The following is a 115,343-nucleotide window of genomic DNA, read 5'->3' on the forward strand; positions in this document are numbered from 1 at the left end:
ACGGGTTTATCTACGGGTTTGCTATGATTACCATGATTTTTCTGTATATACGACATTAAAGGAGCTGTAAGTTTTCCCCTGTATTTGATGAATGAGTCAACCAATTCTAAATAGAGTCCCTCTTCTTCGGGCGTGGAATTTATTGGAACTGTTATCTGGTTATCATCTTTTGAATCCTTGCTTTTTGATTCTTTAAACAATTGATAAGCCCGTTGTACATTCATAACTGCACTGTTGGCTATTTTATGTTCTCTTCTCTCGCATATTTCTGCCACAATTCTCTGGGCATCCCTCAACAGGTAAGATTCGAAGGAAAATGGATTATCATCTATCTTCCTCATGAGTCTATTGAGGTAATTGGAGACTTCCCCGTAGAAATTATCGCCTACACGAGATAGACCGCTAATACTACGCTCTTTCTTTTGTGTCTCCCTCAATTTTTGGAAAAATTCATCCAACCCTATTCCTCACTTTCTATCCTTGGAGCTAAAAGGAAACTTAGTTCACCCTCTTCTGAAACCATTTTCATGGACAAATTAAGAGGCATATCATTTCCAAGACTTAAAACTGCAGTATCAGAAAATTTATCGGCTTTTAACATCTCTTTTATTTTCTCAAGAGAGAAAACTGACTTTGCATTTTCAGATATTTTCTCACCGTGTAGATATTCTATTTTTGCATCCCCAAATTCTCCCTCAGCAGATGCAATAAACTTGTCCTCATCAACCATTAAAGCAATCTTATCAGAAACTATACCTATATCCTGAATCGAATTTTTAAGTAGGGAAAATGGAATTTCAAATATACTTGGATAATCTAGATCTGGAGGGCTTGGAGCCTCATATTCTATATCTATAAGTCTAATCTTGAAGGTACGTCTTGCTTCATCCTCAAATGTAAGAATCAAATTACCTTCATCAACTGTAAGTTCAACTACATCATCACTTTTTGCCCTCTTAAGAACTTTCATTAGTTCTTCAGTATCTACATTGATCTTCAATGGTTCGTCACAGGAATATATATCAAAAAGCGCTGCTTTGAGCTCTAAATGCACGAATGTGATGTGGGATCTGTCTAATGCATCAAGCCTTAATCCTTCGCTGTCTGCTTTCATTTGAACTTCATCCACAATTGAAGAAATAGCTTCGAAACTTGTTTTTAATACATTTGAATCACTTAAAACCGCTTTGAACATTTTCATCCTCCTTGATTACCTTTTATTTTCTTCAACTATATTATCCTTATTATCCTTATCTATCTTATTACCATTTTCATCTTTAACTTTCTTGGAACCATCATCTGATTCAGACCTTCCCTCTGCAACTTCAAGTTCTGTATGTATTTTGTTGAGGAAAGTTTTATTCAAAATACTCTGAGCAAATGCAGCCACAATTATCAAAATACCCACTAATATTAGAAATGCGGATAGAGTAGCTCCTTCTCCAAATATTACATTATCAGCAACCTTAGTAACTGATGTGGAAATAAGAACCAACCCATAAACAATTAAAAATCCACCAATTAATATTGCAGAGGCTTTAATTATTTTGTCCTTTTTATTTTTCAGTGAATCAATAGAATCGTGACCACTCAAAATATCTGTGATATTGAAATCATGATCTTCACTTTTAACGTTATTTTGAGAAGTTACATCCTTTTTATTAGAATTGTTTGAATACACTTTGAAGGAGTTTTTAGAATCTTTATCTTCTGTTTTTTTATTAGCTGTTATTTCAGGGTCTAGATCATCTGCAATAGTGAACTTCTTGATTTTAGAAATGATTCCCGAAATAGAAGAGCCTTTAGATTCAGGGGATTTGTCATTACCCTTCCCTTCGACATTATCTTTTGAATTTTCCAATTTTTTCTCAGTGTCCTTATCCAAATCCTCCACCAATTTACTATCCCCCTAGATTTATATTTTCATGAATGATTAGTCAATACCCCATATGGTTAGTCATACTCACGCCATGTGCAAGAACACTTGGTACATCTGAAAAACCTTGTTTCAGATTCATCTGCACCACGAGTTTGGATAAGCCACCAAGATGCTTCCTTATTATCACATTTAGGACATTTAACGGTGGTTGTGGGTAGTGTTTGGATATCATCACTTGTAACAATTATGCTATCATTTGTTGATACCTTTTCAGAAATTTCGTATTCCTTTACAGATTCCTTTGTTATCTTTGTTGTGTATTCACAGTTTTTACATTCGAAACAGTCACCTTTAGGAAACATGACTGTACCGCATTTAGGACAAAATTCCATTTATATCCTCCCTATAAAAATTTAATATTGAATTGTAGGATCGAATTATTAAATTAAGTTTTATATATTAGTTAATGCATTATTTGTATTGATCAATCTTGTAAAATATAAATTAATTTTTGTATTCTTTTAAGTTGTTATACTTCGTGATTTATGATATTTACTACTTAATATTCAGCAAGTCAAATGCATCTTCAAGAATTTTTCCATGATCAAATGCCAGATCTATGGTTGAAACTTCGTCTAAACAAAAATATTTAACTTCAGCAGCGTCTGTATCAGCCACAAGCTTTCCGCCGATTTTTTTACCCAAAAAACATATGGAAATAATATGCCCCCTAGGATCTCTTTCAGGATTCGAGTATACTCCTACTATATCTCCTAATGTTACATCAAGACCTGTTTCTTCTTTAGTCTCTCTTATGGCAGCTGACTCAACAGTTTCATCATATTCAACAAACCCACCAGGCAAAGCCCATGATCCCTTGTATGGCGGATTTTTACGCTTTATGAGTGTAACTGATTCTTTATGAATAATCACTGTATCTACAGTTAAAAGAGGATTTTTAATTGGAACACTTCCTTTTGACAGGAATTTCGGATCTTAGGCTCTTCCCTTTGATTCCCCGTTTATGATGCCTGCTGCTATAATGTGTGCAACTCTCAAAGGTTCGGGTATTGCACTTCTTGTGGTTGAAAGTTTAACTATATCTTCTGCATCTTCTCTCTCAATCCCATGTATCTGCATACATACTGATTCAGAATTGTTTACCTTGTAAACTTCTCCTGCTTCAAGAACATTACTCCACCTATCTTCAAAATCTTCAAATCTTTGTAGAGCTTTTTTTATTCGATCAAAATTTGGAGTTCTTCGCATTATCACAATAACAGGTACACCTGTTGATTCAAATATCTGACGGATATTAACTAAGTTGAAACCACCAAATGTGATGCCATCAAGCATGATCACTCCTAGCTGGCCAAGATTTCTTGAATTTTTAACCATCTCGGTTATCTTATTTGTTGCATCTGTGCCGTCACCATGGATATATGTGCTTAAAACACCATCTAACCAGCTACCTGCTCTGAAAACAGTGCCTACCAACAATACTTCATCTTTTGTATGGGAAGGAACTGGCGAATCATCAACGCCCAAAATTCTTATTTCCTTTTTTATTATCCGGAATTTCTTTTTTTCATTTCTTTTTTTCATCTTCAGAAGAGTCTATCAAATCTTTGAATTCATTACACCTTGATTTAACTGTTTCTGCAGCTTTTTTAAGGGATTTCTTCGGATTTTTAGCCTTAACATATAACTTTGGCTCTCCAATAATTGGATGTTCTATAACGTATGCTGCTGCTTCAACATCCTCATCCTCCATAAGTGTCTTTCTTAAAGTGTTGCATAATGAATGAGTTTCTCCAGTTATTTCTATCTCAAGTTCTTTCTTTGTATCCTTTAATACCTTCATTTTATCCCTCATATTTTGAAGAAAGATTTCTTCTTTCTTTATTACCGCAATTTGGACATTCAACTTCGTTTTTGCTTGTTTGCTTCATGTAATGCCTGCATTTTGTGCACATGGCCTTTAAAACACCAAGCTCATCCTCGGCTGTAGTAAGGTCCACATTGTCTATACCTATTATTTTGGTCACCTTTGCCTCAATAAGATCTCCTATCCTGAACTCATCGGTTAATTTGGCTACGTAACCTTTTTGGGCCTGTGATATATGTATTCCTCCTGAAAAGGATGTTACAAGACCTCTGCTATTATCCTTAATACTATCCAATTTAATGAGGGCTCTCTGACCCCTTACATCAGATACCTGCCCAACAACAACCACTCCATTTCTAAGCATAGATGGAGAACTTGTTTTTGGTATTATGGATATTTTCTTGTTTTTATTATCTACTGATACTGTTCCTGCCACAAGGGATCTTATCTTCCCCTCTTCTTCATAGGTCCATTCTGATGGAACAAACTCCTCAGTTACTCCTAAAGCATCCCCCGGCAAAACAAAATCTCCAGATTTGGTTTTCATATATTCACCTCAACTAAAATAAGTGCATAAATTATCCTTGAATTTTGAAATCTACATTTCCATGTGTATAAATGAAATTCATTTTAACTACGATTTGTTGTAGTGACTTACTATTTACCCTTCATATTTATATAACTATATAAGATTTGAATTTTTAAACTCCATTATATTTATGGTTTCTTATTTTATTTTATCTTGTATATTTAATTTCATCTATTTCATAATCTTCCCACTTTCTCCTTTTAAATAATATTTCAAGTTCCTGAGGAGTTAATAATGGTTTTTTATACATTTTTGAATCATCAATAGCAATTCTAGGACAAGCCGTCATTACAAATGCATCCAGTTCCGTGAATGGTAGGAGTAAATTGGGTGATACATCATCAAGGAACAATATGAATCCTTCTTTACCCTCTTCCTTTATCATATTCTTCAAATTCTTTGCAAGCTCCAATCTTGATTGACCTCTCTTTGATGAAACAATTATTCCAAATCTTTCTGCTTCCATTGCCTTTGCTATCCTCGCAGAACGTATCCTCAAGATTCTGTCTGCAAATTCATCTATTTCTCTTGCATCTCCAAGATATGGATCAGCAACAACCACTGGTTTGTGTGTAAAAAGTTTAATACCCAATGCATGGAAATTTCCACTTCCAACGTAAAGAAATGCATCGGCATCAATATCCTTTATGGCAGAAAAGTTGCAACCCAACACCTGCCCTTTAGTTGTGCCTGCACCTTCATTGATTAAAATCTTCTTTCCATTTTGTTCTAGAAAATCTGCAACTTCATCAAGCAGATGTAAATGTTGGGTTGTAGTGACAAGTCCTATTTTATTATAGCCCTCGAGAAAACCCATGGCACTTCCAATGCAACCAAGTAAATCTATATTTGAACGAGCATCAACAAAAATAACAGGTAAATCATAATCAATTGGAAGTGGTCTGTGTCCAAAATGGACAATTACATCAACTGAATCCCCCATATCCACGTCAGCTACATCACAAGCTCCATAACAGGGGTCTGCAGATATTATTACTGTTGCACCGGTTCCTAGTTCAATCTGCTTTGCTACTTTTATTGCATGAACTTTAAGGCCTTCTGGAAACTGTAAACCCACAATATCTGCCTTTAATTCATTTATTTTTTCTATAACATCACCTATATCAAGTTCGTGAATTGACATTTCTTTATCAGTCCTTTAAATGACATTTAATCTAAGAGTAGAATGAATGCTCACTGTGAATCATCCACACTTCCTTCTATTACAACCTTTCCTTCCACCACATTCACTTTTAAAAGGCTTTTAACATTGAATCCTGTTTCATTCTTGACAATATCGTTTCCATTGCCTTTTTCTATAACTGCTACAACATCCACAACCTTCACACCCATCCTTTCCAATGCTTTGAGAACTGCTATCATTGTTCCACCAGTACTCACAACATCATCCACAAGAATTATCCTGTCCCCTTTGTGCAAACCATTTATGTAAAGTTGCCCCTGACTGTAACCTGTAGTTTGATGAACCAGAACTTCCCCTTCCAATCCGTAAACACGTTTTCTTATAACAACAAATGGTATTCCTGTTTTTATTGACAGTGCAGTAGCTATATGTATTCCCATTGCTTCCACACAAACTATTTTATCCACATCCATATTTCCAAATTTTGAAATAGCCTCTGCAGTTTCTTCAAGGATTGAAGGTTCTACCACGGGGATACCATCAGTAATCGGATGAACAAAATAATTATATTCCTTTTTTTTAATTATAGGTGCTTTAATTAAGCTGTTTTTAAGTTTTTCAAGCATTTTATCACCGGATCAAATCTGTAATTTGAATTAAAATTCATTATCATTATAAAAATAATCCCACCATAAACCTTAATTAAAATTTTTTTGAGGTTTAGATCATCCCCCCGGGATTTTTGGAATATTATTATAGATAAATATTTACTACTACTCTTTTTATATCTAAATGAATTTATATTTAACAAGGGGAGTATATGTAAAATATCTATTTTTAGATTCTAAAATTTAAATCTTAAATAAAGATAAATTATCTTAAAAAATATTGAAGTAAATTCAAAAAAATATATTGATTATAATAAAGTACAATAACTTGTAATAATAATCTTTTAATTTAAACATTATAATTGTAAATTTATTAGATTATCATAAAAACTGGTGAGAATATGTTGGGCAATCTAGGAAAAAATCTGACCAAAACAATGAAAAAACTGGCAGGAATGGCCATAATCGATGAAGAAGTTGTGAAAGAGGTCATAAAAGACATTCAAAGGGCCCTTATCCAATCAGATGTCAACATCAAATTAGTTTTAAAACTTTCTAAGACCATTGAAGATCGTTCTTTAAATGAAGAACCTCCAAAGGGCGTTACCCCTAAGGAACACGTTATAAAGATAGTTTACGAGGAACTGGTTAATCTTCTTGGTGCTACAGCCCAGGAAATTGAGATCCATAAAAAACCCTATAAAATCCTTTTCATGGGTTTACAAGGAAGCGGTAAAACCACTACCATTGGTAAACTTACGCGTTACCTGCAGAAAAAAGGTTTTAATCCTGCAATTGTGAGTACCGATACTTGGAGACCTGCAGCGTACGAACAGCTACTACAGCTGACTGAAAGTATGAACGTGCCTGTTTATGGAGACCCCGAAAATACAGATGCATTAGACCTTGCAAAAAAAGGGTTAAAAGAAGCTAAAAAGAACGATGTCATAATAATTGATACTGCAGGACGTCACAAAGAAGAGAAAGATCTTTTAAATGAAATGGAAAGCATTTCTGAAGTAGTTAATCCAGATGAAGTTATAATGGTCATAGATGGGACCATAGGTCAGCAGGCGAGGGACCAGGCTCTGGCATTCAATAAAACAAGTAAAATTGGTTCAATAATTATAACCAAATTGGATGGTTCTGCTAAAGGTGGAGGAGCTCTTTCAGCTGTAGCTGAAATTGGAGCACCAATTAAGTTTATCGGAACGGGTGAACGCGTTGAAGACTTTGAAGCATTTGATCCCGATAGATTCATCTCAAGATTGCTTGGAATGGGAGACATAAGAACTCTACTTGAGCGTGCAGAAGAAATAGCTGAAACAGATGCTGACATGGGATCTGTAGATGCAATGCTCAGCGGTAAATTCACATTGAAAGACATGTACTCTCAATTCGAGATGATGAATAAAATGGGGCCAATGCAGCAAGTAATGAATATGATTCCTGGTGCTGGAGGTAAACTTCCTAAAAATGCTTCTCAGGTAACCGAGGAAAAACTTGCAAAATACAAGGTGTTAATGGATTCCATGACAGAACATGAACTTGAACACCCTGAGGTCATAAAACAATCAAGGGTAAAAAGAATAGCCAGAGGATCTGGTATGAGAAATGAAGATGTGAAAGAACTTCTAAAATATTATAACGTTACCAAAAAAGCAATGAAAGGATTTGGAAAAAGAAAAATGGGCGGTCCACTTGGGCAGATGATGAAACAGATGATGAGATGATAGTTACACAATCTTCCCCTTTAAAAATAAACGTTATTATGACTATATTAATTCTCATTTTATTTTATATTGAAGAATTATAACTAATATAATTCATGACCATTCAATAGTTTATATCAAATTTAAGGATTCAGTTTAGGAAATGGTAAAAATGGAACTTCAAATAGAAGACAAATTAGTTAAAGTTATTAAATTCACCGAAGGAAACATATGCGACAGATGTCTTGGTCGAAACTTCTCCAAAAGCGTTGCAGGTTCTGGAAATCTGGAACGTGGAGAATATCTAAGAAATAAACTGGAAGCCTCTAATCAAAATATCCCAAAGACAGGTTCATGTTACATTTGCAACGATCTTTTTGAAAGTTTGGATAAAATGACCAATAATGTAGTTGAAGTTCTTAAGGACAAACAAATTCATTTTTCCAATTTCTTGGTAGGTAGTCGGGTTGATTCTGAAATACTTAAGAGAGAAGAGCAGATACACAAAACATTTGATATTGATGTAGAGAATATAAAAAAAGAAATAAACAGGGAAATAGGTAAAGAACTTTCATTAAGGCTTTCCAAAGAGGTTGAATTTGACAATCCCAATGTGGTTTTGATGGTAGATTTCAAAACAGGCAAAGTAGATATCCAAATAAATCCAATTTTCATAGAAAGCCGTTACCGAAAGCTTATAAGAGGAATTCCCCAAACAAAATGGCCATGCAATAAATGTAAGGGGAAAGGTTGTGAAAAATGCAATTACACCGGTAAAATGTATGCTGAAACAGTTGAAGAACTGATTTCAGAAGATGCAATCAAAGCAGCAAAGGGAGCAAGCGCTAAATTTCATGGGGCCGGTCGTGAAGACATCGACGTTAAAATGTTAGGTAAGGGAAGGACTTTTGTCCTTGAAATCAAAGAACCCAAAATCCGTGATATAGATCTAAAAAAACTCGTGGAAACAGTTAATAAACATGCAATGGGCAAAGTAGAAATTTCAGAAATGAAGTTTGTTGCCAAAAACAGACGGGCAGTTATAAAAGAATCCTCAAGAGATACTTATAAAATCTACAAGGCAACAGTAGAACTTGAAAATGAAGTGGATAACTCGCTTTTAGATTCACTGAAATCCATGAAAATAATAAACCAACGTACACCCATAAGAGTATCACATAGACGTGCAGATAAAATAAGAACCCGTGAGATTAGGCAATTGGAATATACAAAGGTCGATTCAAAATTATTAGAGCTTGTAATAGAATGTGAAGGTGGCCTTTACATCAAAGAACTCATATCCAGTGATGAAAACAGGAGCCAACCCAGTGTAGCAGGAATGCTTAAAACAGGTGCAAGATGCGTGCAACTAGATGTCCTAGATGTGAACATTTAAAGTAGTGGAATGGATAATATTATATAGTTAAAAAAAATCAAAATATATATCTATATCCCATTGCAAATTAAACATTCAGCATACAAAATTTGAGTAACTAACTAATCTGTTTAATTTCAATTAGTCTTCAAACGAATTTTATCATCAAATAATAAAACAGTTTAACTTTTAGACTAGAATTGAGGATATTAAATTTATGATAGTGATAAAACCAATTATTGGTTTATATTATAAAGGTGATTAAATTCATCTTACAGCAGGCCCTTAAGGGTTTTGGAGGTTTTAAATATGGTAAAGAGATCAAAAGGTTCAAGAAGTAAAACACGTTACAAACTTAGAAAGACTATAAGAGCAGGTAGAACAAACCCTATAACCAAAAAAATACAAACCTTCGATGAAAGTGATTTAGTTCACATAATAATCGATCCAAGTATTCACAAAGGTCAACCACATCCACGTTTCCATGGGAAAACTGGTAAAGTTGAAGATAAAAGGGGAAAAGCTTACATAGTAGAAATAAATGATGGTAATAAAGCTAAAAAATTAATAATCAGACCAGAACATCTTAAAATGCAAGAGTGATTTTAATGATTGGAAAAAAAGTCATTGAAACAGACCCCATCACAATTGCAGACGCCAAAGAAATGCTTGAAGAAAGTTCTGAGTCCTATGAGCCAACTTATGAACAGAACCTTGCAATGGATCATGTTACTAAGTTTTCAAAACTAGATGTTGAATCTGCTCAAAAGCTCGTTAACGAGCTTAAAGAAATTATAAAAATAACACAGGCCATAAAAATTGCAGATGTCATGCCGGTGGATCTTGCAGATCTGAGACTGATGTTTGCAAAAGAAAGGGGTTCACACAAAAAAGAAGAATTAGAACAGATATTAGAGATAGTGAACAAGTACCGAAAATAATTAATTTCCCAATCTTGGAATTTTTTGAGTACTAGTAAATTGGGACCCACGGGTCTTGAGATATATAATACCATCCGGGTGGTTTTGATGGAAGATCATGCAATTATCCTTGATTATCTTCCTTTAGGTTATGTTAAGGAAGGTGCACCTTCATTTAAAAGAAAACCCATAGCGCAAGCTGTAGGAACAGAAGAATTTACTCTCCTAGAACTCATTCCAAAGGAGAGGGTTCAGCTAGACATACATGAAAGAGTTTATATTGGTCCAGGTAAGAGAGATGAGATAGCTCGTGTAAACAGTAGGTTAAAGTATGATAAACTTACAGCAACTGCTAAAATAGAACTTGATTATGTTATCGAGGAAATCATAAAAGAAAAAGAGGAAAAATTTGTTGAATTTTTCAATGATGCAGGCCCCATTTCAACTAGATTACACCAGCTAGAATTACTACCTGGAATCGGTAAAAAACATATGTGGGACATTATAAATGCCAGAAAACAAGCCAAATTCTCTAGCTTTGAGGATATAAAAAATCGTGTCACTATGCTTGCAGAACCTGTTAAACTCATTGCAAAACGTGTTCATCTAGAACTGGAAGCAGGAGAAGACAGAAAGGGTAAGATGAAGTATATTCTATTTACTAGACCCCCAAAACCAAAAAAACCAAAGTGAAATACCTTTTTTTTATTTCTCTAAACTATAGACTTTTTTATTTGTATTTCCAATATCACTCAGCTAAATATCATTGCTATATTCAATCTCTTTTTAGGAGTTAATTGTTCTCATGTTGTCCGAAACCCTCAAAATATTAAATAAAGAAGGTATAAAACTCGATAAAAGGAAGGGTCAGAACTATCTTATAGATAACAAGGTACTTTCACAAATTATCCAAAGTGCAGAACTCTCAATTAATGACACAGTACTTGAAATTGGTGCAGGAATAGGTACTTTAACTATTCCTCTTGCAAAAAATGCAGGAAAAGTTATTGCTATAGAACAAGACAAAAGAATAGCTGCAATTTTAATTAAAAGACTTGATAAACTTAACATTTCAAATGTTGATGTCATTGTGGGTGACGCAACTAAATTAGATTTTCCAAAGTTCAACAAAGTGGTATCAAACCTGCCATATAAAATCTCATCACCCATAACATTCAAGATCCTTGAAAAGAAATTTGATTCAGCAATTCTCATGTACCAACTAGAATTCGCTGAGCGTATGATAGCAAAGTCAGGTGATTCAAATTATTCTAGACTATCTGTTATGATGCACTTCTATGCAGAAGTTGAAATGCTTTTTAATGTTTCAAAAGATGTATTTTTCCCAAAACCCAAGATATCATCAGCAGTGATCAAATTAACACCTAAGAATAAAGTGGAATTTAATGAATTATTTTTAAAGGTAACAAGAGCATTGTTTCAACACAAACGAAAAAAAGTTAGAAATGCTCTTATGGACTCTTTCCATGAAATTAATGATCTGGATAAGAATGAACGAAAAATTATAATATCAAAATTAGATCAAAACATTATGGATAAAAGAGTAATTATGATAGAACCCGACAGCATTCTAAAATTATCAAAAGAGCTTGAAAAGTTATTAAAAGAATATTATAACTAAATTAACCCTGATTACATAATAAATTTCTATTAAATGATAAATTGATATGTTAGCTGAAATAATTCTTAATTGTTGATTAAATGAAAAAATCCCCATATGAAATTTTTCTAATGGAATGTCCAGAACTTGCAGCTAAATTCAATGAATTAGTACAGGTTCAACGTTCAATTAAAGGTCTTGATCAAAAAACAAAACAGTTGATAAACATAGCTATCCAAACAGCTAACAAAATCCCACAGGGGTTAAAATGCATGCAATGATGGCCAGAACAGAAGGTATAAAAAGAGAAGAAGTAATAAATGCTGTTACAATGAATCTTCATCTTTCTGGTCTTTCAAATGTCCTTGAATGTCTTCCATCAGCCATTGAAGGTTACGATGGCAAGTAGCCCCTGCTTTTTTAAAATAGTTTCTAAATTTTTAAAGTTGGATTTACTATGATTAAATATCAAGGAATGGAATTTCAAACCTGTAATAATGTTTATGAGCCTGCAGAAGATACATTTCTGCTTGGTGATAATCTTATGGTCCGAAAATCTGATAGTGTTCTTGAAATTGGTACTGGAACTGGAATCATTGCAATACTAGCTTCTAAAAAAGCTCAAAGTGTAACAGCTATCGATATCAATAAGTATGCAGTTGAATGTGCCAGTAGCAACGCTGAAAGCAATGCTGCTAATGTTGATATAAGATTAGGGGATCTTTTTGAACCAGTTATAGATGAGAAATTTGACCTGATATTATTCAATACACCTTACCTTCCAACAAGCGAAGAAGAATTTGTTGATGATGATCTTGAAGCTGCTTGGAATGGTGGGGAAGATGGTAGGTCCGTTATAAATCGTTTCATTAAAGATTTACCATTACATTTAAATCCATGTGGGCGTGTTCAGCTAGTGCAATCTTCATTGTCTGATGTGGAGGAAACTGTTGCAATGTTGATGGATCTTGGTTTTGAAGTATCCATATCTGCAAGGGAAAGATTCTTCTTTGAAGAAATAGTTGTTTTAACTGGACAGCTCATCTAAAATAACTCAAAAATCTTTATTATTTTACAAAAAAAGATCAAATAAATTAAAATTAATATTTTTTTAGATTTATTTTCACAGTAGCAAAGTAGCTATAAGACCAATACTCAGCACCATCACAATAACAACTGTTGCAATGGCGATGAAGTTGAATAGCTTTGAGTTTACATATTCTCCCATAACCCTCTTATCGTTGATAATAAGCAACATCAATATGAGTACAAATGGTAATAGCAAACCATTTGCAACTTGTGAGAGGAATAAGATTGTGAGAAGTGGTACACTAGGAATTAATATTATAATCACTGCAAGTATTATAAGTCCAAGATACAAACCATGAAAAACTGGAGCTTCTCTAAATCCCTTGGAAACTCCAGCTTCGAAGCCTAAACTTTCACATATATAATATGCTGTTGAGAGAGGTAGAATGCTTGCTGCAAAGAGTGAAGCGTTTAAAAACCCAAATGCAAATAATATACTGGCATATTGGCCAGCAAGGGGCACTAATGCATTTGAAACATCTGCTACATTATTGACTTGTATCCCATTTGTGTGGATTGTTGCTGCACATGCTAATACAATGAAAAATGCAACTATATTCACAACTATTGCACCAAAGATCGCGTCAACTTTCGAATACTTCAAATTTTTCAGACTGATTCCCTTTTCAACAACAGAAGATTGTATGTAAAACATCATCCATGGTGCTATTGTTGTTCCAACCATTCCGATTACCATAGTAATATAAGCTGTACTTAGGCTTATTTGAGGTACAATAACACTCTTTGCAGCAAGTCCCCAGTCAGGTTGTGCAAGAAATCCTGCAACAATATATGATAAGTAAAGAGAGGAAGCGAGTAAAAATACTTTTTCCACACTCTTGTAAGTTCCTTTAACTACCAACAACCAAACAAATAGTGCTGCAGCTGGTAAAGCAACGAGTCGTGGTACTCCAAATATTCCTGCACTAACTGCAATACCTGAGAACTCTGCTAGTACATTTCCAAAGTTGGCAAGTAAAAGTGCAATCATCATCAAAAAAGTAAATTTAATACCCACCTTCTCGCGTATAAGATCAGCAAGACCTTTTCCAGATACTATGCCCATTCTAACACCCATTTCCTGTATAACAGCCAGAGCTATTATCATTGGAATGAACGTCCACAGAAGATTGTATCCAAATTGAGCACCTGCTAGGGAGTATGTAGTTATTCCACCGGCGTCGTTGTCAACATTTGCTGTGATTATTCCTGGACCCATTACAGAGAGGAATATTATAAAACTTAAAAAAGCAGGGTTTTTAAAAACCCTACGGAAGATTGTAAAATCCATTAAAAAACCTCATCTTCCAAACATTCTTGGAACTCTTTTCTTCCACGCAGTAGGTAAAACAATATCAATGGCATCATCTACAGTGATAATACCCCTCAATTTAGTTTCCTCCTCGACAACGGGTAAAGCAATCAAATTATATTTGGCAATTTTCTGAGCAACCTCATGCTGATCTTCCATCACATCAGCTTTTATTATGTGGGTATGCATGATCTCTGAAACATTTCGATTAGATTCTGAAAGTAGAAGATCCCTAAGCGAGATTACACCCACAAGATCTCCTCTTTTCGATATAACATAAACATAGTATATAGTTTCAACATCTTCTGCCATATGCCTCAATGAATTTAAAACCGCCCTTACAGTTAAATCCTGATCAACATAGGCAAATTCTGTTGTCATGATTCCACCTGCTGTGTTCTCGGGATACTTTAACAACTTCCTAAGATCATCAGATTCTTCTGGCTCCATTAAATCTAAGAGTTCTTCAGCTTTTTCTTCAGGCAAATCAGCTAAAACATCTGCTGCATCATCTGGAGACATTTCATCTAGAATTTCAGCCGCTCGTTGGCTATCCATGCCCTCTAAAAGTGAAACTTGTCTTTCTGGAGAAACTTCCTCAAGAGTGTCTGCAGCAGATTCATCGTCTAAAGATGTTAAAATATTCAAAGATTCATTTAATCCCAATTGATCTACAATTTCCGCCATATCTGCAGGGTGGAGCTTTTTTATTTTCTGTTTAGGCACCTTCAATTTGACATTGGAATAATCACTTCCCAATGGATCAATATCCTTCCATGAGATGAGATCCTCATTTGAAGTTATTCCAAGTGGTTTTGCTATTCTATTAAGACTTAACCTTCTTAAAATACCATTAACACCAATATCAACACCAATAACATGAAAGTGACCATTAGTTGGAGATATTTTTATGTCGTTGACTCTTCTGATCTTTTTGCCTTCAATGTCAACCACTTGCCTGTCCATCACATCTTTTAAAAGGATAATATCATGTTTTTGAATTTTATAGGGCTTAATATCTTCTAATGAATATTTAAGTTTTATTTCTTTACCTAAACCTCCAATATATCTCCACGAAACATTTATTGTCTCTTTGCCTGTTATACTAATTTTTAAAGCTTTAATAATTGGATATGAATGGTCCGATGATACTATAACATCCTTTAATTTTCCTATTCTTTCTCCTGTTGGAGATATCACTGGTTTTTTGATGAAATCACTTAGATACAAGTTCTCACCTCCTTAAATTTTGTGGATCTTAATTTTGATTATATTGGTGGAATTACTCCCTCTTTAACACGCTCCATAACGATCATTTCAGTCAGATCTTCAACACCATCAACAGACCTGACTTTACTGTTCATAATTTCATTGAGCTCTTCTATACTATGCGCCCATACCTTGATGAGTATATCATATTCACCTGATACACTGTACACTTCAGATACTTCTTCAAGCTTTGAAAGCTCATTTTTAACATTTTCATGTTTTTCCGACTCAGTTTGTATGATAATAATTGCAGTTACCTTCAAACCCATTTCATCAGGGTCAACTAAGAGAGTATACTGTTTGATCACACTTTTCTCCAACTTTTTAAGTCGGTTGGATATGGTTGCGTCCGGAACATTTATCTCTTTAGACATTTGGGAGAGAGTTATTCTAGAATTCCTGACCAAGGAACGAATTATTTCAGAGTCTATATCGTCCATTTCAAATTCACCACAAATTTATTTATGAATTTAGTATATTACTACTACACATATAAACGTTAGGGAAGATTACCAAAAATCTTTCAATATACTGGAAAATTACCCATATTTTGCTATATAACTGAGAATATAAATTATAATCATTATGGAGTAAACAGTGTTAACACTCTCCACTTGTTAAATCCCCTGAAATTTGATTACTAACTCTTAAAAAAAATATTATTAAATTCAAATTTTTGTATCTTATGAATATCTACATCCATATCTTCAAAACAAAAAATGCGGGCTGAGGTTTAAGATGGTTAATCTTAACATCCTCAGGAGGAGTGCCCTTAGTTACACCAACAAGATAAGTATTAAAATATTTTTCCTTATCTCCACTTGTGAAAATATGCAGTACAAACGTTTCTTTACTTTTATTTTTTGAAAGATCTGAAATAATAGAATTTATATTTATAGGTTTTGAAGTAAATTTATGGGCGTTCAGAATCTTATTATCTGGAGTATCAATTATCCATGTAGAATAGTCGGTATAATTTTCATTCAAAATATTAGAATCTGTCAATAAATAAAAGTCTTTTGAATTAATATCTTCCATGTTAATGGTGAATGGTGCACATATCCATCCTGATTTGCTTTTATTGAAATCCGGCCTCTTATGATCGTGCTCCCCCATATTCATATGGGTACACTTATACCCTGATTCACTATTCTCATTGTAAATATCTGGTTTTATACTTAGATAAATATCCATAAGTTCGTAATCATATAGAATAGTTCTATTAACAACTGTTATGTCCCCAATATTGTTAGGGGGAGTTTGATTTTGTACTACAAAGATTGGAATTGATGGATCAGTTGGATAGATCATCAAATTATAACTAGTTGATTCCGGCAGCATTCTGGTTAGCATTTCTAGGTTCTTTTTTAAGACGGGATATTTTCCTCATACTTAAAGTATTTCTAACCACCCCTTTTCCAATTTCATATTTTGCTAATCCCGGAGTAATGCGTGTGCCGTATTTGATTTCCTCCCAGTTTTCAGGAGAACCTGGTGTATTTATCAAAATATCGGCTGCATCATTCGCAATTCTATCGAGAGAAGTTTCAGTAGAATAATCATATATTTTGTTTCCTGCAATGTCCATTGCATCAGCTGAGATTCCTATTATTACGGTTAGTAAGATCAATGCAAACATGGCATCTATTGTAAATGCTTGACCTCTTCGATCCATAAACATCCCCTTAATGTTGGTTGCTTAATTTTCTTTATTTGAAATTTGATTCTCTGAAAATGTCTCGATATTTGATATTCCATATTTAGTTCTGTGTCCATTATCCAGAAATATTCTAAAATAAAGATTAAATGTAGAATAATATTCCACTGCTTCTCCATTATAGATTCCATTCAGATCATCGTTAAATAATACATGATCTATAGAGCATGGAGCAGTTGAAACACTTTTGTTAGTTCCTGCAGGTACTATGAACGTTTCTAATCCATAGTGGCTACATATAGCCTTTCCTTCCAATCTACATAAAAAACATGCCCCATCATTGCTTTCATGATAATAACCATTTTCGATGCAATTTTTAAGAGTCTGTAATTTATTGGAATTTCCATGGGATATGTAAGGATCGAATGGACATTTCTTTATGTATAACCCAGAACTCGAGTTTTCATACATTGTATAATTTTTAACACCTTTTTTATTCAAATAATTAGATAGTGTTGATCCATAGGTTATCCTTCCCATATTAACTTTCAAACCACCATAATTTTTACATTTGATAAATGGTAAAGGGTCTGGTATTTCATTGTATTCATGAGTTTCTTCTGAAAAGATTTTAGTTGGTTTTAAACCTATTATAGGTACTTTTTGAATGATGTTTCGGTTATATGAAATATTATCCTTTTGGACCGAAATAGTTGAATTTATTTCTACTTCAAATGGATCAGAGGAAGAATCTACAGACAAAATGTTACATTGGATATTTATACCGGTATTGTTCTGATATTCACTAATTAAATCATTTATTTTGGTTTGTATACGATTTTTAATTACTCCCCTGCTATTTGAAACAGGATTACCGGTTTGAACAACATTTTCAGTAGTTTCTTTTATAGTTTGCCGGGTTAAAATTGGAATATTCCTTTCAACATCCCCAGAAATATGAAATGTAGTGTCTGTGGTCATCATTATATTTGAGGAATCATCTAAATTTATCATGTTTACTAACACAATTAAGAGAATTATCGAAGGTATTATTAGCAAAAATGCTAAACCACTCATTACAAAACCTTTATTATCCATCTCATCACATTCATAATACTAATTATGGTATTAATATTATCTAAGTTTTCTTAAATATAAAGTTCGCTATGAGGTTGTAAAATTATACTTCAACTCATTCTAATAATAAAGAAAAAAAATGTAATATAACATAACAGTTAATTAACATGTTGTACTAAGAAGATTTAAATTAGAATTCAAACAATGAAATCATGTTATATAAAAATATTTAACAATTTGAATAAATACGTTTTTTTAGCGAATTTAAATAAAAATAACATTAATATGATAAATTTACAATTGAAGTAATATTAAGGAGGTTTAATATGAAAGATATCGTAAGAGGTTGGCGTCATATTCAGCAGCGATACAATCTCATAGGATCAAAATGTTCACAATGTGGAAATGTTTTTTTCCCAAGTAGAGTATTATGCCCTGAATGTAGAAGAAAGGGTAAAATAGAAGATTTTAAGTTTTGTGGTGAGGGTAAGATCCATACATTCTCAGTTATACACACCCCCACAGATGAGTTTAAAACACTTGCACCCTACGTTGTTGCAATAATAGAATTGGATGAAGGCGCACATTTAACATCCCAAATAGTTGACTGTGATCCTAAAACTGTTGAAATAGGCGACGAAGTGGAAATGGTATTTAGAAAGATAAAAGCGGAAGGCGATGATGGAGTGATATCATATGGATACAAATTCAAGCTCAAAAACTAAAATCGGTGTACTGCTAGTTGGTCATGGTAGCAGATTACCCTATGGAAAAGATGTTGTAAGTCAAATTGCTGAGATGTATCGTGAAGACCAAGAATTTGTGGTGGAGGTTGGTTTTATGAACATGTCAAAACCTTCCATACCCGAAGCAATAACCATGTTAGCTGATAAAGGTGCAGAAAAAATTATTGTTACTCCTGTTTTCCTTGCTCATGGAGTGCATACCACAGAAGATATTCCCCGAATTCTGGGACTTAACAATGGACATGATGAAACAGGGAACAAAACTCATAGCCACTCCCATAGTCACAGCCACGACCATGAAGAAGTTAAAATTAATTTTAAAGGCGAAATAATCTATACAGAACCCCTGGGAGCTGATAAAAGAATCGCCGATATAGTGAAAGACAGGGTAAATGATGCCCTCTAAAATTTCTGATCTCGGGGAAAAACTTCTCATAAAAAGACTTTTGTCAAAGAGCAAGAATCCTCGATTAAATTCTCTTTTTTTAGATGAAAATTCAATTAAAAGCCTTTCTGACGATGCTGCACTCCTAAGTCTTGGAGAAAATTATTTGGTAGCATGTTCCGACATGTTAATACAATCTACACATTTCCCGAAGGAAATGAGCCCATATCAGATTGGTAAAAAAATAGTAACAGTTAATGTAAGTGACTTAGCAGCCATGGGTGCAGAAACAATTGGAATAATAGTTTCAATGGGACTTCCAAAAAACATGCCACTCACTGATTTTGATGATCTTGTTGATGGAGTTCTTGATAACTGTAATAAATATGGGATGGCCCTTATAGGTGGCGACACTAATGAATCATCTGAATTAACACTTTCCGGTACTTGTCTCGGAATTGTAGGAAAGAAAAACGTTATGATGAAAAATGGAGCACATCCGGGAGATATTGTTGCAGTCACAGGACCACTTGGCCTTGCAGCCGCAGGATTTAAAGTGCTTCTTAATCCATTCCATAAAATAAACCCTCTTGAAGAGGATACTAAAAATTTAGTAATAAAACATGCACTTGAACCTGAAGCAAAAATGAAAGAAGGAATTATTCTTGCAAAATCCAATTCAATAAGTTCTGCAACTGACATAACTGATGGCCTTCTTAGTGAATTGGGAGAATTAATCGATGCAAATGAGAATGAAATTGGATTTATAATTTCCATGAAAGATCTTCCCATACCAAAAGAAGTCTTTGATATTGCCAATATAACATGTAGTGACCCTTTGGATATGGCTACTGCATATGGTGAAGATTTCGAACTCCTACTAACAGTACCCCCAAATCTTTTTAATGATTTAAAAACCAAATTGTCTATTTATAAAATTGGATTAGTTGATTCTTCCGGCAAGATCAAAATGATAGATAAAGCAGGAAATACAAATATAATAACACCTAGGGGTTACGAACATCTGAAGTAATTCCAACTATTCAAGATGTAAATATGAAGTATTAAATTAAGATTCTTATATGAAATTTCTTCAATTCAATGGTGTTAAAATTGAAAAAAGAAGCTATTTTATACGACAAAATGGGTAAATCATTGAACTGTAAAGTTTGTGAAAGAAGATGTTTAATTTCCGACGGTAAACGTGGTTTCTGTGACATGCGTGAAAGTTTTGACGGAAAATTGTTTACCTTGAATTATGCAGCTGCTTCTTCGGTAGCAATTGACCCTATAGAAAAGAAACCTTTATTCCATTTTTATCCCGGTTCAACTGTGTTATCACTTGGATCTATAGGATGCAACTTCAGATGCAAACACTGCCAAAACTGGAACATTTCCCAAGCAGCACTTGAAGATATTTCACTTCGTGAAATACTGCCTGAAGATGCTGTGAAACTTGCAAAGGAATATAAATGTAAATCCATTGCTTGGACCTACAACGAACCAACAATGTGGTTAGAATATACAATTGACTCTGCTAAACTTGCAAAAAAAGAAGGATTAAAGACAGTTTATGTTACCAACGGATATATGACCAAAGAATCTCTTGGAATGATTGGCCCCCATCTTGATGCAGCAAATGTAGACTTGAAAGGAATGTCTGAGCAATTTTATAAGGAATTATGTGATGCAAAGATGCAACCCGTACTTGACAATATAAAAAGAATCTATGACAAAAAAATTCATTTAGAAATAACCAATCTGATGATACCCGGATATAATGACTCAGAAAAAAATATTAAAGCCCTTGTGAATTTTATGGTAGAAGAAATAGGTGTTGAAGTACCTTTACATTTTACAAGATTCTTTCCCTACTATAAACTAAAAAACATCCCTCCAACAGCAGTTGCAGACCTTGAAAAAGCCCATAAAATCGCTACAGATGCAGGTATGAAATATGTGTATATAGGTAATGTACCTTCTGGTACTGGGGAAAATACATACTGTTATAGCTGTGGAGAACTTCTTGTTGAGAGAAATGGTTATCAGATTATGGTAGATGATCTTAAAAAGGAAAAAAAATGCCCTTCATGCGGTACAGGCATTGATATTGTAACAGAATAGGTCCATCTAGATTTGAAATTAATTGTAATATTAATAAATTAAATTTTTTAATCCAACATCTTACTGACCCTTTCAAATTTCTCTTTTTTATCCAATAATTTAGTTGCGTCAACACCTACTTTTGTTGTAGTACCCTCCGGAGTTGCACGCGGATCAAGAGATGATCCTCTAGCACCAGGAATAATTAAGATATCTTCATCGCCTTTAACTCTTGTTGCAATTGCATATTCAATATCAGCACCATTGAAGATATCTATATCTTCATCAACTACTACACAATGTTTCAACGAAGGATGTGCCGCTAGAGCAGCCATTATAACATTTTTACCGTCGCCAGGCGTTTGTTTTTGAATAGATATTGCTGCATGTAACCAACAACAACCTCCCTCAGTCAAAACAACATTTCTAACTGTGGGGACAGTATTTTGAACCGCTTTATATATCCTGGGTTCCTGAGGTAATCCCTGAAGTAGTTTATGTTCATTTCCAGCAGGCATTATGGCATGATAGAGTGGATTATTTTTATAATGCATTTTTGAAAGTTTTATAATTGGTTCTTGTCTAATAACATCATAAGTATCTGTAAGATCAACAAAAGGCCCTTCTGGAGCACGTTCATGAGGTAGTATCTGGCCTTCAAGAAGTATCTCACAATCAGGGACCTCTAGATCAACAGTATCACATTTTATAAGTTTCAATTCACCATTATGAAACGTGTTTGCAACCTCTAATTCATCAGATGTAATTGGAATAGATGTACAAGATGCAAGTAGAGTTGCCGGATGCATTCCTATTGCAATTGCAATTTCTAGAGGTTTTTCGAATTCTTCTGCCTTTTTGTAATAGGTATAGAGGTTTCTTGGAACAATTCTAACTCCCAACATATCAGTACCATTCACTAGCATTCTATGAATTGATGCATTCCTAACTCCTGTTTCAGGATCTTTAGCTATTATAACACCTGCTGTTAAATATGCTCCACCATCCTTTCGATAGTAGGTTGGTACGGGTAATTTGGTGAGATCTGCATCCATAGATACCTGAAAATTTTTTGTTGTGGTCTCAATCTTCTCAATAGGAGTTGGATTTTCAGTTGCTTCAACTATCCTAGAAGTGATCTGAGGCACTGTTACCGATATGGAACGTGCAATTTTTTCTCTTGTGTTACAGATACCAGATATTATTCCCATTTCACTTTCTTTAATATTCTTGAAAATCACAACTTCTTTATCGTGTTGCTTTAAGAATTTAGAAACTTCATATTTAGTTGATATTTCATTTTCAACATTTATAACTTTAAAATCATTTTCAATGGCCTTTAAAAAATCTCTCATACAATTCTGGCTCCTTCATAATTTCTTAAATCAATGGAGAAAAATAATCATATAATTGGCTATTTTATGGTTGTGGCAATGAACATAACAATGAATATCACTGCTATGGCAACAAGCATGTAGTTAACGTTACACTGACACCCCTTTACATCACATTGATCTTCATTAATTTTTTTGTTTCTTTTCATTTTTACAATCTACCTTTGGATAATTTTAATAAACTATTATTGACAGTCCATATTCCCCTTAAATTGTAATAATTCTTGTTTTACACTTAAATCTCCTAAAGCAAGCATTTCTGCCGCAAGTAAAGCTGCATTACCGCCAGAATCAATTCCAAGAGTAGCAACAGGTACACCAGGAGGCATATTCACCATTGAAAGCAGTGCATCTATTCCATCAAGTCTTTTTGCACACGGAACTCCAATTACAGGTTTTTCAGTGAAGGCCACTACTGCCCCGGTCACATGTGCTGAAAGTCCTGAAATGGCAATGTATAATTTAACAGCCTTAGTTTCTTCCATGTAACTTTCAAATTTTTTAGGATGTCTTATTGGAGATATTACAGTTGAATCATAGATAATTCTCATTTTATCAAGAAACATAGTTGTTTTTTTTGCAACTTTTATATCTGAATAGCTTCCTGCTATAACAGCAACATCCGGATATTTTGGATCATCGTAATCCTCAAGATTGTATTCATTAGATCCTCCTAGTTCGTCAATTTCAAATGAATGTCTTGAATAATATTTCCCTGTTAATTTTTCAGCAAGCTTTTCTTCATCTTTCTTTATTTTGAAGAAAAATTCTCTTCTCATTTTTGAAAGTTTTGTTCTTACATGAACATCGTGTATACCAACCATCTGGGCAGCTAATATAGCCCCATTTTCGCCACGATCAATACCGACCGTTGCAACTGGCGCACCAACTGGCATTTGTACTGTAGCAAAAAGTGCATCAAGCCCTCCAAGTTTAACAGAAACAGGTACCCCTACTACTGGTTTGTGCGTGTTTGCAGCTATTATACCTGGCAAATGGGCTGAAAGCCCTGCTATTCCAATAAAAACTTCAACACCATTTGCAGTGGACTCTTCTACGATCTTTTTTACCTTCTCATGAGTTCTGTGTGCAGATGCAACCCTTACATCGTAGGAAATACCTAGGATTTCCAGTATATTAATTGACTTCTCTGCCACATTAAAATCTGATGCACTTCCCAATATTATCATGACTTTTGGTTCCATCAATCATACCCCAACGATTATTTTAACTTTGAATTTGAATAAATTAAAGAATAATTATTTACATTAAAAATATATGCTTGAAGAGTTAATAAAGTTTCTGAGAGTACATGAAAATGATTAAAGGGATGTTTAAATGGAAATTTTCATTATGTAATTTTCAATTATATTTTTAAGTCATGTCCACACTTATAGAATAAGAAGTAAACTTGAGGTGTACCTTGTGTATTGGATTATCATGATGTTTATTGTATTATTAGCCTCCATAAAAACAGCAGGCAATAATAAAAATCTGAGTGTATCGGTTATAATTCCTGCATACAACGAAGAAAAAACAGTGGGCCATGTTGTAAAGGTTGTTAAATCCCTAAATTATATAACAGAGGTTATTGTTGTTGATGATGGATCAACTGATCAAACAGCCATTATGGCCAGTGATGCAGGAGCAATAATAATAAACCATATTAAAAATAGGGGAAAAGGAGCAGCTATTAAAACTGGTTTTAAAAATTCCAAAGGGGACATAGTGGTATTTTTAGATGCAGATATTAAAAATCTAACCAAATCTCAAGTTGACAATATCATCAAACCCATAATGAATGGTGAAGCTGATATAACTAAGACCAAATTTAAGAGGGAAGCTGGGCGAGTTACTGAACTTACAGCTAAGCCATTATTAAATTTTTTCTTTCCAGAGATCAAATTTGATCAACCATTAAGCGGGCAATTTGCTGCGAAAAGATCTTTTTTAAACAAAATTAAACTAGAAGATGACTATGGTGTTGATGTGGGAATTGTTTTGGATGCCGATGTAATGGGTATGAGAGTTAAAGAAGTAGACATTGGTAAAGTAGATCATGTCCTCTCCACTCTAACCGAACTTAATATTGTTGCAACCGAAGTTGTGAGAACTATTGTTGATAGAGCAACAGCATATGGAAGGATCACCATGATCGACTCCCTTGGACAGTACATAAGAATGGAAATCCTAGGACTTTCACTAGCATCTCTTGGTATATTTGCTATTTTTTTCATACGTTTCGTGAGTTTAACAATTGGGTTGATAATTACAGGGGTAGGAGTGATAGTTGCCCTATACTATATTGTAAAGATACTTAAGATCTCGCTAAATGTGTTCTCAAGGTCCGATGGTAACATCAGAAATTTGAAAGTATTCCTTAAAATGCATTCTCCAATAATTGTATCAATACTGATACTTTTGGCAATGATGACAACTATTCTTGGTTCTGTTCACGTTGATAATGGCAAAATATCAATTGAACCCGCTTCAAGAAACCTTATAATATTTAACAATCCTGCCAGTAACCAAACCGTAGATGTAAGGGGGCCTTATACTGCTGATAGTGCACTTGAAAATGAATTTACAATTATAAGAATGCCTCAAGAGGCTCTTGCCACATTAGAGCTTAATTACGGTGATTCGATCTACATAAACAATCAGAAGTATATTCTCAACCAGACTAGACCCGGTGAAGATAACATCATGCGGATTCCAAATGCTGCAAGAAGTGTAATGGGACTTAACGTGGGGGACATCATTAGAGATGGCGATCTCAGGAACAGATTCAATAATTTCTACGCTGTAAAAGCCATTTCCACAGGGAATGATAGTAATTTAAACCTCACCGAAGGTGTTGTAATAACCAATAATCTTGATAACGGCAGAACTGTGGACATATTCATGAACAACCAACAGATTTCTCATACTTCAGGAGTATTTAAAAATGGAACTTACTCAATTTATGTTAATAGTGTGAAATATAAGACGTTCACATATAATGAAAATAACCCTACAAACACTTACTATGTCGAAATTGGAAGCAACCTCTTTAAAATAGTAATTGGAGGCCCTGAACTTACAGATATGGATTTTGCCCCTTCTTCAACAGGTAAGTTCCTTAACTTCCAATATTAATAATTAGAAAAAGTAAAAAAAATAAACAATTAATAATATACTTTCACAGCTTCTTTCAAGTCATTATAGAGTCCAAGTGCTGCTAAAGCCCCTATTTCCCCAGCGGCCCCTGTAACTTGAACTAACTGTACACCTACTTCTTTTGCTACTTTTTCTGCATCTTCCACATACATCATAGACTTTTTAGTGTCTTCAGCATATGTTCTAAGTTTAGCAGGCACTTTAAATCCATCAAGAACGGCTATTGCAGTCTTTTCTGAAAGTGTGTCTTTTTTAAGGAGTTGGCATGTTTTCTCTACCAATTCATCCCTTCTTCCCTGCTCTACTGCAAATACAAGTGCTATTGCAACGCAATTTTGGGTCTTATTTGGATTATGTGGGTAGAGTTGACATGTGACATGATCAATATATTCAAATCCCCTATTTGCAAGTTCCATTCCAACATTGTTGGCAAGTGTCCATGTAGCTCCTTCTTGTTTTGTGTCTGTATCATCAACTCCAATAACAACCTTCTGCATTTTTGGAGTTACAACAGCTGCTCTTCCTACCTTTGATCCTCCACCAATGTCGTAAAGTTCTACGCGTTTTACGCCTTGTGCCATACCTCGACACATAGCAGCGCCAACACCCGCTCCAGCAAGACCAGCATGTACAATCTTCACCTCATCCTCTTCAACAGATACTTCTTCTATTCCTGCAGCTGAAAAGCTCGGTTTAAGATTCATATTTGCTTTACCTATCTTAAGATGGTAAATGTGCCTGTCTCCATCTCTTTTTGAATCAATTACAAGATCGCTTGTTCTTTTATACTGGTAAACCATCCATTCAGAACCAGCCACACAGGGATGATATTCTACTAGTTCAACTTGGTCATCATCTACCATGGTAATGACTTTTTTGTAAGGTGCTATCCAGGGGTCTTTAAATTTAGTTTTTAAATCATCGGGGGTTAATATTTCCATGAAAACTCTCCAGGAATTATTCAAGTATTAATCAAACATTTTAGTTACATTAACCAAGTATGATAATGCTATGTCCAAATACTATTTTAGTATTTTATGATTACACTTAATGTTATAGTTATTAATCAATTATAAAATTCAATTTAAAAAAAATATGTGTAATTATTGTAACCTTTCAACCATTTTAACAGCTGCCTCTACAGCTCGTTTACCATAATCTATACGTTGATGAGCCTCAAGTCTTGTCATTTTTGGGCCTGTTATTCCTAGTGCAACAGGTTTATTGTAGTCCAGTGAAAGGTCTGTTATTTTACGAGATGCATGTTGTATAACAATTTCATCGTGGGATGTTGCACCTTCTATTACTGCTCCAATTGTAACTACAGCATCAATATCTTCTTGTTTAAGGAGTTTTTTAATTGCCAATGGCATGTCAAAAACACCCGGCACCGTTATTACTTCTGTTATTTCCGATTCTAGGAATTTTGCATGTTCTTTTGCTAGCTCTAACATCATGTGAGTTATATCATAGTTGAATTCTGAAACTACTGCTCCAATCCTGACTTTTACCATTTATACCACACTCCTTCTTTAGAATACTTATTCAATTGTTATTAGATCATGATTAAATATCCTGACCAATCTTATCCAGAATTTTGTTCAGTTTAAACAATTATTAATGATTTTTATAATTATATTAATAAAATTGATCCTGCAACTGCACTAAATACCATTATAAGAATTATAAATATTGCAATGTACTGTGCTCTATTCATTTTTTTCAATCTCCAAAAAACTTAGAAATTTCCCTTAAAGTTTCTCCAAATATTTGAATTTCTTCCACTGTATTGTAATAATGTACAGATGTCCTCACTGTCCCCCCAAGTTCATAAGACCCTATATGTCGTATTGCAGGGATTGCACAGTGGTAACCGCTTCTCACACAGATATTTTTGAGTTCGTCTAGTATCTTTGCAACATCATGTGCATTTACTCCATCTATATTGAAGGCTACTATCCCATAAATATTTTCGGGACTACCGTATATTATTGTATTATCTATGCTATTTATTTCTTGGAATAATTTTGAAGTTAGTTTTTTGCTGTGGTTTTCAATTTTATCCATACCTATATTTTTAAGATAATCTACAGCTGCTCCTAATCCAATAACTCCAGCAATATTCTGAGTTCCGCCTTCAAATCTTGCAGGAACATCTTCAAATTCAAATTTACCCTCTGTAACATCAACAACAGTTCCCCCACCTAAATTCGTGGGTTCCAGTTTCTCTACAGATTTCTCGCTGCAGTATAAAAATCCTGTTCCTACTGGGCCAAGAAATCCTTTATGTCCTGGAAATGATACAAAATCTGCTTTAATCTTTTTTACATCAAGTTTCATATGCCCGGCAGACTGTGCAGCATCTACATGATAAAGAATGTTATTTTCATCTGCAATTTTACCTAGTTCATTTATTGGTTGGACCGAACCTATTGCATTAGAAATATGGGTAGTTGTTATGAGTTTAGTATTATCATCAACAGCTGATTCAACATCATAAGGATCAATTATACCAAATTCATCAGCCTTTATGATTTTGAGATTCACACCGAACTTCTTTAAGTTTAACCAAGGGATAAAGTTAGAATGATGTTCTATATTGGGAACAATTATTGAGTCTCCCTTTTTAAAATTTAAACCATTTGCAACAAGATTTATTGCTTCAGTTGTGTTTTTTGTGAATATTACCTCTGAGGGTCCACAACCAACGAACTTTGAAATCCGAGACCTAGCTCCTTCAAATTCTTTGGTTGATTTAACCGCCATTCTATACGCACCTCTACCAGTGTTGGAATTATAGTTGTAGAAATAATCGCACATTGCATCAACAACTGGTTTTGGAGTTGGTGTAGTACTTGCTGCGTCTAAATAAATTACATCTTCAAGTAAGGGTATGTCCGCCCTGATGTCAATATTGGTACTATTTTCCATAGTTATGCTCCAAATTTTATTCAGAATTATTTGTTTATGTATATTCAATGTTATAATTAAATTATCATAAGTATCATGTAATTTTGATTAGATTAGTAAATATAGTAAAAAAAGTAGGAAATTTGAATAAAACCTATTCTCTCACGAACTTGGTCTTTACTTCTGCAGCCATTTCCATAGTAGTAGCATCACCACCAAGGTCGGCGGTAACAACTTTATTTTCTCTTAGAACAGTTATTAGTGCTTTTTCAAGTTTTCTTGCTTCTTCATTCTCATCAAGATAGTCCAGCATCATCACAGCCGATAATATCATAGCAGAAGGATTTGCAATACCTTTTCCTGCAAGTCTTGGAGCTGAACCATGAACCGGTTCAAATAATCCTTGATTTTCACCTATATTTGCTGATGGTATGAGTCCTAATCCACCAACAAGTCCAGCTCCCTCATCCGATAATATATCTCCAAATAGGTTGGTTGTAACTATAATATCAAACATATTAGGGTGGGTTATTAAAAACATTGCAGTTGCATCAACATATCTATCATCGGTTTCTATTTCTGTGAACTCTTCTGCAACTTTATAAAAGTTATTCTTAAAAATTCCATCGGTTTTTTTCAACACGTTTGCTTTATGAACAGCTGTTACCTTTTTCCTTCCAGTTTTTTCAGCATATTCAAATGCAAATCTACATATTCTCTCTGATGCTTTGTTGGTTATGACCCTAACTGCTGTTGCTCCATCCTCTGTGTACTCTTCAATTCCAGAGTATAGTCCTTCGGTGTTTTCTCTAACTATAACAAAGTCTACATCATCAAAAATACATTTAGTACCAGGATAGGCCTTAACTGGTCTGAGATTTACAAATAAGTCTAATTCCCGCCTGAGTTTAACTATTACATCAGCAGCAGATTCCCCCGCTGCACCAAATAAACATGCTTGTGATTGTTTGACAATATCTATTGTTTCTTGTGGTAGAGGTATTCCAGTTTTTTCTGCATATTCATCTCCTGCATCAGCAAACTTGAATTCAAATTCAATGTCAGAAGCATCTAATATATGAAGTGTTGCTTCCATAACCTCTTTTCCTATCCCATCTCCAGGTATAACCGCTATTTTGTACATTAAAACACCATTTTTAGCTTTGTTCCTTAAAAATTAATTATTGTATTTTTTATATAATCTTAATTTCTACAATTTAATCTTATTATTCTTCCTTTATCTCTGCAAGGTGATTTTTGAGGTAGTTTATTAACCCACCCTCTTTCATGATCCCTAGCATGAAATCAGGTAATGGTTTGATCTCAAACTCTTCAGAGGTATCTAAATCCTTTAAAATTCCTTTGTCTATATCAATTTCTATAGTATCTCCCTCTGATATTTGTCCTTCTATATCTTTGGCTTCTATTAGAGGAAGACCTATATTTATAGAGTTTCTGTAGAATATTCTTGCAAATGATTCTGCAACAACAGCAGATATTCCTGCCCCTTTAATTGCTATTGGTGCATGTTCCCTTGAGGATCCGCAGCCGAAATTTTTGCCTGCAACCATTATATCTCCTTTTTTAACTTTTTTTGAGAATTCGGGATCACATCCTTCCATAACACATGCTGCTAGTTCTTTTTCGTCTCTTAATACTAGATATCTTCCAGGTATTATAATATCAGTATCAACATCGTCTCCAAATTTCCAGACTTTTCCTTTCATTTCAAACACCTTCCATACATTTTATGGTCTTTTTCCATTTCTAAAGATTTTATTAGACTAATTTCATTAAATTACCCTCGGATCGGTAATTTTCCCTTTGATTGCCGAAGCTGCTGCCACTGCTGCAGAGCTAAGATATACTTCTGCGTCAGGACTTCCCTGTCTTCCCTTAAAGTTTCTATTTGAGGTTGAAAGGCTAACTTCACCTGGCCCCACAAGTCCGATGTGCCCACCTAAACAGGGGCCACAACAAGGATTGCATACCAATGCCCCAGAATCTACAAAAGTTCTTAAAAGACCTTCATCCATTGCTTTGGTATATACTTCTCTTGACGCAGGTATTACGAGCATTCTAATATTTTTTGATACTTCTTTTCCTTTTATTATCTTTGCAGCAGTTCTCAGATCGCTTAACCGCCCATTTGTGCAAGATCCTAGGAATACCTGATCTATAGGTGTACCTTCCACTTCAGAAACAGGTTTTACATTGTCCACATTATGCGGACATGCTATCTGTGGTTCAAGTTCATTGACATTGATATGTATGGTTTCAAGTGAAGGTGCATGATTATCTGTTTTTATGATTTCGTAGGATTTGGTTGATCTCCCCTTTAGGTAATTGATTGTCTTTTGATCGGGTTCAACAAGACCAGTTTTACCCCCCATTTCAATTGCCATATTGCAAAGAACCATTCTATCAGAAATACTCATATTTCGTGTTGTTTCCCCTCCGAATTCACATGCTTTATAAGTAGCACCATCTGCACCTATGTTACCTATTATATTGAGAACAACATCCTTTGCGAACACATTGTCCTGTAATTTTCCAGTAATATCAAATTTTATTGTTTCAGGTACTTTAAACCAAAGTTTTCCGGTTGCAAATACCATTGCCATATCTGTAGATCCTATTCCTGTAGCAAATGCACCTAATGCACCATGTGTACAAGTATGGGAATCTGTACCAACAACAACTTCACCAGGTACTACATGTCCCTTTTCAGGAAGAACTTGGTGACATACGCCTTCTCTTACATCGTAAAAATTCTTGATTCCTTGTTCTTCTACAAATTTCCTCATTATCATGTGATTATTTGCTGCGTCAATAGAATCAGCTGGAACTTGATGATCAAAGACAATCACTATTTTGTCAGGATCCCATACTTTATCTACCCCTATTTTCTCAAAAGATTCCACAGATAGTGGCCCTGTTAAATCGTGAGTCATAGCAACATCTATATTTGCCATTATTATTTCCCCTGCTTGTGATTCTTTATTTCCAGATGCTTTTGCTAGTATTTTTTCTGCCATGGTCATTGCCATTTAAATTCCTCCAATTTAGATTTCTATTCATTTTAAAATGTTCAAAATTCCACAGAGCTTACGATATCCGTTAAATGATAACTGTAATTTTATCCACTATTTTAATGAAGTTTTCAACTTCTTCCGGGTTTAAAATCTTTAACATCTTCTTGATTGTATTTTTATGAACCTGTTTATGCATTTTCATTATCTCTTTACCTTTAGAAGTGAGTTTTAAAAAATAAAAACGTTTATCAGTTGTAGATTGAATTTTATTTACTATATCAAGATCAATAAGCTGATTAATCGCGATTGAAACTGTTGATTTTTTAAGATCAAGAGTTTTTGAAATCTCTGAAACACTTATACCTTCTTTTTTATCGATCAATTCAATATAGTATAATTGTCTCAGAGTATATTCCTTCAAATCACCTGTCAGAAGCTCTGTTTGAAATTTTTGCATTAATTCGCTTAATTTATCCATTGATTCCACTAATTCGAGCTCTTGATTCACTTGTTTTCACCTCTTGGATATATAGTTTTATCAAACTAACTATTATAAAAGGTTTGTTATTTTTGTCAAAATCAAAAAATTTTCTGAATTAATATTGAGTTTATTAAACAATCTCGTTAAAGTAAAAACAATATAATTATAAAAATTAAATTTTTTTAGAAATTAAATAAGAGTAATGATGATACATTTTAATGGTTCTTAAAATATAATTGTAATAAAATATTGATATTAAATAATAAATTAATTTCAGCAATTCATCAAACTGATATAAATTAAATATACTATGGATGAGAAATATTGGAGTGAGGGAACCCAAATGAGCGGCGAGGAAATAAAGAGCGAATATGAAAAGATTAAGGATAAAATATCATACGATGACTTCTTAAAGAGAATGGAAGAACGGAAACATGATTACGAGGATGTTAGTTTCATGAGCGAGCTTGATATAGCCCGCACAATTGTTGGCGAATATATTAACGAAGCTAATAAACCTTTATCAGAGGCAAATGAAGCACATAAGATATCAGAACTCGAAACTGGTCGTGACAACATCAGTATAACAGGTAGAGTAATGCACATATCTCATGTGAAAAAATTTACCAGTAAAAAAGGAAGGGAAGGGAAACTTGCCAATATGATATTATCCGATGATACAGGCGAAATACGAGTAGTACTATGGACTGAAAATATTAAATTCCTTAAAAAAATATCAGAAGGAGACGTTATTAAAATCAACAATGCTGAAGTGAAGCAAGGATTCAGAGAAGATGAACTTCACATGAAGTTAGATTCAACCATACAGAAACTGGATGAAAAAGATTTTGAAACATTTCCTAAATACGATGATAAAATCACCAATATAGAAGATATAAAGGGAGATATGCAGGTTAATGTAGTGGCCAGAATTTTGCGTATTCCAAAGATAAGAACTTTCAATAAAAATGGGAAAGAAGGAAAAGTTTTATCACTCGAAATTCAGGATAAAACCGGTAAAATACAATTTACGCTTTGGAACAGAGACACCGATATTGTAGAAGATCTTGAACTAAAAGAAGGTGATTCAATAAAAATATTGGGCGCCCTTGGAAGAACACGTGACAATGAAGTATCTTTATCCAATTCATGGGTAGGTAGAATCTTGAAGGGCGAATTTGACCTTCCAGAATACACCGAAACAATACAAAAAATTGGTGATGCACATGAAATGCGTGATGTAACAGTTGTTGGTGTCATCTGCAAAATATATGATGCTATTACATTCATGAGAGACGATGGAAGTACAGGACAGGTAAGATCCCTCGAAATGGAAGATGATACTGGATCCATTAGGATAACCCTATGGAATGATGATGCAAATATGGACCTGAAAAAAGGGGACATTATTAAAATTATCGGAGGAAATATTGAATTCGACGAATATTCCGGGACAGACTATAGAATAAACACCAATTGGAATACTAAAATAATTATTAACCCTGAAATCGATGCTAAACTTAAGAAACAACTTCAAGAATGCGGCAAATATCTTAAACCATTAAAAATATCCCAAATACATGAAATGGATGAGGAAGGTGAAGAAATCGATGTTGTTGGGAGAATAGTAAATGTGTACGATCCATCCGAGTTTAATAGAGATGATGGAACAACCGGGAAAGTCAGAACTATTGAAATTGGAGACGGTACAGGACTAATAAGAGCTTCTTTTTGGGATGATAAAGCAGAACTGTCATTCGCAGAAGGGGATCCAATAAAAATAGAAAATGCCCGGACACGTTTAGGAAATTACAACATGGATCTGTCTATTGGCAGAACAGCTAGGATTGTTAAACCTAACCCAGAAGAAATAAACGATTTACCTGCCATAAACGAAATCGAAGATTCTATTTATTCCACCAAAACCATTAGCGAATTGAATGATGGTGACCGTAATGTAAGGCTAATTGGAAGAGTTATTAATATCTATGATCCAAACGAATTCCAGCGTGCCGATGGAAGCAAAGGAACTGTTAGAACAATAGAAATAGCCGATGGCACTGGAGTAATTAGGGCTTCATTCTGGGATGAAAAATCAGAAACTCCATTAAATGTCGGAGATACAATAAAAATAGAAAATCCTCGTGTAAACCTACGTGACGATAAAATAGAACTCAGTGTGGGCAGAAATACAAATGTGACAAAAGCAACAGATGAAGAAACTGAAAAACTCCCTTCTTTTGATGATATCAAAGAAATGATTTATAAAACCAAGAAGATCGATGATATTGGAGAGGAAGATCGTAATATAAAGGTAACAGGACAAATTGTAGAAGCCTATGGAAATAGAATACTCTATGAAATGTGTCCTAACTGTAATAAACGAGTGAGTTTGGTAGATAATATTTACATCTGCGATATATGCGGAGAAGAGATAGATGAACCCAATTATCTTATGATAATTCCATGCGTTATTGAAGATGATACAGGGACAATGCGTGTTACATTCTTCAGAACAGCTGCAGAAGAACTAATTGGTATGAAAATGCAAGAAATTATTGGGGTAATCCAAAAAACTGGAGATGAAGGATCACTCGAAGATAAAGTATCAGATCTTGTTGGTCATGAAATCACAATTATTGCTGATGCTAGCTTTGATGAATACAACGAAGAAATACGACTCAATGCTAAAAAACTTGTTGAAATGAAGTTGTAATAAACAATTAACTTAACCATATGGAAGTTAAGAATATTTGAATTTCCATATTTAATTGATCAATCTTTAAATAGTGCATCTGTAAATGTTGTATTGATCCTAGGAATAATTTGAATATTTAACAAAACTTTCAATTGTAGGTTTATGACTAGGAAATTTACTCATTAAATATTATAAAAAAAATCAAAATTATTTAACAAATAAATGGACTTGCTGAACTGAATTATTTAAACAATAAAGGGGATTAAAATGGTAGAACTCGAAGACTTGCCAAATGTGGGTGAAAAAACCGCCCAGAAATTGAGAGATGCTGGTTTCGCCGATATGATGAGATTGGCTACCGCAACTGCAAAGGAATTAAGTGTTAAAGCCGAAATAGGAGAAGGAGTTGCTGAAAAAGTTATAGAAGCCGCAAGAAAATCTGAACAAATTGATTTTGAAACGGCTATGGATGTAATGGAAAGACGAAAGGACGTTGGAAGGATAACAACTGGTAGTACTGGTCTTGATGAACTTATTGGCGGAGGAATTGAAACACAATCCATAACAGAAGTATTCGGTGAATTTGGATCGGGAAAAAGTCAGATATCCCACGAACTAGCCGTTACAGTACAATTACCTCCAGAAAGAGGAGGTTTATCAGGAGATTGTGTATTCATAGATACTGAAAACACATTTAGACCTGAAAGAATAAAACAGATAGCAGATGGCCTTGAACTTGATGTGGAAGAAGTTTTAACTAAAATACACATTGCAAGAGCATTCAATTCAAGTCATCAAATATTGATGGCTGACAAGGTCAACGAATTGATACAGAGCGGCTCAAATGTTAGACTTGTAATAGTGGACTCCTTAACTGCACATTTCCGTGCAGAATACATTGGAAGGGAATCCCTTGCAACCAGGCAACAGAAATTGAACCAACATTTGCATACTCTTCAAAACATTGCAAATACCTATAATGTAGGTGTTTTCGTTACAAACCAAGTTCAATCAAAACCAGACGCTTTCTTTGGAAGTCCAACCAAAGCAATAGGAGGCCATGTGCTTGGTCACGCAGCAACATATAGGATCTGGCTCAAAAAGGGACTTGCAGGTAAAAGAATCGCAAGATTAGTGGATAGTCCACATTTACCAGAAGGAGAGGCAGTTTTCAAAGTGATAACAGAGGGAATTTCAGACTGATTCCCCTAATATTTTTTTTAAATATTATTTTTTTTGATTTAACGACCTGTTAAAATATTTTTTACAAAAAATTATACGTTAGATAAAATGAGTTCAATTGAAACCATAATCGCCATAATTTTACTGATATTAGTGGGTTACATTTCCAAGAGAATAGGTCTTCTCAAATATGAAGATTCAATTACACTCAACAAAATAGTTGTAAACATTGCCATTCCTTCACTCATATTTCTGGCAATGTACACTGCAGATCTTTCCAATATAAAAGTTTTATTTCCAATTACTCTGATATGTATAGTAACAGGAAGTCTTTCTGGTTTACTGGTTTATTTATTCTCAGTTGCAAGAGGATACTCAAAAAAAACGAAATGGACATTGGTCGGCACTTCAACTCTTTTCAATTCAGGTTTTCTTGGATATCCTGTTGTTCTTGGGATTTTTGGTGCGAGCGGGTTGGTAAGAGCTGTTTTCTATGATATGGGTTCTACAATACTCTTTCTTTGTCTTGGAATTCTATTTATTATTATATTTGAAGGCAAATATACTTCAATCATTAGAAGAACATTCCTATTCCCTCCAATTTGGGGTATAATACTGGGAATACTTGCAAACTTTATGCATCTGAATATTGGAGTACTACCTCTAAATGTACTCCAATATCTCAGCGGAGCCGCAATTCCAATTATAATGATATCTCTTGGACTATCATTAGAAGTTGGGGGATTAAAAAATTATTTAGGTGCTGCTTCATTTGTTTCATTTATCAGATTGGCAGTATCTCCTGTAATTGCAATTTTAATAATTTATATTTTGGGGTTAACCGGTCTTGAAAGCACGGTAACAATAATTGAGGCAGGTATGCCTTCTGCAATGTTAAGTCTTGTGCTTGCAGCAAGTTATGATCTTGATATTAAAGCAGCAGCAGCTTGTATATTCCTAAGCACTGTTCTAAGTATGATTTCATTACCAATATTGATTTATTTATTGTAAATTACCAATATATCGCAGTAAAATTACAATAGTTATATAAGGGAATATTGTTTCTTAACTACAAAATTCTCAGAAACAAAATATCAAATATCTTTACAAACCTTTGGAATCGATTTAAACTTGCAAATTTTGATTATAAATTTTATTGAAGGGAAATTTAATATTTTAAAATGGATATACTTTACATATTATTAGTAAATATTTTTACTTTACATTTAACGAATTAAAAATATTAAAAATCTTTAATAAGTACTTAAAATAGTGAATAAAAGGTTTATTTTTAATTTTTTTGAAAATGGATAAAATCATTTTAATATGGATATATTTTAATAATTAGTGTTCTTAACAGCAATAAGTACAATTAGTTAGTTTATTAAAAAATTTGTAAAAGAAAATAATTATATTTATGATATACAGAAAGAATAATGACTTAAAAATATTCTATTATATATACTTTGTATAAAAAAATAAATAGAAAACTTTATTTATTAAGTTGATAGACCCTACACATTAAGGATAAGATAATCTATCATAGATTTATGGAATAGGTGATCTAATTGGCAGATGAAAAAAAGCAAGAAACAACCGAAGAACCAAAAGTCGGGGTATACACATGTCACTGTGGTATAAACATAGGTGGCGTAGTTGATATCGAGGCAGTAAAAGATTATGCAGCAACACTTCCAAACGTTGTTGTATCAGAAGAATACAAATACTTCTGTTCAGACCCAGGACAAGAAATGATCCAGAAGGACATCAAAGAAAAGGGTTTAAACAGAGTAGTTGTAGCAGCATGTTCACCAAGGCTCCACGAACCAACGTTCAGAAGAGCAGTTAAAGAAGCAGGATTAAACCCTTACCTCTTTGAATTTGCAAACATAAGGGAACATGATTCATGGGTTCACCAGAACGAACCTGAAGCAGCAACAGAAAAGGCAAAGGACCTTGTAAGAATGGCAGTAGCTAAAGCCAGATTACTAGAACCACTCATATCTGAAACAGTTTCAGTTACAGACAAAGCCCTTGTTATTGGTGGTGGAGTAGCAGGAATTCAAGCATCACTAGATCTGGCTGACATGGGATTCCAAACTTACCTGGTAGAAAAACAGCCTACAATAGGCGGAAGGATGTCACAACTTGACAAAACTTTCCCAACAATGGATTGTTCAATGTGTATTCTCGCACCTAAAATGGTGGACTGTGGAAAACACGAAAACATAGAACTTATTTCCTATGCAGAAGTTAAGAAAGTTGACGGTTACATAGGTAATTTTAAAGTTGAAGTTGAAAAGAAACCACGTTACATAGACGAATCTGTATGTACTGGTTGTGGAAGTTGTTCAGAGGTTTGTCCTATAGAAATACCTAACTACTTCGATGAAGGCGTAGGTATGGTTAAAGCTACATACATACCATTTCCACAAGCAGTTCCACTGTGCTCAACTATAGACAAGGATTACTGTATTGAATGTAAACTATGTGACCAAGTCTGTGGTAATATGGCAATAAAACACGACCAGGAACCAGAAACCATTGAACTCGAGGTTGGTACCATTATCGTTGCAACGGGTTACGATCCATACGACCCAACAGAGAAAAAAGAATGGGCATATGGAGCAGCTGAAAACGTTATCACAGGGCTTGAACTGGAAAGATACATAAACGCATCCGGACCAACCCAAGGACACGTTTTAACACCATCAAATGGTAAAGCACCGAAAAGTGTTGCATTCATCCAGTGTGTAGGCTCAAGGGACGAACAGATTGACAAACCATACTGTTCCAGGGTCTGCTGTATGTATGCAATGAAAAACGCTCAACTCATACTAGAACATGAACCAGACACCGATATCACCATTTATTACATGGATATTAGAGCATTCGGTAAAGGATTCGAAGAATTCTACAAACGTTCACAGGAGAAGTATGGTATCAAGTTCATCAGAGGTCGACCAGCATCAGTCTTGGAAAACCCTGATCAGACCCTAACCGTAAGGGCAGAAGATACCCTACTCGGAAAAGTAACAGAATATGACTATGATATGGTTGTATTATCTGTGGGTCTACAGCCACCTGAAGGTGCAGAAGAACTTAGACAGACTTTAGCTCTGTCAAAAAGTGCAGACGGTTTCTTAATGGAAGCTCACCCTAAACTCAGACCTGTTGACACATTAACAGAGGGTATTTTCCTTGCCGGTGTTGCACAGGGACCTAAAGATATTCCTGACGCAGTTGCACAGGCATCAGGTGCAGCAGCAAGAGCAGCAATACCAATGATAAAGGGTGAAGTGGAAATTGAACCTATCATTGCTAGTGTTGATGAAGATGTTTGTGGTGGATGTGAAGTTTGTATTGAACTTTGCCCATACGGTGCAATTGAAAGAATAGATGAACAGGCACATGTTAATATAGCACTCTGTAAAGGATGCGGAACTTGTGTTGCAGCATGTCCATCTGGAGCACTTGACCAAGCACACTTCAAAACCAGCCAGATATTTGCTCAGATTGAAGCAGCAATGAACGGCGGAAAATAAGGGTTAAACCCCTTTCCTTAATTTTTTTTTAATTTTAATTTGATTTAATTTACATTTTAATTTTACAGTGATCCTTTAATTTGAAAAAAAATTTTTAAAAAAATATTTTGTTAAATTTCAATTTTCAATACAAATTATCCAAAAAAATTATACACCAACCTCACCATTTAATAATAATAGGGGTGAAAATTTGTATCAAGAATTTGGAGAAAAACTTAAGGAAATATTAAAACTTGATCTGGACCCAGTTGCTATAAAGTGGTCCGTAAGAGCACCTAAAAATATCCCAAAGGAAGAAGGCAAATCAAGATTTTGTACCAAACTGGATAAAGCAGCAAAAGGGGAAATTTTTTATTCAACAGTTGAAGAAGAAGACTGTATGGGTGGTATGAGATATTCTGGCATGAAGGACCGGAATGAATTACCAACAAATATGCAGAGTGGAGCATTTTTAGTGCCTGCTGGGGTTTACAAAAGTATACCTGCTGTTCAACGCTCTTGGAAAAACAACATGGCAATTGAATCTGGAATATTTAGCGCAGTGATATTCTCACCCCTATCAAAAGCTGATTTTGAACCAGATATTATATTTTTGGTTTGTAACGCAGAACAGGCCATGATGATACTCCACGCAAACGCCTATGATTCAGGATCCCATGGTTTAGGTGCGGATTCAGGACCTATATGTAGCTCAATGGCTGCAGTGCCATATTTAACTGGAGAAGTAACGTATGGCTTTGGTGACATAGGATCCAGAAGAAATATGACTTTGAAACCCGAAGATGTAATGGTAACAATTCCTGCAGGAGATCTTGAAAGGATAATTTCTAATCTCATTGAAATGAAGAAAAAAACATTTTTCAGGGAGAGTTAATAATCTCCAAAATCCCAATATAAATACCAGAATAAGCAGGTTAATTTTTATAATTTTGTATAGCTATGCTGCTTTTTTTTGAAAGTATTTATAGTGATTCATTTTATACAATAGATCAATACACCCTAAAACTAATAAATGTTTATCTGGAGGATATTTAATGTTTAAAAACGAAGAATACGCTCTAAAAATTAAAGAAATTACAAAAGAGCACCATAATTGGATGGAAAATAGTATAAATCTTATTGCAAGTGAAAATATAACAAGCACCAGTGTCAGGGAGGCTTTAGCTTCAGATCTATCTCATAGATATGCAGAAGGTCTTTCTGGTTGTAGACTCTACGAAGGCTGCAAGTATGTTGACGAGATAGAAGATATAACTGTGAAACTTTCAAAAAAGATTTTTAAAGCAGAACATGCTAATGTTCAGCCAATATCAGGCGTTGTAGCTAATATGGCATCGTTCTTTGCTCTCGCAAAACACGGCGACTCTATGATGGCTCTTGAGGTTCCTGTGGGTGGACATATCAGCCATGCAAATGTCAGCGCTGCAGGAATACGAGGATTAAAAATAGCCCCCCATCCATTTGATGAAACAAAAATGAATATCGATGCGGATGCTATGAAAAAGGATATAATCGAGAAAAAGCCAAAAATAGTACTCTTAGGTGGCAGTTTATTTCTGTTCCCACATCCAGTAGAAGACGCTAGAGAAGCAGCAGATGAAGTGGGCGCAAAGGTAATGTACGATGGTGCACATGTTCTTGGTTTGATAGCAGGAGGATATTTCCAGGACCCTCTTAGGGAAGGTGCAGATCTTCTTGTAGGAAGTACACATAAAACTTTTCCAGGACCACAAGGAGGTATAATCCTCTGTAAGGAAGATATAGCGCACAAAATAGATGATGCAGTCTTCCCGGGAGTTGTAAGTAACCATCATCTCCATCATCTTGCAGCACTAGGAATAGCTACATCAGAAATGCTCGAATTTGGTAGTGCTTATGCCAAACAAATAATCAAAAATGCACAGGCACTTGCACAGGAACTATACTCTCTTGGATTTAATGTACTTTGTGAAGATCAAGGATTCACTGAGTCCCATCAGCTAGCAATGGATGTATCAAATGTTGGAAGAGCAGCTAAACTTGCAAAGGACCTTGAATCAAACAACATAATTCTCAACAAGAATCTATTCCCATGGGACGATGTAAACCGCTCAGATGATCCATCGGGTATCCGTATTGGAACACAAGAAATAACCAGACGTGGATTAAAAGAGAAAAATATGTCAGAAGTGGCAGAATTCATTAAAAGAGTTGCAATTGATGGAGAAAATGTTAAACAAGAAGTTACAGAATTTATAAAACAACATAATAAAGTGCATTATGCATTCAAAGAAGATGAAGCATACAATTATGTTGACTTCTAAGAATTTTAACATCCTTTTTTTTAGACCTATAGGAGAAGTAATATGAGAATTGCCTGGGGAATTACAGGAGCAGGACATCTACTAAAAGAAAGCGTAAACATATTGGTTGAACTTTCAAAGACACATGAAGTTACGATACTACTTTCAGGTGCTGGTGAAGAAGTTCTTAAAATGTATGGCCTTTTTGAAACAGTTAAAAAGTTAACTGGAGGTAAATATAGGGAACTTGTACTTGAAGCTGATCAACACGCTAGTTTCCCAATGACCGGGCGTTTTTCATTAGGGACATACGATATTCTCGTTGTTTCTCCTACAACTTCTAATACCATTGGGAAAATTGTTAATGGTATAGCAGATACCCTAATTACTAATGCAGTTGCGCAATCAGGTAAAGGAATGGTTAAAACCTACATTATCCCTGTTGATATGGAATCTGGTGACCTTCAAACCGTTTTACCATCAAAACTAGAACTTGACACATGCCAGGATTGTGAAATATGTGAAGCAGCTGCAGCCTGCCCAAGTAATGCAATTACTCCAGGTGTGGAAATAAACCTCTTGAAATGTGAGGGCTGCGGTGCTTGTCAAGTTGCCTGTTCATTTGGAGCTGTAACCGGAGGTAAACTCATCACCATACATATGAGGGATATTGATATCCAAAACACTGCAAAATTAAGTGAAATTGAAGGAATAAATGTATTGAATCACCCATCAGATTTGAACATCATTTAATTTTAAGCTTCTTTTTTTGAATACTACAATTTTGGCTATTATATCCGGTTTATTTCACTTTTAAATCCTAATCATGCTCTTATTGAAAATATAAAATTACTAATGGATCTTCAATACATAAAATAGATTGGAAATCCTAATATCAAATTTTTTAATACATTCAATAAAGGAGTGATTAAATGTCAAACGGTAAAAGAATAGATTTTCTTGTGGATGAACTCCAAAATGATGATTGGATTGTTCGAGAAGATGCTGCAGAACTTCTTGCAGAAATTGGAGATCCTGAAGCTGTTGAACCACTCATAAAATCATTGGATGATGACGATTGGCATGTTAAGGAAGCTGCTGCCCTTTCACTGGCAATTTTCGCAGATTCTCGGGCTGTTGACCCGTTAATTCATCTCATGAAAGATGAAAAGGCAAGTGTGCGTTATGCAGCAGCTTTAGGATTAGCATCCATAGCAGACGAAAGAGCATTAAAAGTTCTTAAAAAAGCTATTGAAGATGATAACCCCATAGTAAGAAAGGTGGCAAAGCTGGGAATTGACGCAATTGAAAAGAAAGAATAAATAAATTCTTTTTGTAATTAATTCAAATTATAAAAATCAATGTTAGTATTTAACACTATAACTAATGTACATAAATAAAATACCTAGAAGTGCCCATACAACGGAGTTCAAAGTTGATATGCCTAATTGTGAGAATTCAATTCCTACAATCCCTGCTATGAATAAAAATATTCCTGCAGCATAAAGCACAATCTTTCTAACCCTCGTGCCATAGCCAATTGCTAGAAACACTGCTCCAAGGACTGCCCATACTACTGATGTAAAGAGTGTAAAACCTAACTGAGGTAAAATAATTCCCAGAATCCCAGATATAAGTAGGAATAGGCCCGCAATGTAGAGTACTATCTTAGTTGTTTGTTTTTTCATAAAATTCCTCTTACTTTAATGTATTTATATTTTCTTGTTTAATAATTAAAAATAAATTATTTTGGTTTTGTTACATCCCAAAATACTCAATTTATATGATATATTAAGAACTTTGGAGCGTCATTATGGTAATTTCAGGTGGACAGTTTATTCGAATCCAAAAAACATTGGTTCCAAGACCTCTGTTAGTATACTGAATCATATCTCCAACTTTATATTCTCCCAACGGATATTTTTTGAATTGAGAACCTCTGAATGGTGTTCCTAATCCTGGAATAATCATTTGGCCGCCATGAGAATGTCCTGAAAGTTGTACACAAAATCTTCCTGTTGCTGAACTTTCATCAGCAAAATCTGGTTCGTGTGCTAGTAAAATTGCAGGTCCTGATTTTGGAAGTTTTTTTAACACTGCATTTAAATCATGCTTTTCCAAGGTGATACTGTCTACTCCAGCTATGTGAAGCATGGCATCTTCACGTTTTATGGTGTAAACATCGTTTTCAAGTTCTATGATCTTACTTTCATCCATTACCCTACGAATATCTTCGGCACCTATCCAATGGTCATGATTTCCAAGCACAGCCACAGTTGCATCTTTTGGATTAAGATTTTTGAGAAATCTTAACATGTCTAGAACCGCCTCATTCACCACATATGAAACAGAATCCCCCGTTATAGCAACAATATCAGGGTTCTGTTTATTTACAAGATTTACTACACCTTCAATACGTTTGGCAGATATCCACTGTCCCAAATGTATGTCACTAATATGTACTATTCGATAGCCATTAAAAATAGGGTCAAGATCGGGTATTGTTACATTTAAGGGTACAATTTCAAAGTCCCTTGCATCAAATTCATGTATTCCAAGTACATCCCTGAAACCAGACATAGCAATCTGCATTTTTTGACGTAACATCAGGGCCCTGAGGTTAGAATGAGTTTCTTTCATAGTTTTTTCATTTAAATATTGTAAAATGATTAAATTTCTATTGATTATGAATTTTAAATATAAATTAGAATTTTAATGTTTATTTAAATGATATCTAAGTCTTCATCCTCTAGAAGGCTAGTTAAATAAACTGTCATTTCTATCTCTTCACGTGCAATGAAATCTTCGATCCGTAATTGAGCATCAGCACTCCCCAATGGGAAATATTTCTCTTCGAAATGGGTTGTAATAAACATATCTCCATTTTTTAACTCTATATCCCCTTCAACATTACCTCGAAGCTTTTCCTGATCTTCTGGGTCTATTCCAGTAACCTTATAGATAATATAATAATCGTTAGAATCTGAACCATAATCAAATATTTCCACTTTCATAACTGGACCTCCAACATTTTGTATTAATATTTGTTGATGCGATCTCATGTATTTTTTTATATACAATCACTTGTGAAATCCAGTTCATCGCCAATATCAAGGTCAAATTTGTTAATTGTACCTTTTTCCATTTCAATAACGTATCTCGCAGGTACGATCGGCGTGTAAGTCTTCCAAGGTTCAATTGATATCATATCAACCACTTTTTTGTTAGAATCAGTAAATAATATATCAAGTGGGAATCTCATGAAAAACATATGAATGGCAGAACCCCACCTGCTCCTGGTGTTTGGTAGTTTAAGTATAAGACCCCTTTCAAGATCTCGCCTGAACATTAACCCCATGAACCTTGACATAAAGGTGTTAGCAATATCAAATTTGCCCAAATTAGTTCCCTTACTTTTATTTACTAAAACAACGTATTTCATAGCTTTACACCCATATTTTATCGTGTTTATATTATGGTTTAATAATAATGGAATATTAGTTTTGTCTAGTTTTATTTAGATTCCAATGAAATTTTTGGTTTTGAGAATATCATAAATATTAAAATTCTTGGATATTACAATATTTTCATCAAATTTATTCTATAATATAATGTAACGGATCATTGATAATTCATTAACTATATAGTTAATTTAATTTTTACATGATCCTTCCATATAAATTCATTATGGACCATTTCAATTACTCATTATATGAACATTATAATGTATATGTTTTAATCCCAATTGTTTTTTTTATCACAAAGCGTTTGGTATTCCCCCTATCAAATGAATGTTTACTTAGAGAAAACCTCCATTAAACAAACAACATACTTGAGGGTTATTATACAAATACACTTAATACATTTGTTGAAAAACATAATTTTAAAGTAAAAAAAATGAGTGTTGTACAGACTACATTATAGCAAAAAGATTTTAGTTCATCAGCATTATTTCAATCTAAGAACGAAACAATTAAATGGGAATCTATTTGGTCTTGAAAAGAGGTTAAACAAATTTGTTTTTTAAAAAAAACATGAATCTTTAAAACATTAACAAATAAAATATTAAGATGAGAATTTTATGGATACCTAACCGACCTCCTTATCCAATAACATATTAGTATAATAATTCAAAAAAAGGCCCATACAGAAGTTTTTTACAAAAATTATCAATTTTTACATTTCAACAACACATATAAACTAATTATAGTTCGAGATAAATATAAGGTCGTTATGATTATGAAAAATAATTTAATAGTTATTATGGTTTTTGTTTTGTGTTTAGGCGGTTTTATTGTTGGTATGACAATTAGTACAAATTTAAATAATAGCATGATATTAAATAGTAAAACAAATGATTTAGAGGCAAGTGATATCGGAATTACCACTTTAAATGGTTTTAAGGGAGTATCAAATAGTTTTGAAAATCAGGAAAATATAAAATATGATCTTAATGTAGACGGCACAGAAGCCGTAAAAGAAGTTAATAGAAAAAATAGTCATAATAACATTACTAATACTAACAATACCACTAAATTGCGCCCTGTATATATCACTTGTGATAATATATACAATAAAAAATCAGATACCGATAGAATACAACAACTAAGCCAAATATTGAAAAAGAAAGGTTTAAAAGTAGTGAATTATGGGTTAGGTCCGAATTTTCATTATACTGTCCTAAAAGATAGTAATGTACCCAAGAATGCCTTAATTGTTAATGTATATGGTGGAGTTTGTGCAGGCACAATATGGGAAATGAATACTAAATCTTATACAATATTACCGAAGCAATAGAAGCGTATTTTCAGTCTGGATAAAAATAAATATTGATAAGATTGAGTTTTTACGTAGGGCACCTGACGATAATTTTACACCATTATATAAAACGCCCGGAGGATTACCTGATGCATATGATGTTAATCAAAATGGGATAATTGAACCTGGTCAACCAAAAAGGGAAGACGGTTTAAAAAACCCTGCAAGATACTTAAAATCTTGGGGTTATCACTACATCTATATGCCGCAAATAGATTTAAACAAACTAGCAGAAAGAATATATCAAGAGGCCAAACTATAAAAAAATTGTGGATGTTTTAATTCTTCATCTTTTATTAAATTATAACCATCTCATTTTATTAATCAATCGGATTAACAGTAATTCATAGATTTTTATAAAATTTGCAAAATTTTGATATATATATACAAATTTGTTGGTTTGTTACTCTCACTAGTTAAAAAATAGTTAATCATGGATCATTTTTTATATCAGTTATTTCAAATGCCATACAGTAACACTATCTTAAAGTATATGTTAATTATTGTTGTTGTTACCCCAATAAAAAGTAAATATAATTATTTTATTAACATATCTCTAAGGAGATAGTTTTAACTCACTGATTAATATTAATATGGGAGGCCATTTATGAGGAACATCATTGTAAAAGAGCTTATTCAAAAACCTATTGAAGAGCAAGAAGTCGAGATAGTAGAAAGAAAGGGTATAGGTCACCCTGACAGTATAAGCGATGGGATAGCAGAATCAGTAAGTAGAGCATTATGCCATGCTTACCTGGAAAATTTTGGTGGAATTCTGCATCATAACACAGACGAAGTCCAGATAACTGCAGGAGAATCTGATCCACATTTCGGTGGTGGGGAGATTATCAAACCTATAGACATACTTCTAACAGGCCGTGGAGTCTCAGAATTTGAAGGTAAGAAAGTAGGTATAGACAGAATTGCAATAATGGCTGCTAAAGAATATTTAAAAGAAAATATTATTAACTTAGACGTTGAAAGTACAGCAGTCGTAGAATGTAAGATTGGTCATGGTTCAGGAGACCTTGTTGATGTTTTCAAAAGGGATGGAATGCCATCATCCAATGACACATCATTTGGTGTAGGATTCGCACCATTTTCAGAGACAGAAAAAATAGTTCTAGCAACAGAAGAACTGTTAAACTCTAGAAGCTTTAAAAAGAAATACCCTCAGGTTGGAGAGGATATAAAGGTTATGGGGCTCCGTGAAGATAATAAAATAGTTTTAACAACCGCAGTAGCAATGGTTTCAAAATATGTCGATGGAAGAGACACATACCTAAATGTTAAGGACGAACTAACAGATATAATAACAGATCTTGCTCTGAAACAAACAGACAGGGAAGTTGAGACCTTCATAAATACTGGTGACGATAATTCCTGCGAGTCAGAAAAGGGTTATTACTTAACTGTAACTGGTACCTCAGCAGAAATGGGTGATGATGGCTCTGTTGGAAGAGGTAACAGGGCAAATGGACTTATAACCCCTAACAGACCAATGTCTATGGAAGCAACATCAGGTAAAAATCCAATAAACCACGTCGGTAAAATTTACAATCTTTTATCAAATAAAATGGCAGAGGATATAACAAGAGAAATAGAAGGAATCCAACAGATCCATATTATGATCTTAAGTCAGATTGGAAAACCTATTGATCATCCTAAAGCTGCAAGCGCACAGATAATTGTTAACGACGGTTACAACATCGAATCTGTAAACAAGGATGTTGAAGGAATAATGGACAACTGGCTTGAAAACATTGGGAAAATCACGGAAATGATGGTTGAAGGTAAAATTAGAACATTCTAATTCTATCAAGTAAGGATCTCATTAAAATTTGAAATCTTCCCTATTTTTTATTCTTATGGGAGATATGTAGAGTTTTAACGATCCTTACCACGATTAACTTTATTATTTTCTTTTATTTCAATTTTGAATTATTTCATAATGAGTTTTCAAATTATTTTTATAGAAATTCCATTCTTAAATGTAATTAAACTATTTTATATACCTAAAACAAACTTTAGATCAATTCACCATAACTGAAAATCATAAAGGAGAGAATCATTATGCCGATAGAGGAGGCAAAACGCTCATACGAATCAAGAATCATTGAAGAGAAGGTGCAGAAGTTCTGGAATACTAGGGATATTTACGAAAGAACCAAAAAATTGAGGGAAAATAAGCCCAAATATTCATTCTTAGATGGACCTCCCTACTGCAGCGGTAGAATACATCTTGGAACAGCGTGGAATAAAATTATCAAAGATACTTATCTTCGTTATAAGAGCATGTCTGGTTTTAACATACGCAGACAGGCCGGATGGGACACACATGGACTTCCAATCGAACATAAAGTTGAAGGACTATTAGGTTTGAAGAGTAAGAAGGAAATTGAGGAAAAAATAGGTATCGAAAACTTTGTAAATAAGTGTAAGGATTTTGCAATAGAAAACAAAGGACTAATGACTGAACAATTCAAACTTCTGGGTATTTGGATGGATTGGGATAATCCTTACGTTACACTTGATACCAAATATATGGAATCATGCTGGTGGACTCTTAAAAGAGCCAATGAAAAAGATTTACTAATAAATGATAAAAGAGTCATCACATGGTGCCCTAGATGTGAAACAGCCCTTGCAATGGCAGAGATTGATTACGAAAATAAGGATGACCCATCTATTTATGTTAAATTCCCACTCAAGGATCAAGAAAGTAATGAATATACAAGTTACATTCTAGTGTGGACAACAACACCATGGACTCTTCCAGCAAACATGGCCGTATGTGTAAACCCTGATTTCGAATACGCTTATGTAAAAGTTGGAAATGATGTCTATATAATGGCAGAGGCATTGGTAGAATCAGTTTTAAATGAAAATACTGATGATCATGAAGAATGTACAGAAAGTCATAGCCAAGAAAAGAATAAAACTTATGAAATTTTAAAAATCGTTAAGGGATCAGATCTGGAGGGCCTAGAATATAAACATCCACTTTTAGATGAAATACCTGTTCAAAAAGAATTTAAACATATAATACTACCAGGAGAACATGTTACATTAACAGAAGGTACTGGATGTGTGCACACTGCCCCAGGACACGGACCAGATGATTTTGAAATTGGAAAAAAATATGGACTTAATATATTCTGCCCAGTGGATGAAGCAGGATTGTTTACAGAAGATGCAGGGAAATATTACGGTCAATTTGTTAAGGACGCTGATCTCAATATCATAGAAGATATTAAAACCCATCATCTCTTGTTTAGAGAAAGTATAATCAATCACAGGTACGGGTTCTGTTGGAGATGTAAAACACCAATTATCTATCTTGCAACAAAACAATGGTTTTTGAAGATTACAGAAGTGAAAGAACAAATGCTTTCAGAACTCGAAAAAGTGGAATGGGTTCCATCATGGGCCGGTGAAAACCGTTTCAAAAACTGGGTAGAAAATGCCCGAGACTGGACTATTTCAAGACAAAGATACTGGGGAATACCAATACCAATTTGGGAATGCGTTGAATGTAAAGAAATTACTGTTATAGGTTCAATAAAAGAGTTAAAAGAACTTTCTGCAGAAGGAGAACTCAAGGGAGACTTTATCCATAGGCCGCACGTTGACGAGATAATTATCCATTGTAAGTGCGGTGGAGAAATGAAAAGGATTCCTGATGTTTTGGATGTTTGGATAGATTCCGGGGTTGCAGGTTGGGCAGCTTTACACTATCCTGAAGAGAAAGATCTTTTTGAGGAATGGTATCCATACGACTTCATTACAGAAGGTCATGATCAAACAAGAGGATGGTTCTACTCTCAACTAGGCTGTGGAGTCATAGCAAACGACAGTACCCCTTACAAAAAGGTACTTATGCACGGATTCACCCTTGATGAAGAGGGGAAAAAGATGAGCAAATCCCTTGGAAACGTTGTTGAGCCAGAAGAAGTAGTAGAACTTTATGGTGCAGATGTTCTCAGATTTTATCTTTTATGGGGTAATAAACCATGGGAAGACCTTAAATTTAATTGGGATGAATTGAAAAATGTAAACAAAATGTTTAACATATTGTGGAATGTCTACGTCTTTTCAACCACATATATGTCAATAGACAATTTTGATCCCACAGAACACACCGAAGAAGATCTTAAACTACGCGTAGAGGATTTATGGATGACATCACGGGCAAATTCTCTTGCAATGGAAGTAACAGAATCTTTAGATTCACTTCATTTCCACAAGGCAACCCGCGCAATAAACAACTTTATACTCGAAGATCTTAGTCGCTGGTACATAAGACTCATAAGGGGACGTACATGGATAGAAAAAGACGATCCCGATAAGTTAGGTGCATATTATACATTATATAATGCCTTAAAAATCTTAATAAAAACCATGGCACCAATTGCACCACATATAACAGAGGATATGTATCAAAATTTGATAAGAAGTGTTGAAACAGATGCCCCAGAGAGCCTGCACATGCTTGATTGGAGTTTTGACAAAGAACTCATAGACAAAGAACTTGAATCTAATATGGAAATTTTACGAAAAATAATTGAAGCCTGTGCAAGAGCACGTGATGCTGCTCGCTACAAGCTTAGATGGCCTGTACGAGAAATTGTAATTGTATCTGAAGATAAAAATGTGTTGAATGCAGCTCAATCCCTCAAAAATGTTTTGATGGAACAGGCAAATACCAAAACTGTGGTTTCTTCTAATAAATTCGAAAATTTAACTGTAAAAGCATTACCAAACATGAAAACCCTAGGTCCTAAGCTTAGACAGGACGTACCAAAGGTTGCATCCAAATTAGCTGAAGCAAATGGTGATGTGATCATCAGAAAATTAGATTCTGAAGGATGTTTTATTGTAGAATTTGATGATAAAACAATTGAACTTGGTGTTGAAGATATTGTGTTTGAAACAGAATTACCTGAGAATATTGCAAGCTCTGACTTTGACGGAGGAAATGTTTTCATTGATATAGAATTAACTCCAGAAATACTTTCTGAAGCTATGTCACGTGAACTTATAAGAAGGATTCAAGATATGAGAAAAGATCTTGACCTTGATGTTGAAGCAAATGTAGAAGTGGTTTTAGAATGTAGCCAAGATTTTAAACATCTAATAGAAAACTTCACTGAATTTATATCGCATGAGGTAAGGGCCACAAACTTCTATTTTGGATCTAAAAAGGGAGATTATACTAAAGATTGGAAGATAGAAGACTACCAACTAAAAATTACCATCAATAAAACTATAAACACAGAATGAAATGGATATTGAATAAAATATTAATATCCTAGAATCTTTCATTACTATTCTAGGTTATGGAATACTATAACAAATAAGTGAAACATACTATATAAAAAAACTGCATTTCCAAATGTGATAATATGACTTTAACAGACGCAGAAATTGAATATATTAAGAATAAAATAGGAAGAGAACCTAATTCGCTCGAAAATGGAATGCTAGACATAATGTTCTCGGAACACTGCTCATATAAAAGTAGCAGACCTATACTGAGACTTTTCCCCACCGAGGGAGATAATGTCATAATGGGTCCTGGAGACGATGCAGGTATTGTTGGACTTACAGATGAGCTTGCTCTGGTTATAGGGATGGAAAGTCATAACCATCCATCTGCAATTGAACCATATGGAGGGGCAGGTACAGGCATAGGTGGAATAATAAGAGATATAATCTCAATGGGCGCCGTACCTGTTGCATTATTAGACTCTCTTCGTTTTGGTTATCTTGAAGACCAAAGATCTAGGTATCTATTTGAATATGTAGTTAAAGGAATATCCGACTATGGAAACCGAGTTGGCATACCAACTGTTGGTGGAGAAGTAGAATTTGACAACAATTTCCAGTACAATCCACTTGTAAACGTTGTATGTGCAGGAATAGTTCGAAGAGATTCGATAATGAAGGGAATCGCACCTAATGTAGGGGATGTTTTCGTTCTAATGGGTGGTAGAACCGGAAGAGATGGAATACATGGAGTCACATTTGCATCTGAAGAACTTACAACCACATCTGAATTGGAAAGCAGACCCGCAGTACAGATAGGAGATCCATTCACTAAAAAACAGGTAATGGAAGCAACATTTGAAGCTCTTGAAAGTGTTAAAATACAAGGTTTAAAGGATCTGGGTGGTGGAGGAATTACTTGTTGTATTTCAGAACTAGCAGCAAAATGTGGAAATGGTGCAAAAGTAGAAATAACAAAAATTCCACTACGTGAAAAAGGGATGACCCCTTATGAAATAATGTTATCAGAATCCCAGGAGAGGATGATTTTTGTTGTTCATCCTGAAGATGTTGATAAACTAATGGCAATTTTTAATAAATATGAACTCCCTGCAGCAGTTGTTGGTGAGGTGATTGAAAGTGATCAGTTCTTAACAACAATTGATGGGGATGTTATTGCAGATGTTCCTGCTGAACTACTTGCAGACCCTCCATTTATTAACAGGGAAATGAAAAAACCATTAGAAAATCAGGGATATATTAAAGTTGAAGACATTAATCCAAAGGAAGCGTTACTAAAATTGTTGTCTTCAGAGAATATTGCAAGTAAAGAATGGGTTTATCGACAGTACGATCATGAGGTCCAGATAGGAACAATTATAAAACCCGGAGATGATGCTGCGGTTATACGTGTAGATGAAAACACTGCATTTGCAATTACCTCCGATTGTAATAGTATACACACAAAACTCGATCCTTTCCATGGTGGAGCAGGTTCAGTTGCTGAAGCAATACGGAATGTTATATCCATGGGTGCAGATCCTATATGTATAGTTGATTGTCTGAACTTTGGGAACCCCGAGAAACCAGAGGTTTTATGGCAGTTTAATGAATGTGTTAAAGGAATGTCCGAAGTTGCCAAGCATTTTAATACTCCTGTGATCAGCGGTAATGTTAGCTTTTATAATGAAACAGAAGGGGTGACTGTTAACCCTTCACCTGTTATTGGTGTAGCAGGAAAAATGGATATAAAAGATATTAGAACTTCTGAATTTAAGAACGAAGGAGATATAATTATTATGATTGGTACTACCCGTCCGGAAGTTGATGGTTCAGAATATCACAGATCAATTTATGGTCTTGTTCAAGGAAAAGCACCAGAAGTTGTAATTGAAGAGGAATATTTAGCCGGAAGATCTATTCTTGAAATTATAAAAAACGATGCTGATAATAATATCACTGCTGTTCATGACTGTTCTTCTGGTGGTCTTGGAGTGGCTATCTCGGAAATGGCAATTTCAAGCGGATTAGGGGCAGTTATTGATTTATTAAAAGTGCCTGTTAAAGAAGATATCGATGTTTCAACCACTCTTTTCTCAGAATCCCATGGCAGATATTTGATAACTGTCAAGAAAAATGCAATTGAAGATGTTCTTTCCAAAATAAATGTTCCATCATCGATAATTGGAGAAGTCAGAGGAAATAATCTTACTGTAACTGATTCATTTAGTATACCTGTTGAAGAACTAAAAAAATCTTATAATGGAATTATAGAAAAATTCATGGCTTGATGTTATGGATAGGGAAGTATTGAGGCAGCTAATTCATGCATCAGGAATTTTCATACTAGTTTTAGGTTTATTTTTAAACCCTACAGTACTGATACTTCTGTGTATGATTCTAATTATCTGCGCTGAAATGATATTCATACTGGACAAATATCGCCATATTCCCTTTTTTTCAACAATATTGGGCAGATGTAAAAGAAGAGATGATGAAAGGGGTTTTTTATACTTCTTTATAGGTATCATACTTACCCTTTATTTCTTCGGTTTTAATATGGCAATTGCTAGTTCAGGGATATTAATGCTTTTAATTGGAGATTCTGCATCAACTCTTATTGGTAGGAAATATGGGAAGCATAAACTGCCTTTTAATAATTCAAAAACTGTCGAAGGAAGCCTTGCATTTTTTATTGTTGGATTATTAAGTGCATTAACTTTGCTTCCAATAGTTCCCTCAATGGTTGGAGCACTGGTTGGAACTTTAACAGAAGCTTACAGCCCAATTGATGATAATATTCCCATACCTATTATTTCAGCTTTAGCTATTACTGTGGTGATATATTGGATATGAAAATTAATTTGAACTATTTGAATGTAATTGGAATCATAATGATACTTTTCAGTATCCTCATTTTCACAACAAGATTTTTAGATCATTTTATATTAAATATTACATACCCATTCCTTGAAGGGTCATCAGACGGCAAATCTGTTCTTCTATTTGGTATTATGGGCAGTATTTTACTTTTATATCCGTTGTTCAATTTTAATGGAAGGATAATGCAGAAAATTTCCAGTTTACATCCTATTTTCAAGGGCGATGGAAACAAATATCTTAAATTAGTTATTGTTGTTGTTCTTTTAACCTATATACTTGGGATCATGATTGAAATAATCATCAGACTCAAACTTGGCATTTCCATCTTCACAACATTCGTTGCAATGGACCCCAGCCCTGCAAGCACCAGCATTACACACAGCCATGTATTTAAATCAGTTTTAGGAGATTTAATCAGTTTATTAGGAATACATGTGCCTGGCGATATACACACTGGAAGCTCATTAATACACTACACATCCCCCTTTTCATTCATTGTGTTGATAACTTTTCCACTAACCTACTTATTAGGTTTAATATCATTGAATCAAAGAAAAAATCGTTACAAAGTTATTCTTGCATTTGCAATTACCACAACACTCATTGGAATGCTTGATGGTGGGCTATTTTCAACACCTGCTCTAATTGGGCTTTCAGGTCTTTTTGGAGTTTTAGCCATTAAACAACCCTTTTCACTCAAGAATCTTGTTAAACCTAGTTTTTTAATAATACTTCTGATTATATTGAGGATATCAATAGGGATTATAGGAACTACTGTTGAATATCATGAAGTAACGTTTATTGATGAAAAAAGTCCAGTAGATCTAAATGGATATAATGTATTAAACATAAACTATGTAGGAAATGAAACCATTGTAAAGATATCCACAGATCGATCAGATAAAACAATTTTGGCAGACATGGTGAATAGATCTAAAGGAAATGTCTCAGGAATCACTCTATCATGGAATATATTCTCATGGGCAATTAAAAATTAATTAAAAAAAACTGAATATTTATTATAAATATTTTTTTGATTAAAGTCTAATTGCTCTTTCTCGCCTGAAATATCTCACAGTAACTGCAAATATCAAAAGCGATATTAACATGGTTGGCAGTGCTGATAGAATAATATTTGGATTTATATTGGGTGTGGATGCTAATTTCACCATTATAACTGTGGGTATGTAGTTTAAGATAGGTGCGAAGTAAGATGCCTTTATAAAAAGAGGCATAAATAATATGAATGTTGCAAACACCAATACTATGGTTATAGCAGAATTTGCTTCCTTTGTACTATCAACAAACATAGAAATTAGAATTCCAATACCAATGAACCCCAAACCAATGAAAAATAGCAATATAAACATTAAAATTGGATTATAAATTGGAACTTTGAGTAGATCAAGAAGAACAATCCAGAGAACACTTTGAATGAGAGAGAATAACAATATTGGCAATGTTTTTCCAAGCATTACAACTGAACTTGAAATGGGAGTCATAAGAAGAACTTCGAATGTTTTTCTTTCTCTTTCACCAACTATGCTATCTGTTACAATATTACTTGCTAGGAAAAATGGCAACAATAAAATAAACGGAATAATGAATCCATACATTATTTCTACGAAATAAGAACTGTTAAGAGCTAAACTTGCTTTATTATTCTCATTAATATTTACTATTTGAAGATTAACAGGGTTCAAAATTTGCTGTATCTGTGTGGTGTTCAAACCAGATGAAGAAAGTTTTTTCTGAAGCTGATACTCATTTACTGCAGTGTTTATTTTAGTTGAAACAATAGGATAGAACACATTCGAAGTATCTGCCTTTACTGTTACATTTTGTCCATTTGGATTCAGATCCACAATCGCCACAAGAGGATGCCCAAGGAAACTTTGGGCGTCGCTGATGTTGTTGTAATAAATGAGTTCAAGTTTTTGATTAACAAGATCTGTTTCGAGTACTGAACCCCTTATACTATCGGGAACTCCCACCTTAAGAACAGATGAAACACCATATTGATCAATTAGAGTAGGATCAGATGCAATAGAACTAGCAACAGCAAGACCGAATGCACCTAACAGTATAAATACCTGAACAAAAACCACCAACAGATATATTTTATTTTTCAATATATCATTACCTTCTTTGCTCGCTAGGGTAGTTAATTTCATTTATATTCGTCCTGAAATCTTGTGATCAAATTGGATCTTTAGAATTATTTGATTATACATCATTTCACAAAATATTTTATTTACTATACCTTTTTAAATGTGATTAAATCGAATAACAACCTTAAAATTCCTGGTCTTGGTCCAAATACAATGTCATCCCTCTCAAAAAGTTTAATTGCTATCCAGTAAGAAATTATACTCACAATTGCTATTGATATTAATGTCAAAGCATAATCTCCCAATGCTATAGATTCCCCTGAAAATATCCGCATAACTATGGTCATTGGTGAAATGTTTGATATATAAGAACTTCTTGTAATGTACAACAAAACAGGAACAATTAGGAATCCTACTATTCCTATATACACTATGCTTAAACCTATTCCTGCCTCCTTATAGTTCTTGGAATATGCAGCTACTGCAGAAGTAATCCCTATTATGGGTATTGAGCTTAAAAATATGAATATAAATACTAATAAAGGATTGCTTATATTAAATCCTGCTATAAGAAGAATTATCAACCACATTGCAATTTGTAATGATATTGTTAAAGCCACAGCTATACTTTTCCCAATTATTATATTTGCATGGGAAATAGGCATTGCAATGAGTATCTCTGCTGTTTTTCTTTCTTTTTCTCCAACAATACTATCTATAACCATATTTCCAAATAGAAGGAGAGGTAAAAAAAGTAAAATCACTAACATAACCTTTTTAATTATTTGAAGTGGTAATGACTCCCCTGTTGTCTGCTGGTTAATATTGGGTAATGTTGTATTCTGGGGTGCCGCAGAAGAGGTAAGTGAAGATGAATATGAATCAGCAATCAACTTCGCAGTTGAATTCACCTCATCCCTTACAACACTTTGTTTTGGATCACTAACATCCAAATATACTATCATATTAACTGCTTGTCCATTTTGAATATCTTGGGCTGCATTTCCCGGTACATATAGAAATCCTGTAGTTTTTCCAATTTCAACATTATTTAAAGAAGTATTATAATTTGAGGGGATAACGTTAATGATATCTGGGTTTAAATTCTTGGAAATTATACCACTTTGATCCTGGACATTCATAGAAGCGAATCCATTGAGAGAAGGAGTAATTGCTATCCCTTTTTCAGATTCAATGTTTGTAACAAATGAATTGAAAATAACTATCATTAAAAGTAGAACTGAAAGCTGTAAGAAAAAGATCATCATGAACTTCTTGCTTTTAAGGGTGCTCTTAAACTCCCATTTGGTTATGGTTGTAAACTTCATTATAACACTTGCATCTCTTACTCTAACCTTTTACAGCTTGAATAAACACATCTTCAAGAGTTGGCTCTTTAGTATTGATTGATAAAACTTCATTGCCAAAAACATCTACTATATCATGAATTTCATTCCTTTGTTTGAGTGATATTAAATATTCGCCCCCAACAAGATTAACAGCTCCTACAGAAGGGAATTGGATTAGTTTATTCTTGATCAAATTAATATCTCCCGTATTTTTAACCCTTATTTTGAGGATAACTTCGCCATGAACTTTGGATTTAAGATATTGCGGAGTTCCAACATCTCTAATCTTACCTTCATTTAATATTGCAACTCGATCACACAATAGATCGGCTTCCTCCATATAATGTGTGCAAAGTATCATGGTTTTTTGGCCTTTGAGATTTTTAATAAAGTTTCTAATGGAATTTGCTGTTTCAGGGTCCAAACCCATTGTTGGCTCATCAAAAATAATTATATCTGGATCATGAACAAGTGCCCTTGCAACACTAATTCTTTGTCTCAATCCCTTTGAAAATGTATTTATCCTATCTTCACTACGTTTTGTCATTCCAACAAGTTCCAGAAGCTCTTGTATCTTTCCATCAATATCATTCTTAGGCACCCCATAGAGTTCTGCAAAGTATTTCAGAAGATCTTTAGCTTTAAAACGCTCATAAAGATTTGGTTCCTCGGGGAGATAACCAATCATCGATTTTATCTTTATTGGATCATCATGTATACTGTAACCATCAATAATGATATCGCCAGAATCTGGTTTGAGAATGCAGCAAGCCATTCTAATGGCAGTAGTTTTCCCTGCCCCGTTTGGACCGATAATACCCAGAAGTTCTCCACGCTTTACATTAAGATTAAGATCGTTAAGCGCTTTTATCCTGCCAAATGACTTGTTCAGTGACTCTATTTTTATCATTTCATTTGAGTTCATATCGAACCCCACAATTTTTATTGACTTTATCTATTAATTTGAGCAAACTTATAATTTATTTATCAAGTTTATAAGTTGTTAATTTATTGATCGATGGTAAATTATATTCTATGATCTTATAACTCAAAGTTCATACTTTGAATGGAAAAATCGAACCCCAACTAGTAAGAACTCCTATACCAATTATAATAAGAACGAATGGTAGGATTATATGGCCATATTCCTGTAATTTATATCCTATAATTTTGTTTATAACCATGATATAACTTATAATACACCAAATTCCAACCATCACCAAAAATGTTGTTGAAGTGAGGAATATCTGTGAAATACTTAAACTCACAAAAAGAGGAGCATAAACCCCAATATTGTCCCCGCCATTAGAAAAGGTAACAGTTGCAACTTTAAGAATATTCATAATCGATAATGAAGAATTATCATGGACAATATCTTTTTTATTAGTATAATTTATTTTATTCGAAAGGTTATGAGAACTATTTTTTTTAAAGTTACAAAGATGATTCAATCCGATAACAATTGGAAAAATTCCTAATAGTGCAATGTAAGAAGGAGGTATAATAAATTTAAAAAAATAAGCCAACATACTGATTAAGATTAATACAGATATTCCAATATACTGACCCAATACAATCGAAACTTTATTAAATTCATTGCGTGTAAAGAAGTATATTAAAATAAACATATCATCCAAATTTGTTGCAATAAATGCTGTAACTGCCACTGCGCAGGTTAAAATAATTTCCATTGTATAACTACGACGCGTTGTAATGTTAGTTTCCTTAAATTTTTTTTATAAGTGATTTATACTCTTTACATATAGACAAACATATATTATATTTAAACCACAATGATATACTCCTTTCATATTCAAGTATGATATATTTATATTAATGTAAATTTGTGAAGGTAGATTAATATTAAAAGATTATTCATGTAAATTGATATGAATTTCAAGTGAGAATATGAAATTCGATAAAGTAATTTGAACAATCTATTAATACAATAAAAATAGAACCTAATAAAATTATGTCTAAGAAAAAAATGTTTCTATCCAATTTAATGCCTGTCAAAAAGGCCCAAGATATGATAAGTTCCTCGCTAAAAAATGTAGGAACAGAAGAAATATCCCTTGAAGATGCTCATAGAAGAGTTTTATCCGAAGAAATTGTATCATTATTGAACTCACCCCCATTTGAAAGGTCAGCCATGGATGGTTACGCAATTCGTGCAGAAGATACATTTGGATTTTCAGAAAATAATCCTGCCAAACTTAAAATTGTGGATACAATTGGAGCAGGTCAAGTTTCAGACACAATAATTAAAATGGGAGAAGCTATTAAAATAGCAACTGGCGCCCCAATACCTAAAGGATCTAACGCAGTTGTTATGGAAGAATACACTGTTGCAGACAAAGATAGTTTAGGGGTTGAAATGAGCATTACTCCTGGAGAAAATGTTTCTCCCATGGGGGAAGATATAGAAACTGGAGACATTGTATTAAAAAAAGGAAAAATACTAAAACCACAAGATCTGGCAATAATTGCCTCTGCAGGTTACAGTAAAATAGAGGTTTTCAAAAAACCAAAAATTGGAGTAATCACAACCGGAAATGAACTTGTAATGCCACGACCAGATATAAGTGGAGCAGAAATCATTAATTCAAACCACTACACATTTAAAGCCTTTGTTGAATCTGCGCTGGCCGTACCCACACTTATACACTGTCTTGACAGTGCCAAAAAGGTTGAAGAGGAATTTGAAAGACTTCTTGAAACTCACGATGGGCTGATATCCACAGGAGGTACTGCAATAAGCAAAGGCGACGTGGTTGTAGATGTAACTGAAAAAATTGGAGAAGTTTTAGTCCATGGTGTTGCTTTGAGACCTGGTAAACCATTTGGTTTTGGAATTGCACATGAAAAACCTGTTTTCATGTTATCAGGGTATCCTGTAGCTGCAATGGTACAAGCTGATGTTTTCGTGCGAAATAATCTTTATAAAATGCAAGGGATTGATATGTCACCACAATGTGTCTCAAAAATTGCTTATAGAAAGATCCCCTCAAGTCTCGGAAGAACAGATTATATAAGAGCAAAAACAGATGGAAGTAATGTTAGACCCCTCAAAATAAAGGGATCAGGTATCATCAGATCCATGGTAGAATCGGATTCGTATATTGTTATAGAAGAAAACCTAGAGGGTATAGGTGAAGGAGAGGAGTGTAATGTTCTTACTTACGATTCACTTACAATTTAAATTATAACTAAATTTAATTGATTAAAATTGCAATATTTATAAATTAATTATGAAAAAACATGACGGCATATATTTAAAGGTGATTTTTTGGAATTAAACGTTTTATGGTACTATGCTATTGGATTTATTGTTATATGGGTTTTAGCCATTCTATTTAGAGATAAATTGAAAATAGATATTGAAGGGCCTGTTCTAATGAGGAGAACCCAAAGATTAAGGGATTTCATTGATTCCATTGCAAAGATAAACCCTCGATTTTGGAGATGGGGGATGAACATTGGATTGCCAGTGGCCTTTTTCTTCATGGCATTTATATTGTACCTCTTAATTGAAACACTTCCAACTACATTTTCAAATCCACAAGTTGGATTAATTCTTCCAGGAGTAGATATTCCTGGTTCTCCACTATTTATACCTCTCGGCTACGGTATCATTGCTCTTATGACCGTAATGGTTATCCATGAATTTGGTCACGGTATTATTGCCAGGGTAGAGGGAGTTAAAATAAAATCAATAGGCGTTTTACTGTTAGCTGTGCTTCCTGGAGCATTTGTAGAGCCTGATGAAGAAGATGTTGAAAAATCAAAAAGAATTTCAAAACTAAGAATTTATGCTGCTGGATCTATCTTTAACCTGGTACTTGCATTAATATCCCTACTGATTTTCCTGTTTATTAGTGTGATGATCATCAGTAGCGTAACCGTTGGCCTTCCAGGATTTACAATCCCCGGTACAAATATAACAACTCAACCTGTTGGTTTTAATGTAACCGGTCCAATATTTCCAACATTCCATGAAGATGGTGTTCAAATTGCAAGTGTGGTTCCAAATAGCCCTGCAGCAGGAGTATTAACTACAGGGATGATTATTGAAAGTATTAATGGGGTAAACATTACCAATTATAATAGCTCAGTAAAAGTTCTTAACAACACCAAAATAGGCGAAAATGTAAACATTCAAACAACTACTGGAAATTATACTGTTAAAGCTGGTGTTAATCCTAACAATTCTACAAGAGGTTATATAGGAATAAGAAGTGGAGAACATCTAGTTGTGAATAGCGATGTTGGAAAAGCAGTTGGCTATCAAATACCATGGTTTATATACTCTTTAGCTAACTTATTCTGGTGGATATTCCTTCTGAACTTTGCAGTTGGAACATTCAATCTACTTCCAATGAAACCATTAGACGGAGGATTATTATTAGAGGAGCTTTTAGGCTATAAATTATCAGAAAGCAAAGTGAATAAAATAATGACTCCATTATCTTACGTATTGATTTTGATAATAGCTGTTATCATTATCTATGGCCTAGGAAGAGGAATATCACTCCTCATTTAAATTCTTATTTTCATTTTTATAATCAAAAACAAAAAATGGAACATATAACATAATATGTACTCAACATCATTTCGAAAACATTCTTAGAATGGAATTAAACCATCCTATTCATTTTTTAATTATTGTAATATCATTTATATTTATTTTTCAAAAAGACTAATTGATATTTATTGAATTTAGAAACTCAAGACCTGATCAATATTTTCCATAATATCCCGAACCAACTCATCATACGTAATAAATTGTTCAACGTTGTTTACGAAAACATCAACAGTTAAACCTCTTGCTTTAAGATCATCCCTACAAACATACATATTTATAGAATTATTGGGATCATTTAACATCTCAATTATTATTTCAGACACATAATGGCCCGATCTAAAACAATAAACACCATTTCCAATTAGATAAATAGATACTTCCGTATTTCCAAGGTATATCTTAAGAAATTTAAGAAATGTATTAAAACCTTCTTCAGAGGGAGTTTTTGTGAGTATAAATCCAACGTGCATATAACCACTTGTGAAATTTTTATATTATTCATTCCAACCCATAGATAGCATTATTTGAATCCCAAGAAGTTCTTTTAGACATGAAACATCTTTATTATGCTCCCTATCCCTAAGTGGTTTGCATTTATCCAGTTTTATGTCTCCTGAAAGCAGTTTAATTGCAAATGCCATGCATGTAACCTCGCCACATTTTTCACAGTTAGTTTTTGGTAGACAATTATAAAGTGCAAGTGGTCCTATCTTTGAGAGTTTTTCCTTAATTTCAGAGTAATCTAATCCATTATCACTATTTAATTCGATAAATACCTCATTAATTACTTTCATAATTTCCGTAACTGCTTCAATTGCGTCTTCTTTGTCAATAGTTTTATTCATGCTGATCTTACCAGAGGGGTATAATGTTACTAGTCTGTTTTGAATATTCAGAGTAATGATTCCCTTATTTTCAATAAAATTAACCTTACCTGGAGGATATCTGGTTATTAATAACGGAATTACATCCCTTATTTCTGAATCAAGCTGCATTAAAACTCTGATCATATTTTCTGCAACTATACATGGATTTATTTGTTGTATTGTGGCCTTTTTTACAAGTGCACCATCAACAAATATTTCATATTCGATTTCGTCTATCTCCATTGATAACCCTCATTTGTAAATAAATTATGTTAGTTACACATTAAATTCGGATAAAGGCAGTATTTTTAGTTCTAGACTTTACTATATCATATAATTCATTATCATTTATTATTTGGGAAGCTTCAACCAAATCATCTTCTACAATACCACGATCAAGCATAGATTCTAGATGTACGTATATATTGCCCTCTGGAAAAACTAAATAGGACAATTCTCCAACATTAGGATAATTTACGCTTCCACAGGGTTCTTGATCCTTAATAGCTGCATAAACACCATCCCCTGTAAGTAATACATCAGCATCCATTCCCTTGTTAAGACAGGCTATTGCTACATAAAAAGCGCTAAAAGTATCTTCATAACCATATGGTGCTTTATCAACTATTATTAAAACAGTATCCATGTCACCCACTCAATGTTATTACTTTATCACTTTTCCTAACCCATCCAGGAATGTCGTAGACACTTGTTATAGAAACACCTTTTAGATAAGATGCATTATCACAGGCGTGTCCCCTTGCTGTAGCACACCTTACACACGCCCTAACATCTGCTCCTTTTTTTATTAGATGTCTCAATCTCTCACCCACATTTGGAAATGAATGTGGGTTTTGGTTTTTCTTAGGAATGTGTGTAGCATCCATGTATAAAAATAGATTTACCTTGTATCCTATGTTAAGAGCACTTTCAGCAATATTGTGGGCCATTTCAACATATTGAGATCGGTATGGTCCCTCTGTAAGTATGATTGTCAAGGTCTTTTTTTCTTCTCGTATATTTTCAACCATTGTATAATTTTTTATTTTTCATACAATAAATAATAGTGCATGAATAATAATGAAAGATATTAAATTGAGAATATCCAAGAATAAACTGAACATCTCATTATAAATTAAATAATCAATTTTTTAATTTATCCATTTCAATTGCATCTTCAAATGCGTCCCTATGAAAATTTGCTGCTAATTCCTTTTTACACTCATCAACAAACAACCTCATCTTAGAAGCCCTGCAAGGGTAATGTTGGACTTTAAGACCTGCTTTTATGGGAAGGTTATTAACGTCCTCTCCAACCATCTCTTCAGCTACGAAAAATGTTGAACCGCACGGAGATGATCTTAAAACATGAACTTTTGATACTTTATTACCTACGGTTTCTATTTCTACTATAGGTTTTCCAAACTTGGACACAAATTCATTAAAAACTTCGTCTCCACTTTCTTCAAGGTCACACATATTCTCCGGACAAATAACATTGTCATATTCTTCAATCTGATTTTTAAAGCCTTCACCTTTCCATGCACCTACTATGATCCATTCAACATGATCATGAAGTTGTTCAACTAGCTCCAATAAAAGATCAGGGTGCAAAATATAACTGATAATTATATCTGTACTTTTAAGACTTTCAAGAGCTTCTTCAGCTATTTCAACATCTTCCATGAACATTGATTCTGGTTGTTCTAACTCGATAAAATCGCACTCAAATTCCTTAGAGATTGTATCAAACGCTCTATCACCATAAGGACCATCTGTAACCACACCAATCTTTAACATTATTAATCTCCACAAACATGTATTAAATAAATCTACAATTTCAGTTTAATTATTATTCACATTATTATATAATTTTAAGATAAAATAAGAATAATTCCCATGAGGAAAAATTATATTCTTTATATCTTAGAATACAAGAGAATTCACAAAAATTGATTTTATAAATAAGATATTATTGATTAATCCCATAAATCCTTCTTTAGCTACAGCCTTTGCTATAATTATATGTTGAAATGCTGTTTTTTGATTTTATAATATCCCAAACTTATCGGTTATCAGCTCAGTTTAATATCCGTTCTTTTACACTTAACCAATTTCATCTTTTTCTTTCATTACAAATACTTTTACAGAATCCTATTAGCCTTATTCACAGATAATAATATGCATTTATAGCTATTTTTGACTGCCATTACTTGTATACTATTATTTTTCCTACAAGTCTTTCATCTAAATTTATGTTCAGTATTTAAATGTCCAATTAAAAATTTCTAATTTAGAATATTTATCAATTGACAGGAAAAATAGATAAATTCCTTCCATATTAGTCAACATTTTAATATAGAAACTTCAAAAAAATCAATTATATTATTAAATTTTTGGGGAATCAATCCCTAAGGTGTAAAAAACATGAAAGTAGTAATAATAGGCAGTGGTGCAGGTGGGCTTACTGCAGCATCAAACATTAAGAAATATTCTGAGAAGGCAGAAGTAACAGTAATAACACTAGAAAATAGAGTAGCTTATTCTCCATGCGCTATCCCTTATGTTATTGGTGGAGAAATAGCATCATTCGATGAGATAGTAATGCATACCCCAGAATATTATAATGAACATGGCATTAATATCATTACAGAATCCGAGGCTATTGAAGTCGTTTCTTCAGAAAATATTGTGAAATACAAACCAAAAAATGACAATGAAGTTATTTTAAACTATGACTATTTAGTCATTGCAACTGGTGGATCACCATTCATTCCGCCAGTGAAAGGAACTGATCTACAGGGAGTTTTCAAAGTCAGAACTATTGAAGACGGAGCAAAAATTAAAGAATGGGCTGAAAAAAGTGAGAATGCAGTTGTTGTAGGTGCAGGAGCCATAGGTTTAGAAGTAGGATATGGCCTTAAAGAACTTGGAATTAATGTAAGTGTTACTGAAATGTTGCCCCAGATACTCCCAAGATCATTTGACCCTGATATGGCAATTAAAGTACAGAAATACCTTGAAAGTCAGGGCATTAATATAATTTTAAATCAGGCCTTAGATGAAATTTTGGGCAATGAACTTGCAGAAAAAGTTGTTATTGGTAATAATATCATTGATGTAGATATAGTAATATTATCAACGGGCATAAGACCATCTATAAAACTTGCTAAATCAGCAAAATGTGCTGTTGGTAAAATGGGTGTCAAAGTAAACGAAAAAATGCAAACATCAATACCAAACATATACTCTGTAGGTGATTGTGTAGAAGTTTATGATGGAATAACCAAACAGAAAACTCAGTCCCCCTTTGGAACAACAGCAGTGCGTCAGGGAAAAGTTGCTGCGAAAAATATAACAGGAAGAGAAGCAGTTTTCAGACCCGTATTAAACTCTGTTGTATCAAAGATAGGCGAGCTTGAAATAGGGGCCGTTGGATTAACAGAGATATCTGCCAATTTAAACGGTTTAGATATTATTGTTGGAAGAAGTAAAGCCTTAACAAAGGCCAGATACTATCCTGGCTGTAAACCAATAGACACTAAAATTATTTGCAGTAAAGAAGGTAAAATTTTAGGATGTCAGATCATTGCAAAGGAAACAGTGGCAGAAAGGGTCGACACAATGGCATTGGCAATAGCTAAAGAAGTGGAATGTGAAGAATTAACAGAGATGGAATTTTCATATGCACCTCCAGTTTCAATGGTAGTAGATCCTATAGTACTAGCAGCAGAAGATGCTTTAAATAAAATAAAAAAAGATCTTTAATTATTTATTATTAGTTTAGACGGTAAATAGAAGGGTATTAAAAATACCTTTCTAAAATACCTTTCAACATTCTAGCATGCCTTGCTTCGTCCCTGGAACTTTCATCAAAGAAATCATGGGCAGGATCTATATCTTCCAGCTTAGCTTTTTTCGCAGAAGCTTTCTTTTCATTATTTGCCATTGTTTCTCCTTTAAGCATCATTTCGAGATTATCTTTAAGAGATGAAGAAATTACTCCATTCATTTCAGCAAATACTGACGCATGAGCTGCTTCTTCAAAAGCTATTGTTTTCAAGACCTCAGCAACTTCTGGAAGACCATCTCTCTGGGCTAATCTTGCCATTGCTAAATACATACCAACTTCAGCACATTCTCCTTCAAAATTAGCTTTAACATCCTTTTCCATTTCTGTTCCTTTACATACACCAATTTCATGTTCGTTAATAAGTTCCATTTTTTCATCTCCTTTATGACTAATTTGTAAGAAATATATCAGATAGTATCTCAGTTTACAAGTTTCCTTCCCATTTCAAAGCAGCGTTCTAGATCATTGGATTTTGGTAAATAATAAACTTCAATTTCATCTTTAACATCAAATCCACATTCTTCAAGTTCTTTCTTTATTATATTGGACGCTCCACCCTGTCCTCCCATAGAACCAAATGTTACTGCCTTTTTTTTTATCCCTGTTCTGTTAAATTTCAAACCACGTAAGTAATAAATAATATCTCCTGCACTTGGAAATGGTTCATCATATATGGTTGGAATTCCAAATGCAATGGCTTTACTATCTAAAATATCCTTCACTATTTCGCTGCGTTCGTCTTCGTGAAGATAGTAAATTTTTACATCTGCTCCCTCACTTATAACACCTTCTGCAACTGCATGTGCCATTTTCTGTGTTGAACCATGCATTGTGTCGTATATAATTGTAACTTTTTCTTCACATTGTCCCGATGCCCAAGCACTGTAAGCACCAATTACCTTCATTGGATCTGTCCATATCTGTCCATGAGATGGAGCTATCATTTTAATCTTATCTAATAATCCTAATTCCGTCACTTCTTCGAATTTTTTCAGAACAAGTTTTGAGAGAGGAGTAATCAAGTTAGCATAGAATTTCTTGGTAGCATCCATCAAAACATATTCTGGAATTTCATTATCATATCTCTGGGAGTAACATATATGCTGTCCAAATGCATCATTTGAAAATAGAATTCCTTCTTCCACTAACAAAGTGAACATACTATCAGGCCAGTGCAGTAAAGGAGCTTCTAAAAAAGTTAAAGTAGCGCCTTCAAGTTCAAGTACATCTCCTGTTTTAACTGTAACAAATTTTGCACTTTCTAATGAAGGGTAATGGTTTTTAAGACCTTTAACAGCAATTTCAGTACAGTATATAGGTGCTTCAGGGAATTTTTCATGTATTTCTGGTAATGCACCACTATGATCCTTTTCAATGTGGTTCTGTATTATCACATCAATTCTCATATCCTTTCCTTCTTTCTGGAAAGCATCCGCTATTCTTCCCCACATTTGATTAGATTTCCCATAATATGTATTGTCAATTAAAGCAACCTTATCCTTTCCAAATACTAGATATGCATTATAAGTTGTACCATTCAAAGTGTATCCATGATATGATCTTAAATCCCAGTCTAGAAATCCAACCCAATATACTCCATCTTTTATTTTGACTGCATCTGCCTTCATATATTCACCCTCCAAAATTTTTTTAAGTCACAATATGGTTCGTGTTCATACGAACCTTGCGTTGTATGGTAGTATACGAACAAGTTGTATATAAATGTTACGTTCGTGGTTATACGAACCATTATATAGATGTTAGAATAGATGCACAATTAGAAAAAATATGAAAAATATAAAATCTAAAAAAACTAATGTTAACCCTATAAAGATATTTGGAACAACAAATGGGATCAATATTGTTGAAAGTCCTATAAAAGCAAAAATACTATCCATTCTCGAGGAAGAAGATAGAAGTGGAGCAGAAATAGTAAAATTAACAGGAAAATCTAAAGCAACAATATCGGCCCATATGCATGATCTAGTTGAAATGGGTATAGTAAACTCAAAACCCAATCCTGCTGATGGTAGAAGTAAATTATTCTATATTAAATCCAAATCTATTGGAGATTTCTCTCGTGAAAATGAATTTAAAAAGGAAATGGACACCTATATAACTGAAAATGTAGTATATTCTAGTGATCCTTTTGAATTTTTCAGATTCATTTTTAGAACAATTAGAGTAGCTCTAATGGAAGAAGGGTTTAATATTGACCCAATATTACATAATGCAGGGATTAAAGTAGGTTTAGCTTACTATAATAAATTACAAAATGAAGAAATAGAAATCATGATAGATAATATAGCTCATTTCTGGAAAGAAAATAAACTTGGTAATATAAAAGTAGAAAAACTTGAACCGTTAACATTAAGGGCATATGATTGTTTTGAATGTGAAGACTTACCTAAGATTGGTAAATCAGCATGTGCATTTGATTCTGGAATTCTTGAAGCATTATTTTCTACACATTACTCAGAGAAGGTAGATGTAAAAGAGATCAAATGTTTTGCAAAGGGTGATGATTACTGTTGTTTCACCGTGAATAAAAACCTAAAATATTAAGCATAGGAATTTCTTTTGATTAAATATATGGCTATTTTTTATCCCTAAATTTAACAATGGTAGTGGATAAATATTTTTTATCCTTTGAAAATCCTTCAAAAACATTTTCATCTTGCATACTGCAATTTTGAACCGAAATGATAGATTTATCTCTATTATCTTGATTAACAATTTCTTCAAGAATTTCAGAATGCCTTGAAGTTTTCATAATTACAAATGTATCTCCATATTCCATTATCCTCTTCAACCTGTCATCAACCTTGGGAACTATAACTACTATTTCATCCTTTTCAGCCAAAGAAATTCCTGCTGCAGCAGCACATCCTGTAAATGAAGTTATGCCAGGTATTATTTCAATCTCATAACCCGATTCAGCTATCCTCTTAGCAACATAAGAAAAAGTACTGTAAATTGTTGGATCCCCAAGTGTAATGAATGCGACATCTTTGCCATCAGATAGATTAGTATTAATGATCTCTGCTGCTAGATCCCAATATGAATTCAGGGCAGATTTATCTTCTATCATTGGGAAAAGTGGATCTAAAATATCATATTTTTCATTCCTTTCATCTAAAATAGGTTGTACTATTGAAAGTGCAAGACTAGGCTTTAACTTAGCAGATCTTGGGGAACATATAACTTCGACATTTTTAAGGATTTTAGTTGCTTTAATAGTTAAAAGATCGGTATCTCCTGGCCCTACTCCCACTCCAAATAATTTTCCTTTTTTCATATTTAGATAACACCTATAAAATTTATTATTACTATCTTATAAATTAATACTTTAAAAATTTTATCATTTTTTGGATTAAATTTAATCTAATAAACTCTATCCATTTAAATCTATTTGAACTTTGGATAAGACCTTTTTTAAAGGTTTCTTTTTAGAAATTTTTTCTAATTTTATATAAGGTTTCATTTTTATACCATCGCTGATAAATATAAGTCTCTATGGAAAGCGGTTTCTTCTGTGAAAAGTGTGGAATGATAAAGGCACGATGTATCTGTGGTAAAAGCAGTACCAAAAGACGAATTTATACTAAAATATCCAAACCCAATATATCAGAGATTAAAAAATCATATCCAAATGTGGATGAGGAGATAGTTGAAAATTTCCCGTTTTCAGAACCAAGAAATGGTCAGTTTGAAATAATCACTAGGATTAAAGATGCAATTGATAATGGTTATCGTTACATCATACTTGAAGCAGGTACTGGGACTGGAAAATCTGCAATTGCAACTACTTTAGCTAATATCTATCAACCAGCTTATATTTTAACAATGACTAAACAATTACAATCACAATATGCCATTGAATTTGGCTACCCTATGGTTAAAGGCCGAGGGAATTTTACTTGTAGGGATTCCAACTTCGATGATAGATGCGATTCCGGTACATGCCAAACTGTTCCAAGCACCCAAAATTTTGTTTGTGACTTTGGAATCACAAAATCCCCATTTGAAGAGGGAAATTTTGCATTCAACGATGCACATGGAACCCCAATATATTTCAGATCAAATGAAAGATGTAACTACTGGAATCAAAAATCAAGAGCAGTTGAAAGTGATATCACGCTTATGAACTATGATTATGCACTTTTAGAACTTGCATATGTACAGCATTTCGGTAAAAGGAGTTTAATGATTCTTGATGAAGCCCATAACATTGAAGATAAACTCATGCGTAGAATGGAATTGAGTTTATCCAATAAAATGCTTGAAAAAGATGTTAAAAAGAGCATACCGAGAAGTATGTTGAAATTTCAGGACCCCAAAGAATGGATAATTTTCATACAATCACTTTATCAGGATTACAAGGATATAAGCCTCACAAAAATGCCAAAAAATAAGGCAGACAGAATCAACAGAACCAAATTAAGGTTGAGCGAACTCATGACCAATTTGGAAGAAAATCCCAAGAACTGGGTTGTTGATGGGTCAGATGGAGGAATAACTTTCAAGCCACTTAAAATAGATGTATATGCCAATGATAGATTATTTAGACATGCTGATGTGTGTCTATTTATGAGTGCAACCATACTAGATCAGGACTTATTTTGCAAATGGCTTGGAATTAGGCCAGAAGAAGTATATTTCTTAGGTATTAAAAGTAATTTTCCTGCTTCAGAACGTCCAGTTCATCTGAAAACGGTTGGTCCTATGTCTCAACGTGCTATTAAACGTACAGCACCAAAAACCATCCCCATTCTTGAAAAGATTATCGAACATCATAAGTACGAAAAGGGACTCATACACACACATAATTACAAGTGTCAACAGTACATTATGAAACAAATTAAAGACAAAAGACTTATTGATCATAAAAGTACAGACAGAGAATATAAATTAAGACTTTTTGAAAAAAGTAAAGACCCATTGGTTCTGGTTAGTCCTTCAATGAGTGAAGGTGTTGATTTGCCTTATGAAAAATGTCAATTCCAAGTAATATATAAAATTCCATTCCCGTATTTAGGTGATCAACAGATAAAAAATAGAAAGGCCCAAGATCCCAAATGGTATGCCTATAAAACTGTTATGACGTTGTTACAGGCATACGGGAGGGGAATGCGTGCTGAAGATGATTATTGTGAAACCTACATCCTTGATGGAAATATTAAAATGCTCTTCAATAACAGATTATACAAATCACTTGTTCCTGAATTCTTCAAAGAAGCTATTGTACGTGATTAGTACCATTTTATTAAAGAAACATAATTTAAGAAATAAATTTTTGATGAATTTATAGATTTCTAAAGAGATTTAATTTGTTTAAACCTGATCATCTTTTTTATTCCATTTTGATCTCCAATTTTCCATCTCATCCTTAGTTAACCAATGACTACCATCACAAAAAGGTTTATTTTCCGATTTACCACATTGACATAGTGTTACCCTATTACGTACTTCGTAAATTGTTCCATCAAAAGATTCTATAGGAATACCTCCCCGTACCCATATAGGACCTTCACACTTCTTTTGAGGATCATGAATAATTGCTATGGAAGGTTCAAATTCAGGTTCAAGTGCTTTTCCAGTTTCTTTATCCCAAACAACCAATCTTCCTGATGGACAATTTTGACCCTGTTCAATGGCTATCTTCTTTGCTTCAGGATCATCTGAATTAGCAATTAATTCTCGTATACCGCCTGCCCTTTGACAAAAACGTGAATGATCACACAAAGGCCATACATCTGTTAAGGTTAGAACTGGTCCATCTGTTCCCGCTGCTTCAGCCATGTATGGTTTCTTACTTGCGGTTTCTGTTCCATCAAAACCTGTCTTTAAATGCGCCCCATCACAAAAAGGTTTATTTTTTGATTTTCCACAACGACAAAGCGAATATGTATTTTTTAAAGGATATGTGATTTTTAAAGTCCATTGATATGAATTACCCTCATCATCTGTACCAATTCCTTGTTTAATTAATGGAACTCCTCCCGAAACAATGTAAGGTCCATCTTTTAATATTCTAATTTTTTGTTTATTTTTTTCAGCAGCCATTTTATAAACCTTTTAATTTAAAACGATTTTATAAAAATTGATTAAAGAATAAATTCATAGGCACCCATACCTAAATCTCCCCAATACCAGCTATGATGAATAATATCTCCTATTGAACCATCTTCCGCTGCACCCATTGATGTGATAAGTGGCATAAAATGGTCCGGATATGGATGGGCTTTTTCAGGAGTTGGTGCAAACTTAGAATAATTTTTAACTACATCATAATTACCAATTTTCAATTCTTTTGTGAGCCATGAATCAAAATCTAAAGCCCATTGGTCTGTTTTTGCACCAGGTCTTAGAGGAGCATATCCTAATGGGTGAACAGCACCACCACTGCCCAATATTAAAACTCCTTCCTGGCGTAATGAGCCTATGGCCTGACCCAATGCATAGTGTTTTTCAGGATCCATATCATTTTGTATAGAAAGTTGAAAAACTGGAATATTAGCTTTGGGAAACATAAGTTTCAAAGGAATCCATGCACCATGATCAAGTCCCCTTTTATTATCAAGTTCACAAGGTATTCCAGAATTTTGTATCAATTCTGATGTTAATTGAGCCAGTTCTAAATCACCATTAGCAGGATATTCAATCCTGTAAAGTTCTGGAGGAAATCCATAAAAGTCATGGATTGTATCAAATTTCTCCACCATATTAATAGTGGGTTCTTGAGTCATCCAATGTGCTGATATACAGATTACTGCATTTACATAACTGTATTTTTTTCCAAGTTCCTTTAAAAATTCCCTAGCAGAGATATCTTCAAGCAACAATGAGGGTGCTCCATGAGAAATGAAAACTGTTGGTAAAGATTTTTTACTCAATACTTACCACCTTATTACAAAATTGAAATTTTCAAATCCTCTATTTTAATAGAAAGTTTTAGTAAAAATTTCCGCAAATTATCAGTAATAATCCAGTTCATTAACAATTGTTATTATATTGTATATCCAGAATTTATATTTTTTGATGAATATGGATATAATATATAAAAATATTATAAAAAAATAAGATATAATAGCGGACCTGGGGGGATTTGAACCCCCGACCTTGGGATCCGAAGTCCCACGTCATATTCCTGGCTAGACTACAGGCCCAAAATGAATTATTGATTTAATGAAAATTCTTTTATGTTCAATTTAATTATGTCTATTCATAGTTATAACATTGTAGAAACAACTCAACTTTTGAACTTTTGAACTTCATACTTTAAAAATAGTTATGTTACAGGAAGATAAAGATTAACAATCAAAATCTTTAAATCCAAAAATATTTAATGAGAAATATTCAACCCTTTAAGATAATTATTAACTTATTAAGAATTAGAAGATAAATGAGGTAAAAATGCTGGCCAAAAGAATTATACCCTGTCTTGACTGCGATCTTAACGTTCCAAATGGAAGAGTTGTTAAAGGTGTGGAATTCAAACAGATTAGATATGCAGGCGATCCTGTTGAACTTGCAACTCGTTATTATGAAGATGGTGCTGATGAGATAGTATTTTTGGATATTACCGCATCACACGAACGCAGAGAAACTATGGCAGAGGTTATTAAAGCAACAACAGAAAATGTATTTGTGCCTATTTGTGTTGGTGGGGGTATTAGAAAACCTCAAGACTATGTTAACATGCTCAGGGCTGGTGCAGACAAATGTTCAACTAACACCGCAGCCATTCACAACCCGGAACTCATAAATGAAGCTTCAAAGGTTGTTGGTAGTCAGGCTTGTGTAATTGGTATAGATGCCAAACGACGTTACATATCTGATCCATGTGATGTACCTGATAAAATAACAATTGAAACTGAAAAGGGTTATTGTTGGTTTGACTGTAGCATCTATGGAGGTCGTGAATTTACAGGGATAGATGCTATTGCATGGGCTCTTGAATGTCAAGAAAGGGGTGCGGGTGAGATACTTTTAACTAGTATGGACCGGGATGGTACAAAAGAAGGTTATGATCTTGAGCTTACAAGAACAATGAGCGAAAACTTGGACATACCTGTAATTGCATCTGGAGGGGTTGGAAACCCTGAACATATATATGAATCATTTGAAATTGGAAAGGCAGATGCAGCACTAGCTGCAAGTATTTTCCATTTTAATGAATACCCCGTACAAGTAGTTAAAGAATATTTGAAGAAAAAAGGAATATTGGTTAGGGATTGAAAATTTTTTATTTAGATAGTAGTTATTTAAGTCCTATCATTGCCCCATAATTCGAATAAACATTTTCTACTAATTCTCCTGCTTTTGGATTGTTCCAGTCGTGCATCCACTCTGAAACTAACGATTCCAGAGTAATTGGTATGACTCCTGCCTGTATCATTCTTTTTACACCATAATTATGTGCATCCTCAGTAGAATCGCCCCCAGCATCGATTAATCCATAAACATCATATCCTTCTTTAATTGCATGAAGTGCAGTGTATGTAAAGTACACAATAGTGTATATTGTATCATCATCTGAGTAATAGGTATTATCCAAGTCTTCTTCAAGTCGGTCTTTTTTTTATAAACCTATTATATAATTGAAAATATGATTCTGATGATAGTATAAGAAGTGCTGCTGAATTAGCTGAGGAATTACGAGACAATTTAATTCTTATTAAACAATATATATTAATAGTCCATATTGTAAAAATATCAAAGGAAGGTCAATAAATTTTTTTGAGGGGGGGGGTGGAAAGATTTATAGAATAAATAAATTTTCAATAAATGATCATAATTTAATGGTTTTTACAGTTTTAATAACCTTGTTAGGGGTTATTTTTGCTTTGGGTATGGGTAATGTTTCAGCTGCTTCGGGAGATACTATTTATGTTAATGGTAATAGTACTCTGGGAAACGATGATTGGAATGGTGAATCTGCAACATATCAATCAGGCATAATCGGCCCTAAATATTCAATAAAAAACGCAACAGGAACAGTAAACACCAACGGACAAATATACATAGCCCATGAACAATACAAAGGAATAAACAACACACAAATCACCATTGATAAAAACATGACAATTAATGGAGAAAGTCAAACAGACACCATAATAAACGGAACCGGCACCAACTGGATATTCCATATAAACCCTGGAATATATGTTACAATCAACAACCTAACACTAACCAACGCAACCGCACAAGCTTATGGTGGTGCTATCTACAATGAGGGTAATTTGACTGTAAACAACAGCACTTTCACCAGTAACACCGCAGATTATGGTGGTGGTGCTATCTACAATCCTTATGGTACTTTGAATGTAAATAACAGTACTTTCACCAGTAACACCGCATCTTATTTTGGTGCTATCTACAATTCTGGTACTGTGATTGTTAATGACAGTACTTTCACCAGTAACACCGGAAATTGGGGTGGTGCTATCGCCAATGATGGTACTGTGATTGTTAATGACAGTACTTTCACTAGTAACACCGCAAATTATGGTGGTGGTGCTATCCGCAATGAGGGTATTTTGACTGTAAACAACAGCACTTTCACCAGTAACTCTGCACATTCTTATGGTGGTGGTGCTATCTACAATGCTAATTATGCTGTTACTTTGAATGTGAGTTTCTGTCGGATTGTAGGAAACACGCCATATGATATATATTCTGATGGAGCCGGTGGTGTTGATTATAATTGGTGGGGGTCTAATTTTGTTGGATCCGATCCAGTTTCTGCAGGAAGAGTAGCAGGTGGGGCTACTGTTTCTAAGTGGTTAGTTTTAACTACTTCTGCGGATCCGGACACTATTAATACTGGTGAAACCTCAAATATTACAGCTGATCTGTTACATGATCAAGATGGTGTTTACCAAGACCCTGTTGATGGTCATGTTCCTGATGGAATTGTTGTTAACTTTGCAAGCGATGCATTAGGCACAGTTAACCCATTAACCGGTACTATGATTAATGGTGAAGCATCATCCATATTTACAGCAGGTTTAAATCTAGGAATATCTACAATAACATCAACTGTTGATGCAGAAACTGTAAATACAGAAGTTACAATTAACTCAGCTGCACCTCCAATTGTTACCAGCACAAATCCGGTTAACAACGCAGTTAATGTCGCATTGAATAAGGTGATACAGATAACCTTCGACAAAAACATACAACTCGGAATGAACCATTGGATAGAACTCTATGAAACAGGAACCGGAACCACCAAAACATTCACAACAAACATATTAGACAATATATTATCCATAACACCAACCTCACTACTAGCACTAGGAACACAATACTCTGTTATCCTACACTCCAACAGCATCACAAATCTATCCGGAATTGGATTAGCAGCCCCTTATACAACACGATTCACAACAGAGACACCACCAGTTGTTACCAGTACAAGTCCAGTGAACAATGCATTTAACGTCGCATTGAATAAGGTTATACAGATAACCTTCGATAAAGCCATACAACTCGGAACCAATCCATGGATCGAACTCAAAACAAGCAACAGTGGAACAATAGTACCATACACAACAAACATAATAGGAAATGTACTATCAATAACACCTAACTCACTCTTAAATGCAGGAACTAAATACACAGTCATCCTACACTCCAACAGCATAACAGACATGCAAGGAAATGGTTTAAACACACCGTACACAACCATATTCACAACAACCTTACCACCAGTCGTAACAAGCACAAGTCCAATGAACAACGAAGTTAATGTGGCTGTAAATAAGGTGATACAAATCAACTTCAGCAAAGCCATCCAACTCGGAACTAACTCATGGATAGAACTCAAAAATCAATACGGACAAATAAAACCATACACAACCAGTATAAACGGTAACACACTGAATATAACAGCCAACGCAGCATTTGCAAGAGGAACAACCTACACAGTCATACTACATTCAAACAGCGTTACAAGCACAGGCGGAGCAGGACTAACAACACCATACACAACAAAATTCACAACAACCACAACATAAAAAAACAAATAAAATAAGCGAATATTAGAGGATTTAAAAATCCTCACATATTTTTTCTATTTTTTTTATGTAAATAATCGGATATTTAGGATTAAGTTCTAAAAAAAATAAACCTGTTTTCTGATGGTATTCTCTAAATATGGGGGAATAACCCAAAAAAACTAAACAATTAACTTTGAAATACTATTTTGCCTGCATATATTCCATGGTAGACCAGTATTCAAGTAAACCATGGTAAAATAAATTTTTTGTATTCATTTTATGTGAAATTTAGTCACCAAAATACTTGTTTTTACTTAAAAGTCTTTCTATTTGATTGTTATTAAACAATATATATTAATAGTCCATATTGTAAAAATATTAAAGGAGGGTAAATAATTTTTTGTTAAAAAAAACCTTTTTTGGGATGGGGGTGGAAAGATTTATAGGACAATATAAATTTTCTATTGATAACAGAAGGAATTATGATAATTTAATTGTTTTTGCAGTTGTAATAACATTATTAGGGGTTATTTTTGCTTTGGGTATGGGTAATGTTTCAGCTGCTCCGGGAGATACTATTTATGTTAACAATGCCACTGGAAACGACGACTATGATGGAATCAGTGCTACTTGGGTTGGTGGAATGGTTGGACCCAAAGCAACCATACAAAATGGAACCAACACCGTAGACGATAATGGAAGAGTTAATGTCGCCGACGGAACCTATAACGAACATATTACTATCAACAAAAATGTGACTCTCCTAGGACAAAGCCAAATCGGCACCATAATCGATGGAACCGCGAGCGGCCGGCCATTAATTATAACCCCTGGACTTACAGTAAATCTGACTAACTTCACAATACAAAATGGAAATGCTGATAGCGGGGGAGGGATCTACAATGAGGGTACGGTGATTATAAACAACTGTACTATCCGACAAAACATAGCACAAGCATATTATAATGCAATGGGAGGCGCTATCTTCAACCTTGGCACTATAACTCTTAACGATTGCACCATAACGCAGAACACCGCTAATTCGTTCAGTTATAGTGGATCTGGTGGTGCCATCATTAATGCAGGTAGTGTCACTATTAATAGTTGTATCATAACGCAGAACACCGCACAGGGAGGAAGTTCATCTGGGGGTGCTATCTTCAACAATGGTAACGTTCTTGCACATTACAATGTCTTCAATGGCAACACCGCACTTACCGGAGCTGCTATTAGCAACTATTATGGCTACGTAGATGCACAGTATAACTGGTGGGGGTCCAACGTCGATCCCAGCAGCCAATTTTACGGTGTACTCTACAACCCTTGGTTATACATGACCATCAAGGCGACTCCAAATAATATTAACAACGGAGAAACGAGCCAAATTATTGCAAGTTTCAATAATCTTTTTGACGGCACTACGGTGACCGATCTGATTCCAACCATTGGACATATACCCGATGGAATACTTGTAAACTTTTCAAGCGATGCATTAGGCACAGTTAACCCATTAAGTGGGACCACAATTAATGGTATAGCATCAACAACATTCACGGCAGGTTTAAATCCGGGAATATCTACAATAACTTCAAGTGTTGATGCAGCAACTGTAACAACGGGTGTTACAATTAATGAAAATGTGCCACCGTTAGTTACAAGCACAAGTCCAGTTAACAACGCCCTGAATGTAGTGGTGAATAAGGTTATTCAAATAACCTTTGACAGAAACATACAACTCGGAACCAATCCATGGATAGAACTCAAAACAAGCAGCAGTGGAACAGCAGTACCATATACAACAAACATAGTAGGAAATGTACTTTCAATAACACCTAACTCATTACTGGCAGTGGGAACATCGTACTCTGTTATCTTACATTCTAACAGTGTTATAAATCTGGTTGGAATTGGATTAGCAGCTCCTTATACAACACGATTCACAACAGAGACACCACCAGTTGTTACCAGTACAAGTCCAGTGAACAATGCATTTAACGTCGCATTGAATAAGGTTATACAGATAACCTTCGATAAAGCCATACAACTCGGAACCAATCCATGGATCGAACTCAAAACAAGCAACAGTGGAACAATAGTACCATACACAACAAACATAATAGGAAATGTACTATCAATAACACCTAACTCACTCTTAAATGCAGGAACTAAATACACAGTCATCCTACACTCCAACAGCATAACAGACATGCAAGGAAATGGTTTAAACACACCGTACACAACCATATTCACAACAACCTTACCACCAGTCGTAACAAGCACAAGTCCAATGAACAACGAAGTTAATGTGGCTGTAAATAAGGTGATACAAATCAACTTCAGCAAAGCCATCCAACTCGGAACTAACTCATGGATAGAACTCAAAAATCAATACGGACAAATAAAACCATACACAACCAGTATAAACGGTAACACACTGAATATAACAGCCAACGCAGCATTTGCAAGAGGAACAACCTACACAGTCATACTACATTCAAACAGCGTTACAAGCACAGGCGGAGCAGGACTAACAACACCATACACAACAAAATTCACAACAACCACAACATAAAAAAACAAATAAAATAAACGAATATCTATAGAGGATTTAAAAATCCTCACATATTTTTTTCATGTAATAACCGGATATTTAGGATTAAGTTCTAAAAATACAACTGTTTCTGATGGTATTCTCTAAATATGAAGGTATAGCCAAAAAATCTAAACAATTGACTTTGAAATAGACTTTCACAATGAATTAGTATCACTTCCTATATATTTTAATTTAAAGATGTTTTTAGGTGGAGAAGAATTCTGATTTTAATAGACAATGAGCAAAATTTTCACTTGATTTAAAAGAAATATATAGCAACTCATACTAAAACATTTCAAAACTATTGACTTATGTTAAGTATCTAAAGCACATACTCGTCCATAATCCTGATACCACTATCTTATTTCTGTTTGTTTCTTTAACCGCATTAAAAGTTTTATCATCTTCAAATGCATCAAAACTTGGAATTTCCCTTGCAAACACTTCTTGATCGGGAAAAATTTCAGTAATCTCTGGAAACACATCCCCGTTACTATGAGGATTAATCGATGATAAAACAACAGGAACATCAAGAATGCTTGCAGCTTTAGCAGCAAATATAGCAGCATTCTTGATTATTGTCTTATCCCCTGAACTAACACTTTTAATCATGGTTGGCTGATAATCCACCAAAACTAAAACACTATTCAAATCAGTTAATAACTCCAATTTTCCTTCGTTTAAATTCACCAATATAATTCCTCCATAAGATCTAAGAAAGATTCAAAATTTTTACATGATATTGACCTATTATAATATTTAGATTGGAGAAGTAATAAATTTTTGTTACTATAGCCAAATCCAAAATAAGTGGTTAATAGGGTGTTTTCTTTTATGAATTAAATAATTAAGAAAACTAAATATCCTTTTGATAAGAAATATAAATTCATGAAAATACGATGCCCTTGGGTAAATGATGATCCATTGATGATGGAATATCATGACAATGAATGGGGAGTTCCCATTCATAATGACAATCTTCTCTTCGAATTCTTGGTATTAGAAGGTGCACAGGCAGGTTTAAGTTGGAGTACTATACTTAAAAAAAGGGAAAATTATAGATTGGCTTTTGATAATTTCAATCCAGAAAAGGTAGCTGAATATAGCAGCAAAAAAATTAATGAACTGGAAAATAATACATGCATAGTTCGTAATCGTCTCAAAATCCGTTCTACAGTGATTAATGCCAGATTAATTCTTGACATTCAAAAAGAGTTTGGAAGTTTCGATAAATATATATGGAACTTTGTTGAAGGGAAAACAATTCAAAATCATTGGAAAACAATGAGAGATATACCTTCATCAACATTAGAATCGGAACAAATGGGTTTAGATATGAAAAAAAAGGGGTTTCAAATTTGTTGGCCCCACAATCTGTTATGCATTTATGCAAGCTGTAGGAATGGTAAACGATCATGTTGTGGATTGTTTCAGGCATTCTGAGTTGAAACAAAGTTAAATTGGGATGATCTTAATGAAACTTAAAAGATCATTTTACATGCAGGATACAATAGTTGTAGCTAAAGGATTATTAGGCTGCTTTTTAGTCCATAGAACTCTTGAAGGAATAACAAAGGGCAAAATTGTAGAAATAGAAGCTCATATGGGTCCAAATGATAAGGGAGCCCATTCTTATGGAGGTAGGCATACCCCCCGTATGGATCCTCTTTACAATACAGGAGGATATGCATATATTTTCCAACTACATGGGCATAATTACTGTTTTAATGTTGTAACTCAAAAAACAGGAATTCCACAAGCTGTACTTATACGAGGTTTGGAACCTATTCAAGGTTTGGATTTAATGGCAAAACGTAGGAATATTGATATATCAACAGGTTTGAGAAGTAAATTTAAGAATTTGACTAATGGACCTTCAAAATTATGTCAGGCAATGGATATTGATACTTCACTTAACGGGATAGATTTGTGCGGAGATGAACTCTTTATTACATCAGGAAAGACTTTCAATGATGATGAAATCTTGAGTGCTCCAAGGGTAAATATTGATTATGCAGAAGAATATAAAAATAAAAAATGGCGATTTTTTTTGAAAAAAATGAATTTGTAAGTAAATACCCTAAAATATGACATTATCAAATAATTTATGATCAAATGAGGAATAGGTCGGGATCTAAAAAAAATTTATACAATTCATGATATACTCTACTTAAAATTATCAAATAAAAATTTTTCCACTAACCTTATTAATCTTGCAAATCTAAAAAAATTATTAAAATAGAGTTAAAGGGGATTGAAATTGTTAAAACGTAAACATGTTTTTCTTGATGACCAAGTAAAAATCAATAGAGTTGAGAATAAACTAAAAAAATATGAAAAATTCAAGCCTTACGATCAAAAAACAGTCGAAGAAGACTTTCGTTTACATGAAAAACTGGCACAGCTCAGTATTGTTGCAAGTAACTTCATGATGACTGGGCATAGCCCAACCATGGTAATGACTAAAAGAGAAGAAGGAGACGAAGTTTTATTACCAGTAGGTGGAGGACAAAAAGATAGAGCTCGAGAAATTATATCCAAAATTGATTTCAGAAAACTTTATCGTGGCGGAAAGGGTAGAAAAACAGACCCAATCATGATTATTACAGCCATTTGTATGTATGTTATGAGACAGGATAACCCTCGAAGAGGTGACATAAAATATTCAAATGATTTTATTAGGAATGTGGGAGTAACAAAGGACATATATAAACACATTAGCGAAAAACTCGACTCTTACATAAAATCTGGAAATCTGATAAGTAGCTCTATATAGTGATAGCAAAAATAAATGACTATTCTTTTAGATAGCTTTTCTTAATTATTTTTATTAAATTGTAACAACCTATAAATTTCTTCTATTGTTTAGGGTTTAGATATCGTACTTGATCAAATAATAGACTGTTTTTAATAGTTAACTTTGTGAACTAATGTTATTTTATTTCTTTCAAAGTTATTCCAAAAATTTATTCAAAATAACAGTTTAAAATTATTTTATTAATTCTTTGATTTACAGAATTTGACATTTCTTAATTTCTATTTTTTTATTATATTTTAAATTAGGATTATTATGTTTCAGGTTTGATTACTGACTATGGCTATTATATGATTTTTTATGAATTCAAATTAATGAATAGTTATTTGTTTCATATAACATTTTTAATTACAATGAAAAGGATAATTAATGATTGGAAAACATTAATAGATTTCAAAGTTTAAGGAGATGGAAACATGTCACTGGTAATAAACACCACTACCCCCGAGGGAATAGTTCTAGCTGCAGACAGCAGACAAACCTATAGAAATCTTAAAGGTATGGCTCGTATAGGAAGCGATAATGCTTTGAAACTTTTTCAGATCAACAGTAGGATAGGAGTAGGAATAACTGGTCTTGCATTTCTGGAAGAAGATGGAGTACTCAAAAATCTGAGTAAATTTATAGAGGAATTCAAAAGAGAGCCCAATGTCGAAAATATGGATGTTGAAGATGTTGCAATCGAACTCCATCGGATTTTCGATAAAAAATATCAGTGGAAAGAACAGTTAGATCTAGCTGTTGAAAATATTAAAAATGATCTACAAATGAAAGGTTGTGAATTATTAAACATTGAAAAAAATCCATATAACATATCTTTCAGTTTCAAAAACCCTCAAGGAGGATTAGAAGAGGGCTTGGCTGGAGTCGATATGATTGAGTTTTTGGTTGCAGGTTACAACAAAAATGGTTCACACCAAGTTTATGGCTGTTATGTGCCGGGTGAAATACAGAAAAGACGTGATAGTGAAGATAAAAATAATGAATACGGAAGTTCTTGGATAGGACAGGGAGATGTGGTTTCAAGAATTGTTTTAGGGTTCGATGGACGTATAGCTAATATCCAATTTGCTAAGGAAGCCATGTTAATCCAAGGAGAGCCAAATATATTCGAAGAATTAAAGAATCTCGAATATGCTATTCAATGGGGTACCATGACTTTACAGGATGGAATTGATTTCTGCACACTCATGATACAGACCACATCTGCAATGCAAAGATTCTCTGATGGAATCAATGCAGATCCTGGAGACATGCCTGGAGTTGGAGGACCAATCGACGTCGCAGTTATAACACCGGATAATGGATTTGTTTGGATTAACAAAAAAAAGCTTAAATTCGGAGGAAATGAAGTGGAAATTAATTAATGATATTTTTATATTTTCCGAGAGATTACAAGCCACAATGAGCAGTCCGGGTTTTGATAAGAAAGGTTTATAGAACTTCCAAATGCCAATATACGTAACTAACGAGGAAAAAACTATTCAAATACTAATAAATTAGGGTATAAAGGAAAAACAGAATGAAATAAACAAGAAGCAATTGATAATAGTATAATGTTCAACAGTATTTAATATCAGGTTTAGTTAGAATACTGTGATCTCTGGTACGAAATTAAATGCGCAACAGCTATCTTTCTATATAACATCTCTCAAAAGCTTAAACATGGCTATCCTAAAAGATTTTAAATATTTAGCAATTTTCATTTTTCGATTAAAGATATATTAAAATTCAATTTTATATGATCCCTTCTTAATTGCCCCAAAAATATTTTTTATAAAATTTTTAATTAAACATGACAACTTTATAAGTTTTAAAACTGATACTTTTAACGTTAAAGTTTAATTATATATAGTTAACTTTTATTTGAGAATTATTGGAGGGAATTAGTTGAATCATTATAATATTGAAAATAAATTTCCTTATTTAGGTATCCCAACATTTTACAATTATCCCCACAGCAAAGATCTGAATGGAATTGATATGGCAATTGTAGGTGTTCCCTTTGATCATGGGACAACTAACCGGCCAGGTACACGTTTTGGTCCTCGTGCTATCCGTAATGCATCACAAAATTATGGAATTTATTTAGATCCCAAATATGGCGCATATGATACTGAACTTAAAAAACATATAATGGGTGGAGTAAAGGCTGTTGACTATGGAGATGTGCCTATTCTACCTACACATACCCATACAAACATGAGTATGATCAAAGCTACCCTCAAGAATATTGTAGATAAGCATGTTTTTCCTGTTGTCTTCGGTGGAGACCATACTATAACAGCGCCATTGCTAGAAGCATTCGATGTTCCACTTGATGTTGTTCATTTCGATACACATCTTGATTTTGTTGATGGTTCTGAGAACATGAAATTTTCTCATTCAAATCCACTTAAACGAGCCTCAGAGCTAGAAAATGTGAATAATATAACCCAAATTGGAATTCGAGGCTTTACAGATTTTGAATCTAATTATGAGGAGTCATTAAATTATGGTTCAAAAATTATTACTGCTTCAGAAGTTTTCAAAAATGGAACATCTTGGGTTTTAAACCAAATACCAAAATCAGATAACCTTTATGTAACATTTGATATAGACGTTCTTGATCCTTCAATTGCTCCAGGAACAGGAACACCAGAACCTGGTGGTTTGAATTACTTTCAAATGAAAGAATTGCTTATCAATTTATATTTAAAGGGTGAAATTAAAGGTTTAGATATTGTAGAAGTCAATCCTCTTTTTGATGTATCAGAAATGACTTCTCTACTTGCATCAAGGCTTGTATTTGACTTTTTAGGCTCGATATTTTAAGATTTCAACAATTTTATTAAAGTTTATAATTTTTTTTTAAATATTAAATGAATTCAAAAAATTGCAGAAATTTATTAACAAAAAACAAGACATAACACATATGAAAACCCAATTTGTAATTGATTCCGATGAATATAAAGGTCAATTAAACCTTGCTTTAACCATTAAGAGTGGTCAGACTTCACAACCAGCTTGGTTACAAAGAAATGGCTGTTTCATAGAGCTCGTAGAAATAGATGGAATACATTGTCTTATTAAAGCAAAGCAAAAAATTAATGATTTGTATGCTCCTTTGGAAATTATTGCTGAATCGGAAGAAAAAGTTGATGAAGAGTCAGTTAGATCTTGTATAATGAATATATTCGGTTTATATGATGATCTGGATGAATTAAACAATTATTTAAATAAAGATCCTAAATTAGCACCCACTATCGATTTCTGCAGAGGTTTAAGATTATTCAAAGCCCATAATACTTTTGAATGTATAATATCTTCTATATCATCAGCTAATTGTTCTATAATCCGATGGAACAAAGCTATTAAAGATATTAAAAAGAAATGGGGAAATAAATATAATTTTGGGTCTGATACGTTTTACACGTTTCCATCCCCTGCTTATCTTCAAAAAGTACCAGAACATGAATTAGAGGAAATGCAACGGTTAGAAGACACCCTTCCTAAAGACTATGTCTTTGAAAAGAATCTTAAAAGTTGTGGAGTAGGATATAGGGCCAAATTCATAATAAAAACATCAGAAATGATCCAAAATAATATTAATATTAAAAAGTTAGATAAAGAAAGTTATAAAAAAGCATTTGATACCTTGCTTGAACTCCCAGGAGTAGGTCCTAAAGTAGCTGATTGTATTTTATTATATGGTTTTGGATTTAAAATGGCTTTCCCAGTTGATGTATGGATAGGTCGTATAGTTTCAGAATTGTATTTTAATGGAAAAGAAATTAAGCCACCTAAAGCTCGTTTATTTGGAATGCAAAAATTTGGAGATTATGCCGGTTATGTTCAACTCTATATGTTTCATTATGCCCGAAAATCCGGTCTTTTAGAGACTTTAAAGAAATGAAAGCGATTCAGTAATACCAATTATCAAAAATATCTCATAAATTTAGTGTATAAAAAAATGAATTATTAAGTTTTGACAATAATTATATATTCATGACTTTGGTGATTTCATGGCAGGAATATCCGATAACCTTGAAGAATTCCGGGAACTATCAAGAAAGCATTATAAGAATCTTATAGAAGGACTTAAAGATAAATATTGCTGGAAATGTCCAATGCGCACCAACAGTTCAGAAGCTTTTTGCAGAGAAGTGGATAGTTGGATTAGATTATCAGTTGCCTTTGAAATGGGAATTTATGACCATATGAGAGATATGGGAATGCCTAACAACTGTCTAGAAGTAATTGCTTCCAAAATTCTTGAAAAAAAGATGAACTCTAATTATCTATCTCCTAAATTCCAGAAGCTTATTATTTTAAAGATTGAAGAAAACATGGAACATGGAATAAATTCCGGGGACTTCCTCCTTGTCAATGAAACCCCTAAAACTGTTAAAAAAGGAGATATAGTATTATTACCTCGCGCATGTCCTTTATCATTAATTTGGTTTTCAAAAACCAATTATATTAATAAAATGCCACTTAAGGTCTTTAAAATTGTAAAAGTACATCAAAAAGCAGGAGTAAAATATATAACTACCGATAATGATCTTGAAATACCCATAGAATATGTTTATGGTTTAATCATTAAGGTAATTAACAATAAAGATCCTATTTTTACTGAACTCCACCTAAAGGACATTTAAAAATTAATAAATATATTATACAAATTTTAAATACATTAAAACGTACCCAATTGCATATATAACTGCTATTGCAATTAATATTAGTCCTATTTTACCATTGTCTATTTTATAGTATTGATATGCTCCAAAAATAACTATGAGGATGGCAACTACACTTGAAAGTGCATTATCGAAACTAGTACTATTTATTGTATAAGTGCTTAAGAGTACTCCAACTACCATTAAAAGAGCATTTGTCTGCTTATATGAACCTACTAATCTATCTATATCGTTTTTTTCTTCCATTATTTAACCTCATCTTAAGTAGTAATGTATCATTAAAAATTGTAATAATTCATCAGAATATTTCTTAATTAGAGATATAATGTAATAAACTAATTCATTCATAGAAAATTCTTAATTTTAATCTATAGATTATTACAAAGATAATTATAGCTCTGCTATATTCAATTGAATCATAATAAGAAATATTAATTAAGAATAGAATAAATAAACTTATGTAAGGTGGGTGTGTTAATAATGGGAGATGAGAAAGATAAGCAAGAACTACCGGATTATGGAATGGGTTCAGGAATAAGAATAGAAAACAACGATATTATTTCTCTAAAAACTAGGATTGATAGTATTTTACCTAACTCATCCCTTAAGGAAATTTCCGACATAGTTATGGAAGAAACTAAACGTCTGACTAACAGTGGAAACTGTTATGTTGCTTATGTTGATCCTTCCAACAAAGATAGTGTTGGAATATCATTTTCTCACATGACCGAAAGTTGTCAAATGTATGCAAATCGGGGTGAGGCACGTTTTCAGATAAGGAAAGATGGTACATATGGAGGACTCTTAGGTTATTCTCTGGACACTGGTGAATCCTTTTATATTCATAATCCAGAAGTTCATCCTGCAGCCCATGGTCTTCCAGAAGGCCATGTTCCAGTATCACAATTTTTATCTGTTCCTGTTATGTACGATGGTGAAATACTAGGCCAAATCGTACTTGGAAATCCTGAAAATGACTACACAGCGAAAGATGTTGATTTAACTGATGCTGTGGCCGATATATATGCAATTGCACTTAAAAAATTGTTGTACTGAATCAAAAAATATGAATGATATGGCTGTTAGCCATATATCCAAATTTATTTTATAATGTATATGTGTCCTTCAATAACTTTTCCATTTGGAGAAACATACTTCATGTGTACTGAAGCACCTTTTTTACCTTCAAATGTAAAAATATCAACTCCACCTGAACCACATATAATTGGATTATCCGGAATATATTTCTTACTAACCAATTTTACTTTAGAATGGTTGTATTCTGCTACCCAATGATATCCAGTTGATGGATTGCATGGTAAACTAACAGTTAAATAATGGCCATGACTATTTAAACCTGTCATGTCTACACTGGTATTTTTATCTGTAGATGTACTTGCAAAAGACCCGGAGATCATTGCGAAACATATAAATACTGCAAATATTGCTACAATTTTTTTCAAATTACCACCTCGAATAGTACATGTAAAAGTTTTAATATTTATATATAATGGTATTATTAACTTTTTTTGATAATGTAATAAAAATATCTTCTTATTGATGAGATTCCAGAGTAAAAAAAAAAAAATATTAAGATTTTTAAGGAATAATCCTATTCCTCTATAACTGTAACCTTGTTCATCACGTCATTAGGCTGAATCTTATTGACAACATCCATGCCTTTAACAACTTTACCGAATACCGTATGAACACCATCTAGATGGGGTTGAGGGCTATGTGTTATAAAGAATTGACTTCCACCAGTGTCTTTACCGGCATGAGCCATTGAAAGTGCCCCAGTTCCATGTTTGTGTTCATTTATCTCACATTTTATAGTATAACCTGGTCCTCCAGTTCCATTACCCTTTGGACATCCTCCCTGTATTACAAAGTTAGGTAAAACTCTGTGGAATGTTAATCCATTATAAAAGCCATCTTTTGCAAGTTTTTCAAAGTTTGCAACGGTATTAGGAGCTTCTTTATCGAATAAAGTAAGTTCTATATTTCCTTTATCTGTTTCAATTATTGCCTTTTTCATATTTTCACCATTTTATAATTTTAAAGAGTGTTAGAAATTTCTATTTCTCATTCTTAATCAAGTCTTTCATTTGATAAAAACGTTTAATAAACCATGAAATCCAAATAATAACATTGATATTCGAGGCATGTTTCACTAAAAATGGTTTTTATTATCCAAAATGAGCATGGAATATTAAAATTGTAAATAAATATTAAAATTAAGGTGATTTTATGAATACAAAAGAAATTATGAATTTAGATTCAAAATACGTTATGCAAACATACGGTCGTCAACCATTGGCACTTGTTAAGGGAAAGGGGTCTACTGTTTGGGATGCTGAGGGAAAATCTTATGTTGACTGTGTTGCAGGAATTGCTGTAAACAATGTTGGTCATTCAAATCCAAAGGTAGCAGAAGCAATCTGCGAACAGGCCAAAAATTTAATTCATACCTCAAATCTTTATTATACGGAGCAACAGGTTACACTTGCAAAATTACTTGCTGAAATTTCATCCCACCAGAAATCTTTCTTCTGTAATAGTGGAGCTGAAGCAAATGAGGGGGCAATTAAACTTGCTCGAAAGCATACTGGAAAGGGAGAAATAATAACCATGGAAAACTCATTCCATGGAAGGACAATTACAACTATAACAGCAACAGGTCAAAAAAAATATCAAAAAGGATTTGAACCTCTAACACCGGGTTTTAAGTATGTTCCTTATTGTGATGTTGAAGCCGTATCAGATACAATCGGTAGTGAAACTGCTGCAGTCCTTGTTGAGCCTATTCAAGGAGAAGGTGGAGTTATAATACCTCAAAATGATTATCTAAAGAATTTGAAAGAAGTCTGTCATGACAAGGATGTTTTATTAATATTCGATGAAGTTCAAACAGGTTTTGGACGTACTGGAGAAATGTTTGCTTCACAAAGTTTTGGAGTAACACCAGATATTACAACAGTAGCTAAGGCCATTGCAGGAGGATTTCCAATGGGTGCAGTGTTAGCTAATGAAGTAGGCGATACATTTGAACCAGGAGATCATGCCGCAACCTTTGGTGGAAGTCCTCTTGCATGTGCAGCGGCAAAAGCATCCATAAACTTTATATTGGAAGAAAAACTCCTTGAAAAATCTAAGGAAAACGGATCATACTTCCTGAATAAACTCAATATAATTAAAGAAAATAATGAGATTGTGAAGGATGTACGTGGAATGGGATTGATGATAGGAATGGAACTAGATGTTGAATGTGCAAAACTTGTGGATGATATGCGTGAAAGAGGCATAATTATAAATTGTGCAGCCGGAAATGTACTGAGATTCGTACCACCCCTCGTGATCACTAAAAACCAAATAAACTTAGTTTCAAGTGCATTAGAGGATGCTCTAGGTAAATTTTCCTAAATAAATAAATTTTTTTTTAAATTAGTCAAATAGTATTCTATCAAAAACTTTATTCTTAATCATCTTACTAGTCAATATACCCATCACTGAAAGAAAAGCCATTAAAAGCTTAGAAATATCCCCAATGTAACAACCAAGTGCAGTCCTGTTGTTAGATTGTATGCTTCTAATGGTAGAAGGTTGTTGAGTTGAAGTGTTGTTGAACTAGTGGTTGTACTTATTAATATACCAGCATAACATACAGCAAAAACCATTCCAAGGTTTCTCATTGTAACTAATATACCGGATGCAACTCCGGCCTGACCATCTGGTATTTTGGCCATTATAGCCCTATTGGTTGGTGATTGGAAAATTGCAGTTCCAACACCAAAGATTGCTAAACTAATGAATACATTTATTTCAGTAGAAAAAGCAGTGAGTTGTAACATAGAATAAAAAGCAAAAGCACATATCAAAGCCCCAATGAAAGATAAAGGTCTAGAACCAAATTTATCCGAAATTATGCCACTTAAAGGGGCAAGAAACATCATTAATAGAGGTACAGCTGTAAGTACTAATCCAGTAGTATTTGGTGATAATTTTAAAACCTTCTGTAGGTAAAATGGCATAACAAATATGAGCATATACATACAAACATAATTCAAATGAAGGCTAAGGTTATAAGCAGAGAAACTAATGTTTTTAAAGAGCGATAAATCTAAAATAGGATTATCTGTTCGGTTTTCCCACAATATAAATATAATTACCATCGATATGGAAAATATCGCCAGAACAATTGTTTTCATATCTATGGGATTCGACATTATGTAATTCAAAAGAAAAACTAGTGAAAATAGCGCTAAAAACTGAGTGAAAGTACCAATAATATCCCATTTTACCTTCTTGGATTCTTCCATTTCGAATATTCTGTAGCAAATAATAAAGCTCAAAATTCCCGGAAGAATTTTTACTAGAAATATAGATCTCCAACCCCATAACCGTCCAAAATTCCCCTTATTGCTGGACCTAATGCAAGACCCCCTGCAATTGCCACAGCATATATTCCCTATGCTTGTCCAAGCATTGGTAATGGGAATGACTTTTTAACAATTCCAAGTGATACGGAAACCATCATAGCAGCTGTGAATCCTTGTATAACCCTAAAAAGTATTAATAAGAGAATAGATGGTGCGAAACTACAAAGAATAGATGCAAATATAAAACCAATTAGACCAGTTAAATACAGTTTTTCATGGCCCCAATAGTCTCCAAATTTACCAAAAAAGAGTACGAATGCTAGTAAAGTAATTAAATAACTTGTTAATACCCATTCAGATGTTGTTACTGTAACCCTAAAAAATTCTGTAATAGTAGGAAGTGAAACATTTACTATACTTGCATTTATAGGTACCATAATGGTGCCAAGAGCTACTGCAAATAGAATTCGCCAGCTTTTATTAATAGAACTGCTCAAACCCATACACTTCCTTAAAAATGCTAGAATTATTATATTCTAAATTTAAGCAAATTCTTGTAAGTCATCAGTTAATCTAAACATTTCAAATATAAAATTGAGAAATATTTACTTTTATATCATTGTATAATCTATAATACTCCTTGACTAATATTTGAAATCGATTGAATAAAAATTTACTTATGTTGTATGGTGTAAATTTTTTATATGATAAGATGTAGAAATTTAACATTCACTTTATTTTCTTGTTTTGGAGGATAATTACATGGATTTTAATTTAGAAACAAATGAAAAAGGAAATCTAACCATGGGTGGAATAGATGTGCATGAGTTAGCAGATCAATACCAAACACCATTATATGTTATAGAAGAAGATAGGATAAAAAGTAATTATAAAAGACTTTATAATGCATTTTCAAGTCATTATAATGATTTCAAGATGTATTATGCATGTAAAGCTAACACAAATCTTTCAATTATGAGAATATTAGAAAAAGAAGGAAGTGGAATAGATGCTGTCTCTCCTGGAGAGATTTATACATCGTTACTAGCAGGATTCGATCCTTCCAAAATTCTTTACACTGGAAACAACGTCACAGATAACGAACTTAAATTTGCAGTAGAATCTGGTGTAAAGATTAATCTCGACTCCATTTCACAGCTTAAAAGGCTTTCAAATATCCCTGAGGCTCAAGGAATGGATATATCATTCCGTGTAAACCCTATGGTCGGAGCAGGACACCACGATCATTGCATTACTGGTGGACCCCTTAGTAAGTTCGGTATAATGGAAGAAGAAGCTGTTGAAGTATATAAAATGGCCAAAAATCTTGGATTCAATCCTGTTGGAATTCATACACATATAGGATCAGGAATACTCGATCCAGAACCATTCAAACTTGCAGTAAACGTATTAATGGATATTGCAGGGAAATTAAGTGAATATGCTGATGTTGTATTTGATTTCATTGATTTTGGTGGGGGTATTGGAATACCATACACTCCTGAAGAATCAGTATTAGACGTTAATGACTTTGGTGAAAAAATTACTGACTTATATAAGGACAAATTAGATGAATATGGGCTTGGTAAACCAACAATGTGCATAGAACCTGGTAGATATATAGTTGGTGATGCAGCTGTTCTTTTAACCAGAGTAAACACAATTAAACAAAGTTATCGTAAGTTTGCAGGAGTAGATGCAGGTTTTAACACATTATTAAGACCTACAATGTATGGATCTTATCATCATATAGTTGTTGCTGATAAACCATTTGCAGAATCTGTACAAAAAATAGACATAGCAGGAGATGTCTGTGAATCAGGAGACCTTTTTGCACGAGATAGATCAATGCCTAATGTTGGAGAAGGAGATATTTTAGCCATTCTTAATGCAGGTGCATATTCATTTTCTATGGCATCTCAATATAACAGCAGACCAAGACCAGCCGAAATATTAGTTTCTAATGGCCAATCAGATATAATACGAGAAAGAGAAACATTTTCAGATGTTTTAGCAAAACAGAATGTGCCAATGAGGTTATTGAGATGAGTGAAAAAACTTTAGTTACTTTCTCAAAAATGCACGGACTTGGAAATGACTACATAGTCATTGATGAATCTAATAAGATAATAATTCCAGAAGAGAAAAAACCTGAAATTGTTGAGGAAATCTGTAGAAGAGGATTCTCTGTTGGTGCTGATGGTGTAATATTTGTTACGCCAGCAAGCTCTGATATTACAGATATAAGATTTAGAATATTCAATTCTGATGGCAGTGAAGCTGAAATGTGCGGCAATGGAATAAGATGCTTTGTGAAATATGTCTATGAGAATGATATTTTTCATAATAACCAAATGCTTGTTGAAACATTGGGTGGAATTAAAGAAGTTGAATTAGATGTCGAAGGTGAAGAAGTAAGAGCATCAACCGTAGATATGGGTATACCTACTTTCAAAACCACCGATATTCCAATGATAAGTGATAAAGATGAATTTTTAGATTCAGAACTCATTGTAAATGGTAAACCTGTAAAGATCACAGCCGTAAATGTTGGCAATCCACATGCAGTAATATTTACAGATAATATACAAGATATAAAATTGAATGAAATAGGGCCTTTAATTGAAAATCATCCGGCATTTCCCCAAAAAACCAATGTTCACTTTGTAAACATCATAAATAGAAATGAAATAGAAATGATTACTTGGGAGAGAGGAGCAGGTTTTACATTTGCATGTGGTACAGGAGCTACTTCTTGTGTTATGGCAGGTTTTAAACTTGGAATACTTGATGAAGAAGTTGAAGTCCATCTTCCTGGTGGAGAGCTTCTAATTATAGTTTACGAAGTGGATAACGAAGTTAGGGTATTTATGGAAGGGGAATCTGTACTTGTATTTGATGGTGTGATGGAAATAGAGATTTGAGTTTAGATAATATCTAAAATTCCATTCTTTATTGAATATTTTTTTTAATTTAATATCAGAATTGATCCCTTCCAAGTGGGCATGCAAGTGAAGAGTGTACATACCCACTTGGAACTTGATTTCTGTTGAAATCAAGAGATGGCCCTGTAGAGGTATTTGGGGGGGGTGTAAAAACAGATTGCACAAGAATTTGAATTCCAGCACAAACCATCTGGGAAATGTCAATTTTTTGTGTACAATGAATTTAAATGATTATTATTACTATTTCAACTAATGATAATAATATTATGCATATCATCATATATAAAATTATTACCATATTTGTATAAAAAATTCTAAATTAAAAATAGATTGAATTCAAAAGAAAAATTGAAATAATTATGCCTATTGTTTGGTGATCGCTAGCATGATTATTTTGTACTGAAGATACATTCTCTTCTTAATTTAAGGAGTTCTTTCTTTTTATTCTTAAGATCTCCTACTTCTTCAAGGATATCTGGTAACTTGGTCTGTATGCACTTCACTGTATCATCATTATGTATCCATTCACAGTCTTCACAACCCCATACACCTTTGTCTTTAATCCATTTCCCACCAGTAGAACCTTCCCCACAAGGATAAAATGGGCAATAACAGAATGTGCAGCTTTGATGGTTTTTGTGGCAGGGATAGTACTCACAATCTCTGTTTGGACCAACATTAATATTTCCTTCAAGATAGTTCTCATAAAATTCTCTTGATAGAGGGTGAATGGGATAAGAAACTTTGTAGCCCCTTGGTGTAATCATATATCCATCTTGAATATAAGTCATTGAATTTCCTATTATTAAGGTGGTAGACATGTTGATTTCAATTTCTGAAAGTTTATCAAGTGTTGTGATTGATACATCAACTCCAAAATCTTTACTCTTGACAATTCCAACAAGTGTTTCAGGTTTTTTAGTTTCGAGCATGATTTTTATCGACTCTTCAAAGGGCTTGGTTCGTGTTTTACTTAATGGATTGTAAATAGCCATTACAAAATCTGCTTTACATGCTGCTCTAACCTTTCTTTTTATCTCAGATAAAGGTGTTAATATGTCACTGAAACTTATAACTGCAAAATCGTGCAGTGGTGCTCCTAATTTGCCTGCCGAAAAGGTTGCAGCAGTAACACCAGGAATGACTTCTACATCAACATCAGAATATTTGCTTATAATCTGGAATAGAACATTTCCCATTCCAAAAACGCCAGGATCTCCAGAACTCACAAGTGCTACTTTTTTACCTTCTTGGGACATTTTTATTGCAAGTTCTGCACGTTTTATTTCATCACCCATTCCTTTTAATATAACCTCTTTCCCAATAGTAAGGTCTTCAATATTTTTAATGTAAGATTTATAGGTAATAATAACGTCTGCAGCTTTAATAGCATTTATTGCTTTTATGGTTATGTCTTCACTAGAAGGTCCTATCCCAATAACACTAATCATTTCTTCACCTGTTATAATAAAATATTCTAAATCTCAAATATTTCGCTTGGTAAAATTAAAAAAAAGTTTAAGGTTTTTAAGTACCATTTGTATTCCCATAGAGTTTTCTTGATGAGGTTATCTGAATGGTGGTAACATCAATTGTTATTCCTCCATTTTTAAGTGTGCCCATTGCAGATGCAGTTAAACTGTAAGTTTCATTCGCACTTATAACAATCTGACCTCCAGAACTGTTTCCACCAGAAATAGCGTCTTTATATCCTATCACTGTGATGTTAACTGGTATTATAGTTTCTTTAGAATTTCCTGATATTTGCGCTGATAATGTCTGAAGATTTATACCATCCAGACCTGCCTGAGTTTTCAATGCAGCTGCAACTTCGTCAGGATTATTAATTTTTTTGTTTGATTGGGAACTAAGAATATTTGAACCTGAACCAAAGCTTAATAGAGAAGTAATCTCGTCAATTTGCATTCCAATAAGTTTTCCCACATCTGGAGGTTGGGATGTTACAATAGTGTAAGAGCTTATAAGGCCTGCTTCGAAGAAAACAGCGAAAAATATAATGAATAATATGATCTTCATGATTCTTGACAAATATACCACCTTCAAATTTTTCTGGATCAGTAATTGGATTAACTATTATATTAAGATTATAAATATAATTTGAATACTGTTATTTGAACATTATGTAAGAAAAATATTTCCATGGGATCTTATGACTGATGATATAATTTTAAAATTCACAAACGCCGATCTTCTGATAGATGATTCAGCATATAAAAAAATAGTAGAGCAAGAACATTCTAATCAGATTGTAGATTCATTAATAAAAGATCTATCAGGTTCCAATGATAATTTGATTTTTTTAACAGAACCTATTGTAGATCAATACATTCAGAAATATTTATCAAAGTATGATCCACAAAATTATGCCAATCAAGATTCTGATATCATTGAAGAGATGTATAATGAAATTAATAATAATAAAACCCCCCGAAATAAGCTATTAGATGTTCCTTTTGATTTCCATGTGATCCAGGATGCAACCAAAAAATCGTATACTAATGGAGAAATAAAAGACTTTTCAGCTTATTTCAACAACAGATTCCAGAAAATAAAGGCTATGTTAATTAAAAAACCAGGCCTTAAAGATAGTTATCCTATGAAAGATGTGGGTGTTCGTGATGATGTTGTAAATGTTATTGGAATGGTAAATGATATTAGAAATACTAAAAATAACCACAAGATAATGGAAATTGAAGATGAGACTGGTTCCATCACTGTTCTTATACATAATGAAAATCATTCTCTCTTTGAATTGGCTGAAAGTGTTGTAAAAGATGAAGTGATTGGTGTTATTGGTAGTAAAAAGGGTACCCTTGTAATTGCATCGGATATCATTCATCCAAGTGTTCCTAGGATAGATGAGAAGAAAATGGATTTTTCAGCTGTTTTTATTTCAGATATCCATATAGGAAGTTCAACATTTCTAGAAGACGCTTTTAAAAGATTTGTAAAGTGGATAAATGGTGATTTTGGAGATGAAGAACAGAGAAAAATAGCAAATGATGTACGTTACCTTGTTGTTGCAGGGGATGTTGTGGATGGAATTGGAGTTTACCCGCATCAAGAAGAAGAACTTACTATAAAAAACATTTACGAACAATATGAAGAAGCAGCAAGACTATTAGGGGACATTAATGATATTAAAATAATTATTGCTCCTGGAAACCACGATGCATCAAGATTAGCTGAACCACAACCTGCAATTCCAGAAAATTATGCAGCTGACTTATACAAAATTAAAAATGCTGAATTTGTAAGTAACCCATCTCTTGTAAGCCTTGATGGATTAAAAACTCTGATATATCACGGAAGAAGTTTTGATGATCTTGCAATGACCATAAATGGATTATCTCATCAAAATTCAGACTTGATAATGAGAGAACTTATTGAAAAACGACATTTAGCACCTATATATGGTGAAAGAACACCTCTTGCATCGGAATTTGAAGATCATTTGGTAATTGATGAAATCCCTGATATATTCCATACTGGTCATGTACATATTAACGCCTACAAAAAACATAAAGGAATTCATATGATAAATTCTGGAACTTTTCAGTCTCAAACAGAATTCCAGAAAATATATAATATAATGCCAACTTGTGCAGAAGTACCTGTTCTTAATAAGGGAGCGTTTAAAATACTCAAATTTACATAAATTAGAATATTTATTTTTAAACAATTAAAAATTATAATTATACTGTTCTAATTCAAGGAGGATTTAATATACAAAAAAACGAAATAATTAAGAAAATTGTAACAGTATCACACTACCTATATGAGAAGGGTCTTGTACCAGGTAAATCCGGAAATATCAGTATGAAATTCAAAAAGGATGAATTTGAAAGGGTTGCTGTTACACCAAGTGGATTTTCACTCAAATCTATTGTTGAAAAGGATGTAGTAATCATTGATATGGATGGAAATTTAGTATACAATTCAAACAAGAAACCTACTTCAGAAATGCTAATGCATCTTAACATATATAAAGAACGGAATGATATTAATTCAGTTGTTCATACACACTCCCCAATTGCTACAGGATTTGCATTTGCTGAAGAAAACATAAATAGATTGGAAGGTTTTGGACCAATTGAAGAAAAATTTGTCCAATTTGTGGATTATTATCCACCAGGGAGTATAGAGCTTGCAGAAGCTGTTTCAAAAGAATTGAAAAATCAAGATATTGTTGTTTTAAAAAAGCATGGGGTTGTTGCTCTTGGAAAAAATTTGGAGGAAGCAACTCTTCTTTCTGAATTTATTGAAGAAAGCGCCAAAATACAATTTGTAAAAAGTTCTTTAATGGCGAATAGACTCTAATTCACTTAAAACATTCCAAATAAGTGTTCTGGCATGTATTGGAATATTGGGATCATTACTTATCTCATCTAATATTGAGATCACTGTACTAGCCCGTACAGTTGGATCTTCATCATCCTTTGATAATAAATCCTTTGATTCTTCAGCAGCCCTTCTAATATTTCTTGGAACGCTTGTATCTTCTGTAATATGTTGTAAAATTTGATTACACCGATCAAATGCATCTTGACTCATAATATGGCCTCCATTTTTAACTTAAATTTACCCTTAAATATTAATAGATTACTATAAGAGTTATATCCAAATGTTTTTATATCTTCTGATTAAAAAGCTTTTGGCTTGTAAAACTTTTGTTGCACTTTAACTGATAATTCAATATTTAACTTTTAGATACTGCTATAGCAACTGTGACACCATTGTAGGGTGTTTTTCTGAAAATAAGAATAGAATCATTACCTGCTGCAATTAATGATGATGGTTCACACACACCTCCAACACCAAATTTGTTCTTTACAAAATTTGAATCATTTAAATCAGGATTTTTGAAATTTTTTATTGATTTTTCAGAAATTATTTCTAGGGGAATGTTAAGTTCTTTTGTAGCATCAATAATTCCATTCTCATTTTGCTTCATCTGACCTGTAGCAATTGAATCAATACGTTCTAATGGTAAATCGAGTACATTCATGGCATTATTAATAGCATCAATAACAACTGAACAAGCGACATCTTTTCTAGAACCTATTCCCACAACCAACTTTTTTGGCTTTAAATTCATTGTAATTGAATTTTTCGAGATGGTTATGGTATCAGATGTTGTTGAACTTTTATAGTATGATTTTTTGACATCTAAATCTTCCCATATATAATTTAATTTAGGATTAAAAGCTATTTCTACCCGTTCATCATTTATCAGCCCTGAATTTATATATTTTATTTTTGAAATATCATTAATTTTTAGATAATATCTCCTTGAAAGGCTATCTATCCCTAATTTATTATTAATATCTGTTGAAGTGGTTATAATTGGTTCTGCATCAATTATATCGGCAATTTTTATTGAAAAATCATTTGCACCACCTAAATGTCCAGAAATAAGACTAATTACATGTTTACCCATTTCATCTATTACTAACACTGCAGGATCTTCATTTTTATTCTTAATTAATGCACAAATGTTTCTTATCATGATTCCTGTAGCCATAACTCCTATTATACAATCGTAGGAATTGAATATATTGTATAAAGTCTCCTTAATATTTTTATGAAACATATCAACTTTAATAACACTTGGATCTTCTTCGAGTATGGTATGAATATTCTTTACAATAATTCGACCATTTTTTGTGACACTAAGTAGAGCTATTTTCATTCTTTATCATCCAAATTTATCATTTAAATTTTTATGCATTTATCAGTTTTATTATTAGTATAGTAAAATCCACTTTGTATTAATTTATTAATAGAATAAATTAAAATATTTCATGACATTATGAAAATAGTGAATATAATAAATAAAAATGATGATAATATTAAGAAAATTATTATTGTTATCTTAGTAAGTTGAATTGCTTTAAGAATTGTTTCAGATGTTAAAGGATTGATATTATCACCAAGTTCATAATAACCTGGTTTTTTCAATTGTATACCAAGTGCTCCTGCAGTAGCAGCCATTGGATATCCAGAATTAGGACTTGGAGTTTTTTTTGCATCTCTCATCATAATTTTGTAAGCATTTTTCCAGTTAAGTTTCAAGAAAAATGATGCAATTATTACAAGCCAACCAGTGATCCTAGCTGGAAAATAATTCAGAATATCATCTAATTTAGCTGGAAACCAACCAATATTTATATTTTCAGGGTTTTTATACCCTACCATGGCATCTAAAGTGTTAACAACCCTGTAGAATACTGCACCTAAAACACCAAATAAAAATGCGTATATCAAAGGAGAAATAATGGAGTCTGTGATATTTTCAGTTAAAGTTTCAATATCTGCAGAAATTAACTCAGTTTTAGAAAGTTTCGAAGTATCTCTACTCACTAGATAAGACAGGGAGTGTCGTGCTTTGACCAAACTAATATCAATATCTTTTTTAATCAATTTTACAGAATCAAATAGTGATTTAATTGCAAAGGTGGTAGAGAGAAGTATTGCTGAGATTAATACATATAAATAGGGATTATAAGTTGAAATTTTCAATATAGTTCCGAATATGGAAATAAAAATAAATAAAGTTGTAATAGTAAGTACAACGCCTGATATTTTATTATTATATTTCGTAAGTATATTTTTTAGTATGTTGATTAATTCTCCCATCAGAACAACAGGATGAATTTTTGATGGAGGTTCTCCTAGTATAATGTCAATAATTACTGCAATTAAAATAATTGTTAATATGTCCATATTACGCTCCAATATTACAATATCATTTATATCCTAAATTCTGTTAATAATGATAGTTTAAATAATTTTTTGATAAATTTTTTAGATGAATTTTTTAAATCGCAAATTTTATGTCATGTATTAGATTTATAATTTTTATTTTTAAAAATTATCAGGCAGAGGTGCATTTCATGTGTAAATTAAATTATTATCTTAAAAATTTTGATAATACAGCTAAAATCTATCGATTATTAGATATTTATCATTGTTCTAATGAAAAAATATGTTATTTATTTGAATTTAATGATTATCATTTTATTTTAATATTATTTTGTACTAACAAAGAATATAATTTGAGAATGAGGGGTATATTGCAAGTGTAAAATGAATTTTATTTGGTTTAAAATAAGGTGAGAGGTACATTGCAAGTGTAAAAAAAAATAGATAATAAAAAAATTTAAAATGATGTTTTTAAAAAATTTTTAAAGTAAAATTTCAAGTGTATAAATTTTTTAAAATGAACAATTTTTCATTGAATTTATAATTATTTAATATAATAATAAATTTTATTTGGATTTTTATAACTATTATATTTGTTTTTAAAAAAAATGTTTTAAGTAGCTATATCAACAATTGGAGATAAATAAATAGTTTAATTTGGGATTTATCCTTTTTTAATGATTTATATTTAATTTTTAATTATATTATTTTTCTTTTTAATTATACTGAAATTTAATATTATTTAATACTATATAAATATATCTATAAATTTCTAATAATACTAAATTATCTTATTATTCATTTTTTATAAAAAAAACAATTAATATCAATTATATTAGCAATACAATACTTTTATAATATTATATAAATTAAATAAGGATTAATTAGATTATTTAAAGGAAAATAACACTTTATATTTAAAAAAATGTGAAATTTTCTTTAAAAAAATTATATTATTGTATTTTTTCATTCTAAAATTAAAATTTTGGAAAATTCAATATAATTTATTTTTTTCATTTGTGTATTTTTTTCAAGTAAATATATGAAATTAAAAAAAGTGGAAAAGATAATACGAAAACTTTAATACTCACAATTTACTGATTAATATTTACACTTGAAATGTACCTTTCACCCAAAAAATATTGATCACACTTTGATGTTTACACTTGAAATCTACCTCTCAGTATCGCATGAATATTTATTTCATGTTTTTTACACTTGAAATGTATCTCAACTATGTTGAATACGGAATATTTGCATGATTTTTTACACTTGAAATGCACCTCTCTTTCATGCAAAATAAATATTTCAAAATAAAAATCCATTCATTTAATCCCATATTTGAAATTAATAATGGAAAATTTAACGATAATAAACCTGTTTACTATATTAAATCTTTATTAAAAGGGAATAGTGATATTAATGAATATATTTGAAGAATTGGGAGAAAAAAAGACTGTTTTTAAATGCAAAAAATACTTAGATCATAGATTTCTTCCAGAAAAATTACCTCACAGAGAAGAGCAAATTAAATCAGTAGCAAAATACTGGATTGAAGCTTTGAGCAGTGTTACACCTCCTGATGTTACAATATATGGTAAAACAGGAACAGGAAAAACAGCAGTTGCCAAATTTGCAAGAAAACAATTAGAACAAATCTCCAAAGAGAAAAAGGTAAATGTTAGGGTAGAATATATTAGGTGCACAGATTACACTACTGAATATCAAGTTATAGCCCGTTTATGCCAACAAATGGGACAAGATGTTCCTTATAGAGGTTGGACCAAAGCTGAAGTGATTAATGCTTTTCGTAATCTTTTTAAGAAAAATGTGTTTGGAAAAGATCTTATCTTGATTATAATTCTTGATGAAGTTGATATTTTATTAAAAAATGATGGTGATGGCCTTCTTTACACTTTAACCCGGACAGATAATGTTTCTATTGCTTCCATAAGTAACTTTGTAGATTTTAAACAGTTTATTAAACCCCGGGTGAGAAGTAGTCTTCGAGATCGAGAAATTGTGTTTCCACCATACAATGCTCAACAACTAGTTGATATTCTGCAAGAAAGATCGGAAATGTCATTCAAAGAAGGAGTTCTCAATAATGATGTTATACCATTATGTGCAGCTCTTGCTGCCAAAGAAGAAGGAGATGCAAGATATGCATTGGATCTACTCCGTACATCCGGTGAACTTGCAGATGAAAGAGCTTCTGAAACTGTTTTTGAAAATTATGTTCGTGAAGCCAAGGACTATATAGAACACAACAAAGTCACAGATATTGTGATGACACTTCCAAGCCAGCAACAGAAAGTTTTAGAGTCAATTCTTTATTTAACTAAGGAAAAAGAAGAAATAACTTCTGGAAGACTGTATGAAGTTTATAAAGAGTTTTCTAAGGGTGATTCAGTATCATACAGAAGAATATTTGACTTTATAAATGAACTGGAAATGCTCGGTCTAATATCAACAAAAACAATATCTAGAGGCAGGGGAAAAGGTAGAACAAATATAATTGATCTTCAATGTGAAATGGGGCTTCTGGAAGATGCAATATGGAATGGTTGAAAATATGCTAATTTTTTAAAGTTTTATATACTTTTTTTTAAAAAATTGTTTTATTCAAAACTATCAATTATTGATTTTAATAGTGCCATACGAACAGGGACACCATAAAATGCTTGTTCAAAATATTTTCCATATTTTGTATTGTCCACATCATATGATATTTCATCGACCCTTGGAAGAGGATGCATAACAATAAGATCTGTATCTTCGACCAATTTTTTATCAATCCTGTATGCACCCTTAATTTTTGAATATTCTTCTGGATCTGGAAATCTTTCCTTTTGTATTCTTGTAACATATAAAACATCTGAATCTTCTAGAACACTATGAATATCATTGGTTTCATTGATAGAAACTCCAGCCTTATTTAAATCATGTACTATTCCATTTGGCATCTTAAGTTCGGGTGGAGAAACAAAACTCATTTTAACATCAAACATTGCAAGTGCATAGGCTAATGAATGAACTGTTCTACCATATTTTAGATCTCCAACTAATGCTACATGAAGTTCATCAATTTTACCCAGTACTCTCTTCATTGTATACAAATCAAGCAATGTTTGAGTTGGATGTTGGCCTGCACCATCTCCTGCATTTATTACTGGAACATCAACTACACTACTTGCAAAACGTGCTGTTCCTTCCATATTATGTCTTATAACAATTGCATCTGAATATTCTCCAACAATTTTCACAGTGTCTGTTAGATTCTCACCTTTAGTTGTTGAACTAACATTTGCTTCTGCGAATCCTATTGTACTACCGCCTAATCTTTTCATAGCTGCTTCAAATGAGAGCCTAGTTCTTGTTGATGGTTCATAAAAGAGCATTCCTAATATTTTTCCAGAAAGTACATTTGATTGTTTTTTGGACCTTGCTATTGGTTCCATTTTCTCGGAAAGTCTTAATATATACTCAATATCATCTTTACTGAAATCACTTATTGATATAATATTTTTTTGATGAAAGACCATTTGTACACCACATATCATATTTCATTTTAAGATAGATGTATTGTTATTATAATAGAATATTGCATTAATCTATTATTGATATTATAATACTCTTCTATTACTATTCATATTAAATTTTTCAGAGTTTTCTTGCAAATGTAAGATATCCTGTATGGCCTGCCATTCTTGTTTTTGGCCGTGTCCCTTTGTTTGTAACTTCAATACCTCTGAAAATGCATTCAAAGCTTTCTACTTCCGATAATCCAACTTTTTTAAGCACTCTTTGCAAAATTTGAACTTGCTCAACAAAAGGGGTGTATGTGGCAATATAACCTCCAACTTTAAGAGCTTCTTTTGCATATTCCGCAGCATCCCATGGTTTTGGGAGGTCTAAAAATATTAGATCCAAATTTTTTTCTTCTATACCTTCTGTAACATCAGTACATTTTACTTGGACATTTTCAAGTCCAAATCCTTTTATGTTTCTTTCTGCAATTTCTGCAAAATCTTCACGAATTTCATAGGAATATACTTCTCCCTCTTTACCTACAATATTACCGAAATGAAGTGCAGTAGCTCCTGCTCCAGTTCCAGCATCTAAAACCCTAAAGCCAGAACCTAATCCTGTTTTAGCAACAATGATTCCAATGTCTTTTGGAAGAATAATTGAACATTTTCTTTCCATAAGTTCGATATAATCATTGACATTAGGTTTAATAACTTTAAATTCTCTACCTAGATGGGTTTTTAGCACATCTCCTGCTTTTGATCCAATAATATCTTCTTCAGTAATAAATCCGAAGTCAGTATGGAACTCTTTGTCAGCTACCATATATTTCTTACCCCTTTCATCCATTAAAATTCGCAAATGTACCACTCCTAACTTTAATAATTTAACAGTTGTAAATATTCATGTAAAAAGATTATTGTAAATTTTTAATGATTATTTAAAATTATCTTTAAGTTCATCATCCATTTTTAATGTTACATGTCTATCTGTTTTAATGGTTTCAAAACCTGAATTAATAACTCGTATAATTCTTTGGGCAATTTTATTTCCAATTCCCTCTACTTTTTTAAGATCTTCCTCTGATGCATTGATAACAGCTTTTACACTTTGAAACTCTTCAAGTAGTTTTCGAGCTGTTACTGGACCCACATTTGGTAGTGATTCAATTATAAAAAGTTGTTGTTCCCAAGTAGTTAATGGTTTTTTTCCATTTCTTAATTGAATATCTGGTTTTACATGTTTCTGTTCCCTAATTGCTATCCTATATATCATTGCAGCAGTATCTTCAGGGGATCTGGTAGGTATAATTGATATACCAAAGTCCAATGCAATTGATGCAATGGCGCCCCGTATCGCATTTGGGTGTACAGAGCTGGAATAAAGATTTGTTCCTTCAATTATCATAATAGGTTTTTTGAAATTGTCAACGAGTTCTTTTGCCTGTTTATGGAGTCTTTTATCCATTATAGAACTAATAAAATCGGCATCAGTCTTTCTTTCAATTGCAACTTCTTCGCTTACTTGATAATCAGCAACTACAAGACTTTTAATTTCTACATCAGCATTTAAATGTTCGAGTTCCCTTAGAATTTTCCTTTCTTTTAAATCTGCGTAAATAACTGGTTTATTTTTGTTTTCTTCTTCCTCTTCTACAATTACATTATTATTGTTATTAACAACTTCAAAATTACTAGGATCATTCCGGTAATTATTTGAAAGCTGTTTTTTCATTTGTTTTTCTTTGTTAATACTTGACCAATAATATGACTCGTCCCTTGTTCCTTTGGTTATTAATATGGACATTTTTCCTAAATGTTTACGGCCAGTTCTTCCTCTTCGTTGGATCATTCTTATTTCAGATGGAACTGGTTCATACAAAACAACCAAATCTACTGCAGGTATGTCTATTCCTTCTTCTGCAACGCTCGTGGATATTAGAACATCATACTCTCCGTTTTTGAAAGCTTTAATTATTTCTTTTTGCTTTTTTTGAGTTAAACCCTTTTCATTTTCTCTTGATGCTTGTCCAAAGAATTTTACAGCATTTATACCTTCTGCAGTGCAATGCTGGTAAATATTTTCAACTGAATCGCGAAATTGGGTAAAAACAATTACTCTTGATTCTTTATTTTTCAATTCCTTTTTAAGGATATTTATAAGTTTTTTGAGTTTGGGATGGTCAATTCCCTTTTTGTAAGCATTTTCTGTAAGACCTATGGCCATTTGAAATTCTGCATCATTAATAAGTCCCTTGGCAGCTTTTGTCTTTTTTTTCCTTAATCGTTCAAAGTATTTCTGAAGAGTTGTAGTTCCTTGTGTTTCTAGCAATTCCAAAGAATGTAAAATATTTATAACTGCAGTCAAAATAGAAACTGCAATGAAACATTTTTTTGGTGGGTGAATACTTCGGCCTATCCTATTTTGTGCTTTTCCTTTTGCTATAAGCACATCTTTTTTACTGACATTTGAAACAGACCTGATAACTCCCATTGTTTTAAGAGTTTTTAAGCGTACCTTCAATGCTTTTTCAAGGTGTAATTTTATATCTTTAAGTTCCTGATTAAGTTCTATTTTCACCCATTTAACTTCAACTGGATTAAAATAGGGTTCAACATCTGTATCTTCTTCAGTTTTAATAACAACATCTTTTATGAAGAGATTTTTACAAACTTCTTGAATTTTCACTTCATCCCATCCTGGAGATGCTGTTAACCCTAATATTAGTGGATTTTTAGATTCTTGCATGTATTTAGTAGCAAGATAAACATAGGAATATGATCCCACTCCACGATGACATTCATCAAAAACCAACACAGAAACGTCTGAAAGGTTATACCGACCAGATATTAAATCTGATTCAACTGTTTGAGGTGTTGCGCATATGATTTGGGAATCATTCCATCTTTTAATTCTTTCTTCAGGTTTAATGGCTCCTGTTATTGATGTTACACTAGTTTTTAAAAAATATCTGAAGCTTTCTTCGTGCTGAACAACAAGAGGTTTGCTCGGTGCAAGAATCAACACTTTTGAATTGTTATAAGTATTAAGTCTTTCAGCAGCTACTAAAGCAGCTACTATAGTCTTTCCAAGTGCAGTTGGAGCTACAATCATTGTGTTTCCATTTTTTAGCACATCAGCTGCTAATACTTGTTGGTAAAGCCTTGATTCTATTTTTTCTGCATTAATCAAGGGGTGTTGTATCCATTTTCCCATAATGATCTATATCTAAAAAATAACATATAAATGTGTACAATTAAAGTACAAAATTCAGAATTAGAGATGATCAAAGATTTTTTTTGAATTAATAAGATAATAAAAGCCTAAATTTAGTTACAATACAAAATTTAGTATCATATATTTCTTAGGTTGATCAAAAAAAATAATTTAAATAGATTTTTTATTTATCTTCAATAATTAAATTCTCTAGATCGTTGTATACAACATCAATTCCACACATATTAGGAACATAATTTGCGGCTTTGGCTGAATCTACTCCAACTACTTTGTAATCAAGTTCTTCTATTGGAGCAACTACCATACAAGTGTCACAAACTATTTTTCCTCCTGCATTTTCAATAATTTGGGTGTAACCCATTCTGTCTGAAGCGGCTTTAACAGAAATTGATGTGCATACCCATAACATGTTTTTTAGTTTACGTCCTGCAACAGTTTCAGCTACCTTTCTTATCTCTTCAAGTGATGCATGTGGACATCCAACACAAATCAGATCAGGTTTTTCGTTAGTTGTTGATAATTTTTCTTTGGTTTCTTCAATATCATTTCGCATGATAGATAATTTTTCAACTTTATTATTTTCAATAAATTTAAGTGCCCATTTACTTTCAGGTGTGGTGTTTTCTACATGATAAAGCGCAACAGCACCTGATGATGCAAGTGCAGCTCCAAGCCATTTAAGTTGGTCAGTTGATGGACTTTTTTTGAATTTAAAGTATGGAATTCCTCCACCAACTTGGTTTCCAACCATGTAACCTATGGCACCAAAGTCCGAGCCCATTACAGATGTATCAATTTCAACCTGTAAATTTGGATGTCTCTCCTCTTCAAGATGATATCCATACTTGGCGGTCCTCCCACAAATTGCTGCTGAAAGAGCTCCTGGCCCTCCTTCACGATTAGTACGTGCACCTAAAACTGAATTTGCATAACAAACGGCAGATGATTCTGACCATGCAATATGTGAGCCGAATGTTGGTACATTTCCAACTAAATATGGTGTGCATGTACAAGTGGTTGATACTCCCATTTTTTGATATGCTTCTACAATTGCAAGCTGTTTTTTAGTGAATTCTTCAGAAAATCCCAATTCTCTCCATATTTTAAGATCAACACCAGCAGGATTTAGTGTTGAAGGGACTTTAACATGCGCATCTTTTGAAAGATCTTCAAGAAACTCAAGTCCTGCATCACCAATAGTTTTATATGAAACACCAGATATCTGTGCAGAAGTAATAGAAACGAGTTTTTCTGCTCCGTATATATCTCCAAGAGCTACGAGAATCTCCATACATTTCTCTACTGCTGGTCCTTCCTCACCGGCATACATCTTTTCTTCTTCGCGTGTTAGGTGCATAGAAATCACTAATTTTTTTGAAATATTAATAGGTATTGTATTTTTCAGCTAGCATTCAATTGTGTTCTAATTATTTCATCTACAAGATTAAGAAAATTATCCATTTCTCTATAAGGGATTACAGCGCCTGCTGCAATATTATGCCCACCACCAGATCCATTGAAACTTTTAGATGCATTTTCAAGGGCATATCCTAGGTTAACTCCCTTTTCAGTCATTTTAGAAGTGGTTCTTCCAGATACTTTTATTATATTATCCATGCGAGACATTGCAAGAACTGGTTTTTCTGGATCTAAAATTTCAAGATCGAGACCGATGCTGGAAAGAGTACCCATTATACGTTTTTTACGTTTTTCTTCAGTGTATATGTATTGGATTTTATCTTGAACAACAGATCCCTCTTTGTTGATCCATTCAATACCATGCACTAGATCGTCACTGTAACTTTTAACAAGATCTTGAGCTTCTTTAATAGATTTATCTCTATCACCTATGCATATACTGAGGCCTAGGCCTTGTTTCTTATTCTTTCCACAAGCATCAAGTATGTTGGAATAATCTTCAAGGTTCCTTAGTTCTGGTATTTCTGTGGGTATGCTGTAAACACTGCTGAAAATTTCAGGGTTTATCTTTACAAGCTCCTCCTTAAGGATATCTTTCTCTTCATTGCCTAACTCTGTGAATTTAATTCTATAGGAAATTCCTATTTTTTCTAAGAAAGTAACTGAACCTTCTTCATCTCCTGAAATCCCTTTGATAGCAGGATTAATTGTATGGGAAAGTGCTTTATAAAGTGGTTCACGTGTTTTGTTAGCTATTTTAAGATCATCTCGAACCTCGATATTATGGGATTCAATACCCTCATCAAGTATCATCTTATTAACACCACTAAAACCGTTTTTATATTGCATGTCTCCAAATGCACCTACAAGAGCCAGTCCGGCTAGATTTTTATATTCCATAGGTCGAACAGTGAGATATGATACTCCAGATCCGCTTACATCCTTTGTACCGTCCAGTCCATATAGGTGTGGATTGACATGTATAATATTATCTGGAATTGTTGTTTCGGGATTGGTTTGGTGATGATCAGCTATTATAACATCACCCTTGAGTCTTCTTATACCCTTGAGATTCGCACTACCCATATCGCAGAAAACAAATAATTTATATTTTTCCTTAAAAAATTTTGAGAGTACTTCATCCTTTAATCTAGGGACTATGGTAACATGAAATTTACCCTTTTCTTTGGCAATTGCGTTACACATTACCCCAGCAGCGGATATTCCATCAGCATCGTTGTGAGAAATTATTCTCACAACATGATCTTGCTTTAAGTGCCTGCGCAATAGATTGCAGGCTTCTTCTGCCTTATTTAACAAGGAGTGCTGCTGTTTTTGGATCATATCTCCATCCTTCAGGGAGCACACCTTCCCTTACATAATATCTTACGAGTCTTCTGATTTTGGATTCGATGATCCTAAGGCCTCTTTTGGTGTGAAGGTCCTTTGGGTTCTCTGTTAAGTGGTCTCTTATATTAACTGCTTTTTTTATCAGGTTAATGAGTTCTTCAGGATATTCTTCTCCTTGACCATGTTTTTCAAGTATTGCAGTTATTTTATCTCCGGTTACTGTTTTAACATCAGGAATTCCGTACTGGTCTCTTAAGATAACTCCTATAACACTTGTAGATTTACCTTCCTTTCTGAGTTTCAACACTAATTCTTCAATTTCTTCATTTGAGTATTCTGTCCATTCAGGCTTTATTGCCATCTAATCACCTCTATAATCTTTATACCAAATTGCAAACTTTTCAAGTGATTTTCTACGGTGAGAAAATTTATTTTTTTCAGTTATAGATAATTCTCCGAAGGTTTTATCATATCCTTCAGGCGTGAATAAGGGATCATATGCAAATCCATAATTCCCTTTCTCAATGTATCCTATACATCCATTGACAGCACCTAAAAAAATCTCGGGCTCGGTTTTGGGGGTGCAGAACCCAATAACCGACCTGAATTCGGCATATCTGTCTTTAACATCACTCATAAGTTTCAATATGCCCTGATTTCCCAGTGTATCCTGTACATAGGATGAATAAGTACCTGGAAACCAATCAAGGGCTTTAATGAAAATACCTGCGTCTTCAACTATCACTGGTTTGCCAAGACGCTTGGCAACATGTTTTGCACCGTACTGGGCTACATCTACCAGATTTCCTTGGATTTCTGGGTAACCTAAGTCTACATGTTCCAGTTCTATTCCAAAGTTATCAAAGATACCATTGGCTTCTTTTACTTTGTGTTGGTTACCAGTTATAAATGTTATCTTCATGTAAATCAGCCCACCATCTAAATACTGTCCTAAAATTTTATCTTAAATATAAGTTATTAATGAATTTAAGTGGGTTTTTTATATATAATTCTGTTTTAGAAGATAAAATACCCGTTAATTAAAGAAAATTACTTAAGTATTTTATCTGTGTAACGTACCCGTCCTTCAATTTCCACCATCTTTGATACTACAGATTCATAATCATTGGCGTAACGATACCCATGGAGAACTGATTCAATGCATTCCTTGGAGATGGTGTGGTGTATTGCAGAAATTGCTTTTTTAAACACTAAAAGGTCAACACCTTTATCTTCAATCAGATCTGATATCATTCCCAGTCCAAAATCTATGAAAATGAGCTGTTCATCTTTAACCATCATGTTTGAACTAGTCAGATCTCCATGTATTATCTTGCAGTTATGGAGTTTTGCAATGTTTTCGCCAATTTTTTCGCATAAATCTTTAAATTTGAAGTTATTTGAAGTTTTTGAACCCTCAAAAATATTTTTTACAGGAGTGCCTAATATTTTTTCCATTACAATTGCACTTTCATCTTTTACAATGTCATATATTATCGGAGTTTTGACACCACATCTTTTTGCTTCTCCTAACAGTTTGGCTTCACCCTTACTTCTTTTTTTTCTCAAATAATTATCAATATCTTCGATTCTATATCCTTTTGGAACCCTTTTTTTAATTACAGCTTCTTTGTCCATCCATTGTCCTGGTAATATGTTAGCTTCTGCACCTTTTTCTAATATATCTGAAGGCAGTTCCAATATTCTTTCAGAACTTTTCATCCAAGGAACATCTACCTGGTCAGTTCTATATTTCTGTATTATCCCAGTATCTTCAATATCAGTTACTAAACCATTTTTATGCATCAATTGCCCCATCCAAGCTATCATGGCACCATTATCTCCACAGTACTTTATTGGGGGCATGTAAAAATCTGCATAATGCTCCTCAGACATAATTGATAGCATTTCTCTTAATCGTGTATTTGCAGCAACACCACCACATAAAAGGACCTCAACTTTCTTTGTGTGAGCAATGGCTCTTTCTGTCACCTCTACTAACATTGCAAAGGCAGTTTCCTGTAGGCTGTAACAAACATCTTCTATGGCTTCACCAGATTCATATTTCCTTATGGCCGCAGTTAAAAGTCCTGAAAATGATAAATCCATTCCTTTAACAGTATAAGGGAGTTTAATGTAGGTGGACGATTTTTTTGCCAGTTCTTCAACTTTTGGACCGCCAGGATGTCCAAGCCCCACTGACCTACTAAACTGGTCAAGACAATTTCCTATGGCTATATCAAGGGTTTCACCAAATAATCTGTATCTACCTGAGTCAAAAGCAATTATTTGGGTGTTCCCTCCACTGACGTAAAGCGTAACTGGATCAATTGCACCTGTAGTTAATTTTCCAATTTCAACATGGCCAATGCAATGATTTACTCCAACTATGGGGATTTTAAGCATTAAAGAAAGGCTTCTTGATGCAGTTGCAACAGTTCTGAGGGCAGGTCCAAGACCGGGACCCTTAGAGAATGCAACCAGATCAATTTCATTTAAATGTAATTTTGACTCACTAAGGGCCTCTTCTATCAAAGGAACAATTGTGGCGGCATGGTGTTCTGCAGCTTCTCTAGGGTGAATTCCTCCACTTTCGGGTATTAGGGCTTTACCAACAGAGGATAAGATTCTGCCTTCCGAGTCTACAATTCCTACACCTGTTTTTTCTGCGGTACCCTCAATTCCTATACATATCAATTAAATCACTTTTCCATCAATATTTTCAATTAGATTAAATTAGTTAGTACAATATTTTATATTAAAAATTTGTATACATCTATTGTCATATCAAAATTTCAGAGTTATCATTTATTTATATCTAATTTTATAACATAACTAATAATCGAAGGTGAAACAATGGAAGGAGTAAT

Annotated in this window: 115 protein-coding genes, 1 tRNA gene and 2 pseudogenes (1 of these 118 cut by a window edge); 52 read left to right on the plus strand and 66 right to left on the minus strand. The window is 33.4% G+C overall.

Annotation, left to right across the window (positions count from 1 at the left end; translation table 11 throughout):
* From K8N75_RS02720 to hpt, 10 genes and pseudogenes are all read right to left on the minus strand, one after another.
* Positions 1-437: pseudogene (locus tag K8N75_RS02720) on the minus strand (hypothetical protein); the annotation flags it as partial.
* 23 nt (positions 438-460) lie between these two features.
* The gene (gene pcn / locus K8N75_RS02725; RefSeq protein WP_223790599.1) at positions 461-1,195 is read right to left on the minus strand and encodes a proliferating cell nuclear antigen (pcna); all 735 of its coding nucleotides are present in this window, start codon (positions 1,193-1,195) and stop codon (positions 461-463) included.
* Between the two features lie 15 nt (positions 1,196-1,210).
* A complete protein-coding gene (locus tag K8N75_RS02730; protein WP_223790600.1) occupies positions 1,211-1,897 on the minus strand; it encodes a DUF308 domain-containing protein in 687 nt (228 codons plus the stop codon).
* A gap of 56 nt (positions 1,898-1,953) precedes the next feature.
* Positions 1,954-2,271, minus strand: a complete 318-nt coding sequence (locus K8N75_RS02735) for a transcription factor S (protein ID WP_048191859.1) — start codon at positions 2,269-2,271, stop codon at positions 1,954-1,956.
* Between the two features lie 163 nt (positions 2,272-2,434).
* Positions 2,435-2,842: an NUDIX domain-containing protein gene (locus K8N75_RS02740; RefSeq protein WP_223790966.1), complete on the minus strand. Its 408-nt coding sequence runs from the start codon at positions 2,840-2,842 to the stop codon at positions 2,435-2,437.
* A gap of 33 nt (positions 2,843-2,875) precedes the next feature.
* Positions 2,876-3,484 (minus strand): endonuclease dU, encoded by a 609-nt coding sequence (locus tag K8N75_RS02745; protein ID WP_223790601.1) that lies wholly within the window; start codon positions 3,482-3,484, stop codon positions 2,876-2,878.
* Positions 3,468-3,743 (minus strand): DNA-directed RNA polymerase subunit L, encoded by a 276-nt coding sequence (locus K8N75_RS02750; RefSeq protein ID WP_223790602.1) that lies wholly within the window; start codon positions 3,741-3,743, stop codon positions 3,468-3,470. The genes K8N75_RS02745 and K8N75_RS02750 overlap by 17 nt, the downstream gene beginning before the upstream one ends.
* Before the next feature lies 1 nt (position 3,744).
* Entirely contained in the window at positions 3,745-4,314 is a 570-nt protein-coding gene (locus K8N75_RS02755; protein WP_048191866.1) for an exosome complex RNA-binding protein Csl4, read from the minus strand.
* A gap of 190 nt (positions 4,315-4,504) precedes the next feature.
* A complete protein-coding gene (gene dph2 / locus K8N75_RS02760; protein ID WP_223790603.1) occupies positions 4,505-5,500 on the minus strand; it encodes a diphthamide biosynthesis enzyme Dph2 in 996 nt (331 codons plus the stop codon).
* Between the two features lie 50 nt (positions 5,501-5,550).
* Positions 5,551-6,126, minus strand: a complete 576-nt coding sequence (gene hpt, locus K8N75_RS02765; RefSeq protein ID WP_223790604.1) for a hypoxanthine/guanine phosphoribosyltransferase — start codon at positions 6,124-6,126, stop codon at positions 5,551-5,553.
* Between the two features lie 383 nt (positions 6,127-6,509).
* Between hpt and K8N75_RS02770 the strand changes: the two genes are divergently transcribed.
* From K8N75_RS02770 to K8N75_RS02810, 9 genes are all read left to right on the plus strand, one after another.
* Positions 6,510-7,841: a signal recognition particle protein Srp54 gene (locus tag K8N75_RS02770; RefSeq protein WP_223790605.1), complete on the plus strand. Its 1,332-nt coding sequence runs from the start codon at positions 6,510-6,512 to the stop codon at positions 7,839-7,841.
* Between the two features lie 151 nt (positions 7,842-7,992).
* Positions 7,993-9,216, plus strand: a complete 1,224-nt coding sequence (locus tag K8N75_RS02775) for a tRNA pseudouridine(54/55) synthase Pus10 (protein WP_223790606.1) — start codon at positions 7,993-7,995, stop codon at positions 9,214-9,216.
* Positions 9,217-9,504: 288 nt separating this feature from the next.
* A complete protein-coding gene (locus tag K8N75_RS02780) occupies positions 9,505-9,798 on the plus strand; it encodes a 50S ribosomal protein L21e (RefSeq protein ID WP_048191876.1) in 294 nt (97 codons plus the stop codon).
* Positions 9,799-9,803: 5 nt separating this feature from the next.
* On the plus strand, positions 9,804-10,136 hold the full coding sequence (locus K8N75_RS02785) for an RNA polymerase Rpb4 family protein (RefSeq protein ID WP_223790607.1): 333 nt from the start codon (positions 9,804-9,806) through the stop codon (positions 10,134-10,136).
* Positions 10,137-10,223: 87 nt separating this feature from the next.
* Positions 10,224-10,808 (plus strand): DUF655 domain-containing protein, encoded by a 585-nt coding sequence (locus K8N75_RS02790; RefSeq protein WP_223790608.1) that lies wholly within the window; start codon positions 10,224-10,226, stop codon positions 10,806-10,808.
* A 112-nt stretch (positions 10,809-10,920) separates the two neighbouring features.
* On the plus strand, positions 10,921-11,757 hold the full coding sequence (gene rsmA / locus K8N75_RS02795; protein ID WP_223790609.1) for a 16S rRNA (adenine(1518)-N(6)/adenine(1519)-N(6))-dimethyltransferase RsmA: 837 nt from the start codon (positions 10,921-10,923) through the stop codon (positions 11,755-11,757).
* Between the two features lie 80 nt (positions 11,758-11,837).
* Positions 11,838-12,017 carry a carboxymuconolactone decarboxylase family protein gene (locus K8N75_RS02800; protein ID WP_223790610.1) on the plus strand — a complete coding sequence of 60 codons (180 nt, stop codon included), beginning with the start codon at positions 11,838-11,840 and terminating at the stop codon, positions 12,015-12,017.
* A complete protein-coding gene (locus tag K8N75_RS02805; RefSeq protein ID WP_223790611.1) occupies positions 12,005-12,145 on the plus strand; it encodes a hypothetical protein in 141 nt (46 codons plus the stop codon). Before K8N75_RS02800 ends, K8N75_RS02805 begins: the two co-directional genes overlap by 13 nt.
* A gap of 48 nt (positions 12,146-12,193) precedes the next feature.
* Complete coding sequence (locus K8N75_RS02810; protein WP_223790612.1) at positions 12,194-12,784, plus strand: HemK2/MTQ2 family protein methyltransferase; 591 nt, start codon at positions 12,194-12,196, stop codon at positions 12,782-12,784.
* A gap of 75 nt (positions 12,785-12,859) precedes the next feature.
* On the opposite strand, the gene K8N75_RS02815 is transcribed toward K8N75_RS02810, so the two are convergent.
* The 6 genes from K8N75_RS02815 to K8N75_RS02840 all read right to left on the minus strand — a co-directional run bounded on the left by K8N75_RS02815 (position 12,860) and on the right by K8N75_RS02840 (position 18,161).
* The gene (locus K8N75_RS02815) at positions 12,860-14,116 is read right to left on the minus strand and encodes an Nramp family divalent metal transporter (RefSeq protein ID WP_048191889.1); all 1,257 of its coding nucleotides are present in this window, start codon (positions 14,114-14,116) and stop codon (positions 12,860-12,862) included.
* A 9-nt stretch (positions 14,117-14,125) separates the two neighbouring features.
* Positions 14,126-15,367, minus strand: a complete 1,242-nt coding sequence (locus K8N75_RS02820; RefSeq protein ID WP_223790613.1) for a magnesium transporter MgtE N-terminal domain-containing protein — start codon at positions 15,365-15,367, stop codon at positions 14,126-14,128.
* A gap of 38 nt (positions 15,368-15,405) precedes the next feature.
* Positions 15,406-15,846, minus strand: a complete 441-nt coding sequence (locus K8N75_RS02825) for an Lrp/AsnC family transcriptional regulator (protein ID WP_048191893.1) — start codon at positions 15,844-15,846, stop codon at positions 15,406-15,408.
* Positions 15,847-16,099: 253 nt separating this feature from the next.
* On the minus strand, positions 16,100-16,759 hold the full coding sequence (locus K8N75_RS02830; protein ID WP_223790614.1) for a hypothetical protein: 660 nt from the start codon (positions 16,757-16,759) through the stop codon (positions 16,100-16,102).
* Positions 16,728-17,081 (minus strand): hypothetical protein, encoded by a 354-nt coding sequence (locus K8N75_RS02835; protein WP_223790615.1) that lies wholly within the window; start codon positions 17,079-17,081, stop codon positions 16,728-16,730. Before K8N75_RS02835 ends, K8N75_RS02830 begins: the two co-directional genes overlap by 32 nt.
* A gap of 24 nt (positions 17,082-17,105) precedes the next feature.
* Positions 17,106-18,161, minus strand: a complete 1,056-nt coding sequence (locus tag K8N75_RS02840; RefSeq protein ID WP_223790616.1) for a hypothetical protein — start codon at positions 18,159-18,161, stop codon at positions 17,106-17,108.
* A gap of 305 nt (positions 18,162-18,466) precedes the next feature.
* On the opposite strand from K8N75_RS02840, the gene K8N75_RS02845 reads away from it, so the two are divergent.
* The 4 genes from K8N75_RS02845 to amrS all read left to right on the plus strand — a co-directional run bounded on the left by K8N75_RS02845 (position 18,467) and on the right by amrS (position 21,395).
* Complete coding sequence (locus tag K8N75_RS02845; protein WP_223790617.1) at positions 18,467-18,865, plus strand: Zn-ribbon domain-containing OB-fold protein; 399 nt, start codon at positions 18,467-18,469, stop codon at positions 18,863-18,865.
* A complete protein-coding gene (cfbA, locus tag K8N75_RS02850; protein ID WP_223790618.1) occupies positions 18,837-19,292 on the plus strand; it encodes a sirohydrochlorin nickelochelatase in 456 nt (151 codons plus the stop codon). The genes K8N75_RS02845 and cfbA overlap by 29 nt, the downstream gene beginning before the upstream one ends.
* Positions 19,282-20,304: a thiamine-phosphate kinase gene (thiL, locus tag K8N75_RS02855; RefSeq protein ID WP_223790619.1), complete on the plus strand. Its 1,023-nt coding sequence runs from the start codon at positions 19,282-19,284 to the stop codon at positions 20,302-20,304. The genes cfbA and thiL overlap by 11 nt, the downstream gene beginning before the upstream one ends.
* A gap of 80 nt (positions 20,305-20,384) precedes the next feature.
* Complete coding sequence (amrS, locus tag K8N75_RS02860) at positions 20,385-21,395, plus strand: AmmeMemoRadiSam system radical SAM enzyme (RefSeq protein WP_223790620.1); 1,011 nt, start codon at positions 20,385-20,387, stop codon at positions 21,393-21,395.
* A gap of 47 nt (positions 21,396-21,442) precedes the next feature.
* Here the strand turns inward: amrS and K8N75_RS02865 are convergent, their stop codons facing one another.
* From K8N75_RS02865 to purE, 3 genes are read right to left on the minus strand one after another with little or no spacing between them, the layout of a single operon-like run.
* The gene (locus K8N75_RS02865) at positions 21,443-22,729 is read right to left on the minus strand and encodes a UbiD family decarboxylase (RefSeq protein ID WP_223790621.1); all 1,287 of its coding nucleotides are present in this window, start codon (positions 22,727-22,729) and stop codon (positions 21,443-21,445) included.
* Between the two features lie 59 nt (positions 22,730-22,788).
* Positions 22,789-22,917 carry a hypothetical protein gene (locus tag K8N75_RS14055; RefSeq protein WP_255590764.1) on the minus strand — a complete coding sequence of 43 codons (129 nt, stop codon included), beginning with the start codon at positions 22,915-22,917 and terminating at the stop codon, positions 22,789-22,791.
* Positions 22,918-22,953: 36 nt separating this feature from the next.
* The gene (purE, locus tag K8N75_RS02870) at positions 22,954-23,973 is read right to left on the minus strand and encodes a 5-(carboxyamino)imidazole ribonucleotide mutase (RefSeq protein WP_223790622.1); all 1,020 of its coding nucleotides are present in this window, start codon (positions 23,971-23,973) and stop codon (positions 22,954-22,956) included.
* Positions 23,974-24,193: 220 nt separating this feature from the next.
* Between purE and K8N75_RS02875 the strand changes: the two genes are divergently transcribed.
* Entirely contained in the window at positions 24,194-25,906 is a 1,713-nt protein-coding gene (locus K8N75_RS02875; protein WP_223790623.1) for a glycosyltransferase, read from the plus strand.
* A 29-nt stretch (positions 25,907-25,935) separates the two neighbouring features.
* Here K8N75_RS02875 and mmp11 read toward each other — a convergent pair whose 3' ends face one another.
* From mmp11 to K8N75_RS02910, 7 genes are all read right to left on the minus strand, one after another.
* Positions 25,936-26,868, minus strand: coding sequence for a methanogenesis marker protein 11 (gene mmp11, locus K8N75_RS02880; RefSeq protein ID WP_223790624.1), 933 nt, complete (start codon positions 26,866-26,868; stop codon positions 25,936-25,938).
* Positions 26,869-27,030: 162 nt separating this feature from the next.
* The gene (ribH, locus tag K8N75_RS02885) at positions 27,031-27,441 is read right to left on the minus strand and encodes a 6,7-dimethyl-8-ribityllumazine synthase (RefSeq protein ID WP_223790625.1); all 411 of its coding nucleotides are present in this window, start codon (positions 27,439-27,441) and stop codon (positions 27,031-27,033) included.
* 208 nt (positions 27,442-27,649) lie between these two features.
* Positions 27,650-28,858 (minus strand): aminotransferase class V-fold PLP-dependent enzyme, encoded by a 1,209-nt coding sequence (locus tag K8N75_RS02890; protein ID WP_223790626.1) that lies wholly within the window; start codon positions 28,856-28,858, stop codon positions 27,650-27,652.
* 133 nt (positions 28,859-28,991) lie between these two features.
* A complete protein-coding gene (locus tag K8N75_RS02895) occupies positions 28,992-29,981 on the minus strand; it encodes an isocitrate/isopropylmalate family dehydrogenase (protein ID WP_223790627.1) in 990 nt (329 codons plus the stop codon).
* An 82-nt stretch (positions 29,982-30,063) separates the two neighbouring features.
* A complete protein-coding gene (locus tag K8N75_RS02900; RefSeq protein ID WP_223790628.1) occupies positions 30,064-30,564 on the minus strand; it encodes a 3-isopropylmalate dehydratase small subunit in 501 nt (166 codons plus the stop codon).
* A 66-nt stretch (positions 30,565-30,630) separates the two neighbouring features.
* Positions 30,631-31,887: a homoaconitase large subunit gene (gene hacA / locus K8N75_RS02905; RefSeq protein ID WP_223790629.1), complete on the minus strand. Its 1,257-nt coding sequence runs from the start codon at positions 31,885-31,887 to the stop codon at positions 30,631-30,633.
* A 70-nt stretch (positions 31,888-31,957) separates the two neighbouring features.
* Positions 31,958-32,380, minus strand: a complete 423-nt coding sequence (locus tag K8N75_RS02910; RefSeq protein WP_223790630.1) for a MarR family winged helix-turn-helix transcriptional regulator — start codon at positions 32,378-32,380, stop codon at positions 31,958-31,960.
* A 316-nt stretch (positions 32,381-32,696) separates the two neighbouring features.
* On the opposite strand from K8N75_RS02910, the gene K8N75_RS02915 reads away from it, so the two are divergent.
* The 8 genes from K8N75_RS02915 to K8N75_RS02950 all read left to right on the plus strand — a co-directional run bounded on the left by K8N75_RS02915 (position 32,697) and on the right by K8N75_RS02950 (position 43,382).
* Positions 32,697-35,069, plus strand: coding sequence for an OB-fold nucleic acid binding domain-containing protein (locus K8N75_RS02915; protein WP_223790631.1), 2,373 nt, complete (start codon positions 32,697-32,699; stop codon positions 35,067-35,069).
* 249 nt (positions 35,070-35,318) lie between these two features.
* Complete coding sequence (radA, locus tag K8N75_RS02920; RefSeq protein WP_223790632.1) at positions 35,319-36,254, plus strand: DNA repair and recombination protein RadA; 936 nt, start codon at positions 35,319-35,321, stop codon at positions 36,252-36,254.
* An 87-nt stretch (positions 36,255-36,341) separates the two neighbouring features.
* A complete protein-coding gene (locus tag K8N75_RS02925) occupies positions 36,342-37,244 on the plus strand; it encodes an AEC family transporter (RefSeq protein ID WP_223790633.1) in 903 nt (300 codons plus the stop codon).
* A gap of 557 nt (positions 37,245-37,801) precedes the next feature.
* Positions 37,802-39,778, plus strand: coding sequence for a CoB--CoM heterodisulfide reductase iron-sulfur subunit A family protein (locus K8N75_RS02930; protein ID WP_223790634.1), 1,977 nt, complete (start codon positions 37,802-37,804; stop codon positions 39,776-39,778).
* Positions 39,779-39,968: 190 nt separating this feature from the next.
* Positions 39,969-40,652, plus strand: coding sequence for a DUF169 domain-containing protein (locus K8N75_RS02935; protein ID WP_223790635.1), 684 nt, complete (start codon positions 39,969-39,971; stop codon positions 40,650-40,652).
* A 160-nt stretch (positions 40,653-40,812) separates the two neighbouring features.
* Positions 40,813-42,081: a serine hydroxymethyltransferase gene (gene glyA / locus K8N75_RS02940; RefSeq protein WP_048191948.1), complete on the plus strand. Its 1,269-nt coding sequence runs from the start codon at positions 40,813-40,815 to the stop codon at positions 42,079-42,081.
* A gap of 42 nt (positions 42,082-42,123) precedes the next feature.
* Positions 42,124-42,813: a dihydromethanopterin reductase (acceptor) gene (locus K8N75_RS02945; protein WP_223790636.1), complete on the plus strand. Its 690-nt coding sequence runs from the start codon at positions 42,124-42,126 to the stop codon at positions 42,811-42,813.
* A gap of 179 nt (positions 42,814-42,992) precedes the next feature.
* The gene (locus K8N75_RS02950) at positions 42,993-43,382 is read left to right on the plus strand and encodes a HEAT repeat domain-containing protein (RefSeq protein WP_223790637.1); all 390 of its coding nucleotides are present in this window, start codon (positions 42,993-42,995) and stop codon (positions 43,380-43,382) included.
* Between the two features lie 42 nt (positions 43,383-43,424).
* Here K8N75_RS02950 and K8N75_RS02955 read toward each other — a convergent pair whose 3' ends face one another.
* From K8N75_RS02955 to K8N75_RS02970, 4 genes are all read right to left on the minus strand, one after another.
* Positions 43,425-43,748, minus strand: a complete 324-nt coding sequence (locus tag K8N75_RS02955) for a hypothetical protein (protein WP_223790638.1) — start codon at positions 43,746-43,748, stop codon at positions 43,425-43,427.
* 103 nt (positions 43,749-43,851) lie between these two features.
* Complete coding sequence (locus tag K8N75_RS02960) at positions 43,852-44,700, minus strand: metallophosphoesterase (RefSeq protein ID WP_223790639.1); 849 nt, start codon at positions 44,698-44,700, stop codon at positions 43,852-43,854.
* Positions 44,701-44,783: 83 nt separating this feature from the next.
* Positions 44,784-45,074, minus strand: a complete 291-nt coding sequence (locus K8N75_RS02965; RefSeq protein ID WP_223790640.1) for a DUF5750 family protein — start codon at positions 45,072-45,074, stop codon at positions 44,784-44,786.
* A gap of 56 nt (positions 45,075-45,130) precedes the next feature.
* Positions 45,131-45,460 carry a DUF192 domain-containing protein gene (locus K8N75_RS02970; protein ID WP_223790641.1) on the minus strand — a complete coding sequence of 110 codons (330 nt, stop codon included), beginning with the start codon at positions 45,458-45,460 and terminating at the stop codon, positions 45,131-45,133.
* 839 nt (positions 45,461-46,299) lie between these two features.
* Between K8N75_RS02970 and K8N75_RS02975 the strand changes: the two genes are divergently transcribed.
* The 6 genes from K8N75_RS02975 (at position 46,300) to K8N75_RS03000 (ending at position 56,027) form a co-directional block, all read left to right on the plus strand.
* Positions 46,300-46,857: a hypothetical protein gene (locus K8N75_RS02975; RefSeq protein WP_223790642.1), complete on the plus strand. Its 558-nt coding sequence runs from the start codon at positions 46,300-46,302 to the stop codon at positions 46,855-46,857.
* Positions 46,858-47,485: 628 nt separating this feature from the next.
* On the plus strand, positions 47,486-48,691 hold the full coding sequence (locus K8N75_RS02980) for a methionine adenosyltransferase (RefSeq protein ID WP_223790643.1): 1,206 nt from the start codon (positions 47,486-47,488) through the stop codon (positions 48,689-48,691).
* A 260-nt stretch (positions 48,692-48,951) separates the two neighbouring features.
* The gene (ileS, locus tag K8N75_RS02985) at positions 48,952-52,161 is read left to right on the plus strand and encodes an isoleucine--tRNA ligase (protein ID WP_223790644.1); all 3,210 of its coding nucleotides are present in this window, start codon (positions 48,952-48,954) and stop codon (positions 52,159-52,161) included.
* Between the two features lie 122 nt (positions 52,162-52,283).
* The gene (purL, locus tag K8N75_RS02990) at positions 52,284-54,437 is read left to right on the plus strand and encodes a phosphoribosylformylglycinamidine synthase subunit PurL (RefSeq protein WP_223790645.1); all 2,154 of its coding nucleotides are present in this window, start codon (positions 52,284-52,286) and stop codon (positions 54,435-54,437) included.
* A 4-nt stretch (positions 54,438-54,441) separates the two neighbouring features.
* Complete coding sequence (locus tag K8N75_RS02995) at positions 54,442-55,002, plus strand: diacylglycerol/polyprenol kinase family protein (protein WP_223790646.1); 561 nt, start codon at positions 54,442-54,444, stop codon at positions 55,000-55,002.
* Positions 54,999-56,027, plus strand: a complete 1,029-nt coding sequence (locus K8N75_RS03000) for a hypothetical protein (protein WP_223790967.1) — start codon at positions 54,999-55,001, stop codon at positions 56,025-56,027. The genes K8N75_RS02995 and K8N75_RS03000 overlap by 4 nt, the downstream gene beginning before the upstream one ends.
* Before the next feature lie 39 nt (positions 56,028-56,066).
* Here K8N75_RS03000 and K8N75_RS03005 read toward each other — a convergent pair whose 3' ends face one another.
* From K8N75_RS03005 to K8N75_RS03020, 4 genes are all read right to left on the minus strand, one after another.
* Positions 56,067-57,203: an ABC transporter permease gene (locus K8N75_RS03005; RefSeq protein WP_223790647.1), complete on the minus strand. Its 1,137-nt coding sequence runs from the start codon at positions 57,201-57,203 to the stop codon at positions 56,067-56,069.
* An 83-nt stretch (positions 57,204-57,286) separates the two neighbouring features.
* Entirely contained in the window at positions 57,287-58,468 is a 1,182-nt protein-coding gene (locus tag K8N75_RS03010; protein WP_223790648.1) for an ABC transporter permease, read from the minus strand.
* A gap of 22 nt (positions 58,469-58,490) precedes the next feature.
* Complete coding sequence (locus K8N75_RS03015) at positions 58,491-59,414, minus strand: ABC transporter ATP-binding protein (protein WP_223790649.1); 924 nt, start codon at positions 59,412-59,414, stop codon at positions 58,491-58,493.
* A 130-nt stretch (positions 59,415-59,544) separates the two neighbouring features.
* Positions 59,545-60,180, minus strand: coding sequence for a cadmium resistance transporter (locus K8N75_RS03020; RefSeq protein WP_223790650.1), 636 nt, complete (start codon positions 60,178-60,180; stop codon positions 59,545-59,547).
* A gap of 296 nt (positions 60,181-60,476) precedes the next feature.
* Here K8N75_RS03020 and K8N75_RS03025 point away from each other — a divergent pair, with 296 nt between their 5' ends.
* Both K8N75_RS03025 and K8N75_RS03030 read left to right on the plus strand, forming a co-directional pair.
* The gene (locus K8N75_RS03025) at positions 60,477-61,691 is read left to right on the plus strand and encodes a molybdopterin molybdotransferase MoeA (RefSeq protein ID WP_223790968.1); all 1,215 of its coding nucleotides are present in this window, start codon (positions 60,477-60,479) and stop codon (positions 61,689-61,691) included.
* A gap of 87 nt (positions 61,692-61,778) precedes the next feature.
* Positions 61,779-63,032, plus strand: coding sequence for a site-2 protease family protein (locus K8N75_RS03030; protein ID WP_223790651.1), 1,254 nt, complete (start codon positions 61,779-61,781; stop codon positions 63,030-63,032).
* Positions 63,033-63,208: 176 nt separating this feature from the next.
* Here the strand turns inward: K8N75_RS03030 and tusB are convergent, their stop codons facing one another.
* The 5 genes from tusB to K8N75_RS03055 all read right to left on the minus strand — a co-directional run bounded on the left by tusB (position 63,209) and on the right by K8N75_RS03055 (position 65,740).
* Positions 63,209-63,544: a sulfurtransferase complex subunit TusB gene (tusB, locus tag K8N75_RS03035; protein WP_223790652.1), complete on the minus strand. Its 336-nt coding sequence runs from the start codon at positions 63,542-63,544 to the stop codon at positions 63,209-63,211.
* 24 nt (positions 63,545-63,568) lie between these two features.
* Positions 63,569-64,183 carry a (Fe-S)-binding protein gene (locus tag K8N75_RS03040; protein WP_223790653.1) on the minus strand — a complete coding sequence of 205 codons (615 nt, stop codon included), beginning with the start codon at positions 64,181-64,183 and terminating at the stop codon, positions 63,569-63,571.
* A 40-nt stretch (positions 64,184-64,223) separates the two neighbouring features.
* The gene (locus K8N75_RS03045; RefSeq protein WP_048191973.1) at positions 64,224-64,586 is read right to left on the minus strand and encodes a DsrE family protein; all 363 of its coding nucleotides are present in this window, start codon (positions 64,584-64,586) and stop codon (positions 64,224-64,226) included.
* 1 nt (position 64,587) lies between these two features.
* Positions 64,588-64,971 (minus strand): DsrE/DsrF/TusD sulfur relay family protein, encoded by a 384-nt coding sequence (locus K8N75_RS03050; RefSeq protein ID WP_223790654.1) that lies wholly within the window; start codon positions 64,969-64,971, stop codon positions 64,588-64,590.
* A 112-nt stretch (positions 64,972-65,083) separates the two neighbouring features.
* Complete coding sequence (locus tag K8N75_RS03055; RefSeq protein WP_223790655.1) at positions 65,084-65,740, minus strand: DUF166 domain-containing protein; 657 nt, start codon at positions 65,738-65,740, stop codon at positions 65,084-65,086.
* Positions 65,741-66,367: 627 nt separating this feature from the next.
* Between K8N75_RS03055 and K8N75_RS03060 the strand changes: the two genes are divergently transcribed.
* Positions 66,368-67,708: an NAD(P)/FAD-dependent oxidoreductase gene (locus tag K8N75_RS03060; protein WP_223790656.1), complete on the plus strand. Its 1,341-nt coding sequence runs from the start codon at positions 66,368-66,370 to the stop codon at positions 67,706-67,708.
* A gap of 37 nt (positions 67,709-67,745) precedes the next feature.
* Here the strand turns inward: K8N75_RS03060 and K8N75_RS03065 are convergent, their stop codons facing one another.
* Together K8N75_RS03065 and K8N75_RS03070 are read right to left on the minus strand one after the other, a co-directional pair.
* Positions 67,746-68,162, minus strand: coding sequence for a ferritin-like domain-containing protein (locus tag K8N75_RS03065; protein ID WP_223790657.1), 417 nt, complete (start codon positions 68,160-68,162; stop codon positions 67,746-67,748).
* Positions 68,163-68,212: 50 nt separating this feature from the next.
* Positions 68,213-69,421 carry an FprA family A-type flavoprotein gene (locus tag K8N75_RS03070; RefSeq protein ID WP_223790658.1) on the minus strand — a complete coding sequence of 403 codons (1,209 nt, stop codon included), beginning with the start codon at positions 69,419-69,421 and terminating at the stop codon, positions 68,213-68,215.
* Between the two features lie 160 nt (positions 69,422-69,581).
* On the opposite strand from K8N75_RS03070, the gene K8N75_RS03075 reads away from it, so the two are divergent.
* Positions 69,582-70,358 (plus strand): transcriptional factor MsvR, encoded by a 777-nt coding sequence (locus tag K8N75_RS03075; RefSeq protein WP_223790659.1) that lies wholly within the window; start codon positions 69,582-69,584, stop codon positions 70,356-70,358.
* Between the two features lie 31 nt (positions 70,359-70,389).
* Here K8N75_RS03075 and cobI read toward each other — a convergent pair whose 3' ends face one another.
* Complete coding sequence (gene cobI / locus K8N75_RS03080; protein WP_223790660.1) at positions 70,390-71,091, minus strand: precorrin-2 C(20)-methyltransferase; 702 nt, start codon at positions 71,089-71,091, stop codon at positions 70,390-70,392.
* Positions 71,092-71,309: 218 nt separating this feature from the next.
* On the opposite strand from cobI, the gene K8N75_RS03085 reads away from it, so the two are divergent.
* Positions 71,310-73,049 carry a helicase C-terminal domain-containing protein gene (locus K8N75_RS03085; RefSeq protein ID WP_223790661.1) on the plus strand — a complete coding sequence of 580 codons (1,740 nt, stop codon included), beginning with the start codon at positions 71,310-71,312 and terminating at the stop codon, positions 73,047-73,049.
* Between the two features lie 78 nt (positions 73,050-73,127).
* On the opposite strand, the gene K8N75_RS03090 is transcribed toward K8N75_RS03085, so the two are convergent.
* From K8N75_RS03090 to K8N75_RS03100, 3 genes are all read right to left on the minus strand, one after another.
* Positions 73,128-73,859, minus strand: a complete 732-nt coding sequence (locus K8N75_RS03090) for a CDGSH iron-sulfur domain-containing protein (RefSeq protein WP_223790662.1) — start codon at positions 73,857-73,859, stop codon at positions 73,128-73,130.
* Positions 73,860-73,900: 41 nt separating this feature from the next.
* The gene (locus K8N75_RS03095) at positions 73,901-74,689 is read right to left on the minus strand and encodes a DODA-type extradiol aromatic ring-opening family dioxygenase (protein WP_223790663.1); all 789 of its coding nucleotides are present in this window, start codon (positions 74,687-74,689) and stop codon (positions 73,901-73,903) included.
* A 197-nt stretch (positions 74,690-74,886) separates the two neighbouring features.
* Positions 74,887-74,962 (minus strand) — tRNA-Arg (locus K8N75_RS03100).
* Positions 74,963-75,209: 247 nt separating this feature from the next.
* Here K8N75_RS03100 and hisF point away from each other — a divergent pair.
* Positions 75,210-76,034, plus strand: a complete 825-nt coding sequence (gene hisF / locus K8N75_RS03105) for an imidazole glycerol phosphate synthase subunit HisF (RefSeq protein ID WP_048191989.1) — start codon at positions 75,210-75,212, stop codon at positions 76,032-76,034.
* 22 nt (positions 76,035-76,056) lie between these two features.
* On the opposite strand, the gene K8N75_RS03110 is transcribed toward hisF, so the two are convergent.
* Positions 76,057-76,353 (minus strand): isochorismatase family protein, encoded by a 297-nt coding sequence (locus K8N75_RS03110; protein ID WP_223790664.1) that lies wholly within the window; start codon positions 76,351-76,353, stop codon positions 76,057-76,059.
* Between the two features lie 244 nt (positions 76,354-76,597).
* On the opposite strand from K8N75_RS03110, the gene K8N75_RS03115 reads away from it, so the two are divergent.
* Together K8N75_RS03115 and K8N75_RS14210 are read left to right on the plus strand one after the other, a co-directional pair.
* Positions 76,598-78,817: an Ig-like domain-containing domain gene (locus K8N75_RS03115; protein WP_223790665.1), complete on the plus strand. Its 2,220-nt coding sequence runs from the start codon at positions 76,598-76,600 to the stop codon at positions 78,815-78,817.
* 412 nt (positions 78,818-79,229) lie between these two features.
* Complete coding sequence (locus K8N75_RS14210; protein ID WP_223790666.1) at positions 79,230-81,371, plus strand: Ig-like domain-containing protein; 2,142 nt, start codon at positions 79,230-79,232, stop codon at positions 81,369-81,371.
* 330 nt (positions 81,372-81,701) lie between these two features.
* Here the strand turns inward: K8N75_RS14210 and K8N75_RS03125 are convergent, their stop codons facing one another.
* Complete coding sequence (locus K8N75_RS03125) at positions 81,702-82,082, minus strand: isochorismatase family protein (protein WP_223790969.1); 381 nt, start codon at positions 82,080-82,082, stop codon at positions 81,702-81,704.
* Between the two features lie 240 nt (positions 82,083-82,322).
* On the opposite strand from K8N75_RS03125, the pseudogene K8N75_RS14065 reads away from it, so the two are divergent.
* The 8 genes and pseudogenes from K8N75_RS14065 to K8N75_RS03160 form a co-directional block, all read left to right on the plus strand.
* Positions 82,323-82,670, plus strand: a pseudogene (locus tag K8N75_RS14065) (DNA-3-methyladenine glycosylase I); the annotation flags it as partial.
* A gap of 94 nt (positions 82,671-82,764) precedes the next feature.
* Positions 82,765-82,851 carry a DNA-3-methyladenine glycosylase I gene (locus K8N75_RS14070; RefSeq protein ID WP_338038025.1) on the plus strand — a complete coding sequence of 29 codons (87 nt, stop codon included), beginning with the start codon at positions 82,765-82,767 and terminating at the stop codon, positions 82,849-82,851.
* A 15-nt stretch (positions 82,852-82,866) separates the two neighbouring features.
* Positions 82,867-83,463 carry a DNA-3-methyladenine glycosylase gene (locus K8N75_RS03135; protein ID WP_223790667.1) on the plus strand — a complete coding sequence of 199 codons (597 nt, stop codon included), beginning with the start codon at positions 82,867-82,869 and terminating at the stop codon, positions 83,461-83,463.
* A gap of 189 nt (positions 83,464-83,652) precedes the next feature.
* Positions 83,653-84,168, plus strand: coding sequence for a hypothetical protein (locus K8N75_RS03140; protein ID WP_223790668.1), 516 nt, complete (start codon positions 83,653-83,655; stop codon positions 84,166-84,168).
* A 455-nt stretch (positions 84,169-84,623) separates the two neighbouring features.
* Positions 84,624-85,574: an Ntn hydrolase family protein gene (locus tag K8N75_RS03145; RefSeq protein WP_223790669.1), complete on the plus strand. Its 951-nt coding sequence runs from the start codon at positions 84,624-84,626 to the stop codon at positions 85,572-85,574.
* Positions 85,575-86,097: 523 nt separating this feature from the next.
* Positions 86,098-87,021, plus strand: coding sequence for an agmatinase (gene speB, locus K8N75_RS03150; protein ID WP_223790670.1), 924 nt, complete (start codon positions 86,098-86,100; stop codon positions 87,019-87,021).
* Positions 87,022-87,121: 100 nt separating this feature from the next.
* Positions 87,122-88,102, plus strand: a complete 981-nt coding sequence (locus tag K8N75_RS03155) for a DNA glycosylase (protein ID WP_223790671.1) — start codon at positions 87,122-87,124, stop codon at positions 88,100-88,102.
* A gap of 109 nt (positions 88,103-88,211) precedes the next feature.
* Positions 88,212-88,847 (plus strand): S24/S26 family peptidase, encoded by a 636-nt coding sequence (locus K8N75_RS03160; RefSeq protein WP_223790672.1) that lies wholly within the window; start codon positions 88,212-88,214, stop codon positions 88,845-88,847.
* A gap of 15 nt (positions 88,848-88,862) precedes the next feature.
* Here K8N75_RS03160 and K8N75_RS03165 read toward each other — a convergent pair whose 3' ends face one another.
* The gene (locus K8N75_RS03165; RefSeq protein WP_223790673.1) at positions 88,863-89,132 is read right to left on the minus strand and encodes a hypothetical protein; all 270 of its coding nucleotides are present in this window, start codon (positions 89,130-89,132) and stop codon (positions 88,863-88,865) included.
* Between the two features lie 234 nt (positions 89,133-89,366).
* On the opposite strand from K8N75_RS03165, the gene K8N75_RS03170 reads away from it, so the two are divergent.
* On the plus strand, positions 89,367-89,942 hold the full coding sequence (locus K8N75_RS03170) for a GAF domain-containing protein (RefSeq protein WP_223790674.1): 576 nt from the start codon (positions 89,367-89,369) through the stop codon (positions 89,940-89,942).
* Between the two features lie 44 nt (positions 89,943-89,986).
* Here the strand turns inward: K8N75_RS03170 and K8N75_RS03175 are convergent, their stop codons facing one another.
* Together K8N75_RS03175 and K8N75_RS03180 are read right to left on the minus strand one after the other, a co-directional pair.
* On the minus strand, positions 89,987-90,349 hold the full coding sequence (locus K8N75_RS03175; RefSeq protein ID WP_223790675.1) for a protease inhibitor I42 family protein: 363 nt from the start codon (positions 90,347-90,349) through the stop codon (positions 89,987-89,989).
* Between the two features lie 149 nt (positions 90,350-90,498).
* A complete protein-coding gene (locus K8N75_RS03180; RefSeq protein WP_048192009.1) occupies positions 90,499-90,924 on the minus strand; it encodes a peptidylprolyl isomerase in 426 nt (141 codons plus the stop codon).
* A gap of 212 nt (positions 90,925-91,136) precedes the next feature.
* Between K8N75_RS03180 and K8N75_RS03185 the strand changes: the two genes are divergently transcribed.
* Positions 91,137-92,309 carry an aspartate aminotransferase family protein gene (locus tag K8N75_RS03185; RefSeq protein ID WP_223790676.1) on the plus strand — a complete coding sequence of 391 codons (1,173 nt, stop codon included), beginning with the start codon at positions 91,137-91,139 and terminating at the stop codon, positions 92,307-92,309.
* 101 nt (positions 92,310-92,410) lie between these two features.
* Here K8N75_RS03185 and K8N75_RS14075 read toward each other — a convergent pair whose 3' ends face one another.
* Positions 92,411-93,205: an MFS transporter gene (locus tag K8N75_RS14075; protein WP_338038019.1), complete on the minus strand. Its 795-nt coding sequence runs from the start codon at positions 93,203-93,205 to the stop codon at positions 92,411-92,413.
* Positions 93,206-93,354: 149 nt separating this feature from the next.
* Entirely contained in the window at positions 93,355-93,762 is a 408-nt protein-coding gene (locus K8N75_RS14080; RefSeq protein WP_255590767.1) for an MFS transporter, read from the minus strand.
* Between the two features lie 265 nt (positions 93,763-94,027).
* Between K8N75_RS14080 and lysA the strand changes: the two genes are divergently transcribed.
* Positions 94,028-95,314, plus strand: a complete 1,287-nt coding sequence (gene lysA / locus K8N75_RS03195; protein ID WP_223790677.1) for a diaminopimelate decarboxylase — start codon at positions 94,028-94,030, stop codon at positions 95,312-95,314.
* The gene (gene dapF / locus K8N75_RS03200; protein ID WP_223790678.1) at positions 95,311-96,189 is read left to right on the plus strand and encodes a diaminopimelate epimerase; all 879 of its coding nucleotides are present in this window, start codon (positions 95,311-95,313) and stop codon (positions 96,187-96,189) included. Before lysA ends, dapF begins: the two co-directional genes overlap by 4 nt.
* A gap of 55 nt (positions 96,190-96,244) precedes the next feature.
* Here dapF and K8N75_RS03205 read toward each other — a convergent pair whose 3' ends face one another.
* From K8N75_RS03205 to K8N75_RS03215, 3 genes are all read right to left on the minus strand, one after another.
* On the minus strand, positions 96,245-96,400 hold the full coding sequence (locus tag K8N75_RS03205) for a hypothetical protein (protein ID WP_223790679.1): 156 nt from the start codon (positions 96,398-96,400) through the stop codon (positions 96,245-96,247).
* 199 nt (positions 96,401-96,599) lie between these two features.
* A complete protein-coding gene (gene cobJ / locus K8N75_RS03210; protein WP_223790680.1) occupies positions 96,600-97,661 on the minus strand; it encodes a precorrin-3B C(17)-methyltransferase in 1,062 nt (353 codons plus the stop codon).
* Positions 97,662-97,737: 76 nt separating this feature from the next.
* Positions 97,738-98,259 (minus strand): hypothetical protein, encoded by a 522-nt coding sequence (locus tag K8N75_RS03215; protein ID WP_223790681.1) that lies wholly within the window; start codon positions 98,257-98,259, stop codon positions 97,738-97,740.
* Positions 98,260-98,380: 121 nt separating this feature from the next.
* On the opposite strand from K8N75_RS03215, the gene K8N75_RS03220 reads away from it, so the two are divergent.
* Positions 98,381-99,889 carry a DNA-directed DNA polymerase II small subunit gene (locus tag K8N75_RS03220; RefSeq protein ID WP_223790682.1) on the plus strand — a complete coding sequence of 503 codons (1,509 nt, stop codon included), beginning with the start codon at positions 98,381-98,383 and terminating at the stop codon, positions 99,887-99,889.
* Positions 99,890-99,984: 95 nt separating this feature from the next.
* Entirely contained in the window at positions 99,985-100,551 is a 567-nt protein-coding gene (locus K8N75_RS03225) for a class II aldolase/adducin family protein (protein ID WP_223790970.1), read from the plus strand.
* Here the strand turns inward: K8N75_RS03225 and K8N75_RS03230 are convergent.
* From K8N75_RS03230 to K8N75_RS03240, 3 genes are all read right to left on the minus strand, one after another.
* Positions 100,531-100,785 (minus strand): stationary phase-response protein, encoded by a 255-nt coding sequence (locus tag K8N75_RS03230; RefSeq protein ID WP_048192030.1) that lies wholly within the window; start codon positions 100,783-100,785, stop codon positions 100,531-100,533. The genes K8N75_RS03225 and K8N75_RS03230 overlap by 21 nt on opposite strands.
* Before the next feature lie 145 nt (positions 100,786-100,930).
* On the minus strand, positions 100,931-101,923 hold the full coding sequence (locus K8N75_RS03235) for a cobalt-precorrin 5A hydrolase (RefSeq protein WP_223790683.1): 993 nt from the start codon (positions 101,921-101,923) through the stop codon (positions 100,931-100,933).
* Between the two features lie 110 nt (positions 101,924-102,033).
* Positions 102,034-102,957 carry a cobalamin biosynthesis protein gene (locus tag K8N75_RS03240; protein WP_223790684.1) on the minus strand — a complete coding sequence of 308 codons (924 nt, stop codon included), beginning with the start codon at positions 102,955-102,957 and terminating at the stop codon, positions 102,034-102,036.
* A gap of 1,401 nt (positions 102,958-104,358) precedes the next feature.
* Between K8N75_RS03240 and K8N75_RS03245 the strand changes: the two genes are divergently transcribed.
* Positions 104,359-105,507 carry an orc1/cdc6 family replication initiation protein gene (locus tag K8N75_RS03245; protein WP_223790685.1) on the plus strand — a complete coding sequence of 383 codons (1,149 nt, stop codon included), beginning with the start codon at positions 104,359-104,361 and terminating at the stop codon, positions 105,505-105,507.
* A gap of 50 nt (positions 105,508-105,557) precedes the next feature.
* Here K8N75_RS03245 and pyrB read toward each other — a convergent pair whose 3' ends face one another.
* The 8 genes from pyrB to K8N75_RS03285 all read right to left on the minus strand — a co-directional run bounded on the left by pyrB (position 105,558) and on the right by K8N75_RS03285 (position 115,170).
* Positions 105,558-106,481 carry an aspartate carbamoyltransferase gene (pyrB, locus tag K8N75_RS03250; protein ID WP_223790686.1) on the minus strand — a complete coding sequence of 308 codons (924 nt, stop codon included), beginning with the start codon at positions 106,479-106,481 and terminating at the stop codon, positions 105,558-105,560.
* A gap of 118 nt (positions 106,482-106,599) precedes the next feature.
* The gene (locus K8N75_RS03255; RefSeq protein WP_223790687.1) at positions 106,600-107,328 is read right to left on the minus strand and encodes a tRNA (adenine-N1)-methyltransferase; all 729 of its coding nucleotides are present in this window, start codon (positions 107,326-107,328) and stop codon (positions 106,600-106,602) included.
* Positions 107,329-107,403: 75 nt separating this feature from the next.
* Positions 107,404-109,683: a DEAD/DEAH box helicase gene (locus K8N75_RS03260; protein WP_223790688.1), complete on the minus strand. Its 2,280-nt coding sequence runs from the start codon at positions 109,681-109,683 to the stop codon at positions 107,404-107,406.
* Between the two features lie 184 nt (positions 109,684-109,867).
* Positions 109,868-111,061, minus strand: a complete 1,194-nt coding sequence (locus K8N75_RS03265; protein ID WP_255590768.1) for an aconitase X — start codon at positions 111,059-111,061, stop codon at positions 109,868-109,870.
* 44 nt (positions 111,062-111,105) lie between these two features.
* Positions 111,106-112,467, minus strand: coding sequence for a RecJ family nuclease (recJ, locus tag K8N75_RS03270; protein ID WP_223790690.1), 1,362 nt, complete (start codon positions 112,465-112,467; stop codon positions 111,106-111,108).
* The gene (locus K8N75_RS03275; RefSeq protein ID WP_223790691.1) at positions 112,433-112,834 is read right to left on the minus strand and encodes a 30S ribosomal protein S15; all 402 of its coding nucleotides are present in this window, start codon (positions 112,832-112,834) and stop codon (positions 112,433-112,435) included. Before K8N75_RS03275 ends, recJ begins: the two co-directional genes overlap by 35 nt.
* On the minus strand, positions 112,835-113,395 hold the full coding sequence (locus K8N75_RS03280) for an XTP/dITP diphosphatase (RefSeq protein ID WP_223790692.1): 561 nt from the start codon (positions 113,393-113,395) through the stop codon (positions 112,835-112,837).
* 128 nt (positions 113,396-113,523) lie between these two features.
* A complete protein-coding gene (locus K8N75_RS03285; protein WP_223790693.1) occupies positions 113,524-115,170 on the minus strand; it encodes a bifunctional N(6)-L-threonylcarbamoyladenine synthase/serine/threonine protein kinase in 1,647 nt (548 codons plus the stop codon).
* Positions 115,171-115,329: 159 nt separating this feature from the next.
* Between K8N75_RS03285 and cobT the strand changes: the two genes are divergently transcribed.
* Positions 115,330-115,343: the start of a nicotinate mononucleotide-dependent phosphoribosyltransferase CobT gene (gene cobT, locus K8N75_RS03290; protein WP_223790694.1), read on the plus strand. Its footprint extends 1,057 nt past the window's final position; only the first 14 of its 1,071 coding nucleotides appear in the window; its start codon is at positions 115,330-115,332; its stop codon lies beyond the right edge, outside the window.

The sequence above is a fragment of the Methanobacterium spitsbergense genome, from assembly GCF_019931065.1.
GTDB lineage: Archaea > Methanobacteriota > Methanobacteria > Methanobacteriales > Methanobacteriaceae > Methanobacterium_B > Methanobacterium_B spitsbergense.

Bases quoted from the DNA above. Each gene is read 5' to 3' on its own strand.
- pcn (WP_223790599.1), bottom strand. From the start codon at position 1,195: ATGTTCAAAGCGGTTTTAAGTGATTCAAATGTATTAAAAACAAGTTTC.
- K8N75_RS02735 (WP_048191859.1), bottom strand. From the start codon at position 2,271: ATGGAATTTTGTCCTAAATGCGGTACAGTCATGTTTCCTAAAGGTGAC.
- K8N75_RS02745 (WP_223790601.1), bottom strand. From the start codon at position 3,484: ATGAAAAAAAGAAATGAAAAAAAGAAATTCCGGATAATAAAAAAGGAA.
- K8N75_RS02750 (WP_223790602.1), bottom strand. From the start codon at position 3,743: ATGAAGGTATTAAAGGATACAAAGAAAGAACTTGAGATAGAAATAACT.
- K8N75_RS02755 (WP_048191866.1), bottom strand. From the start codon at position 4,314: ATGAAAACCAAATCTGGAGATTTTGTTTTGCCGGGGGATGCTTTAGGA.
- dph2 (WP_223790603.1), bottom strand. From the start codon at position 5,500: ATGTCAATTCACGAACTTGATATAGGTGATGTTATAGAAAAAATAAAT.
- hpt (WP_223790604.1), bottom strand. From the start codon at position 6,126: ATGCTTGAAAAACTTAAAAACAGCTTAATTAAAGCACCTATAATTAAA.
- K8N75_RS02770 (WP_223790605.1), top strand. From the start codon at position 6,510: ATGTTGGGCAATCTAGGAAAAAATCTGACCAAAACAATGAAAAAACTG.
- K8N75_RS02775 (WP_223790606.1), top strand. From the start codon at position 7,993: ATGGAACTTCAAATAGAAGACAAATTAGTTAAAGTTATTAAATTCACC.
- K8N75_RS02780 (WP_048191876.1), top strand. From the start codon at position 9,505: ATGGTAAAGAGATCAAAAGGTTCAAGAAGTAAAACACGTTACAAACTT.
- K8N75_RS02785 (WP_223790607.1), top strand. From the start codon at position 9,804: ATGATTGGAAAAAAAGTCATTGAAACAGACCCCATCACAATTGCAGAC.
- K8N75_RS02790 (WP_223790608.1), top strand. From the start codon at position 10,224: ATGGAAGATCATGCAATTATCCTTGATTATCTTCCTTTAGGTTATGTT.
- rsmA (WP_223790609.1), top strand. From the start codon at position 10,921: ATGTTGTCCGAAACCCTCAAAATATTAAATAAAGAAGGTATAAAACTC.
- K8N75_RS02800 (WP_223790610.1), top strand. From the start codon at position 11,838: ATGAAAAAATCCCCATATGAAATTTTTCTAATGGAATGTCCAGAACTT.
- K8N75_RS02805 (WP_223790611.1), top strand. From the start codon at position 12,005: ATGCATGCAATGATGGCCAGAACAGAAGGTATAAAAAGAGAAGAAGTA.
- K8N75_RS02810 (WP_223790612.1), top strand. From the start codon at position 12,194: ATGATTAAATATCAAGGAATGGAATTTCAAACCTGTAATAATGTTTAT.
- K8N75_RS02815 (WP_048191889.1), bottom strand. From the start codon at position 14,116: ATGGATTTTACAATCTTCCGTAGGGTTTTTAAAAACCCTGCTTTTTTA.
- K8N75_RS02825 (WP_048191893.1), bottom strand. From the start codon at position 15,846: ATGGACGATATAGACTCTGAAATAATTCGTTCCTTGGTCAGGAATTCT.
- K8N75_RS02830 (WP_223790614.1), bottom strand. From the start codon at position 16,759: ATGCTAACCAGAATGCTGCCGGAATCAACTAGTTATAATTTGATGATC.
- K8N75_RS02835 (WP_223790615.1), bottom strand. From the start codon at position 17,081: ATGGATCGAAGAGGTCAAGCATTTACAATAGATGCCATGTTTGCATTG.
- K8N75_RS02840 (WP_223790616.1), bottom strand. From the start codon at position 18,161: ATGGATAATAAAGGTTTTGTAATGAGTGGTTTAGCATTTTTGCTAATA.
- K8N75_RS02845 (WP_223790617.1), top strand. From the start codon at position 18,467: ATGAAAGATATCGTAAGAGGTTGGCGTCATATTCAGCAGCGATACAAT.
- cfbA (WP_223790618.1), top strand. From the start codon at position 18,837: ATGGATACAAATTCAAGCTCAAAAACTAAAATCGGTGTACTGCTAGTT.
- thiL (WP_223790619.1), top strand. From the start codon at position 19,282: ATGCCCTCTAAAATTTCTGATCTCGGGGAAAAACTTCTCATAAAAAGA.
- K8N75_RS02865 (WP_223790621.1), bottom strand. From the start codon at position 22,729: ATGAGAGATTTTTTAAAGGCCATTGAAAATGATTTTAAAGTTATAAAT.
- K8N75_RS14055 (WP_255590764.1), bottom strand. From the start codon at position 22,917: ATGAAAAGAAACAAAAAAATTAATGAAGATCAATGTGATGTAAAGGGG.
- purE (WP_223790622.1), bottom strand. From the start codon at position 23,973: ATGGAACCAAAAGTCATGATAATATTGGGAAGTGCATCAGATTTTAAT.
- mmp11 (WP_223790624.1), bottom strand. From the start codon at position 26,868: ATGGAAATATTAACCCCCGATGATTTAAAAACTAAATTTAAAGACCCC.
- ribH (WP_223790625.1), bottom strand. From the start codon at position 27,441: ATGGTAAAAGTCAGGATTGGAGCAGTAGTTTCAGAATTCAACTATGAT.
- K8N75_RS02890 (WP_223790626.1), bottom strand. From the start codon at position 28,858: ATGGAAAATAGTACCAATATTGACATCAGGGCGGACATACCCTTACTT.
- K8N75_RS02895 (WP_223790627.1), bottom strand. From the start codon at position 29,981: ATGTACAAAATAGCGGTTATACCTGGAGATGGGATAGGAAAAGAGGTT.
- K8N75_RS02900 (WP_223790628.1), bottom strand. From the start codon at position 30,564: ATGAAAGGAAAAGTCTGGAAATTTGGAGACGATGTTGATACTGATATT.
- hacA (WP_223790629.1), bottom strand. From the start codon at position 31,887: ATGGCAATGACCATGGCAGAAAAAATACTAGCAAAAGCATCTGGAAAT.
- K8N75_RS02915 (WP_223790631.1), top strand. From the start codon at position 32,697: ATGAGCGGCGAGGAAATAAAGAGCGAATATGAAAAGATTAAGGATAAA.
- radA (WP_223790632.1), top strand. From the start codon at position 35,319: ATGGTAGAACTCGAAGACTTGCCAAATGTGGGTGAAAAAACCGCCCAG.
- K8N75_RS02925 (WP_223790633.1), top strand. From the start codon at position 36,342: ATGAGTTCAATTGAAACCATAATCGCCATAATTTTACTGATATTAGTG.
- glyA (WP_048191948.1), top strand. From the start codon at position 40,813: ATGTTTAAAAACGAAGAATACGCTCTAAAAATTAAAGAAATTACAAAA.
- K8N75_RS02945 (WP_223790636.1), top strand. From the start codon at position 42,124: ATGAGAATTGCCTGGGGAATTACAGGAGCAGGACATCTACTAAAAGAA.
- K8N75_RS02950 (WP_223790637.1), top strand. From the start codon at position 42,993: ATGTCAAACGGTAAAAGAATAGATTTTCTTGTGGATGAACTCCAAAAT.
- K8N75_RS02955 (WP_223790638.1), bottom strand. From the start codon at position 43,748: ATGAAAAAACAAACAACTAAGATAGTACTCTACATTGCGGGCCTATTC.
- K8N75_RS02960 (WP_223790639.1), bottom strand. From the start codon at position 44,700: ATGAAAGAAACTCATTCTAACCTCAGGGCCCTGATGTTACGTCAAAAA.
- K8N75_RS02965 (WP_223790640.1), bottom strand. From the start codon at position 45,074: ATGAAAGTGGAAATATTTGATTATGGTTCAGATTCTAACGATTATTAT.
- K8N75_RS02975 (WP_223790642.1), top strand. From the start codon at position 46,300: ATGAAAAATAATTTAATAGTTATTATGGTTTTTGTTTTGTGTTTAGGC.
- K8N75_RS02980 (WP_223790643.1), top strand. From the start codon at position 47,486: ATGAGGAACATCATTGTAAAAGAGCTTATTCAAAAACCTATTGAAGAG.
- ileS (WP_223790644.1), top strand. From the start codon at position 48,952: ATGCCGATAGAGGAGGCAAAACGCTCATACGAATCAAGAATCATTGAA.
- purL (WP_223790645.1), top strand. From the start codon at position 52,284: ATGACTTTAACAGACGCAGAAATTGAATATATTAAGAATAAAATAGGA.
- K8N75_RS02995 (WP_223790646.1), top strand. From the start codon at position 54,442: ATGGATAGGGAAGTATTGAGGCAGCTAATTCATGCATCAGGAATTTTC.
- K8N75_RS03000 (WP_223790967.1), top strand. From the start codon at position 54,999: ATGAAAATTAATTTGAACTATTTGAATGTAATTGGAATCATAATGATA.
- K8N75_RS03005 (WP_223790647.1), bottom strand. From the start codon at position 57,203: ATGAAATTAACTACCCTAGCGAGCAAAGAAGGTAATGATATATTGAAA.
- K8N75_RS03010 (WP_223790648.1), bottom strand. From the start codon at position 58,468: ATGAAGTTTACAACCATAACCAAATGGGAGTTTAAGAGCACCCTTAAA.
- K8N75_RS03015 (WP_223790649.1), bottom strand. From the start codon at position 59,414: ATGAACTCAAATGAAATGATAAAAATAGAGTCACTGAACAAGTCATTT.
- K8N75_RS03020 (WP_223790650.1), bottom strand. From the start codon at position 60,180: ATGGAAATTATTTTAACCTGCGCAGTGGCAGTTACAGCATTTATTGCA.
- K8N75_RS03025 (WP_223790968.1), top strand. From the start codon at position 60,477: ATGTTTCTATCCAATTTAATGCCTGTCAAAAAGGCCCAAGATATGATA.
- tusB (WP_223790652.1), bottom strand. From the start codon at position 63,544: ATGCACGTTGGATTTATACTCACAAAAACTCCCTCTGAAGAAGGTTTT.
- K8N75_RS03040 (WP_223790653.1), bottom strand. From the start codon at position 64,183: ATGGAGATAGACGAAATCGAATATGAAATATTTGTTGATGGTGCACTT.
- K8N75_RS03045 (WP_048191973.1), bottom strand. From the start codon at position 64,586: ATGGATACTGTTTTAATAATAGTTGATAAAGCACCATATGGTTATGAA.
- K8N75_RS03050 (WP_223790654.1), bottom strand. From the start codon at position 64,971: ATGGTTGAAAATATACGAGAAGAAAAAAAGACCTTGACAATCATACTT.
- K8N75_RS03055 (WP_223790655.1), bottom strand. From the start codon at position 65,740: ATGTTAAAGATTGGTGTGGTTACAGATGGTCCTTATGGTGATAGAGCG.
- K8N75_RS03060 (WP_223790656.1), top strand. From the start codon at position 66,368: ATGAAAGTAGTAATAATAGGCAGTGGTGCAGGTGGGCTTACTGCAGCA.
- K8N75_RS03065 (WP_223790657.1), bottom strand. From the start codon at position 68,162: ATGGAACTTATTAACGAACATGAAATTGGTGTATGTAAAGGAACAGAA.
- K8N75_RS03070 (WP_223790658.1), bottom strand. From the start codon at position 69,421: ATGAAGGCAGATGCAGTCAAAATAAAAGATGGAGTATATTGGGTTGGA.
- K8N75_RS03075 (WP_223790659.1), top strand. From the start codon at position 69,582: ATGAAAAATATAAAATCTAAAAAAACTAATGTTAACCCTATAAAGATA.
- cobI (WP_223790660.1), bottom strand. From the start codon at position 71,091: ATGAAAAAAGGAAAATTATTTGGAGTGGGAGTAGGGCCAGGAGATACC.
- K8N75_RS03085 (WP_223790661.1), top strand. From the start codon at position 71,310: ATGGAAAGCGGTTTCTTCTGTGAAAAGTGTGGAATGATAAAGGCACGA.
- K8N75_RS03090 (WP_223790662.1), bottom strand. From the start codon at position 73,859: ATGGCTGCTGAAAAAAATAAACAAAAAATTAGAATATTAAAAGATGGA.
- hisF (WP_048191989.1), top strand. From the start codon at position 75,210: ATGCTGGCCAAAAGAATTATACCCTGTCTTGACTGCGATCTTAACGTT.
- K8N75_RS03115 (WP_223790665.1), top strand. From the start codon at position 76,598: ATGGTTTTTACAGTTTTAATAACCTTGTTAGGGGTTATTTTTGCTTTG.
- K8N75_RS03135 (WP_223790667.1), top strand. From the start codon at position 82,867: ATGAAACTTAAAAGATCATTTTACATGCAGGATACAATAGTTGTAGCT.
- K8N75_RS03145 (WP_223790669.1), top strand. From the start codon at position 84,624: ATGTCACTGGTAATAAACACCACTACCCCCGAGGGAATAGTTCTAGCT.
- K8N75_RS03155 (WP_223790671.1), top strand. From the start codon at position 87,122: ATGAAAACCCAATTTGTAATTGATTCCGATGAATATAAAGGTCAATTA.
- K8N75_RS03160 (WP_223790672.1), top strand. From the start codon at position 88,212: ATGGCAGGAATATCCGATAACCTTGAAGAATTCCGGGAACTATCAAGA.
- K8N75_RS03165 (WP_223790673.1), bottom strand. From the start codon at position 89,132: ATGGAAGAAAAAAACGATATAGATAGATTAGTAGGTTCATATAAGCAG.
- K8N75_RS03170 (WP_223790674.1), top strand. From the start codon at position 89,367: ATGGGAGATGAGAAAGATAAGCAAGAACTACCGGATTATGGAATGGGT.
- K8N75_RS03180 (WP_048192009.1), bottom strand. From the start codon at position 90,924: ATGAAAAAGGCAATAATTGAAACAGATAAAGGAAATATAGAACTTACT.
- K8N75_RS03185 (WP_223790676.1), top strand. From the start codon at position 91,137: ATGAATACAAAAGAAATTATGAATTTAGATTCAAAATACGTTATGCAA.
- K8N75_RS14075 (WP_338038019.1), bottom strand. From the start codon at position 93,205: ATGGAAGAATCCAAGAAGGTAAAATGGGATATTATTGGTACTTTCACT.
- lysA (WP_223790677.1), top strand. From the start codon at position 94,028: ATGGATTTTAATTTAGAAACAAATGAAAAAGGAAATCTAACCATGGGT.
- dapF (WP_223790678.1), top strand. From the start codon at position 95,311: ATGAGTGAAAAAACTTTAGTTACTTTCTCAAAAATGCACGGACTTGGA.
- K8N75_RS03205 (WP_223790679.1), bottom strand. From the start codon at position 96,400: ATGGTTTGTGCTGGAATTCAAATTCTTGTGCAATCTGTTTTTACACCC.
- cobJ (WP_223790680.1), bottom strand. From the start codon at position 97,661: ATGATTAGTGTTATTGGGATAGGACCTTCTAGTGAAGACATAACCATA.
- K8N75_RS03220 (WP_223790682.1), top strand. From the start codon at position 98,381: ATGACTGATGATATAATTTTAAAATTCACAAACGCCGATCTTCTGATA.
- K8N75_RS03230 (WP_048192030.1), bottom strand. From the start codon at position 100,785: ATGAGTCAAGATGCATTTGATCGGTGTAATCAAATTTTACAACATATT.
- K8N75_RS03235 (WP_223790683.1), bottom strand. From the start codon at position 101,923: ATGAAAATAGCTCTACTTAGTGTCACAAAAAATGGTCGAATTATTGTA.
- K8N75_RS03240 (WP_223790684.1), bottom strand. From the start codon at position 102,957: ATGGACATATTAACAATTATTTTAATTGCAGTAATTATTGACATTATA.
- K8N75_RS03245 (WP_223790685.1), top strand. From the start codon at position 104,359: ATGAATATATTTGAAGAATTGGGAGAAAAAAAGACTGTTTTTAAATGC.
- pyrB (WP_223790686.1), bottom strand. From the start codon at position 106,481: ATGGTCTTTCATCAAAAAAATATTATATCAATAAGTGATTTCAGTAAA.
- K8N75_RS03260 (WP_223790688.1), bottom strand. From the start codon at position 109,683: ATGGGAAAATGGATACAACACCCCTTGATTAATGCAGAAAAAATAGAA.
- K8N75_RS03265 (WP_255590768.1), bottom strand. From the start codon at position 111,061: ATGCACCTAACACGCGAAGAAGAAAAGATGTATGCCGGTGAGGAAGGA.
- recJ (WP_223790690.1), bottom strand. From the start codon at position 112,467: ATGATCCAAAAACAGCAGCACTCCTTGTTAAATAAGGCAGAAGAAGCC.
- K8N75_RS03275 (WP_223790691.1), bottom strand. From the start codon at position 112,834: ATGGCAATAAAGCCTGAATGGACAGAATACTCAAATGAAGAAATTGAA.
- K8N75_RS03280 (WP_223790692.1), bottom strand. From the start codon at position 113,395: ATGAAGATAACATTTATAACTGGTAACCAACACAAAGTAAAAGAAGCC.